Origin of the sequence: Paenibacillus sp. FSL K6-2524 (assembly GCF_038005525.1) — a bacterium.
Taxonomy (GTDB): domain Bacteria; phylum Bacillota; class Bacilli; order Paenibacillales; family Paenibacillaceae; genus Fontibacillus; species Fontibacillus anaericanus.
The window spans coordinates 754,213-869,555 of sequence record NZ_JBBOSP010000001.1 but is presented as its reverse complement, the minus strand read 5'-3'; the positions used below and the strand labels follow the sequence as shown (position 1 = coordinate 869,555).

Here is a 115,343-nt window from a genome sequence, read left to right as displayed (position 1 = left end):
CTCCCATATGCTTGACCCCGTGGATTATGGCATTTTCTATTAATGGCTGTAATGTGATCTTAGGAATAATGATTGAGAGTAATTCATCAGGTATATTCCTGGAAACCTGAAATAAGTAATCGTACCTATGTTGCTGCAATTTGATATAAGCACTGGCATGTTCTAACTCTTCCTCTAAAGTGATTAACTCTCTTCCCCGGCTAAGACTGATTTTCATCAATTTAGACAATTCCTTGATCATCTCGGCAGAAGCGGTATTCCCCTCCATCGTGCTCTTCCAATAAATACTTTCCAGCGTGTTGTATAGTAAATGTGGATTAATTTGCTGATACAAAATTTGCAATTGAGACTCTTTCTGTTTCAGATCCATATGGTACTTATAATGGATCAATCCATTCAGTCTCCTGGCCATATCATATATCGTAAAGATTAGGACACTGACCTCGTCTTTTCTCCCTCGATGCGGGGTCTCAGGCACTACATTACCGGGTTCATACCTTCTGACGAAATACACCAGCTTTTGCAGTGGAGTCATTAACGACCTCCAAAAATACAGCATAATCAGAAGTCCTACCACAAGATAAACAACCGTCATTAGCTGTATGACTCGTTTAATTTCATTCTGCTGCGCTAGAAGGGCTTGAACCGGTACTCTATATATAAGTTTATGCTGAAGAACATGGTTATAATTAATGACATAAATAAAGTCATTCGTGATGACATCTTTAACTCCGATCATTGATTCTCCGAGATCCGCTTCTGGTGGTAGATCAAGGAAAGGACCATGTTCTGGTGCTCTAGCCGTAAGAATCCGGTTATTCCAATCTGTAAAATACAATTCACCTTCTGGAAGTGATACTGTTTGCATTGATTCGCCTATTCGAGCGTCCATGTTAGAAACGACAAGAACTCCTATTGTCCCATTCTTATAGATGTTGTTGATCGCCCTAACGTAGGCTAGTGTACTCTGATTTCCTTGGCCTTTGGACTCAGGGGCTAGATGTTCAATTAACTTTAAGTACCCGTTTCCTTTTTTAGATACCACTTCGTCAAACCATTCCGGCTTCTCATCACTAGAAAAAAAATAGACTCCTGCTTTCTTCGGGTTGGGATAGAATGGAGCGAAAAAATAAGTGTTCTCCGGATCATATACATATAGAGAATAATAAAGTGGCTCTCGCTGATCCGTTTCCTGAGAGTATGTACCTAGCAGAATCTCCAGCTTTTCATAGCTTTTGACCCGCGTAAAGACGGTCTCTTCCGAAGAAACAGGATTGAGTCCCTGTACTAACGAATTCTGAAACACCGTTGATGTCACCTTGTTGATCGATTCTATATCGCGATTAATCAGTCTGAAATTTTGTTTGTTCAATTCAATATAAGCATTGGTCACATGTCGCTTTAGAATTTGCCCAGCTTTGTAATTGCCATAAGAGTTTAATATGAACATAGGAATAACTAGTACGAGAAATAACAGGACCATCTGTTGCTTCACATTTAATTTATTCAGTGGATTCTTCAAACCTAACTTCAATTGTCATGCACCCCCGGCACTTTAAATATATCAGTAAAAAAAAACTATCAGTATGTGCATTTCTACTAACATCATGAGCATTTCTACAATTGCTACTCTGCGCATACTGCCCCTACCGTAAGACAACTATTACTTTATCGTCATTATATAGGGAGATGTAGATACCAGTACAGAAACTAAAAAAAGGCCTCAATCCTGCAAATTAGCCAGGATCGAGACCCATCTTCAATTTCTATTGTGCTAACAGTTCATATAAACCTGCGATAACAATATCCGCTTCTTTCAAGATATCAGGACTGCCAATCCCGACGACTTTGGAACCCGCCGCTTTACCTGCCTGAACACCTGCTTCCGCATCTTCAAACACAACGCAATCTAAAGGATTTAACTGCAATGCCGCACTCGCAGCAAGGAACACTTCTGGATCTGGCTTAGCCTTAGATACTTTAGTGCCGTCAATTACGGCATCGAATAAATCGGTAATGCTCAATCTCGACAGAATAAATTCTGCATTTTTACTTGCGGATCCCAAGGCGATCTTTACTCCCTGGCTTCTAAGTAGTTCTAAGTACTCTTTAGCTCCGGGAAGAATCTCTGAGGGGTCTAACTGTGATATATAGTTTATATATTCCTTATTCTTGGTATCTGCCATTTCCAGACGCTCTTCTTCCGTAGCTTCTACCCCGCCAACCTCTAGCAGAATCCGTAGTGATTCAACCCGGCTAACTCCTTTTAAACGTTCATTATGTGCTTCTGTAAATTCGAAACCAAGTCTTTCAGCCAATGACCTCCAGGCTAAGTAATGATATTTCGCTGTATCAACGATTACTCCATCTAAATCAAATATCGCACCTTTCATTCCACTTAGCATGTCTTCTCTCCTTCTTCAGAATCATTTCGCTCTCTCCGCTATGTCGCTTTGTTTACCTAGGTTTGAATTATACAATTGTAAGGGGCGGTAATTTCTTGTCCGCCTGGGACGGTGATTGATTGTCCACAGATTGTGAACAGCATCGTATTTGTGTTATTTATATGCGATGTAATGTGGACTTCTTCCTTACTTACACATACTTTATAACTCTGACCTCGGACGCACAGCGGAAACTCAATCGCTGTCCATTTCTCTGGTAGTGCTGGTGAGATGATAACATCATCTCCTTGATAACGTAGACCCGCGAAGCCAAGCACTGCAGCCATCCATGCCCCGCCATTTGCTGCTGGATGTGTTCCACCGATATACAAATCTCCGACGTACTGCTTGGATTCACCCGTCAGGTCAATCGTTGCCGTACGCATGAAGTATGGATAAGCCCAATCCGGTGATCCAATATCTGAAGCCACCAATGCATAAATACATGAGCTCAAACTGGATCCATGTTCTGTACGTGGCTCGTAAAATTTCCAATTGGCCTGCTTCGTCTCTTGATCAAAACGATCTTTGAATAGATGCAGCATGAGAATAACATCGGCTTGCTTCAATATTTGGGTAGTCGTTGCGAGACCATTTCCCCCGCCAAGATATTCATTCTTGTTCATTATTCTTGATTTCAACTCGGTTAACGAGACATCCTCCAATTTAAAATATCCGTCAAATTGTGAAATCAGTTTATTAACTTGATCTGGTTGCGGCACGTATAGATGGTCGTACATATGGGAGATTTGTTCTAAGGTTATTCCATCCTGTTCCTTGCTTAGTATGATTTCATAACGTTCAGGATTTTTATTCTGTAAATACTTCATCACTTCTATCGTAACAAATAGCGTCTGTTTCACTAGCATATTTGTGAATGCATTGTTGTTCACCCGTTCGTGATACTCATCGGGCCCAGTCACATCTAGTACCTCATATCGTTCTTTACGCGAGTTGTAGTATGCATAAGAATAGAAGAACTTTGCACATTCCCAGATTACTTCTGCACCTCCGTCTAACAAGATGCTCTCATCACCTGTGAAGGTATAGTACTGCCAAATTCCGTGTACTACATCCGCGCTAATATGAACTTGCTTGTCACGGAAATAGGTACGCATCGGACGACCTGTAAACACATCATTGACGTTAAATAGCGTACAGGCATCGTCTCCTGTCTCTTGGCTCTCCCATGCATAAAATGCACCCTCAAAACCATATTCAGCAGCCTTTCTACGAGCCCCGTCTAGCGTATGAACCCTATACATCATCAGGTTACGAGCTACTTCAGGCTGAGTATACAGAAAGAAAGGAAGCATGAACATTTCGGTATCCCAGAATACCGCACCCTTGTAAACCTGTCCCGATAATCCCCTAGCAGGGATCGATACCTTCTCCGACTGGTCTGGAGCGATAATATGCAATTGATACATACTGTAACGCAGTGCATGTTGTGCTTCTTTGTCACCTTCAATGGTGACATCCGACATTTCCCATTTACGATTCCAAATCACAGCTTGCTCTAAAAAAAGTTGGGCATATCCGACTCTTAAAGCTTCCAAGCTAGATTGCACAGCTGCTAAGCTTGTATTCTCTACTTCATCCATTCCTGTGTATACCGAAACATATTTAGTGAAGGTATACTTTTCCCCCGCTCGGTACTGAACTACAATTTGTCTGTAGATGGATTGTTCCTCAGTAAGGATCGTCTTCTCACCAAAATTACATTCAATTGCTTCTACTACTGATACGGGTTGGTTCAATTCATGCGTCCAGCCGTTCATTACCAAGCAGTTGTCTTCCACTTGACCAACCATACGCTCCAAATGAGGACCATTAATATCCCAGACATCCCCATCGATCCCTGTAGTAATCAGCAACTCACAATCCTTACTACAATGAATCGTGATTCTATTTACGATCAAATGTAGTCGTTCTGCACTACAGAATCGTTCTGATAATACCGTTACTCGGTTATCTCCCTTTGCACTAAAAGTTGTCTTACGACGATGGAGCCCATGCTGCATATCTAATTCCTGCTCATGCTCCAGCGGCTCGGCCTCTAATACACTTAGCACGCTTCCATCACATTGTATCCTCGTAAACAAGCCATTCGGGGCATTTACCGGCTCACGCCACTTATCCCCTACTTTGTCATACAAACCAGCCAGTGTCGTTGCCGTTAATTCCGACTTCGTAAATTCCTCCATCGTTCCTCGATAACCCATGTATCCGTTACCGATCATGAATTTGTTGCTATTCGTCGTTATCCGTTCCTTACGGAACCCATCCTCTCGTACGATCCAGCTCACTTATCGTCCCACCTCTTCCAGAGCAACCTCAATGCCGGAATGATCCACGTTATAAGTGTGATTGTATATCACAAGTTCTACAGCTTCCCCAGACAATGCCCGAATGAAAGCACGGCTTTTGTTTACCTCGACTACTAATTTCGTCCCCTTAAAAGTGATAGGGAAGCTGTATCCTTCCCAACGTTCAGGAATACTTGGACTGAATACTAGTCGATCCCCGTCTGAACGCATCCCGCCGAATCCATAAACGATATTCATCCAAGCAGCCGAAATAGATGTCGTATGGAGTCCCTCACGAGTATTGCGGTTATAGTTGTCGAGATCCAGCCTTGTAGCAAATTCAAAAAATTTGTAAGCCTCTTCCGGTTTGCCGATTTCCGCTGCAATGATCGAGTGAATCGACGGAGAGAGTGAAGATTCGTGAATACATCTCGGTTCGTAGTAATCATAGTTGGCGCGTTTCTCTTCCACGGAAAATTGCCCGCTATATAAGAACATGAACATCAGCACATCAGGTTGTTTAATCATGTCATACCGATATAACCGATCGTAAGACCAATGGGAATAGAGCGGAAATTCTGTAACAGGAATAGAATGAATATCGAGATGCGGCATATCGAAGAACCCATCATGTTCTTCATAAATACTCGCCTCATCATCTTTTGGAATCCGCATATGCTCGGAACAATTTCTCCAATTAGCCTGTTCTTGCTCAGTAAGATTGAGGCGCTGAGCCAACTCACTGAACGATGTACCCTCCGCTTCACGCATAATGTCGATTACATCCAACGTATATTCGAACATTTTTTTCGCCATGAGATTAATATAGCAATTATTGTTAACCATGAGTTGGAACTCATCCGGACCCATGACTCCATAGTATCCAAATTGCCCTGTCTTCTGCCCCCATTGACCCCGAGTAGCGTAGAAACGACTAATTTGAATGAGCATCTCCAGACCTTTTTCATATAGAAAAGATTTGTCTCCGGTTATATTGACATAATGGCGAATGCCATAAGCAACCGCCGTACCCACATGCAATTGCAAGTTAGAGTGCTGCCATAGATCACAACTCTCCGTCCCGTCAATGGTCGCAATCGGATAGAACGCTCCCTCACAATCTAACTCTCGCGCACGTTGTAACGCGTAAGGTAGTGATTTATATCTGAATTCAAGCAAGCTCTTTGCTGCCTTCGGATTGTTAAAAATATAAAACGGCAAGCAATACGATTCCGTATCCCAGAATGCTAGTCCTCGATAGGCTTCACCAGTCAAACCTTTAGCCCCGATGTTAAACCCAGGATTATCACCGTGATAGGTCTGATACATTTGAAAAATACAAAAACGGATTCCCTGTTGATTCTCAGGATCCCCTTCAATCTTGATATCAGAGTCCGCCCACACACCACTCCAGTAGTTAACTTGCTCTCTAGCTAATGAATCAAAGCTTACACTCGGGTGAATGTGTTGTGCCGCTAACTCAAGCCCTTTATTCCACAGAGTATCCTGATCTGTAGCTACATCTTTCTCTGCATAGTTGATCACGAATTTATCGAAAGTTGACTTCACGCCTTGTTCCAAGGGTAACCTTACGTCCAACCCTATGAAGCGATCACCTTCTATGACCGTTGTCTCCAGCGCCGCCTGTGCATCAATCCGGAATCCAGAGAATAAGCGATTCTTCGTATGGGAAGTTTCTCCGAGGATTCCTATTATCCCATTCTCTTGCCCTCGCTGAAGGATCTCCCAATAACAACGACCCTGATCTTCGTGAATCACTGAGAAATCCAGTCCAGTCCGTACCTCAACTGTGCCGGAGAAATTCAGTGGTTCAAACACGATACGCTGACAACCAAGATTAGATACATCCATACTAACGAAACGCTCAAATGATAACTTTAACGATTTTCCATTCTTTAATTTCCATATGAGTTCTCGGCTGTAACTGCCACTCTTGAAATCTAGTTCTCTTCGATAATCGCTGAATTGGCATTGCGCCATATCTAACGTTTCACCATCAACTGTAATCCGTGTATACAACCAATCCACTGCATTCACCATGAATCGCAGCGACTTAATAATACCTTTGTAGTGTGCGTTGACTTTGCTCTCTTCGAACAAACCGTTGAAATAACTACCCAGCAGCGTATCCCCACCATACCCTTCCTCAGGATATCCTCTGACTCCCATATATTCATTACCTAGTGAGAAAATAGATTCGGACACTCGATTACGTTCTGGATCGAACCCCTCTTCAACAATCTTCCATGGATCCACTTTTAGGTATTTGTCAGCAATTTTCGCCATGGTCCGCCCTCTCCTTATGTATATTTAATAGGTTCTCATAACACGCTTCAAACTGTTCCTATCCAGATTATCCAAAACATGACCTCCCTGAAATGTCCAACTCTAATTACCTTATGTGCGTTTGTACGAATTTCTATTTACGGACCTGGTGTGGATAGGAATAACCTATAATCTCTATTCAATCTATATATTTAAACAATCGATATTCTTATGCCACAATAGACTCAATCTAAATGTAGAAGGAGTGATTGGAAGATGGGATCAAGTCATGTTTGGAAACCAACATTGTATGATGAGAAATTGGGGTTTGTTTCTAAGTACGGTAAAGGTGTAGTGGAACTGCTGAATGCACAGCAGGGAGAACAAATTCTCGATTTGGGATGTGGAACGGGGGATCTAAGTCATGAAATTGCCCAATCAGGAGCCTATGTTCTGGGGATGGATTATTCAGCACAAATGATTGAACAGGCGAGTAACAAATATCCTGAGAATGATTTCAGAGTTGGCAACGCTGAACAGTTTACGCTTGATCAACCCGTGGATGCCGTCTTCTCAAATGCTGCCTTACATTGGGTGAAGAATGCCTCGAGTGTGGTAGCTTCTATATGGAATGCACTAAAGCCTGGTGGACGTTTTGTAGCTGAATTCGGAGGTCAGGGAAACTGTGATACCATCGTTAAGTCTATCTATGGGGTACTAGGAGAGTACGGGGTCGATGCGGAAGGGTTGAATCCGTGGTATTTCCCAAGTATTGGTGAGTACAGTAGCTTATTAGAACAACAAGGATTTCGTGTAACCTACGCGGTTCATTTTGATCGCCCAACATTACTACAAGACGGAGAAAATGGTCTCTTCCACTGGCTCTCAGGATTAGCAGCTGATGAGTTCTTTCAGGGATTCAATGCAACGGAGAAAGCGTTCATTTTTGATAAAATAAGCCATGCATGCCGAACCTCGTTATTCCGAGACGGAGCTTGGTATGCAGATTACAAACGGTTAAGGATCGTAGCGATAAAATAAAAAACGCCCCGAAAATTCGGGACGCCTTCATGCTAGTGGGACTATGGGCCTCGACTATTCGGAGCCCTTGTCCTCATGTTTGGTTTTCTTTAAATAGTTATCATAGCGATCGTCTATTTCTTTCGCCATGCTTCGATATTTGAGTGTTTCTTCTACAATAGGATCCAACTGCGTCTGGATCCGTATCTCATATTTAGGAGATAAGAGCCTCCGCTCTTCCTCCCGGCGTTCTTCCACACTACGGTTATCCCCATCCGCCAGCATCTCGCTGAGCTCTCTTTCCAATTCTTTCTCTTCGCTCATCTTATCTGCCACTCCTTCTGGTTCTAATCTTTTCATGTGTCACTTGCCTAAATACTTATAATCCCGTTGCGTCTGCTGCGCTTAGAGTTTCCAGCAATTCCGCATGAATTTTACCATTGGTAGCTACCAAGTTACGTACCCCAAGATGATACGGATTACCAGCAGTATCACTTACGACGCCTCCTGATTCTGTAACAAGCAGTACACCTGCCGCTACATCCCAAGAGTTCAGTCCTACTTCATAATATCCACTAACGCGCCCTGTCGCTACATAAGCGAGATGTAGAGCCGCGGAACCAACTGCGCGAAGGCTACGAACTTCCCCTGACAACGCCGTGATTCCTTTCATATTTACCGGAAGTGCAAAATCCCGGTCAGGATTAAACCCAATCGCAAGGATACTATCGCTTAGGCTGCCATCGTTAGATACTTCGGACTTTTTACCATGAATATAGGCGCCTTTGCCCTTCTCTGCTACGAATAGTTCGTCCCGAATCGGGTCGTAAATTACTCCAACTATGACTTCCCCTTTATATGCCAACGCGATCGATACACAGAAATATGGGAATCCGTGAACGAAATTGGTTGTCCCGTCAATCGGATCTACAATCCATAAATATTCAGAATCTCTCACCTCAGACAATGCCTTCACCGCAGCCGCAGCTCCTGGTGCTACATCTTCCTCTCCCAGAATATCGTGATCTGGAAAATGCGTTAGGATAAGCTTACGAATCATCAGTTCGGCTCCCTTGTCAACATCGGTGACCAAATCCTGCGCGGAGAGCTTCGTATCTAATTCTTTAACCAATCCAAGCCTACTCTTAATCCACTCTCCCGCCTTTGACGCACAATTAATCGCCACGGCTGTTGGACTTTTACTGCCTACCACATAAGGAACTTTCATTTTAGATTCCAATGGTTTCACTCCACCTTCTATACTATACTTTTCCCTCAGATATTATCCTTTTTAAAACTATACGCCCCATGACAAGCAAAGTTGCGTCGTTTTCTCCCTGTTCAGTCATAAACAGGCCGCCCTTATTCCTACCTTATCTAAACAAAAAGTCCGTAACCAGGGACTATTCTCCCCCATGTAAACGAACTTCATCTCTATGCTTAGCTTATTATACACCTACAATATTAAATCCACCGTCAACGAAGATAACTTCACCGGTAATACCGCGCGAGAGATGACTCATTAAGAACATCGCCGTATCGCCTACTTCTGCCGTATCTGTTGTCTTTCGCAAAGGTGCCTTCTCTTCAACCATCTTCAGAATGGAGTTAAATTCGCTGATCCCTTTTGCTGCCAACGTGCGGATCGGTCCTGCAGAAATCGCATTAACTCGGATGTTATTAGGTCCAAGATCGTTCGCAAGATAACGAACCGAGGCTTCAAGCGCTGCTTTGGCTACACCCATGACATTATAGTTACGCATAACGCGTTCAGCGCCCATGTAAGTCATTGTCACAATACTGCCGCCTTCGGTCATGAGTGGAGCAAGTCGCTGCGATACCGCCACAAGTGAGAATACACTAATGTCATGCGCTAAAGCGAATCCATCCCGGGACGTCTCTACAAATCCTCCAGCCAAATCATCGACTTTAGCATAGGCTATGCTATGCACTAGTCCGTGCAACACACCGAATTCGCTTCGAAGAGTTTCCGCAAGCTTATCGATTTCCTCATCCATCGCTACATTACATGGCAGAATGAGTGCATTCGGGATATTCTCTGCTAGTTTACGAACCCGACTCTCCACTCGTTCACTCTCATATGTAAATGCCAGGCGTGCGCCTTGCGCTGCCAAACTTTGTGCAATCGCCCATGCAATGCTGCGCTCATTGGCTACGCCCATAACGATAATATTCTTTCCAGCTAATAAATCACCCATGAATGAACCTCCTCAAATTAACACCTTCATTTTGTACAACTTACCGTATTTCCCTTTATTTTTCAAGATAAAGGCTGTGCTAAGGTGTAATTCGAACACTGGCTTCATCCACAATCTCCACGCCATCTCCTTGATATTTGGCCAGATCTCCCATCAAGGCGAACAACGCACCATCTTTCAGCTTCGCTTCCAGCATCACATCCACACGCTCTGTCATTGGGGCGATCTGTCGAAGAAACTGCAGTAGAGGTCCAACGATAACATGATCTGCATGTCCACGCGGGTCACTTGCACTCTTGGGACTAGAAGCATGAATCTTCGGTGGCAGAGGATCATTCATGGGTGAATCCGCCTGTGCATATGGAGTGCTCCATGTTTTTAAGATCCTCGGCCACAAATCACCGGGATCTTCCCCTTCGTTGTTAACCCATTGATGATGTATATCGAGTACCATCGGAATACCTAAATCCTCACATACCTTAAGCGTTTCCGGGGCATTAAAGGTTTTGTCATCGTTCTCAAATGTGAGCTGTTGTTTCATCTTCTCCGGAAGATTCCTCACAACTTCCCTAAACCGCTCTGCTGCTAAGGGCTTGTCCCCGTAAGCACCACCGATATGGATATTGTTTTTCGCTCGTCCATCCAAGCCCATAGCAGCAAACATCGCCATATGATGTTCTAAATCGCGTATTGAACTCTTCAGAACCTCCGGGCGCGGGGTGCTGAGTACAGTGAAATGATCTGGATGAAAGGATACTCTCATCCCATGTTTCTTAACAAAATCCCCGACCTTAGCAAAAGGCTCCCGTAATGCCTCAAATGGGTTCCAATCCACAAGTGACAAATGAGTTGCTAATGGAACCAATTTGGACGAGAAACGATAAACTTGAATATCATGAGCAAGACTATGCCTAAGCAGCCGCAGCGTATTGTGTAAATTCTCCGTGGATATAGTCTCTAGTCGGCGCAATCCGGCTTCCCGGTCGGCCAGTCCACTGAACGTCTTAAACGTCATCGTCTTAGATGGTGAAGCATTCCCCACTACTGTAGACATCGCGACATACCCAAAACGGACAATCACTCAGCGTCCACGTCCCCAAAGAACATCTCATACGCAAGTGCCGTCTGCATCGCAGATTCTTCTTCCGTCAATTGACGAACAAGTTGTAGTTCCACCGAAGTTACTTCTTTACCATTAAAATTAATCTCCGCAACACTAGCTGTTATTTTTACGATAGCAACAGCCTTATTTTCTGGAGTATACGCAATTACTTTTTGTCCCGTAGGGAAAACACGCAGTCCATCCTTCAGCATTTTGCCGCGTCCATATTCTAGTAGTTCATAAAGTTCTTGCTCGTTTTTAAATTTACATACCGAGTTGAATTCCGTCTGAAAGCCCATGATCATCGCTTCCTTTCTCTCTTGGGATAGAACTACCTATTTTACACCATTCTCGAAATCAAGATTCTGACGAGACTCATAACGTTCAAGCGCTAACCCAATAAGCCGGTCAAGCAAAGCTTCGTAAGAAAGCCCTGTTTCACGCCAAAGCAGCGGATACATGCTAAATGGGGTGAATCCCGGCATCGTGTTCACTTCATTAATCCAAATCTTCTGATCCGTCTTGGTCACAAAGAAATCAGCGCGGCACAAACCACTCCCTGCGACCGCTTTAAAAGCTGTGATTGCCAGATCACGTACACGATCCGCCAGTTCTGTATCCAGTGGTGCCGGAATCAACATCTGTGATTTGCCATCGAGATATTTAGCCTGATAATCATAGTATTCCCCAGAAGTTACGATTTCCCCAGGAACAGACGCCTGCGGCTCATCGTTACCAAGCACGCCTACCTCAACCTCACGAGCGTCAACGAATTCTTCGACTAGAACTTTCACATCATAACGGAAGGCAAGCGCGATCGAGTTCAACAATTCCTCTCTAGTTCTTGCTTTGGAGATACCAACACTTGAACCTAGATTGGCCGGCTTCACGAAGCAAGGATACCCTAGTTTCTGTTCGATGTCTTGTATCAAAGCATGACTACCATTTTTCCATTCTGAAGCGGTGAAATAGCAATACTTACATTGTTCAAGTCCTGCGTCGGCGAACAATTTCTTCATGACAACTTTGTCCATACCCGCTGCGGAGGATAATACACCTGCCCCTACATACGGCAAGTCTGCCATTTCGAATAATCCTTGAATCGTGCCATCTTCTCCATAAGTTCCATGCAGCAGCGGAAAAGCTACATCAATCGCAGCTTTACCAGACGCTAGCTTTCCAAATAATGATTGAATAGCAGCCGTAGTATCACCAGCGCCCTCTTCTAGCTTTAGTTCTTCTAATGCAGCGAATGGCCCGGATAATTTGGTCCCTACTCTCCATTCTCCCCGCTTTGTGATGTAAAATGGAATGAGTTCATATTTATCATAATTAAACGCTTTGGAAACCGCAAAAGCCGTCTGTAGTGACACTTCATGCTCTCCCGATTTGCCGCCGTAAATCAACCCTACGTTCAATTTGTCCTGTACCATGGGTAACATCTCTCTTCTATATAATAGTCAGAACCAGTCCGCGATATGGAAAAAACGGTATACGGTGTTCTCGGTCCACGCATAAGAATCCTTGTAATCCCAGTAACGATGTCTACTTGGTGTAGTATGAGCGTTTACTAGAGGCATTCCTCCTGCGTCAAATGCAGTGACGATTGTACTGTGCTGGTATGCGCCGTCTCCATCCCAATCATAAATAATAACGTCTCCTAGCTGAAGCTGTTCCGGTCGATCCACCACTTCTGCCCGCAACCCAGATCTGCTGTGTGTCAAATGACGTTCTAACCCACCGGCAACGGCCCAACTGAAGCTCCAAGCTTCTTTACCGTTAACATATCCCTTGTACCACCAGCCCGATTCTCTTTTTCCAGTATAGTTTATTGGGGCACCGCCTGCAAAGAGGCATTGCGAGATAAAATGGGTACAATCCACTTCAAATGTGGAGAATTCTGGATTGAAATCATTCCACCATTTATCCGCGTACTGAACCGCATCTTTCCGTCGATATGCTGTACTTCGAGCCACCCCACCTAATAGCTCTTTATTTAAAAAGGGACTACTTGGGCCATTTTTCGAATCTACGTTCTCAGTTTGATAGCGCGGCAATATAAATGAAGCATGTCTCTCCGGTACACGATGTTCGATCCGAGTTATGAACCAATCTTCTTCATCTCGCACCAGCGTCAATCGTTGTTCTTCGACCCGCTCCTCCTGATGCCTAGCACCACCTTTGTTGTAGTATGTTGTCCGAAAAAACTGTAATTCAACTTCAATCTCACCTTCACGGTTTTGTATTTCACGAATGAGTTTGGCCCGTGTCTCATTCCGTAACGGTACGGCTCTTCTCTCTTTGTACCATTGATCCAACCTATGTTTCCGTCCACCACGACTCATCAAATATTCTAGATCGGTAACTACTGTACTTTGGCTCCGAGTTCCATAGTCGACCTCATCTTGATTGTACTGGTTCACATATATAGACAGTGTATTTCTCCAACCATCCATCAACGACCGCCTCCTTTACTATCTTCCAAATTATATGAGCACGGAGGGCTCGGTATGTTCCTTAGCACTGCGAAAACGGATGGGAGTGAATTGTCTTGAAAGCCTATTCATTAGCGACAATTGGATCATTTTAGAGGTTACTATGAGTCAAAAAGTTCTTTACTCACCGACAGGAGGACGGTATACTGAATATAGTGAGTTTTTTGAAATTGTGTTTCACGTAGTGAAACAAGGAGGTTCGTTTATGTCAACCAAAGATTTCTTCTCCAATTGCCGCACGCTAGAAGTAGGCGGGAAAAACTACCGCTATTACGACCTGCAAGCTCTGGAAGAACAAGGGCTCGGTAAAATTTCTAAATTGCCTTTCTCTATTAAAGTACTGCTTGAAGCTGCTGTTCGCCAATTTGATGGTAGAGCCATCACCCACGAGCATGTGAAGCAAATTGCCGGATGGGGTGAAGGTCAAGATCAAGACGATAGCAAAGAGATTCCATTTATCCCCGCTCGAATCGTGCTTCAAGACTTCACAGGAGTTCCGGTCGTTGTAGATTTAGCTGCAATGCGCGATACCGTGAAGAAAGCTGGCGGAGATCCAAAACAGATTAATCCTTTGGTTCCTGTTGATCTCGTAATCGATCACTCTGTCATGGTCGATGCTTTCGGTACTTCGGAAGCATTGGATTATAATATGAATATTGAATTTGAACGGAATGAAGAGCGTTATCGTTTTCTTCGTTGGGCACAGACTGCATTTAATAATTTCCGTGCCGTACCTCCGGCTACAGGTATCGTTCACCAAGTTAACCTAGAGTATCTAGCATCCGTAGCTGCAACTAAGACGGTAGACGGAGAAACTGTAGTATTCCCTGATTCTCTCGTTGGAACGGATTCTCACACAACGATGATCAACGGTTTGGGCGTTGTAGGCTGGGGTGTAGGAGGAATTGAAGCCGAGGCTGGTATGTTAGGACAACCATTGTACTTTGTAGCACCTGAGGTCATTGGTTTTAAATTGGTAGGTAGTCTTACTGAGGGCGCAACAGCAACTGACCTTGCTCTTACCGTAACGGAAATGTTACGTAAGAAAGGTGTTGTCGGTAAATTCGTAGAGTTCTACGGACCAGGCCTTGCTAATATCGGTCTAGCTGACCGTGCTACGGTTGCTAATATGGCACCAGAATACGGCGCTACAATGGGTTATTTCCCAGTAGATGATGAGACACTGGCTTATCTTCGTAGCACAGGTCGTACAGACGAGCAAATTGCACTCGTGGAAGCCTATTACCGTGCACAAGGTATGTTCCGTACAAATGATACAGAAGATCCACAATTCACCGACTTGATCGAACTAGATCTTGCTTCGGTTGTACCAAGTCTTGCAGGACCTAAGCGTCCACAAGACCGCATTGAACTTACTCAAATGAAAGAAAACTTTAACTCAATTATCCGCACACCAGTTGAAAAAGGTGGATATGGTCTCACTGATGAGAAAATAGCCCAAAAAGTAACTGTGAAACACCCGAATGGTAATACGAGTGAATTCGGTGCGGGTGCAGTTGTCATCGCCGCTATTACAAGTTGTACGAATACATCTAACCCTAGTGTTATGGTGGGTGCTGGACTACTGGCGAAGAAAGCTGTAGAACGTGGACTGAAAAAACCAGACTATGTGAAGAGCAGTTTGACACCTGGTTCCCTTGTCGTAACGGAATACCTGAACAAAGCAGGACTCATTAAGCCGCTCGAAGAGCTTGGCTTCCATGTGGCTGGCTACGGTTGCGCTACCTGTATCGGTAACTCAGGTCCACTTCCAGACGAAGTTAATGCAGCTATCGCAGACAACGATCTTACTGTCGCCGCTGTCCTCTCCGGTAACCGGAATTTTGAGGGACGCGTTCACGCACAGGTGAAAGCCAACTATTTGGCCTCTCCTCCACTCGTTGTTGCTTATGCGTTAGCAGGTACAGTCAACATTGATTTGCAAAATGATCCTATCGGCTATGATAACAATGAACAGCCGGTATATTTGAAGGATATCTGGCCTTCTTCTGCTGAGATTAAAGAAGCTATTAACCAGTCGCTCAGCCCGGAAATGTTCCGCAGCAAATATGAGAATGTATTCACTCAAAATGAGCGTTGGAATTCCATTCCCGTTCCCGAAGGTGAACTCTACGAGTGGGATGAGAACTCTACCTACATTCAAAATCCGCCGTTCTTCGAGAAAATCGGTGAAGGATTACAAGATATTGCCGACATTCGCGGAGCACGCGTTCTTGCCCTACTTAGCGATTCCGTAACCACTGACCATATCTCTCCAGCCGGTAGCATTACGCCAACTAGCCCTGCTGGTACTTATCTGAATGATCACGGGGTTGCTCGTAAAGACTTCAATTCCTATGGCTCACGTCGTGGTAACCATGAAGTGATGATGCGCGGTACCTTCGCGAACATTCGTATTCGGAACCAAGTCGCTCCAGGTACAGAAGGTGGCATCACGAAATACTTACCTACGGATGCGCTAATGTCGATCTACGACGCTTCGATGAAATATCAGGAAGATGGACAGAACCTAGTAGTTATCGCTGGTAAAGAATACGGCACAGGCAGTTCCCGTGACTGGGCAGCCAAAGGAACTTATCTGCTTGGCGTAAAAGCCGTCATTGCAGAAAGCTTCGAACGTATTCACCGGAGTAACCTCGTTGGTATGGGCGTTCTTCCGCTCCAATTCCAAGAGGGCCATGGTTGGAAAACCCTTGGCATCGATGGCACAGAGACTTTCGATATTGTCGGTCTCAGCAACGATGTGAAGCCAGGTCAAGTTCTGACTGTTATCGCTACCCGTGAGGATGGCACACAGTTTGAATTCCCAGCAATCGCTCGTCTCGACAGCATGGTCGATGTGGATTACTACTACAACGGTGGTATTCTACAAACCGTACTCCGTCAAATGATTCAGGGTGTAGTGAACTAATTACAGTTCAGAGGCTAATTAAACAATAAAAATGTCCCATAGGCCATGATAAGGCTTATGGGACATTTTGTTATTCCAATTCTATTCTACTACTCCAGTAACTACGGTTACGATACTTTCCTGCAAAGCCTTAGCATTTTGCGACTTATATGGATCAGCATCAAAGATAATCGCATCTGCTGTGAAATTCTCTTCTATACGTCCCAGACTGTTCCCATATCCCAAAACTTCGGCGGCAAACTCCGTAGCAGCTTGCCATGCCTCTTTACGAGTTAATCCACAATCGATTAGTGTCTCTAACTCTTCAAGGTTGCATCCATGAAGCGCAGGTGTAGCATAATCCGTACCGAATACAATTCGTGCTCCTGCTCTCTTGGCATAATTAATGGCTTTAGGGTGAGCTTCGGCGGCACGAGCGGCACGATCACAAATTTCTTGGTTCAAGGAAAGAACTCCAGATGGATCTGCTGCTATACGATAAATGGAAGCCGTAGGCACAAATGCTGTCTTGGATTGAGCAAGTCGATTGGCTTGAGCCTCGGTTAAATACATTCCATGCTCAATAGATTCCACACCAGCATTAATAGCCCAGTCAATAGTAATCCCGCCCCAAGTATGAACCAATACTTTTATGTTCCGTGCGTGGGCGCTACGCACTATGAAAGTGAATTCTTCCTCTGAAAAAATCGGGTTCAATACGGTATCTGATGGTGAACCCAATCCCCCCGTTGCAAGGATCTTAATCCAGCTTGCCCCCGAATTAATAATTTCTGTGACCCGTGATTCCAAATACTTAATCCCTCGTGCATCATGAGCTCCAAGCATATCACCGCAGGTGTGAACTCTTAACGGCTGGTTGTAATGCTGACCTATATGCTGTACAGTACTTGGCTGAAGTCCACCCGCATCACGCACTGTAGTGACTCCGGCCCGTAGCGTTGCCTCAAAAGCTTGTGCTTGCAAGACTTCTACTTCCAGATCAGCACGCTTTAACTGATCAGCATGATCAAAATCCGTCCATGCCAAATGCGTATGAAGATCAATTATACCCGGAGAAATCCATACATCCTTGGCTGGATTATTGGGTTGATCGGTCGAGGTTATAGACTCACGAATGGACGAAAACCGCCCATTACTTATCGTTATATCGAATCGCTTATCAGCTATCCCCGCAATATATATTTTTTCAAATGTTTGATCTTGTTGAAATTCAGCGCCCATCTTCATTCCCCCAGATTGACCTTTGGACAGCAATTGCATTTGCAGGGTCTTGATGCACTAGTTCTGCTAGCGTTGTGATAGCTTGTTCAATGCTTTGCTGGTTGGCATTCGCACCAAAATGGTTAATGCGTAAGAGCTTACCATACAGTTCTCCATCTCCTGGAGCCACAATGCCTATAGGTTCATTGATACGGAGATTGCTATCACTTTGAGGAATCCGCACAGTTGTAGTCAGCGGTGAGTAGCCACTTTCTTTCCGTTGCCATGGTTCAAGGCCTAAGGCTGTAATCCCCGCAATTGCAGCAGTCGATGCTAACTGATGACGATGGTTAACTACTTCTAAGCCTTCCTGCTCCACAAGTGTTAATGCTTCTATAAGTGCCCGGGCTTCTAACACAGGGATATTGGCGGGAACTCTCAGTGGAGCCGAACTAGTATGGGGACATCTTAAGTCAAGCAAGGATAGAATGGAATTACGTGGTGCATGTTCGTTGGAAGCTAGAAATTCCCAGCCACGCGAGGAAATCCCCACAGCGCTAATCCCGTTGGGACCGGCTAGCGCTTTTTGTGCACCAATAGCTACAAAATCAATGCCCCACTCGTCCATAAGCACCGGCTCTCCCCCGATTGCCGAAACGGAATCTGCCACGGTTATGAGGTTTGATCGGCGTGCGATATCCAGTATTTCCTTTGTCGGATTAGTGCCCCCTGTGACCGCTTCTCCCTGCACGAAAGAAAGCGCACATGGATTATAACGTTCTATCGCTGCAGTAACTACTTCTACCGTTATTACTTCATCAAAGGGCACTTTAACCTCAATGACCTCTGCTCCACCACGTTCAAGCCATTTTCCGAAAATATCTCCATAGGGACCTGTCACTATATTGAGAATCTTGCGACCGGGAGCGGATATGCCTGCTGCTATGGCCTCAATTCCCAGGATTGCCTCGCCCGGAATAATTACCGGGGATTGTTGAGTTGATAAAAGTTTAGAGAGCAAGTGAGTGAGTGTATCAAACTCCGATAGAGTAAGAGGTCGAAATCCTTTATTATCTTGACTCATTATGAAATACCTCCTTCGATGTTGGATGTTGGCATTCTTGGAACAGCCGCCAATAGCTCGCGGCTATAAGACGTCTCCGGGTGAGTAAAGAATTGTTCCTTAGGGTTAATCTCAAGAACCTTTCCATGACGCATTACCGCAACAGTATCACTTATCGCATTTATAACTCCTAGGTCATGAGAGATAAACAGCAGCGTTAGATTAAGCTCCGATTTGAGATGGTTAAAGAGTTCAAGCACACTCAGCTGTACCGAAACATCCAATGCGCTCGTTGGTTCATCCGCAATAAGTATACTTGGCTCAACGCTTAAGGCGCGAGCAATTGCAATCCGCTGGCGCTGACCGCCGGAAAATTCATGAGGGTATCTGTCAAGGGATCTTTCGTCGATATGAACACGCGCCAGAAGCTCCTTACATCTTTTATCCACCCCAGAACGTTCAACAATTTTATGAAACAGCAGCGCTTCGGCAAGAATTTGCCTAATTGTATGTTTTGGATTAAGCGATGAATCCGGATTTTGAAATATCATTTGGATCATTTTATGCTGTTCCCGGCTTCGCTTCTTCCCTAGTGTTTGAGAACCCAGCACGACTTGTCCCTCATCAGGGGTAATCAGTCCGGCTATTACTCGAGCAAGAGTTGATTTACCTGAACCAGATTCGCCCACGAGACCAAGTGTAGTATGCTGCTGTAGCTCCAAGCTTACGTTGTCCAAGGCAGTAAATTTACCATAATGAACTGACAAATTTTCTATCCGCAATGCTGTCTTCATACACCTGCACCCCTTTCAAACTCTGGTAAAGGAAGTACCGCATTAATAAGCATCTGCGTATAGGGGTCCTGTGGGTTTTGCAGAAGGCTTAAGGAGTCACCACGTTCAACGATCTTACCCTCTTTCATAACACAAAGCTTGGAGCACATCGCAGCAGCAATGGCAAGATTGTGAGTTACAAACACGATGGCAAATCCAAGTTCGCTTTGAAGTCGTGTAATTGTCTCGATTATCTGCTGCTGAACCGTAACGTCAAGCGCTGTGGTCGGTTCATCACAAAGAAGTATACCCGGCTTGCACGCTAAAGCTATGGCGATTACAATACGTTGACATTGTCCGCCTGAAAGTTGGCTAGGGTATCGATCCGTATGCTTTAAAGAATCAGGAAGACCAAGCATTTCAAGCAGTTCCAAAGCTATGGTTCGTGAAGCCCTCCGGCTTACATTCTGTCTGTAGTACACTACCTCAGCAAGCTGCCGGACAACCGGACATAGAGGATCAAGCGCTCCTCTCGGGTCTTGAAAGATCATAGCAGCTCTACCATCACATTTGATGACCCCACTGACTTGTTCTACACCACGTGGGAGTAAACCAAGGATGGAACGCAAAGTAAGCGATTTCCCTGATCCGGATTCGCCTACAATCCCCAAGCTTTCGCCCGCTCCAACCGAAAGACTTACATTGGTGACTAGTTGTTTTTTAGATTTTGCAGCAAGCGACAGTCCTTCTATTTCCAAAATCGGATTCATAGAAATCATTTTCTCCTCCATAAGTCTGCCAGACCATCACCCACAAGGGATAACGCTATTCCCGTGTATACGACGGCGAGTCCCGGAACTGCTGAAAGCCACCAAGCTGTGGTTATAAAGGATTGACCATCAGAAATCATAGTTCCCCAATCCGGAGTAGGCGGCGCGATGCCGATACCGAGATAACCCAGCGTAACAATAGCCACAAGCAAACCAACCATATCCGTCATAAGTACTACCACTGCTTGGGGAAGTACATTAGGCAGTAGATGCCGCAGTATGATTTTTACCCCTGGTATCCCAAGGGTTTGAGCCGAAGCTACCCATTCCTGCTTGCGAAACGATGCACTAAGGCCTTTAATTACACGTGCATATACAATCCAGCCCACCAAGATAAAGGTGATATATATCCCCCGTTGACCTGCGCCACTGGCAAAGGCCACTATAATTACAATCAGATAGAAGGGAAAGGCAATAAAAGTATCGGTCACTAATGTAATAAGCGTATCTATCCATTTACCGTAATATCCAGCAAGCATCCCCAGAAACACACCCGTGCAAAAAGGTATAATCTCTGCCAACACCATGATTTTCAAATCCGTCCGCGCGGCATAAATGAGCCTCGTAAATAAATCACGTCCCAGTTGATCAGTCCCCAGCCAATGCTCAGATGATGGGGGCTGCAAGATAGCATACAGATTCTGGTCGGAAGGATGGTAAGGGCTTATAAACGGCGCCAGCACAGCCAAGCCTACCAAGATTATTAGCATGATACTTCCCACTAATAGAGATGGAGTATTAAGTATTCTATTGATGATACGTTTATTCTTATCGTCCGCTTGCAATGGAAGGTCTAATAGTGTGGGTTTCATTATTTTCCTTTCGTTCTGGGATCAAGCCGCCAGGAAGCGATTTCGATCAGGAGGCTGATGATTACTACAGATATCGCACAGTAAAGAGCTATACCTTGTATAACCGGGAAATCCCGTTTTGAAATGGATGAAAAAAGTAAACTTCCTATACCTTTGATGCCAAATACCTGTTCAACAACCAACGTACCACCAATCAGGTAGGAGATGTTTACGCCAAGGAGCATAAGGGTAGGAAGCGCGGAATTACGCAGAACATGCTTCATTAGAATAACCCTATTCGGTATTCCCGCCGCCTTCAAGGTGACGACAAAATCCGATTCTAGCACTTCCAACATTTGTGCCCTTAGAGAACGAATTAGTGTAGGAATTTGTGAAAATGCGACAGTTATCGCAGGTAGAATAAGACTGTGTAGTGTTCCAGTCACACCTTCACCGACTCCCCCCACGGGAAACCACCCTAGCCGAACGCTAAAAATCAAAATAAGTAACAAGCCCACCCAAAAAACTGGCATACCAAGTGTTATAGTAGGAAAAATCCGTATCATATGATCAAGCAGTCTATCTTTATGAGTTGCTGCAAGCGTGGCAAGCACAAGTGAAATAAGTATTGCCAAAAGGCTAGCCATCGCAATAAGCAGCAACGTAACGGGAGCTCGCTCTGCAATAAGTTCTCTTGAGGAGGTACCCGAAATAATCGAAGATCCGGTATCTCCGTTTATGAAGAGATTTTGCACAAAGCGCACGAACTGTTCCCAAAGAGGAAGATCCAGCCCGAGAGTATGGTGCATACTCTCGATAGCCTCAGGCGTGCTGTACTCCCCCAAGATCATTTTGGCGGGGTCTCCCGGCACAATCCTTATAATGAAAAAGACTGCCGTCACTACACAGATGATCACTACTGCTGCTCTTATAAGAGCAAGCAGTAGCCATCTGCGCGGTGAATCTATATCTACGAATTTTCTTAGCAGGTTGCTAGACTTAATCATTTTTAATATGAACATCCTCAAAACGAATGCTGCCGTTAGGAAGTACAACTATCCCATCAATATTAGAACGGACACCTTTCAAAATATCTGGGTAATAAAGCGGAATATAGGGAACTTCATCAGCAAGTGTCTGTTGAAGCTTGGCGTAAATATCCCCACGCTCTGTCCCATCCAGCGTTTTCTGTCCCTCGTACAAGAGCTTAGTAACTTCATCGTTCGTGTAATGAGTCCAGTACGACTTACTGAAGCCTTCTGGATCTGTCTGAAAAGCAAGGATCGAATTCGCTTCTGGAGAATCTGCCTGCCCACTGTTAATCATCGCTGAGAAATCATAAGCAAAGAAACGCTCACGGAATGAGGCCAACTCTATGGATTCAATCTCAATATTTATACCAATACTTTTGGCAGCTGCTTGAATGATCTGTGCCTCTTGAGCTCTTGCACTGTTTCCGGATGCGATAAGCAATTTCGTCGAGAACCCACTAGGAAATGATGATTTTGCAAGTTCTTCCTTGGCTGCAGTTGTATCGAATCCCAGTGCTTTGATCGAATCGTTTGTGTTGTAGGGAATTGCCGGTGGCAACAAAGAGTTTGCAACCTGGGCATAACCAAAGGTAAGCGCATTGGTCAATCCTTCACGGTCAATTGCTAGTGCCAGCGCGCGACGAACATGTACATCAGAGAAATGCTCATCCAGCGTATTGAAGAATAACTGTTCTGTTACCCAACTACCATTGGTAACCACAGTAGTGTCTGCCCCTTGCTTAATTTCATTTGCATTCCCAAGAGCTACTGACTCGATAGCGTCTACCTCACCAGCCTTGAGCTGATTGATAGCTTGGCTGTCATCTTCAATGAGTTTGTAGACAAGTTTGTCGATATAAGGCTTACCTTCCTGCCAATAGTTAGGGTTCTTGGTGAAAGTAAGATCACCCGCCTTATCCCATGTCTCAACGACAAAAGGTCCAGTACCTACGGGATTCTTAAAGAATTCCTCTTCGGAGACGCCGCCAAAATTGTTCGGAATTATACCATTAGAGAAATTACTTAGCTCTGAAATGAATGGTGTGTAAGGTTCTTTAAGCGTAATCACCAAGGTTGCAGCGTCTTGAGCCTTAAGTGACGCGACCTGCGCTGCTATAGCCAAAGGACCTCCAACATCCAAATGCCTTTGAAGCGAGAACACTGCGTCCTCAGCAGTAACTTCAGTTCCGTTAGAGAACTTCAGACCATCACGTAATACAAAAGTATAAGTTAAACCATCTGTACTAACAGTATGGGACTTTGCAAGCCAATCTACAATTTCACCCTTACTATTAAATGAAATTAGCGGTTCAAATACTTTATCAATTGCAAAAGCATTATTTGACGTAATTTGATTATGTAAATCCAATGAGTTTACAGAAGCCGGACGACCATACGTAAAAGTGCCACCTTCTGCAGGTTGATCGGCAACTTTGCTTTGGTTAGTTCCTTGATTTACGGTTTGATTTGCATCTTTATTTTGGCCCTGATCATTCTTTGATCCGGAGCATCCTGCCACAAAAACCAATAAAAGAATCAATAAAGGTCCAACCAAGAACGACTTCCTACGAAATGCGCTAAATTTTGACATGCCAGATCCCCCTCTTATCTAATTAATCTTATATGTTTAGTATGGATATCATTATGAATCAATGTACCTCTCCCGTCAATCGAAATTAATTAACGAGTTGATTAATCTACCTTACGAGGGGAGTCGTTTTTTTGCAATAGTCCATTAGAAAAGAACTCTATTGCATTCGAATCAACTAGCTGTTATAGTATGACTATAACAGCTAGAATAAAGGAGGTGCCCACTTGATTATTGAACTTGATATGCAATCAGAGGTTCCAATCTATACACAATTAGTGAATCAAATCATCGAAGGGATCGCGAGCGGGCGCTTACAGCTTGGAGAACCACTTCCATCCGTTCGCAGTCTCGCAGCAGACATCGGTGTCAACCTTCATACGGTTAACAAGGCATATACCTTACTAAAGCAAGATGGATTTATTCAAGTTCACCGCCAGAAAGGTGTTGTTATCCATCCGGATGGTATGCCTCCGGTAACGGCCGAATACAGTGATAAGCAGCGCCAAGAACTCAAGCCCATCGTTGCTGAAGCCATCTGCCGAGGCATGAGCAAGGAAGAATTACTTCAGATTGTCGAACTTATTCACGAAGAAATAACACATAGTGGAAAGGAGACTTCATAATGCAACTACTCTCTGCTTTTATCTTGATAATGCTGTTTCTTCCCATAGCTGCCGTCCTGGCTTTTACTCCCTATTTCACCAGGGAAACGATCAGCTTCGGAGTTTCGGTTAGTGAAGAGCATTACCGTAGTGATCTTTTACGCAAGATGCGTAAGAAGTTTGCTTCTATCAGTGTCGTGATCTATAGTATTTTGCTCCTAACTAGTCTCATCGTACTGGTGCAAACAGGAGATCTGGGTCAATCGATAACTGTAGGTGTTTGTGTGATCGTTATGATCATCGTATCTGTTGTTATGAACCTCACCTTTTATTTTAAAATGAAAAAACTCAAACCTTCCCTTCCACCTGGTCCCACCAGTGGCAAGACAATCCTAGCTATTGATACTAGTTTTCGCCAGCATAAGCTCATACTTTCTAACAAATGGTTTCTGGTTCATTTCGCTATCACCGTAATTTGTACGATCTTTGTCTTTGCCAATTACGACCGAATTCCAGAAATAATTGCAATGAAATTTGATTTCCAGGGTAACGTCATAAGTAGTGCTGCCAAGTCCTATTGGTCCGTCTTGTTCCCGAATATCATGCAAGTGATCATGCTCTTAGTATTCCTGATGGTCAACCATAGTATTTCGAGCAGTAAACAACAGATCCATGCTGGGGATCCTGAACGCTCCATCAGACGAAACATCGTATTTCGCCGTAAATGGTCTCTGTTCACGCTATTATCCGCATTTGCAATAACATTCCTATTCGCCTTTATTCAGTTGAATATGATTTATCCCATGAAAGTAGAGATCTTAGCATTCGTGAGTATTCTGGTTCCGGTCTTCATTGTCCTATTTGCCATAATCCTCGCCTTTACTACCGGACAGGGTGGTAGCCGAATCGAACGTTCAGAGGTTGGTTCTCCCATACAACCCGTGAATGATGATGCTTATTGGAAACTTGGAGTCATATATTTCAACCCCAAGGACCCCGCAATATGGGTGGAAAAAAGGTCAGGTATCGGATGGACAATTAATACAGCAAATCCCATGTCCTGGATTATCTTTATTGGCCTTATCGGCATCATTACTCTGGTCACCGAATTTGCAAAATAACTGCAAATTCAGTAGATAGATAACTATTAATTCAGATTCTTAGGAGGAACCCTCATGTCCAAGAAAAACAAGAAGTTCCATGTAGTTGCAACAACTGCTCTGGCACTCACACTTACCTTACCAGCACTCTCAACCTCTGCTGCATCTGTACAGAATGGGTCAAAGCTAACTCCCATACGGGATGTAGCAGCTAAGATCGGTGCAGAGATCAAATGGAATCAGAGTACGCAAAGTGTTACCCTTACTAACAACAATCATGTAATTACCTTTAAAATCGGCGAAAAAAAGGCATTAATTGACGGGAAGTCTGTCGCTTTAAACCAACCATTCCGTCTCGTATCCGGTCACACCTTAGTTGATGCAAACTTTATTACCAAAGCGATGACATCTCAGGAAGCCGCTGAAGATGCTGATACCGCTGACCTATTCCTTGAGTTGCTAAAATCCGGGGACGGAACCAGCGCAGCCAAGTATGTAAGTCCAACATCGTCCACTGCTCGCCCCGAGGCTTTCCTTAATACAGCATGGAGTAGTTTCGCAGCTCAGTTCGGTGGTGTTAAAGGAGATCCCATCAAGAACGAGAGCAGTAATGCTATTCACCGGAATGTAACCTATACGTTCCAGGGTGCCATTCCCTTTGACCTAACGCTAAGATTAAATCTTGCGGGTCAAATTGACGACATGTTCATTGCCGTTTCTTCCGCTTCAAATTATCAAAAGCCATCCTATGATATTGCCTCTTCCTACATTGAACAGGAAGTTGTCGTGGGTGAAGGTGCGCTCGCCCTACCCGGAACGCTCACTACTCCAGTTGGCAAAGGGCCATTTCCAGTCGTTGTGTTAGTTCACGGTTCAGGTATGCATAACCGTGACTCCGCTATCGGCGGGTCAAAGCCGTTCCGTGACCTTGCTGTAGGTCTTGCTTCCAAAGGTATTGCAGTACTTAGATACGACAAAGTAACCTACGAGCATACATTCAAAGTGGCTTCACAGCCTAAATTTACATTAAAAAAAGAAACTGTTGATGACGCTATTTCAGCCGTGGAGTTACTTAAAGCAAATCCCAATATCGATGCTTCCCGCATCTTTGTCGCAGGACATAGTCAAGGCGGTCTCGCTATGCCACTTATTCTGGACGCCGATAAGAACGGCGATATAGCTGGTAGCATTCTGCTGGCTGGACCTAGTGACACATTCATTAATGTTATGGCAGAGCAGCAAGTGGAGCTAGTATCCCGTCTTAAAGGGTTGGGTCAAGATACGACACCTTATGAGCAAAGTGCCGCATTAATTAAGAGCATGTCCGATATGTTAAACGATCCGCAGTATTCAGTGGATAACCTCCCAGCTCAATTCCCATTCCAACCTTCTTATTGGTGGTTTGAGCAAAAAGGGTATAAACCATCTGATCTTGCCAAGAAACAATCCGGACAAATGTTAATCTTACAGGGGGAGAACGATGTCCAAGTATCGATGAATCAATTCGACGGATGGAAAACAGCGCTGAAGGATCGCAAAGATGTCCAATATAAATCGTATCCTAAAGTGAATCACTTACTAGCTGAATACGATGGGGTATCAGTGGCTGCAGAATATGCCCTACCATCCAATGTATCCAAAGCCATTATTGACGATATCGCCGCATGGGTTCAAAACATAAAATAAAGATCATTCTTCCCTATCAAATATCGCAAATTAAAAACGGGGCTATTCCATTAGTAGATTTATCTACTAAGGATAGTCCCTTATCTATTTATTCTACTTTCTATGCTCTCATCCAATCACCCTTCTACTATTCATCATATAGTGTTTTCAGAAGGGAGATGATAACATTGCCATTATCAAAAGAAGTAAATATATCTCAGGTTTTTCCACGGCTCACTATATTCTCCGAAGAAAATTTCCGTGGCTCAAGCAGAATTCTCAGAGGGAATCTAGGAATTCGGAATACAGATAGTATCCTTGATGGAATTGAAAGTCTTCGTTTCTTCTCCACAAGTTCTAATGCAACATTAGTTCTATTTACTAGAACAAGATTTCGTGGAAACTTCCGTGTCCTTCGTGGAAACCACAATATTGCAGACCTAGATGATTTTATCTCAGGTCAAGATGTCGAATCCTTAATCTCAACTAATCAAAGATTAACACTAACTCAAATTCGAAATATTCGTGACCGTGGAACCCTACCGTCTGGATACAGTACATTCTAAAAAGTTTGTCTTCATGCGTAAATAAAATGACCGACCAAGGCTAACCTCCTTGATCGGTCATTTTGTATTAGTTAAGGAATTTTCCCACTTAAGAAGAATGTATCATCATACCCATTTCTCGTGCCGCTTCAATCAACACAGGACTAAATTCGATTAGCGTTTGTGGTGACAGTCGACTCACGGGTCCTGATAGCGATAAAGCCGCTGCTATTTTTCCCGTTCGATCAAAGATGGGTGCAGAAACCGCAGCCGCTCCAGGCTCACGCTCCTCATAGCTTGTAGCATACCCAAGCTTACGTATCTCCTCTAATTGAGACACATAAGCCTGCCGATCGATTGTAGGAGGCCACTCACGATCCTCCAGCACAGCATTTAATACTGCCTCGTCGGCATAGGCAACCAACACCTTACTAGATGCGCCCACATATAACGGCAACCTTGCACCCACGACGGCAACCCGTCTAATCGCCTGATTGCTCTGGACAGCTCCAATTCTCAACCGATCAATTCCATCACGTAGGTATAAGCTAACTGTCTCGCCTAAGCGGTCACGGAGCTGTTCCATTTGTGGTAATAATAGAATCGCTGGATCATCATTCTGGGATAAGTGAGCCGATAGCTCCCAAACTTTCATCCCAAGACGGTATTTCTCTGTTGATGTATCACGTATAACAAAACCCTTATCCTCTAGTGTAGCTAAGAGCCTATGCACAGTACTTTTGTGTATCCCAATCCTTGCGGAGATTTCAGTAAGTCCAAGATCGCTCCCCTTGGTGAAGCACATCAATATATCAAGCGCTCGTTCAACAGCACGAACCGTTAATTTGCGGTCTTCCATTCAGTCTACCCCCTCCGGTTTCACTACATGAAACGTGGTTACATAAATTATATGGAAAACACTCCATTCCGTCAATTATTGACTTTATAGAGTGCTAGTCTTACGATAGTTTCATAGTGTACCGCCTTTATTCGACAAAACTTGATTGAATTTTCATTCGATCTACTCATATAATTTAAATATAATATTAAAAATTGTTTAGGAGGAGAGACCATGAGCCAAACGAGCCAAAGCCACCTCTCCCTAAAATCCGAGATGAATGAAGCTACGCCTTCTGTGATATCAGCTCGGCATATCAGTATCAAGCATATCGTTGTTGCTTTTCTACTATCCATCCTATTCTTTCTAATATTCTGTTTTGTTTCCTTACACGGATACATTGCCTGGGTTCTATCCAATCCGACAGTAGCCCCTCTATACTCGAATCCAAAGCTTTCTAAAGATTTAGAGTATCAGGATGTCATTTTTCCCGCAGCTGACGGAAGTCGGATCATGCAAGGTTGGTATATTCCCGCAGATCAATCTAAGAAAACGATCATATTTAGTCACGGATATGGAGCAAATCGCGAAGAAACCTGGGTTCCAATGTACGATCTGGCCCACTTCGCTCATAGCTTGAACTACAATGTGCTGATGTTTGATTATGGATTTGCTGCTCAGAACAGCAAGGAAGTAGCTACCGGTGGCAAGAAAGAAAAGGAACAACTCCTTGGAGCAATTCAATTATCCAAACAACTTGGTGCGCAAGAGCTCGTCATTTGGGGCTTCTCCATGGGGGCTGGGACTGCACTGCAGGCTGCCTTGACCAGCCAAGATATCGACGGAATGATACTCGATAGCACCTTTCTGTTGGAACCAGATACGATGTATCACAACATCCGGCAGAATATCAATCTACCAAGGCATCCCTCTTTGGAAATTATCGGTCTTTTACTTCCGGCACTCAATGGCACAAGTTTTCGACAAATCCCATATTCTGAGGTGAAATCGAAAGACTATCCTTTCCCAACCCTATTCATTCATGGAACTGAGGACGAGAAGGCTCCTTATCCGATCGCTGAGCAATTGGCTGAGAATCAGACTAATCCTGCATCTGGGGTATGGATTTCCGAAGGTGCACATCATGAAATGATTTTCCGCGAGCATCCGAAAGAGTATTTACGCAAAGTATCCAACTTCCTTAGCAATATTGAATTATCATCTACCGATTAATTAATTCACCTGTTGCACTCAAGGGGGCCATTTAACGATAGCATAGTCCAAACCTTCTCTCGAATAGGTATTTAATAGCGATGAGAACTTTAGGAGGTTAGCTATGCTATTCGTTTATGGCCCTTATTTGCCTGTCCGAATTTTAGAAGAAATTCGCTTTTGGAAGGAGCAGGAGAAAGAACACACTGATGTCATTAAAGCAATCATCCCTAGTTTAGAAGTTTGTTACGTAAACCTACTTAGTGAGTGGCAAAAGGTCTTTGCTGAGGTAGAGCAGTCCGCCCATATTTTGCTACAATATGCCCTATCTTCAGAACAAGCCGCTTGTGACCCTCTGTTAATACAGCAAACCGAACAACTCCTCGAAGTAGCTTGCCGGCAATCGCATGAATTCATAAGACAGTTGTATTGTATTTTGGAGCAAAGTATCGCTGTAAGAGAAGTTCCGCTTGCAAAAACAGTGCTGCTGCATATCATTCGCGAATCGGAATATTTCCTCTGCGTGCTTGAAACCCTCAACCGCCCTGGAGAACTCGCCAGCAATGTTAACAATGCCCCAGCTATTCTAGACCCTCACTACCAAACTATTGTCGGTTCTCATACCATGATAAGCAGAGACATCCCCCTCTCAATTGATATCCTAGAAAAGGAGATCAACGAACTGAACACTGATCTGCCTACACCTGAGGTGCGTAAGGGCAGCAATATAAGAGAACCTAATCGTTCCGTACCGATTGGAGGACATACCCTGCCCCCACTACCTTACGCTTACAATGCACTTGAACCTTACATTGATGAGAAGACCATGCGCATCCACCATGACAAACACCATAAAACCTATGTAGATGATTTAAATGTTGCTGAGAAGAAACTCCAGGAGGCCCGGAAATCAGGTAATTTTGATCTGGTGAAACACTGGGAACGAGAACTAGCATTTAACGGGGCCGGGCACTACCTACATACGATATTCTGGGATACGATGAGCCCTGAAGGTGGTGGCAAACCTGAAGGTGAATTACTGGAACAAATCAAATCGGATTTTGGCAGTTATGATGCTTTCCATAATCAATTCTCCAAAGCCGCTGAAAAGGTTGAAGGCGGTGGCTGGGCCGTTCTTGTCTGGAGTCCACGTAGTCATCGTCTGGAAATACTGACAGCTGAGAAGCATCAGAACCTATCGCAGTGGGACATCGTACCACTTCTCCCACTGGACGTATGGGAACACGCCTACTATTTGAAACACCAGAACCAACGTAAGGACTATATTGCCGATTGGTGGAATGTCGTTTATTGGCCCGAGGTGGCAAAGCGTTACAATGAAGCGAAGAAGCTCAAATGGCAACCTTTCTGATTCTGGCACTCTATCTATATCTATAAAAAATAGGCTGACGTTGGTTAATTACCATCGCCAGCCTATTTATTTAACATGATTAATCCTTGATTAATGACAAGAACTCCGCTCTTGAAGCGGCATCGGTACGAAAACTCCCCCGTACTGCAGAAGTGATCGTCTTACTCCCTGGCTTCTTAACACCACGAGCGCACATGCACAAATGTTCACCTTCCACGACAACCATGACACCAGCGGGATCCAGTACTTCTTCCATAATGTCAGCAAGTTGTGAAGTGATTCGTTCTTGCACCTGCAAACGCCGGGTAACAACTTCGACTAGTCGGGCCAGCTTACTGAGCCCCGCGATTCTTCCACTTGGGATATATCCGATATGCGCTTTGCCGAAGAAAGGCGCCATATGGTGCTCGCATTGACTGTAATACACAATGTCTTTTACAATAACGAGCTCTTGATGATTCTCTTCGAACGTAACACCGAGTACCTCACGGGGATCAATCTCATATCCTCCGAATATTTCTTCATACATCCGGGTGACCCGGGCTGGGGTTTCATGTAAACCCTCCCGTTCGATATCTTCGCCAATCAGCTTTAAAATTTCACGAACGTGATGCTCAATCTGATCTCGGTTCTCACCGACTTTGTTGTTTACGTAATCTTTAAGTCCTGCCATCAAGCGCCTCCTCCTTTCCAAAAACTCCGTCTTCTAGGAGCGATTAAGTTTACTTTTTCTTACGTTTTGCTGCTGGCGCTCCTGGTGCATTTGGTGCTCCGCCTTGATTCTTCATCATTTGCTGTGCACGTTGCATCTGTTTGCCATTCAAGTTGTAACCCATTTGTTTAGCCATCTTCTGAAGCATTTGCGGGTCATTCTGCATCTTTGTCATCTGACTACGTAGATAGTAGACACCGATGAAGAAACCGCCAACTAAACCGACAATAAGAGTAATAATAGGTATTACGTAATTCATCACTCAGCCACCCCTGTATTAATATAACCAACACTATACATTATAGCTTGTACAACTAAAAAATATAATAGCATTACCATTACAACCTAGCAAATCCAATCTGAATAACGCTTATACCACTAACTAAAGAATAATTGAAGAAATTAAGCTAAAACAGCCTCAATAAATACCGTTGTCTCAACTGCCAAATCTATTTCCTTAACATCTAAATCATCACCTGAACCACGGATAATACGAATTACGGGGCGTCCGGGAAGTCCACGGTGTTGCTGGACAACTACTCCATTCTCCTTCGTAGACAACCGTACACCTGTACCATTCGGATATACTGAGACGATTCTTGTAAACTCCACCAGCACTTCGTGGTCAAGTTCATGTTCAGAAGAGGCCATCAAACTTTCGCATGCCTCATGTGGAAGCAACGCACGTCCCGTTCCTTCTGAGCCACCACCAATCAAATTATCGTAACGATTTGCAACCGCTACTATCTTGGGGTATAGATGAATTTCTTCTCCCATAAGTCCACGCGGCACACCACTTCCATCCATCCGCTCGTGATGTTGAAGTGCTGTGTGTGCGATTAATAGATTAAATTCACGTTTATGCTTTAATACCTCAAACCCCCGCCAAGTGTGATGATTCCTCATATCATCTTCATCGGCACCCTCGGGTAACGGAATGGACTTACCCATGTCATGCAGTAAGGCTCCTACTGCTAAATCCTTCAATTGAGAGAAGCCAAGCCCCATATTTAATCCAATCATTGATGAAATTAAACAAACATTAACGGCATGAAGATATTGAGCATTATCCGCTGTCCTGATATCCGTCAGTTGTAGAAGTACATCCTTATGATTCAGCACATCATTTAACAAAGCATCTACGCCGCCGAAGACTTTCTTAGTGCTCCATTCTTTACCCGATCGAACTGCCTCATGCAATTCGTTCATTTCTCGAAATACCTGTCCTTTGGTTGATTCGCTCAAAACTTCATCCATTTGAATATCCTCAAAATCCGTATCTTTGATATACAGCATGGTAACACCAATCCGTTTCAACGTGTTGATCATATAGACTGTAAGCTGAACGCCGGAAGATAACAAAACCGTACCATTAGAGGAATATACCGTTCTACCAAGATATTGCCCTTGTTCGATATCCTCAACACTTATGAACCTCATAATCTCAATCCCCTCTGATGACTAATACCATCTGATGTCTCTGCCATACCAAATCTAAAAACCAAAATTCGCTCCCTGCAGCGACATGGAATTAATCAAACCTCCGGTGTTTCAGCCTCCATGAGCTTGCTTTCAGCATTTCGCAGACGCTTCAGTACCTCTTCGTCCGTCTCTGTAGCAATTGCTTTGACAATAGCACTTAGTGCTTCTGTCCCCCCGATTCGACTTAATGCCCAAGCGGCTGTTCCCCGCATCACAGGTCTTGAATCTTTTATCAGTATATCTATTAATTTCGGCACAGACCCGGGATCTTTGAAGTTCCCTAGTGCAATAATCGCATTTCGTTGAATAGGGTTCTTTCCTCTCCAAGCCGCAGCACTTGTTCCGAAACGTTCTTTAAACTGTCGATTGCTTAAATCCAGAATAGGTAAGAGCAGCGGTTTCACCGTTTCAGGATCAGGTTGAAGCTCTGGACGATGGTTCCAATGTTTCCCTTTATTCTTAGGGCATACCACCTGACATGTATCGCAACCGTACAACCGATTACCTATCTTCAGCATAAATTCCTCTTCCACGAACCCCTTGGTTTGAGTTTGGAATGAGATACAACGCTGTGCGTTTAATACCCCAGGACCGACTAGCGCACCCGTTGGACAGGCATCTAGACATTTCGTACACTCACCACAGTCTTCAGTAACCGGAGTATCCGGTGGAAAAGGAATATTAGTGATAAGTTCGCCAAGGTAGACCCAAGTTCCCCACTTCGGGGATATAATCAAGCAATTTTTCCCTTTGAATCCGATTCCAGCGCGATCAGCTACCGCACGGTCGACCAAAGCACCTGTATCCACCATATTCTCAATTCTAGCCTCAGGAATACGTTCCCTGATGAAATCCTCTAATTTCCTCATGGCCTCACGGAGTACTAAATGGTAGTCTCGTCCCCAAGCCGATCTAGCTAGAATCCCCCTTCGCTCACCAGGGGCCGATTTCGGTGGATTCTCCATTTTGGAGGGATAGGCCACAGCAATAGAGATGAGCGAAGCTGGTTGTCCATCAAAAGAAAGTTCAGGATAAATCCGCTTGTCGATATCCGGTTCTTCAAAACCAGATTCGTAGCCCTTCTCGCGCCGGTCTAGTAACACAGCCTTTAATGAAAGAAATGGATCAGCCGAGGCAAATCCTATATCGTCGATCCCAAGCGATGGGGCGGCCTCTTTAATCTCTCGCTTTAATTCAGCCCACATAGATTCCCTGCTTGGCTTACGAGCTTTCAAGTTATTATCCACCTCATCACCTCCTTTGATGTCTTCTTGATGTCATACGAATCATAGCAAATACTACAAACCTCTTATTTTGGAGATAGGCCAAAAAACAAACTCAGCCCTACCCACAATCTGTTCACTCTTCACACTTCCAAAAGAGCGACTGTCTTTACTCCGTCCAGCATGGCGATTATCCCCCATAACGAAGTATTCGTTCTCTCCGAGCGTAAGCGGCTTAATGTCACTATCCTGTATTTGGACATCCGTATAAGGCTCATCTTGAGATTGCCCGTTAACTATTAATTTATGCTCACGGATCTCCACTGTATCCCCAGGTTCCGCTACGACTCGCTTGACCAGAAACATCTTTCGATCAGATCCAGTACTAGGGTCCTTTAATACCACAACATCCCCACTCTTCGGAGATCCGATATGATACACCAGCTTATTTACAAATAGACGTTCCTGGTTTTCTAAAGTCGGCTCCATGGATTGCCCTTTGACTAACGACAAATTGAACACAAATATATTTAACAGCAGCATGACCACAAAAGCGATCAGTATCGTTTTACTGAAATCCCAGAGTTCTACAAGCCATGTCTTCTTAGACTGCAGAATTTCCTCAGCAGCGATGGCCTTATCTTGTTCGTTCGTATGATTTACATCTCCCGAAGGAATAACAGGTTCCATTCCACACCTCGGTTATAAGTTATTTAAAAATTGCGCTAATAATAGAAAAGCATATCCCTCGCCCAAATGCAACGGACGAAAGATATGCTTAGTTCATTCCAATATAATACACGCGATATTGGCCCGATTAAGATCCCGACAACGAGTGAACCGCTGCAATATTAAGTTTCTGGAAAGCCTCAAGAAACTTATTAGCTCCGTATCCCATCGCTTCATAAAGCGGCATTGCCACTCCCTTGTTATGCTCGTCCCCCGCTATCATAATACGGTGAACCTTCCGCTGTTGGAAACGTTGTTCCATAGCAGTTACAAGACTTTTGCCAGCTCCACGGCGTCTGTAATCTGGGTGAATGGCGATCCGGTAAATACAACCCAAATCCTTCTGATCGATCGTTCCAATAAGTACACCAACGATCTCTTCGTCCACTTCCGCGATCATGATTAACTCAGAATCCCAAGACAGTTGTCTGGCAAACGCCCGCTTAGTGTCTTCGTAACATTCTTCCGATAAGGCAACCTGCAAAAGCTCCATCACTTGATTGACATCACTCAACTGAAAGGAACGGATACGCATGCTCTGATCTCCCTTTTCTTATGCAAGATAGATTCATGTAAAATTTAAGGTTCAATTTTACATCAACCAAATAGTTTGAAACTAGACAAAAAACGAGAAAAAACCTCTTCTTTGTCCATTAAACCATAATAATCTCCAGAATACATCACTTTTCTTCTGGAAGCGCTTTATATTAAGCGTTTACATTTAATATTCTCGAAAAATATTCATACTTTGGAAATGTAAATGCATAAATCTTTGATAATTCCCAAAATATAGGATAGTTAACACTGAGTTAACACAACTCTAAATCAGGAGATGATCACACCAATGTTAATTCATAAATCTCTATTTATTTACTCAAGTTGTATATATTTAGTATTAGGTTGGGACACCCTACCGGAGAGGATACAGCATATCACTTATACTAATCAGGAGGCATCTACTACCGTGACGCATCAATTACCCGCTCTACCTTACCCTGCAAATGCACTTGAGCCATTTATCGACGAACAAACGATGAACATTCATCACGATCGGCACCATAATACTTACGTCACCAATCTTAATACTGCACTAGAAAGTGCTCCAGAGCTTCAGAACAAAAGCGTGGAAGAGTTACTCTCCCATTTGGATGAAGTACCTGAGAGTATCCGTACAGCAGTACGAAACAATGGCGGCGGACACGCCAATCATTCTCTGTTCTGGACAATCATCGGACCCGGTGCTGGAGGTGCTCCTAGCGGCCCAATTGCATCCGCAATCGACCGTGAGCTAGGGGGCTTCGATAAATTTAAAGAAGATTTCGCGAAAGCTGCGACAACCCGCTTTGGAAGTGGCTGGGCTTGGCTCGTAGTGGGTAAGGACGGTAAGCTTGCCATAACAAGCACACCAAACCAAGATAGCCCACTCTCTGAGGGTCTGACTCCCATCCTCGGTCTCGACGTATGGGAACATGCTTACTATTTGAAATATCAGAATAAACGTCCTGATTACATCGCTGCCTTCTGGAACGTAGTGAACTGGGACGAAGTTAATAAACGCTACGAAGCTGCTAAGAAGTAATTAATTAGTAGGAAAAAGAATTATCATATGGAAAAACAAAGCCCCAAGGTCTTCCTGTCTTGAACAGGACAGCTCTATGGGGCTTTGTAATATGGTGTTACAAACATTATATTGGTAACTGGACAGTCAAAAATTTTGCATACCTAAGAGGCTAGAAGATCCTTTTCAAATCAGGAGTTTCCTGCTTCTTTTTAATTTTTAGTGTTATGGATAGATGAGGGGGGTGAGCAAACAAGTGAAAAATAGATTTGCGTAAATAAGCCATGACAGTGGCTTCGAAAACGATGACTTTGGATGGCGTTCAAAATAGCGGATAAACAAAGTGGGAACGCGGTGCGAATGCGTACCGCGACTTGCTCCAGAATTGCTAACTAAAGCCGCCGATCACCAGCTTCATACCATGAAAGGTACACATAAATGTTAGTCGATATCTTGTCTGAGCGGACACTGAGTCCGTTATTTACTGAAATATCCCTGTTTTGTGATCTGTGCGGACACTGGTTCCGCTATTCGCTCAAGTATCTTTGATTATGATATATTTGAGACGAATAACGGATCTCAGGTCCGCAAAACTCAAAAAAAAGCCTAAAAAAGACAGAATAGCGGATCCTATGTCCTCTCACCTTGAATCTTAGCTTACGTATTCGACTTAACGAAGTGGAGGTATTCTTCATGGTACTGAATTATAAAGTCATAAGAATCCTATCTGCACTACTTGTGATCATATTAACGATATTCATCATACATTTTACTATCGATTTCGTTCATCCCAGAACTACCTTTGAAATTCAAATCGGCCATGAAGAAGATGATGAATTGCCGGGAATGAGAGATAACGGCACCCTATTTACTAACGACAGTCAACTGATCGCACTAGCTATTTATCCCGATCAACGGGACCCTGCGGCGATCGCTCAGTTATGTGTAACGAAAAAAGGTTCTCAACAGATTTTACAAGAAGAAAAGATTAGAGAGTATGCAGGTTTGGCTGCTTACCCAATCTACTTACATAATTTAACATGGTCATCAGGCGATTATACAATTACGCTAAAAAGAAGTAGTACAACGGTACAATCTTTGGATTTTACTTTAAAGTAATAAAAATACACATGAACGATCAACTTCCAGCCCTCTTGGTTTAGAAAAGTATCTGGCAGGGTAAAATACCCCTATCACTTTTCCAAGGAGGGATATTCATGGGAACAGATCATTCAGACAAACTTACCAATGATCCGCAAAAACTGTTAAAACTGAAACATGAAGACGATGCCCAGAAGGCACAGTTTACGAATTTTGCGCGCAGTGTTAGTGGAGAGACTCCTGTAGAGCAAGGTCAGGAGTTTACACAACAACAGCGTGAGACTGATCAACAGAATAATCTGAAAGATGTCGAAAACCGGACATTGGAGTAGTTCTTCTACATGCTAGCAGAGATATTAAAGAAGAAGGACGGCATATGCCGTCCTTCTCTTCTATGCAATGATCCGCTAAGTATAGCTTTATCTTCAAATTCAATTTATTTTTCATTAATTTTTTTTAAGTTTTCTTGCCATTTTTGTGTTTGAAACTTCAAAAGCTTCTCATAACCAGCATTTTGAGCATCCTGTTCTGCCTTATCTAGCAGGGCTATTACTTCTTGCTCATCTTTGGCAAACAGTGCCTTAGCCCGAACCTGATCTGCAATATCAGCTATTTGTTGCATTATTATTCCTTCTGCTGAATCTGGTAGTGGATTAATGTTCCCAAATTCCGTCGCATCAAAAGAAGTTTTCCACCCAACATTGGTTTGCGACACCGTAGCCCAATCCCGCTTATCTTCAGGTAGATTCATTTCATTGACTGATTTGGATTCATCGATAAACGTCGTATTACCTGCCCACTGGAATGTATCCCAAATCGCCATCAATTTAGTTCGTTCTTCAACATCGTTAGCATATTTTTCTGTGTATAATGGTGCACCCGTATCACTCGTTCCCTGCCAATAGGTTCCTTCTGGTCCCCAAAAAATAATCCGTTCTCCTTCTTCCCCTGTCAGCCAATCTAAATAAGCGAATATACCTTCGGGATTTTTGGCCGCAGTTGTAATCACACTCACATTCCAGCCAAGGGAATCAAACTCATTGACCCAAACCTTATTAGGATCAACACCTTCTTTATGAAGTGGCCAGATCATGGTATAACCAGCTTCCGGGTCCTTAGCTTTTAACATACTATTCGCTTCTGTCCCCATAACGGTAGTAGTAAAGTCACCGTAAATAGCAACCATACCCTTATTAATTTTCTCCTTCACCTGGTCCCGCGTCTGCGTAATCGCATCCTGAGTAATTAACTTTTCTTCAAACAATTTGTTGGCAAATACCATTGCCTCCCTATATACCGGGTCACTGAACAAAGATTTCAACACGTTTCCATCAGGAACCGCACGATTCATCAAATGACCAACCGTTCGATCTTCTGACATTCCCGCATATAAGAAATCAATTCCTTGTCCGGAAATGCCCACTTCAAATGGAACCACTTCTGGATGCTTCTCTTTGACTAATTTTAAATAACTATATAAATCATCGAAAGTTTCCAACTTTGGCGACCCTAGATCCTTATAAATCTTATTATTTATAGCATATCCACCATTACCCATTGGCCGTTTTGTATACCAGTTAGGAAACTGATACAGCTTTCCATCCTCAGAACGCAGCATATTAAGCGTCTTATCTCCAGCCCACTTTTTCAAATTAGGATATTTATCTAAATAGGCGTCCAGCGGTACAAGCTTACCTGCCTTTCTAAGCTTCTCTACATCTGTCCCACGATCTCCCCATATCACATCTGGTAATTTCCCCGACGCAATCATGGTGTTAAATTTCTGCAGTGCTGTCCCACCTGATTGAATCGGTTCGACCGTTACTTTCTTATTTTCTTGAATCCACTTTGTTGCTGGATCTTGACCCCACGGATTCATCGTGTACCAATCATAATTACCATAGAAGGAGAACTTTAACGGTGTTTCCCCTAGAACAAAATTTCCTGCAGTTCCTTGGTCCACTGTTTTATTCTGATTGGATACCTCTCCCCCCTTACCACAAGCTGCGAACAGAACACTCATACTTAACATAAGAGCAAGGAAAAGAAACATTGATTTTTTTCTAATTTTCACATTCATTCCCCCATTATAAATATAGTATATAAAAGCCTAGCTTAGCTTTGATACCCCTCACTAAATTTGCAAACTCATTCCTTGATCGAACCGATCATTACACCTTTTGTAAAATACTTTTGCAAGAAAGGATAGACCAACAAGATTGGGACCGTCGCAACAAGCATCGTCGACATCGTCAGTGATTTTGTTGTAACACTTTGCATGCTGGCCATATGACCTTGAGCCGCGGCGTTCGTCTGCATCATCTGCTCTGACATAATGTTGGAGCTCAATATTTGCTGTAGCAAAGTTTGAATGGGCATCAAATGCTCCGATGTAATATATATACTTGCTGTAAACCAGTCGTTCCAATGCCATACCGCCGCAAATAACGAGAGCGTGGCAATGACCGGACCAGAAATAGGAACCACAATACTGAAGAAGGTTCTCCAATTGCCACAACCATCAATTTTTGCTGATTCTTCAAGGCCTTCCGGTAATTCTATAAAAAAGGTACGAAATATGATCATATTCCAGACACTGATAATGTTCGGAATAACCATGACCCAAAAGCTATCCATCAGTCCCAACTCACGATTGATCAGATAAGCTGGTATTAGTCCTCCGCTGAAGTACATGGTAATAATACACATAATCATAAAATATTTACGGCCAATCAACTGTTTTTTGGACATGCCATAGGCGAAGATCGCGGTACAAGTAATCGATATCGCAGTACCTATTACCGTTCGTAAGATAGAAATAACAAACCCACTCATCATTCGTTTATCTTGAAAGACAACTTTATAGTTCTCTAATGTAAACTCTCTGGGCCAAAACGTAATTCCCCCAAGCGACGTATCTGAACCTGCGTTAAAGGAAATAACGACCGAATTCCAAAATGGATACAACATCACAAAAGACATAACAATTAAAAACACATAAATTGAGATCATAAAAATTCGATCAGAATTAATTGTCCTCATAGAACTTCACCTGCATTTCAAATAATTTATGTAACATAAAGTGATCGATTTACCAGAGACTTCGGCCTAACTTACGAGCAATCGCATTCGCAATCGTCAGCAGAGCAACACTTATAATAGACTTATACAATCCAACTGCTGCAGCATAGGAGAATCGCGAATTTTTAATACCTACGCGATAAACATACGTGTCAATTACGTCCGACACATCTTGAAGTACGGGATTTTTCGCTAATAATAGAATGTCTTCAAAACCAGCACTCAAAATATCACCGACAGCTAATATCATGAAAATAATAATGACACCCGCGATTCCTGGAATAGTAATGTACATAATTTTCTTCAACCGGGTGGCACCATCGATTGATGCTGCTTCATACACTTCAGGATTGATACCTGCTATTGCTGCGATATAGACAATCGCTGAGAAGCCTATTTCCTTCCATACTCCTGTTGAGATTAAAATTCCCCAGAAATAATTCGGAATCGAAAGAAAGTTGATCGGTTCATTAATTAGATTAAAATTCTCTAGCAACATATTTAAACTTCCATTTTCCGTAGCTAGAATCGACATAGCTAAACCCGACACAATAACCCATGAGAGAAAGTGTGGTAAGTAACTGATTGTCTGAACTATTCTTTTGAAACGTATATGTGCCACTTCATTCAAAATAAGAGCCAAAATAATCGGTGCAGGAAAACCAATTAGCAATCGTAAAAAGCTGATCACTATTGTGTTACGCATGACGTTCCAAAAATCAGGAGAATCAAAGAACATTTTAAAATGCTTAAAACCTACCCACGGGCTATGAAAAAAGCCTCCAAATATGTCGTAGTCTTGGAATGACATTAACACTCCATACATAGGTAAGTAAGCGAAGATAAAAATGAGCACCAATGCGGGTATCACCATAAGCTGCAAGTCAATTTGCTCCATGTATCTGACTCGGAACTTTTTCCTGCCATCTTTAAGGGGCATTGCAGCAGTTATGCTGTCTTTCTTCATTTCAACACTTCCTCCGTTGACTGATATTAATTCGATATAGCCTATAGTAAATTAGCTGCAAATTTAAAAAAACTAATGCATGCAACGATTTATAGACTTCTGCAATGATCTTAATTTGTGTTCATTGCCAGTACGAAGAGTAATGTGATGTAATATGAATGTTGGCGCTATCAAAAAAATTAATATCAGGAGGATTAGCATGTACAATGTCATGCTGGCGGATGATGAGATCTTGGATTTACGAGGACTGGAGAGGTTTATCCCTTGGGAAGAACTTCAGATGAATGTTGCAGCGGTCGTAAACAATGGTTTAGCAGCACTTGAATATATGAAGACAAATATTATACATATCCTAATTACTGATATTCGTATGCCCATCATGTCAGGTCTCGAAATGTCACGCGAGGCACTATTGTTGAATCCACAACTAAAGATTATTTTTATAAGCGGATACGAAGATTTTCAATATGCCCAACAAGCTATGCAGCTTAACGCACAGAGCTATGTACTAAAACCGATAGATGATGAGGAAATTATACAAGCACTTTATAAGGTAAAGGCCCAACTCGACCAAGAGACTCAGCGTTCAATGCTAGAGAACGCCTACCACAAAACGCTTCCCGCCATTAAGAATGATCTACTACTTCAACTCTATGAAGGTCAACTAGATTGGAACACAAATGCAATTATGCTGACAGAACAATATGGAATTAAGCTATCCAAGTGTGAGCTAGCTGTTGCCTATATTGCTATAGATGATCTGGCTTGGAAGCTTAATACCTATAAAGAACATGAAGCTAAGGATATCGTAAATAGAGTTTATCAAGTGATCGACCAACACTGTAGACAGCACGACATTTATACCTTATGCAAACTGTCTGCACATCAATTCGCCATGATAGTTGAGAGTAATCACCAACATACCCAACTGCTTAATGATTTAATACGAGATATCGCAACAACACTTCCTATTACGATTACCATTGGTCTAGGAAATGCATTCTCCTCGTTTGAGCAGGTGCAAGCCTCTTATCAGCAAGCCTTGCAGGCACTTGATCTCAAAATGCTTATAGGTAAAAGCATAGTTATCCGCTATGGAGATATGGAGATCAAACATGTAAAAGAAGTCCAGCATTGGGAAATGGCGCTGGACGCTCTCTTTGTTGAGATGTCTAATTATCACCTGGTCCAAATTCACGATGAATTAGAGCATCTATTCACCCTGATTCGTAGTATGAAATCTAAGGTGACCGTATACAATTTTTCCATTCAAATTATTTCTAAGCTTGATGCGTATCTGGCAAATGTAAATGAAGATTTATTTCAAATGCCCGGCATGCAGCTTGAAGATCTCCATATTATTTTTAAATTTGAAACGATAGATGATATTAAAACCTGGCTATGCAAAAAAGTATTTGAGATTTCTGAACTTTTACATCTTAAGAAGCAAAAAAAGAATAACCGACTCATCGAATCCATCGTTATCTATGTCGAGGAGCACCTACACGAGAATATCGTCTTACGCGATGTCAGCAATTACTTTTCCTTCTCCCCTAATCATTTTGGAGTTCTATTCAAACAGGGAACTGGCATTAACTTCAGTGATTATGTAGTGGAACGCCGGATGGAAAAGGCGCGTTGTCTGCTTCAGGATCATCAATATAAAATTTATGAAATTGGCGCACGGGTCGGATACAAAAATCAAACCAATTTCAGCAGGCAGTTTAAAGACCACTTCGGGGTGACCCCCGGAGATTACCGGAAACAAAGCTAAAGAGGTTGAAGGAGACGCGATGTATGAAGCGTGAGAAACGATATTTTTCATTTGGTTACAAGCTCATGATTTCTTATATCTTTCTGCTCGTTTTACCGGTAGTTTTCGTTGGAATATTTGCCTATAACACATCAGTGCATTCGATCACAGAACAAACCAGCGCTAATATTCACGGTACCCTACAGCAGATTCAAGACAACATTAACTATAAAACGGAAGATATTATGCGTCTGACAGACCGGTTGTATTATGATCGAACGCTAGCTGACTATTTACGGCGATATGATGATGGCTATTACAGCTACGAGACGACGAAGAGCTACTTACTTCCCAGTCTGCAGAGTACAATCCATTCAACTAAGCATAATATCGCACTTTCCGTTTACATCAAGAACGATACAATTCCTGAAGTATTCTTTCTTTATGATGGTATGGATCCCTTAAGAAAAGGACCCTTCTATGAAATGTATCACCTACAAAGGATTGTCGACAAAGAATGGTACACAAGTCTCCCCAAGGAGGAATATGGTCTCACTACGCAATGGAGCCAAATAGAGAGCGATAAGCAATTTCAGAACATCTCCTTGCTTCGCAGACTGATGGATGCCTTTGAGCCTACCGATCCCAAAATGATCGGTTTCATAAAGATTACCGTTAAAATATCTGATATTCTACAAAGCGTAGATTACCAGAAAATTCGCAAAGGGAGCACATTATATATTGAGAATGAGCTTCATGAGGTTATTTACATCTCTTCTGATGATCCGAACATAACTGCCGAGCACATTCACTCCTTAGATAATCAAGATTTTTTACAAATTAAACAGCCGATTCCCAGCCTCAATTGGACTCTCGTCGCCAATATACCAAATCACGAATTAAAAAAAGAACTGTTCAATGTAAAAATAGTAACCCTGTTACTTTGCATAATTAGCATCGTTGTCTTCTCAATCGCGGGTGTTTTTTTGTCAGCTTATTTTTCCAAACGAGTTACTAAAATTGTATCTGTGTTGAGCTCATTCCAAGAGGGGGATTTTCATAAGCGGCTTCGTTATAAGGGGCATGATGAATTTAATCAAATCGCTTCCGCACTAAATGATATGGGAGAGAATATGAACCAACTCATTCAAGATGTCTACCTATCCAATCTTCAGAAAAAAGAAGCTGAACTGGAATCACTACAAGCTCAAATCAATCCACATTTTTTATATAACACGCTCTCTTCTATTAACCGACTGGCGCAATTTGGGGAGACAGAAAAGCATCGCGAAATGGTCAGTGGACTAGCTAAATTTTACCGACTCAGTCTTAATGATGGATTAACAATCATCTCTATTGAAAAAGAGCTTCAGCAGGTGCAGGCTTATATAGATATTAAAAAAATTCAATACGAATCACGTATGAATTTTAGTTATGATATCGATGAAGAAGTGCTCAAATATGATACAGTAAAGCTAATTTTACAGCCTTTTGTGGAAAATATACTGGAGCATGCTTGGTATGCTGATCGAATTCATATTCGCATTGTTGCTACTGCAGAGCCGAGTGGAATCACCTTTAAAATAATTGACGATGGAATGGGAATGAACATAGAAACGATCGATCAGATATTTAACAAAAAAGGAATTAAAATAGGATATGGTATACGCAATGTCGATCAACGTATTAAACTGCAATTTGGTGAGGCCTTTGGCGTTTCACTGCATAGTCGACTTGGCATTGGAACTACCGCTAAGCTCACCATTCCTTACTATATTCATTCCTAGAGAACATAAATCGTTGTATAGGTACATTGTTTGGATCAGGATATAAACTTACAATGGCATCAGAATACAATCATTTATGAAAGGTGGATCATTTAATGAAACGGAAATTTATCTTCCTGATCGCTTCCATGCTAATCATCTCCATGGTATTCTTGCCCGTCAACAACAGTTACGCACAGACCGGTCCCTTTGTCACGGAAGTCATTGTTCGCACGGTCGACAACTTTAAGAATCATAACGATGTTGTTAAGTTTATGAACAATGCCAAGAAGCGTAACGTCTCAGTCATTAATTTAAATGTTAAAGAAGATGAGGATGATGCCGTTCCTTCAGGGTACGTTTTTTATCCAAGTACAATTGCTCCAATCGCCGCAGGTTATGCCAACTTTGATGCCGTTAAGGATGTAATAAAAGAAGCCCATGACCGTGGAATTCAGGTGCGAGCTTGGATTCCGCAGTTCCATGACAAAGCTGCATTTGATATGAACAGCGATTGGCAAATGAAAGCACTGGTTAACGGTCAGGTTGTTCCTTTTACAGGCTCAAACGGAAACGAGTATTTTGTAAATCCGCTCCATCCTGATGTTCAAGCCTATGAACGGTCCATTATTAAAGAAATCGCTACAAAATATGATATCGATGGTATCGTACTCGATTGGATTCGTTTCGACGATTACAATATGGATATGGGTAACTACACAAGACAACAATATCAATCACAATACGGCTATGATCCGATTACTATTAACTTTGGGATGGATAATGCTAAGCGTACAGAGTGGAACGAATGGAGAACAACAAAGCTTGGTGAATACGTGCAGGATGTGCGCAATGATCTGAATAGCATCACACCGGGTCTATTCTTCGGTGCTTATATTTTACCGCCGGAATTTATTGAATGTGGTCAAGACATCGCTAAATTTATACCACACATGGACTTCATCTCACCAATGGCTTACTTCGATGATTGGGAGTTTCCACCAAGCTGGGTCTATGATGAAACCGGTATTCTAAGTCAAACCAAACAAAAGATCGGTAGCACAGAAATTATCGCGACACTAGATACGGATTGGACAAATGCACAATACCATAATGTTCATCAGGGCATTCGAGCTAACTTCCCGGAAATTACAAATCTATCATTTTTCGTCTATGGTAAGTGGACGGATAATGACTTAAAGAAAATTGATAATCGCACAGGTTGGTAATCCTTAATTTAACTCAAAATAACGGTTCAATATTGTAAGAAACACCTTCGGAAAGGCGAGACTGGCCATATCTTGCTGATTGATCCAACGATATTCGCCAGAATCGCCTTCCCTTCCACCAAGAGTCGCTTCATCCCCACCGAATTCATATCCCGTACCGGATTCAGCTACATTATTTATTCGCTCTGCTACATCACCAAAACGAAATACGCGCAGATTCCAGTGGATATGACTAAACGTATGCTCGGCGTCCATATAAGCACCCTCAGGCTTTACGTCTATGCCAACTTCAGCAAGTTCCCCCACCAGTTGATCCATTGCAGGCGCATCCAGTAGCCCGGCACCTTCTAAAGGAGATACATTAGCCAACATGTGAGGCAATTCCCACATTCGTGCGAGTAGCCCCTTGTCTGCACGGCGACGGATCAGAACGCGTCCTTCGTTACGTCCACTCCCCTCTACAAGGGCAACGAATCGATATTCCGGACGTGGCGGCTTCGCCTTACTCTTCACCGGCAACTCATCCACAACACCTTCTAATCGTGCTGCGCAATGCTCCATCACAGGACAAGTCAGGCAGCTTGGGGATTTCGGTGTACATACTAGTGCACCCAGTTCCATTAAGGCCTGATTGAAATCAGAAGCTCGGCCTTGTGGAATCAATCCTGCTGCCAGTTCTTCAATCATGATACGAGTACGGGCTTTCATTATATCTTCCTCAATCAGAAAATATCGCGACAACACACGCATCACATTACCATCGACCGCAGGTTCCGGCTGGTTATAGGCAATACTTAGAATAGCTCCAGTTGTATAGGGACCAACACCCTTTAGTGCAGACACCGCTTCTTTGTCATTCGGAACAACTCCGCCATGTCTTTCCATGACTTGCTGTGCCGCTGTCTGTAGATTACGGGCACGAGAGTAATAACCAAGTCCTTCCCAGCATTTAAGCACATCCTCTTCCGGCGCTTCCGCTAGATCAGCAATACTTGGAAACCGCTCAATAAAGCGATGGAAATACGGAATCACCGTATCGACTCTGGTCTGTTGCAGCATAATCTCTGATACCCAAATATAATAAGGATCACGGTGTCTGCGCCAAGGCAAGTCACGCTTCGATCGGTCATACCAAACTAACAATTCCCTACTAAAATAAGCCTTACTATCTATAATTTCTTGCATTGTAATCTCCTTTATTTCAATTGCTCTACAACGACAAACGCAGATGCCATATGCCGTTCATGTGTAATACTAAGATGTATATTATATTCCTCAGGTCCTCGTAACTGCAATCTTGTCCAAGCCTCAGATGACAAAGAAACGAATGGCTTCCCCTTAACGTCGGGTAGAACTTCCATGTCCTTAAATCCTAATACTTCACCAATTCCACAACCAAATGCCTTACTCAGTGCTTCCTTAGCAGCAAAGCGACCTGATAGAAACTCCGCCGGACGCGCCAACCTTCCGGGCAACTCTAACTCTGCGGGGGTCAGCACTCGGTGCATCAGCTTTTCACCGATTCTTCCCTTTAACATTGCTTGAACCCGTTCTATATCAACCACATCGTGTCCAATTCCATAAATCAAGACGATTCCTCTCTTCCTGATCTTGCATTTTACAAAGATAAAGCCACAACAATATCATTTTAACAGGGAAGCTGTCTTGAAGCGAGTCTACCGTGTCTTCTATGGTATAATTATTGGATAATAAACCCATCAAGGAAGGGAGAATGATGATGGCGAGTGATTTCAATATCCCGTTAGAAGAAGGTGTCATTTTACACTGTACCCGATTTCCGGCACAAAGCGCACCAGTAGGTCTGATCATTATTGCCCACGGGTATAAAGGATTTAAGGACTGGGGGATGTTCCCCTATGTTGCAGATCAATTAAGCCAAACTAATGAAGTGATTACGTTCAACTTTTCTCATAACGGAATTGGAGAGGATCCACTTGAATTCACGGAACTAGAGAAATTCGCCCTGAATACATACCAGCGAGAGCTTTCTGATCTGAATGCCTTAATTGATTATTTGCTCAAAGAAGAAGTTCTGCGGAATTTACCACTATATCTGCTCGGACATAGTCGGGGAGCTGCCGTCTGCCTTGTTCATACCCTTGATCACCCCGACACCGTATCCGGCGTCATTTCCTGGAATGGTATCACTGACCTCGACCTATTCACTGCCCAGCAAAAAGATGAAATGCGCAAGAACGGACGCAGTTTCGCCCAGAATGGACGCACAGGTCAACAAATGCCACTTGATGTCGCGATTCTCGATGATTTGGAACATCACAAAGAACGGTATGACATTCTAGAGAGACTAACTAAGGTTAGCTTCCCTATTGTACTGATTCAAGGCACCAAAGACGAGGTGCGTTTCCGAGAAGGATCTAGCAAACTAGTTGAACTGAGACCTGATATCGCCTGGGCTCAAATCGATGGGGGTAATCATACTTTTAATACCGTACATCCATTTCAAGGAACCACCCCACAGCTTGAAGAAGCTATCCAAGCTAGCATTTCCTTCATCCGTGACAGCTTAGTAGCACCAAACGAGACAGGTCACCCCCAGCCTTAACCCATCCTTAACCTAATATAAAACAAACAACCCGAAGCTCACAGCAGACGCTGTGGTTTCGGGTTGTTTGGATAAATTATTCATAACGTAGCGATTCGATCGGATGGAGCTTGGAAGCCTTGTTCGCCGGATACAATCCGAAGAAGATACCAACGGCTGCTGAGAAACCAAACGCCAGTAAAATGGCCCACATGGAAACGACAAATGGCCAACCCGATATGAGAGCGAAAATATAGGCTAGAAGCAATCCCAATAAAGCACCTATTGTCCCACCGATAAAGGATAGGGTCACGGCCTCAATCATAAACTGTAGCATGATCGTTCCCGGCGTTGCACCAATTGCTTTACGGATCCCGATCTCTCGCGTCCGTTCAGTGACGGACACAAGCATAATATTCATAACACCGATCCCACCGACTAGCAGAGAAATACCAGCAATGGAACCAATAACGGTTTGCAGAATAGAGAACGTACTCGATACCATTTGTTCTGCTTCTTTTCCCGTTTGCGTCAAATATGCCTTGGGTTCAACATTGTTCTTATCTGCAAGCCAAGCCTTAACCGTCTTGATCGTCTCTTGGATATTGTCTTGAGAGGTGGATAACACTTCTATTACTCCTAGTTGCTCACTCTCACCATTATTCCCTGTGGGCATCGCGGTGATCGGGGCAAAAGCCGAATACTGCTCTCCCTCCATCCCACTAAGGATATTTCCCTGGACTTTATACACGCCGATAATCCGAAAGGTGCCTCCAGAAAAAACGATCTTCCGACCGCTCGCCCCTTTAGTAGAGCCAAAGGCCTTTTCTGCATATTTCGAATCAACTACAATGACCTTCTGCCGCGCCCGCTCCTCCTGAGAATTAAAGAACCGGCCTTCAACCATATCAATTTTCTGCATCTTATGCATATCGGATGTCGTAGCCGTAATGTTTACCCGAAGTGAGTCTTTCTTAAGCTTCGTTGTCATTGAATAATTGAGTGATGCAGAAACATAACGTACGCCTTTGAGCTTCCGCGCTTCCGTTAAATCTCGGAACCGGAAGCTTGTATCCACCGTCTCGCTCTCTGAGTAATTGGGATATACAACGAAATAACCATCATTATAATTTGACACCATCGAAATGATGGAAGATTGGCCTGCCTGCCCGATAGAGACAACGGTCACAACCGCTGCCACACCAAATACGATACCAATCATCGTTAAGAAGGATCGGAGTTTGTTCATCCGCAGATTGTCCAAAGCTACCCATATGCTCTCCCAAATACTCATGATCGCACACTTTCTTTGCGTGTATCCTTAAGCAATGCTCCATCGCCGAATAATAAGATACGTTCCGCATGTTCAGCAATATCAGGCTCATGAGTCACCAGGACAATCGTCGTTCCCTCTTGATGAATCTCTTTGAAGAGCCTCATGATATCATTCGATGATTTCGTATCTAAATTCCCCGTTGGTTCATCAGCAAGCAGAATAGGTGCATTCATTGTAAGTGCACGGGCAATTGCTACCCGTTGCTTCTGACCACCTGATAGCTCAGTAGGACGATGCTTCACCCGGTCTTCAAGCCCAACCCGCTCTAGTAGTTCAATTGCACGTTCATTTCGCTTCTCTCGTGAAATCCCTGCATACATCATCGGAAGCGTCACATTTTGCAGCACAGTTTGACGCCCTAGTAGATTAAAACTTTGGAAAACGAAGCCTATCTTACGATTCCGAACTCTGGACAATTGGTCCTCATCTAAAGTATGAACCTCTTCTCCATCCAGTACATACCGACCCGCGGTCGGCACATCCAGACAGCCAATAATATTCATAAGCGTTGACTTGCCTGAACCCGAAGAACCCATGATCGCCACGAATTCTCCCTTTTCAATCTTGACGTTAATCGGCATAAGGGCCTGAACTTCAAGTGGACCATTCTTGTACACTTTCGTGATGTCAGATAAGGTAATCATCGAAGTTTCACCTTGTCTCCGTCACGGAGCAATTCCGCGCCTTCCACGGCAATTTCCTCGCCAATGCCCACACCAGTGAGTATCTCAATTTGATCCTCACTCTCCTTACCCGTCGTTACTACCGTTTTAACAGCCCTTCCTTCATGCACCTTAAATACGAAGGGCTGATCTCCGGTATACTGAATTGCCTCCATTGGAACGAGTAAACGCAATTTATCAGGAATAACCATTTCAATCGTTACATTATAACCTGGCCGTAGTTCAGGTGAGCTCTCTCCTAGCTCCACAGTCATTTCTACTGTTGCATCTTTAGATGCAGGATCGATTAACTCAGCCATCTTAGCCAAATAACTTACTTGTCCATTATAGGTTCCAGTAATGGACTCACCCGTAACAACTGCACTCATACCCATTGAAACTTTTCCTGCATCCAACTCATTCAAATAGGCCTTAACGTTGTAGGAAGACAGATCGGATACAGTAACGATCCCACTTCCTTCCGTAATCAGTTGACCTTTATTTACGGAGATATGGGTTACAACCCCGTCTTCTGCTGCGTTAACCGAACTGTTATTCAGCCTTTTCTCTAGTGAAGCAATGGTTAACTTACTACTCTTAATCCGTAAATCAAACTGCGTTAAGTCAAGATCCTCCATTTCCATGCTTGGATCATCAATTATGGAATTTTTAAACTTATCAAAGTGTTGCTTCTTGGCGCTGAGACGCTCTGCTTCTGCCAACTCCAAATTAATCTTTTCCTTTGCGAGCTGGTCCGTAATCTCATCCATGCTAAGTGTCAGTAGACTCTGACCTTTTTTCACCACATCTCCAAGCTTGACGCTCACAGATTCCACTACACCACTTACCGGCGAATAAATCTCCGTCGTCTTCTTTGCCTCCAACTTACCGTTCGTATAAATTTGCTCAATAATGGTGCCCTCCGTCACTTTCACAGAAGTAACTTCGGTTGCTTTGTTCAAACTCGTAATGTTAACTACTGCTAGTATGATAATAATAAGTGCTACAATTACACCCCATACCCACTTTTTCTTTAGCATTCCATCACCTATCCTATGTAACTTAATTTATAAAATTAGCAAAGAACCCACCGAAATAATCAGCCATGCACCAATAATCCACTTTCCAACCACCTTACGTGGACGTCCCATCATAATTGCGGCTCCAACCACGTACATAATGATTCCCCAAATACCAAAGGGATTAATAAAAGACAAGACACGATACATCAAGCTCGCCTTATCCGATACGAAAGCACCTAAACTAAGCGAAACATCGTTTAGAGATTGCGCATCTGTGAATTTTAACATCAGTGAAGTTAACAAACCGTTTATAGATGTTGGCAATGCGGCGAAAGCTGCAACCGTGACTAACTGCATATATTTCGCTGATCCGCGCACCACTAGGTTCAGAAGCAGGAGCAGGAGCCCCATGAGGAAAATACCTGCTGCCGACATGAGAAACGCCATGATTATGCCAGAAATTTGTGATATTCTTATGACTGCATCCATTGTTGCTGGATCTGTCTGCTGTTCTAGCAACTTATCGACTATATCTTTCTCCATTAACGACAGTTGTAGGAAAACTGTAACTATTGAGAGCAACATAGTCACTGCCAAAGGTATAATCCAAGCTGCCTTGCTTTCTTTAACTCTTTGAAACGTCTCTACCGGTGATACAAAGATCGTGAATACATTTTTCAACCATTTCATCCCCCTTTAACTTGTATATCGATTTACAAAAATAAACAGTCCTTACTGTCTATACGAGATCATAGCAAAAAAGATTCACAAGTGTATATATTTACTTATTAGATTGACGTGTGAAGATAGAATACATATGCTTATCTCGAAACATTTCATTATGTTTGTATTGTTAAGGAGGCATCTATGTTGAGAGTCATTATAGCTGACGATGAACGCTTAATAAGGTTAACACTTCGAAGTATGATTGAAGATATGTCACTTAATATACAGATTGTAGCTGAGGCCAAAGATGGAACTGAGCTATTACAATATGTGGAAGGACATCATCCAGACCTAGTTTTTGTTGATATTCGAATGCCGGGACTAAACGGATTAGAAGCAATGGAGCAAGGTAAGGGATTATCTCCTCATACACAGTGGATCGTGTTAACTGGTTTTTCAGATTTTAACTATGCAAGGAATGCACTTCGTCTTCAGGCGTTTGATTATTTGCTGAAGCCTGTCAGTCCAGAGGAACTCGAAGCGAGTCTGTCCAAGGTGCTGCTTGCACTTGAAGCGAATGTAAATCAAATGGCGAATCATTTTGAAACCGCTGTAAATTCACTATTTCATCGCACCCGATCTGTTGAAGAAATTGAAACAACGTATCATTTGCAAGACTATCGTTTCTCAATTACGTTGTTCAATATCGATAGCTATTTAACAGAGCAGGAACAGACGAAACTCCGTTTCCAATGGATTGTTAATTTAAAAGAGGCTTATAGTGAGCAAATACAATTCGCAATGTTAGAGAATGCAATCTCTTTCGTTACACTTCCGAATGGTGATCTAGCACAAGTTATAGGGTGGCGCAAATCTGCTGAACAGCGGATGAAGCTCCAACTCCCACTTATCCAACAAATACTCACTCAACAAATTCAGCAATTTCAAACCAGTTCATGCATTGTGACTGGGTTTCAGTGTGATCGCGAAATGGATTTGTTTGATTTAGAGGAAGGCATAAATAAACTTGCAGGTCTCTTTTCATTACGCCGTCTATTACCTCCTGGTAGACTTTGGCTGGAGCACGAAGTTGTTTCATTAGCCGAAAAGCCAAATTATATGATCATCAGTGAACAAGTCGATAAGTTATGCAAACTAGCGCATATGCAAGACTATTTTCAATATGAAAATGAATTGACACAGCTTGTACAAAAGATACAATCACTGAACCAGTACGACCAACATGCTGTGCAGAACCTACGTGTATTCCTATGTACATCTCTAGGGTGCGAGCTTGAGACCGGTGGGCAAATTCATCTGTGGGTCAAGTCGTTACAGAGTGTACAAGAAAGTCGCTTGGCTGAGAAAGCCCAAACTGAACTATCACAGAATGATTTAATTCAACGAGTATTAAATTATGTAAATTCAAATTATATGAATGACATTGGAATAGGACAGATCGCGCATGACATGGATGTAACTCCAAATTATTTAAGTTCATTGTTTCATAAGAAAACAGGTAAGAAATTTATGAAGTATTTAACCCATATTCGGATGGTTAAAGCGAAAGAGTTGTTTTTGACGAAACCTGGACTTAAGGTGCAGGAAGTAGCCGAACAAGTCGGCTACTATAGTACCCGTCATTTTACGAGGTTATTTCTGGAGCAATTTGATTGTTATCCTTCTGAACTTCATCAAAAGATGAATCCCAAACAATTGTAATTCTGGATTCCGTTCCTACATTAACAATACTCTGAATTTCAAAACGTGCGTTGTCTTTACCATAAGCGATTATCAACCGTTCACGGACATTTTGGAGCCCAACGCTATTGGAACTGTGAGGCAATTTCCGTTCTGGAATAAATCCCACTCCATTATCTGTAATTTTGATTTGTACAGCAGGAGTACCGTTGTCATCGATCATTTCAGTGCGAATATTCACCATACAAGGATGATTCGCCGGTTCGCAACCGTGAATTATTGCATTCTCTAATAAAGGCTGCAGCAGCAGTTTCGGAATACGAAATGATTTAAGCTCAGACTGATAAGACTGTGTGATCGTTAATCGATCATCAAAGCGTAGCTGCTGCAATTCACCGTAACGTTGCATAAACAGAAATTCCTCTTCAATGCTAGACCAATCATTATACTCTAATGAGTATCGCAACATGCCGCTAAGGGCAAGAATCGCTTTCTCCAAGGTAGCCTTTTCACCCGCACGATTCAATCCGATCCAACCATTAAGAATGTTATATAGGAAATGAGGATGGATTTGCGACTGTAGTGCGCGATACTCTGCATCTCGCTTGGCAAGATCGGTACGATACTCACGAATGATTATTTCATTAAGTTGAGATATCATTTGATTCAATGCTACACCGAGTTGAGCTATCTCATCTCGGCCCTTTGCGTTGAACCGAGCATCTAGATTACCACGCTGCACTTTGCGCATGACTTGAATCATTTGCTTGAATGGATTTATGATATTTCGTGATAAATATAGGAACAACACAAAAGTGACGATGAGGCCGATACTCAGGAATAGAAAGGCGACTGTATACAGCCAACGAACCTTAGAAGCAGACTCTTCAGCAGATAGTAATACGGTTATTTTCCATTCAGCTTGGGGTATGCTCTCTGTTACTTTAGCATAGTCCTTCCCGCTTACATTGGTAACCCCGCTTGACCCTCCGATGTCACTCAAGGCCTCTGTCGGAATGGGCTTGCTAGAGTACAATAACTGATTATTATCATCTTGAATAACGACGATGGAACTGACATCAAAAGAAATATCCCTTACCATTTTGTTCAATATATTGTTATCCGCCTCGGCCATAATGACCGCAAGGGGTTGCCTTGAATCCGGATCCTTAATGAGTCTAGCAACTGAGAATACCTGCTGCTGTTCGGAGAACATTAAATAGTCTCGCTTATGCGCACTAATAAAGGCAACATTCCCGTCTGCTTCGACCGCTTGCTTGTACCAGAATTGATTTTGATATGGAAATCCAGGAATGGGTCCTGTCATCTCCTCTTTCGAGTCCGTAACATATACAGTACCATCATTCGAAATGAGAAGCGTACCAAGAATATCTTTTCTCGTATTTTGTAACATGATGGGTAGGGTCTCATTTAATGCACGATCAGCGATCAACTTGGTATAATCGTCTGAGTTTTCGTATTGTTTATTCGCTTTTAACTTCAACGCATACATAATGTTTTCATTCCAAAAAGGCATCATCGTAATACGTTCTAGGTCATCTAGATAAGTCTCAATGTTTCGCGCCATCGCCTTCAACGTACCTTCCGTTAAAACTTGTTTCTCTTTCGTAATCATTGTCTGATAGTAATAAGGAATGACGAAACCAATTAATAACACAGGAATAACAATGGTCATGACAAAGAGACTGGTAAGTTTAAAACGAAATGTATATAGATGATGACGCACCTTGAAACCTCCGCCTTTGCTATATATTCGTGTTAATGTAGCGATATGAATTATCATAGCCTAGTTTATCCATATCGAATAGATGTGTAGAAATCGTCTTATAGATCGTAGTTTCGGGGCATATGTAAGCGCATTCCGAATTGCTATATTGTTTATAGAAACATTCATCTTATCCATAGGGGGAATAGACATGAGAAAAAGTTGGTTGTCGATGATATGCCTAGTGCTACTTCTTGTAACAGCGCTTACAGCATGTGGATCGAACAAAAATGCAGGTGGGAATACGGCGGGGAATGATACAGCAAACAAAGCTGAAACGAAGTCACAAGAGAATGTCACATTAACGGTATCAACGAACGTCGTAGGTGAGCAAGCGAAGGTGCTTCAAGATATTTCGAACAAATTTATGGTAGATAACCCTAACATTAAAGTAGAGTTCAGTGCACCAGGTAAAGATTACGAGAACATGATGAAAGTTAAAATGGCTTCGCAGGACATGCCAGACGTTTTCGCAACACACGGTTGGTCGAAGAACCGTTATGGTGAATATCTTTTGGACCTATCTGGTGAAGCATGGGCTAACGACTTAGATCCAGCAATCAAGCCAAGTGTGTCGGATGAAACAGGCAAACTATATGTACTTCCGATGGACCAAGACAAATCAGGACCGGTGTACAATATTGACCTCCTGAAAGAATACGGATTGGAAGTTCCAACTACTTACGATGAGTTTCTTGCAGTTGCTGAAGCAGTCAAGACTAAAAGCAATGGTAACGTCGTAGCGGTTCATATCGGTGGGGCAGATTCATGGCCAATCGGACAATTCTTCGACTTCTTTGCTACACCGCTCTTAATTAGTGCAGAGCAGAATTACAGCCAAGCGTTTCTAGATGGTACGTTTGATTGGAATGAGTTCGATAAATTACCTCAAATGCTCAAGGATCTACAAACTAATGGATATTTGAACAAAGACGTACTTACAGCAAAATATAGCGATTCCGCCAAAGCATTCGCAGAAGGTAAAGCAGTATTCGGAGTGTATGGACCTTACTTTATTGAAGAAGCGAAAAAAATAAATCCAAACCTAAATGCAGGTCTGATGCCAATTCCTTCAATTCAAGCAGGAGATATCCCAACATTCGCTGGCGGAGAGAAAACAACTTGGGGAATATCGAAAGATTCCAAAAATATCGATGCCGCAAAGAAATTCGTAGCTTACTTTGCACAATCTGATAACGTTTCTGCCGTAGCGAAATCAAACCAATTGCCTCCTGGACTTTCTAACGTTGCGATTGATGCGGGTGAATTGACAGCCTTCTACGAGCAATATAAAGAAACACCTGTACTTCCTTTCTTCGACCGTGTCTATTTGCCAAATGGAATGTGGGATGTGTTGTGTAAGAATGGTCAAGACATTCTCGCAGGCGGCATTGATGCAAGAGCATACTCCGAGAATATGAAGAAAGAATTCGACCGTCTTCGTGCAACCAAATAAATGTGATTGAACAACTTAACAGATGCCCAGGTGAGCTTTTCAAGGGATCCTGGGCTTTTCTCTTAAGTTCGAGGAGAAAGGGCTGGTGTAAGTGAAGCGGAAAATGTTGAGTTCCTCGACAATTTTAAATGTTATGTACATCCCTGCATTAATTTTTTTCGCAGTGTTTATTTTTTATCCATTCATTGAAGGTATCCGCATTTCATTCACGAATTGGGATGGTTACTCTCAACAATATAGCTATGTAGGCTTTGAGAAATACTGGGCTATGTTAAGTGATAAGAATATTGGAACTACGATCATCAATACTATTATTTTCGGATTCGGTAGCACAATACTCCAGAATGTCTTAGGACTTGCTTATGCATTATTTCTTGATCAGCAATTACGAGCTAAAGGATTCGTAAGAACCATCGTATACTTACCAGTCATTATCAGTTCGTTAATTATGGGTTATATTTGGTACTTCTTCTTCCAATTTGACGGCGGAGCTGTTAATGATATCTTGGCACTATTCGGCGCACAACCGGTCGACTGGTTGGCGAGCGGTCCTAGAGCAGTATGGATTATTACATTTGTAAACACGTTCCAATTTATGGGTGTAGCCATGACAATCTTCGTTGCAGGGCTTCAGTCCATTCCGAAGGACTACTATGAGGCGGCTTCTATTGATGGAGCTAACTGGTGGTCAAAATTCAAAAATATAACACTTCCATTACTGATGCCTGCTATTACGGTAAATGTGGTCTTGAACATTATCGGTGGTCTGAAGCTGTTCGATGTAATCGTAGCGATGACTAACGGGGGCCCAGGATATGCTTCTTCGTCCTTGTCCACGATGATGTATAACTTATACTTTGCACGTCAAGATGCTGGATATGCCGCAGCGTTAGGAAATGTAATGTTCTTATTTATTGCGATTGTAAGTATTACTTCACTCATTCTTCTCAAGCGAAAAGAGGTGAAGTTGTAATATGAAAACTATAAAATACAGCATATTAACCTTGATGGGTATCGTTCACTTAATTCCTTTCTATATTTTGCTAAGTATGGCCTTGAAACCGTCGGATGACACGAGTTCAAAGTGGGTTTTCCCAACAAATATGACCATGGATAACTTCACGAATGCTTGGAATCAGGCCCATTTAAGCCAGGCACTCGTGAACAACTTTATCATTACGTTTTGTTCCGTCATATTGATTGTATTTATTGGTGCGTTCGCATCGTATCCACTATCACGTTTTCCAACCAAGTGGAATCAGTTCATTTATTTACTCTGTATATCCTGCTTAATTGTTCCGGCGCTAACGATTCTAGTTCCGTTGTATTCGATGATTGTTGACTTAGGCGGGATAAATACGTATTGGGCCGCCATTCTAACGCAGGTTACGTTCCAGTTACCATTAACGATTTTCCTATTCACAGGGTTTATCAGTTCAGTACCGAAGGAATTAGACGAAGCTGGACTTATCGATGGTTGCAACAAGTTTGCGATTTTCTTCCGTATTATTCTGCCATTGCTGAAGCCCATTACAGCAACCGTTATTATTCTGACCGGCTTGAATGTATGGAATGACTATCAGTTCTCTATCTTCTTCTTGCAAAGAGTTTCGGTGCAGACGATCCCTGTCGCACTTTCTCAGTTCATTTCGCAATTTCAGAACCAAATCAGTTGGGTGGCCGCAGGTTGTGTAATTGGAATGCTACCTGTTACTATTCTCTATTTATTCTTACAAAAATATTTCATTCGTGGTCTTGCGGATGGCGCTGTAAAGGGGTAGTTGAATTATCATGGGAATTATATATAACGCAGACAATGGGATTTTTCATCTACAATCGAAGAAGACCAGTTATATTTTCCAAGTAGATCATCGTGGTTATTTAGTACATTTACATTGGGGACGGAAAATAACCGATTCTGACTTAACACAGTTCCTTCCGATAGTGGAGCGTCCCTTCTCACCTATGACTGACCCAGATGAACCCTATTTCTCACTTGATGTTGTAGCACAGGAGTATCCGGGTTATGGCACATCAGATTTTCGCCAGCCCGCCTATCAAATACAGTTCGATAACGGAACAACGGCAGCAGAATTACTCTATCAATCCCATCGGATTGTGCCTGGAAAACCACGGTTAGAAGGTCTTCCAGCTACTTATGTCGAGTCGGATACAGAAGCGAATACGCTGGAGATCACTCTCTTAGATCCAGTGAGTAATATGGAAATATGTTTAAGCTATACCGTATATGAGAGCTTTGATGCGATTGTGAGATCTACACGTTTTACCAATCAAGGGAAGCAGCCAGTTCGATTACTTCGGGCATTAAGCGCTAGTATTGATTTCCATCATAAGTCTATGGAGTGGATTCAATTATCTGGTGCATGGGCCAAAGAGCGATGGATGCATCGGAAGTTGCTCGCGCCAGGTATTCAATCCGTGGAGAGCCGTCGGGGTGCAAGTAGCCATCAACATAATCCGTTCATTGCATTAGTGGAGCCGACCACGACAGAGGATCATGGTGATGCGTATGGATTTAGCCTGGTCTATAGCGGTAATTTTCTAGCTTCCATCGAGGTAAATCAATTCCAGACTACTCGCATCAGTATGGGAATTAATCCATTTGATTTCAACTGGTTACTTGAACCATGTGAAACCTTCCAAGCTCCAGAAGTGGTGATGGTTTATTCCAGTGAAGGGCTCGGTGGCATGTCTCGGCAATATCACAAGATCTATCGCACACGATTAAGTCGTGGGAAGTATCGCGATCAAGTACGACCCATTCTCGTTAACAATTGGGAAGCAACCTATTTTGATTTCAACCAGGAGAAGATCGTTAGTCTAGCTGATGAAGCGAAGAATCTGGGAATTGAGTTATTCGTATTAGACGACGGATGGTTCGGGAAGCGCAACAATGATCGGACTTCTTTGGGCGATTGGTTCGTGAATCTTGAGAAACTACCAAATGGCCTATCAGGACTTGCGAAAGAGTTGAACGAACGGGATTTGCAGTTCGGGGTATGGTTAGAACCTGAAATGATCTCCGTAGATAGTGAATTATATCGGGCTCATCCTGATTGGTGTCTGCATCTTCCCGACCGTCGTCGAACCGAAGGACGGTTCCAGTTAATCCTTGATCTATCTCGACAGGATGTATGTGACGTTTTAATCGAAAACTTAAGTGGTGTTCTATCCTCTGCACCTATAAATTATGTTAAATGGGATATGAATCGCAATATGACGGAGATCGGTTCTGCTTGTCTCCCCCCAGAACGTCAACGGGAGACAGCTCATCGTTATATGCTTGGGCTATATCGAGTGTTAGATACCATCACAGAGCGTTTCCCACATATTCTTTTTGAGAGCTGTTCTGGCGGTGGAGGTCGGTTCGATCCGGGAATGCTCTATTACATGCCCCAGACGTGGACAAGTGATAATTCAGACGCTATTGAACGATTAAAGATTCAATACGGAACGAGCTTAGTATATCCTATTAGCGCAATGGGGTCACATGTTACAGCTGTTCCGAATCATCAGGTTCATCGAATTACGCCCCTTAGCACAAGAGGTAATGTCGCTCTGTCGGGCAATTTTGGATACGAGTTAGACTTAACTAAGATGACATTAGACGAAAAAGAGCTTGTAAAAAAGCAAATTTCCCAATGCAAAGAAGTACGCGACCTGACATTCAATGGAGATTTCTACCGTTTAAGTAGTCCATTTGAAGGCAATGAAACCGCCTGGATGTTCGTATCGGAAGAACAAGACGAGGCTCTCGTCTTCTGGATCAAAGTGTTAGCCGAGCCGGCAGAGCCATTACGTCGCTTACAGCTACGTGGGTTAGACCCATCAGCCGTTTATGTAGAGCAATCGTTAGGGCTAACTATGCACGGAGACACGTTGATGTACGCAGGAGTTCAAGTTCCAGTTACTGCGGGTGATTTCCAAAGTGTGAGCTGGAGATTCAGGCGCTTATAATTTCAAGTAACTAAACCTGCAAAAAAGAGATAAAATCCATACTACTGTACTCGTAGTCATGAATCTTATCTCTTTTATTTGATACCATTTAAATATGAGCTACATTAAATCCCTGGAATTGGGCTACGTTTATGCTCAGTTTTACTATAGAAAGCTTCGAGACGCTCTCTAACAGCAGGGTCAATTTCTTTACCCTCTAAATAATCACTGTTATCTTCGTAGCTAATCCCTAGCTCCTTCTCATCGGTCTGGCCTTCCCATAAACCAGCAGTTGGTGCTTTATCAAGAATATCCTGCGGAACACCCAGACGAGCAGCAAGCGCGCGAACTTGGCGTTTGTTCAGCGAACTAAGCGGTGTAATATCTACCGCACCGTCACCCCACTTCGTATAGAACCCAGTAATCGCCTCGGAAGCGTGATCGGTACCTACTACGAGTAAATTCAATTCGAAAGATAATGCATATTGAACAACCATTCGAGTCCGCGCCTTAACATTCCCCTTACCCTGATGACTGATGTGACGTGACTGTCCAATAGACTTAAGTCCATGCTCTACTTCTAATGAGATCTCATTTACGGCTTCTTCGATATTGGTCTCCAAAGTATGCTTTAATTCAAAGGCCTTAGCTACGTCATAACTATGTTGAATGTCTTCCTGTTGGCCATAAGGTTGGAATACACCAAGTGTGATATATTCGTTACCCGTTTCCTGTGTCAATTCATCACTCGCTTGCTTACAAAGACCTGCCGCAACCGCACTATCTATCCCGCCGCTGATAGCAATCAGCAACCCAGAACTGCGGGAATTCTTCACATATTCTTTCAAAAAATCCACGCGGTTACGAATTTCCTGATCTACATCAATACTTGGCTTCACACCCAAACGCTTAATGATTTCCTGTTGCAAACTCATTGTCTGATCCCTCCACTAATGTATGTAATTATATAAAACGCCCCGCAAATACCGGTAAATGCCGATTTGCGGGGCGTCCCTTGACAGCTTTCCTTATCGACAGAAGCGATCAAAAGCACCGATTAATTCTGCAGCAATATCATCAGCAGAACGATCTTCAATCTGATGGCGTTCAATAAAATGAACAAGTTCTCCGTCCTTCAGCAAAGCAATGGAAGGTGATGAAGGTGGATATGGAGCAAAATATTCACGTGCTTTGGCCGTAGCTTCCTTATCTTGCCCAGCAAATACCGTAAATAAATGATCTGGAGTCAGGTCGTTCTGCAACGACTTGGCAACACCGGGGCGACATTGCCCAGCAGCACAACCACATACCGAATTCACAACGACCAAAGCCGTTCCTTTTGATGTAGGCAAATTCCCCTCTACTTCTTCAGGGGTACGTAATTCTTGAACTCCAAGAGTGGTTAGTTCATCCCTCATCGGTTGAACCATATCTCTCATGTATTGGTCAAATGACATCGACATTTCGCGCTCACTCCTTATGTTTACTAGCGATACATGGCTGACACTCTGCCACTTCACCGAGCTTTATTTTATTATACATTCAAAAGAAAGGAAAGCAACTTTCAAAAAGATCAACTCTTGTCCTAAGCTAATAGATTACTGTTTCAAAGAAAACTTTCGGTGATCGGAAAAAAAACAATAACTGCTGTTCCACTTCCCTCTTCCGATTCCACAGTAATATTCCCGCCATGACGCTCCACAATACTAAGACATAGCGCAAGCCCGAGTCCTGTCCCCTGGACCTTTGTCGTGTAGAAGGGCTCGAACAGCTTCTCCTTAAGTGCAGAAGGAATCCCCATGCCTGTATCCTTAACTATCATTTCTACACCAGATGGGGTAAGTTTGGTCTGTAGCGTTAGCTGTCCTTTCCCATCCATCGCCTCCATCCCATTGCGGGCTAGGTTTAGGATCACTTGCTTGATCTCCTTGGCATTAAGAAAAAGGGAAGGCACCTGCTCATCCAGTCCAACCTCTATGCTCTGACCACGTAAATTAGCATCCGCCCATAATAGCGGAGTTAATTCCTTAATTATGTCATGTAAGCTACATCGTTCCATATTAACTACCTGATTCTGAGCAATGGATAGAAAGTCATTAATTATACAGTTGGCACGATCTAATTCTTCCATCACAATCCGATAATAGTGGTCTAATGAAGAAGGACTCTGCTCCTTCATCAGTTGTAGGAATCCCCGTACTACACTCATTGGGTTACGAATTTCATGCGTAATTCCTGCGGCCATTTGACCAACGAGACTCAGGCGCTCAACATGGTTCAATTCCTTACGTAGTGCCTCAAGCTCTGTTATATCTTGTAAAATTATGACGACACCGATAGTTTCATCTGTATATCCCTTTTTTATAGGGGAAGTACTTGTAATGTACGTTTTATCACCATTATGTAGTAAGATGTTACTCTTAGACTCACCCTCCAGTGTTTTTTCAACCTGGGTAATGATACTTTCCAACTGAAACCCTTCTAGAACACTGTCCAGTTTTTGCTTGAGCAGATCGTCTCGTATCGCACTCGGATGTTCAATCCGGTATAATTGAAGAAAGGTGTCATTAATCGACACAATACCGTGCTGTTGATCTAGTAAAATAACGCTTAGTGGAGCGGCATCCATCATCTGTTGTAATTTCTCAGCTTCACGGAAATATTTACGTGACAATTGCATGACCTGAAGACGGAGTTTCTCTTTCTCCATGGTGCCCTCAATCATATAAATAAATAAGCTGGCAATCAACAGTGTAGTCACGATATTGGCTATAGCCGCAAATATAATGGTTACATCCAAATCAAAGTTCAAACCTCTATTTAATAGAGGGAAAATTGCGGAAGGTAGTTCGCCAATCACAGAATAAAGTGAGATTAACACGATCTTGCCATAACGGTCGCTATTCTTAAACCGATTGGATGCCAAAAGTATAATAGGGTACAGGAGTACGCCTGTCTCTAAGATCAGTCCTGTGATTGTGTAGTTTACTGCAAATATAGGATAAATGATAAGCTGGAGCAGAGCCAGGGCAATCCCATCTCGCAATCTACCATATAACATAAGAGCAAATAATGGAACAATGCCGAAATTGAGTGGAATAACTCCCCATAGCTGAACAGAGAAAAGTGAACACAGCAACATACTGATCATACAGGTAAGCATAAATCCCGTAGAATATGACTCTTTAGTACCTCTTCGTTCTTCTTGCCGCTCGGATTCCCAATTTCGAGACCAGTAATTGAAGGATTTCTCATAACATAACGGAAACAGACATGCGGGCAAACTAGCAATCAAGACCTGTAGTAGGATTTCCTTTACAGCATCCACTTTTTCCCTCCTCAGGTGGAAGAATAACATTCATGTCTCGATTAAAACATAGCCGACAGTTTTTTACAATAATTCTTATTTAAGACTAAAGAGTGACATGTATTCCACAAAAAAAATCAAATAAATACAAATAGATCTAGATCAAAAAGGAGATAAATATGTACGATGTAATTGTAGTTGGCGGGGGTTCAGCAGGCCTTATGGCAAGCGTCGCAGCTAGTGAAAATGGCGAGAAGGTCCTCCTTGTAGATAAAGGGGATAAACTAGGACGAAAACTTGGAATATCTGGTGGTGGACGATGTAACGTTACCAATAATAAAGAAATCGAAGACCTCATCAAGAATATACCGGGCAATGGACGCTTTCTATATAGTACTTTCTCTAAATTCAATAATAAAGATATCATAGCCTTCTTCGAAAATTTAGGAATTAAGCTCAAGGAGGAAGATAATGGGCGAATGTTCCCTGTGACAGACAAGGCTAAGTCTGTTGTTGATGCCCTAGTCAATCAGGTGCGGAAACAAGGAGTATCTATTCGAGTCAATTCTCCCGTTGAAGATGTACTCTACGCTAATGGCACGGTTGTAGGAATACGTCTCAAAACTAATGAGATCATTTATGGAAGAAAAGTTATTATAGCTTCGGGAGGAAAGTCTGTCCCTCATACGGGCTCTACAGGAGATGGGTATATTTGGGCAGAGAATGCAGGACATACAATTACAGAACTATTTCCGACTGAGGTCCCTATTACTTCAAACGAACCTTTCATTCAATCTAAAGAACTACAGGGTTTGTCTCTTAGAAACATTGGACTCTCAGTATGGAGCCCAAAAGGTAAAAAGATCATTGAGCATCATGGTGATCTACTATTTACTCATTTCGGAATATCAGGACCAACAGCCCTAAGATGTAGTCAGTTTGTTGTCAAAGCCCTGAAGAAATATGATGTCGGAAATATCCTGCTTACCATAGATCTCTCACCAGACAAAAGTGTCGAAGAAATCTTTTCTGAAACCTTAAAATTAACAAAAGCAGAACCCAAGAAGAGCATCAAAAACGTATTAAAAGGGTACCTGCCTGAAAGGTTAATCCCCCTTCTATTACAAAATGCTCAATTAAGCGAGGATTTGACTCATGACAATATTCCTAAACAGTCTTGGATGGCCCTTGCGAAACTTATAAAAACATTTCCTATAAGAGCCTATGGAACACTTTCATTAAGAGAAGCCTTCGTTACAGGTGGTGGGATAAATTTAAAAGAAGTAGATCCTACAACTATGGAGTCCAAAAAGATTAATGGATTATACTTTTGTGGTGAAATTCTTGATATTCACGGTTACACAGGCGGATTCAATATTACGGCTGCCTTTTCAACTGGGTATACCGCCGGCAAACATGCCGCGGGAAAAGACTGAACGAACTTACTCTCAAATCTTCCTTCTCGAAGAAACCTTCCATGGAGCAGCTCCTAGCCACCAAGTTACGAGCACCGCACAAGGAATGGATAACAGGAGACCCCATCCACTGAGTAAAGAGAGTCCAAGTCCCGCGCTCAGGCACAGAATGGCCGGAAATAACATAATTCGTAGCGTTGGAATGGCGGAACGAAACTCCATATCGGAGCTAAGAGGGAGAATTCTCATCAGTTCCCGCGAAAAAAAGTAGCGTCGATAACTGTTCATCCAGTGAAGCAATAGAAATAACAGGAGAATGTATACGACGATGTTGATTGGGGCTGGTGGTAATTGAACCCCAATAAAGCCTAGCAACGTGAACAGAAGATAGCCTAGCGCATTTTTACTGCGTAAAATCGATTTAACAACTAACTCAGCCACTCTGGTCTCAGGACTACGCGAGGGTAACAGTGCATTCGAATGTTGAAACAATATTGGACGTGAGCGTACAGCGGAAGGACGATCAACAGCACCTAAGAGCAGTAAGCTGGTCAATTTCGTCTTCTGCCGCTCATCCTCACGAACCTCTGCCTCGAAACACCACTTCTTGTTAAATCTATACCATCCGAGTGGAACGGTAATAACAACGCAGAATAACAGAACTACTCCGAGATATCCTGTCCCATTGACGGTCCAGGCTATATATCCTGTAGCTAAAATACTAGTTACCAAAGATAGTAGTGCCCAGCGTTTCCACCCTTTCAACATGATGTTGATCAAGTTTTCTAGAAACATATGTATACATTTAGCACCTAGTGTAACGAGATATAGAGATAAAACTGCCGTACTATTCATTCCATAAATACGTTGCAACAGTGGCAGCAAGACGGCCACACCCGCTCCAAGTAATAGCACTTGACTCATAATCGAAACCAGAAGACCGCGTAACATCAGACCTTTAATCCATCTCTGTTTCTGTCTCAAGAATAATACATCGGCTGCCTCGAGAAACAGAGTCAATCCGCCTCCAAGTAAGATGAGTCCCATCATCACTGATGGAACTGTAGAATAAGGCATTTGGACTAGCCAAGTGGGAAGGTCCTCATGCCACAAGCTATAGTAAATCCGTGCGAACAATAATATGCCGGGTACACCGATATATAGCATCACGATCCAATCTACTACAGTATTAAGCGCACGGTATTGTTTGCGGACAAAGTCGCACCCTCTTCTCATAAATAACTTATGAATGGTTGTCAATTGGGGCTTGGTCACAGACTTTCTCTCCTTCGATACAATTAGGATCAGGTTAGCACGTCAAAGCAATCGAAAAGTGACCCTTCAGGTAGAGAAGCAACCTCACGGATGTCATCTATTGTCCCGCTCGCAACCACTTTACCAGCTGAAATCAGGATAAAATCATCGCAAATTTTCTCTGCCGTATCGAGCACATGCGTTGACATAAGGACGCCCGCACCACGCCCTCGCTCCTCTTCCAGCAGTTCAAGGAAGTCCTTTGTCGCCCGAGGATCCAGCCCAATAAAGGGTTCATCGACGATATAAACATCCGGTTTGACGAGAAAACCGAGCATCAGCATCATTTTTTGTCGCATTCCTTTTGAGAAACTCTCAGGCAAGTGATCTCTCACCTCAGTCATCCGAAACTTCTCTAGTAACGCTCTTCCTAACTCTTCGAATTCATTCTCATCCATATCATAGACAGCAGCAGCCAAGCTGAGATGCTCCCACAAAGTTAATGTTTCATAAAATACTGGATGCTCCGGTACATAAGCATATTTATCAGATGCGCCACCATAATCCACTGTCATTTTTGCAAAAGGAAGAAGTCCAAGTATACCCTTCAATGCCGTGCTTTTCCCTGCCCCATTGGGACCTAGTAGTCCCGTCAACTTCCCACGCTTCACAGAAATATTGATATTGTGTAACTTGGCTATACCTGGTTCATAACCCGCCTCTTGGATCGCTACTTCCAGTAGTACGTTACTGTCCATACCATTGCACCTACTTCACTTATCTATTAAAAGTATTGTTTTATTTTACCACATTACACTAGGAAGCCGCTTCAAGTAAACTTTCCGTAACCTCGCGATCACGTTTTAGAATTGCTGACTTGAACAATAGTAACACTAGCCCAATGACAATCATTAGACATCCTGACAACATAAATGCTGGCGCAGGCCCAAAAGTAGTAACCAAGAAACCTCCACAGATAGGTCCTAGTACGGCCGCGGTTGAAGTTAGGCTTGTAACAGTGCCAAAGACACGACCCGTCAAAGACTCAGGGGTGCGCTTCTGTAACATGACTTGAAATGGAATAAACACTAAACCTGCTCCCAGCCCTGCCACAAAAAAGATAACCGCCATTGACGCATATCCTATAGAGTTAAATAGACCAAATATGACAAGGAAGCCTGATAATGCAAAGGCAGCGCCCAGAAGTGCACCCCCAGTACCAATCTTGCTTAGTGGTGACCAGTTTCGCAGTAACTTAGAAACTCCGACAGCAGCTAAAGTCCCCACTCCACTAAGTGTAATACACCAGCCGAAGAGGCTTTGAGGTATCCCAGGGATTTCCCTGAATAACACAATCGCTTGTGAATCTGCTATCTGCAGGACTAGCAGTACCATGGTTAATGTCAAAGTTCCAAATGCAATTAACGGAATTCCAGAAATGATTTTGATTCCAGCAGCAAGCTCATTCCAAAATTTAAATTTCTTTTTCTTTTCTAAGAGACCATCCACTGCGTTCGCTCGAATGATGTTCCGCTTACTAGGGACACCTATTAAGATGATGGCAGATAATAGAAAAGAAACCGAATCGATAATAAAGCAGATAGAAACTCCGAAGGCTACCGTTAACAGCCCTCCAAGTGCTGGGCCGATAATTTTGCTACCTTGCTCGATAATCGCACTGTAGGATACAGCCGTCTCCATATGCTCCGGAGCTACGATTTCTTTAAGCTTTCCATTTTTTGCCGGTGAGAACATCACATCGAAGATGCCCTTAGCAATCAGAAGTAGATAGACCTGCCATAATTGAGTAACAAATACCAATCCTAGTACTATTGCAGCACGTGCTACGTCCGAAATAATCATAAGTTTCTTGCGCTCCATCCTATCCGCTAGCATGCCCGCCAGTGATCCACCTAATAGCATTGGTATAAGAATACAGAGCATTGCTATCGTGATTTGCCAAGATGTAGCCTGCCACTTCAGTCCGATCATCGTAATCAAGGCCAGCATTTGTAGCCAATCACCGAGATTGGAAATAAGCTGTGAGCTGATCAAAGCTAGATAAGCACGGTTTTGCAATAATCCTCCACCGGATGGTGTTCTTTCCTTCATAATAACAACTCCCATAATTAAATTCTCTTCATGAAATCCTCTGTAATTAATCTTAATTAAGTTGGAACATTATTCCATCGTGCTCAAGGGTGAATCCTAGACCTGCTCTCGGCTGATTTTCAACTAAGACTCGGGGAGGAAGGGAAAAGAATAATTAGATTTATCAGAGGGAATTGAATTTCATGGGAATTTTTGGACATTGTGTGAACTTTATTGTTTTATCTTAAGTTTTAAATATTAAAAAGCCCAAATTGTGATAAATAATATTTTCTTAATTTTTATTCTGCTCTAAGATATCAATGAATCAAACTATTTAAAAATATAAGTAATATAAGTTTCAACTCTTACTTTGCTTATATTTCTCACAGAAACGGGGACCGCCCATATCAAGGACGGAGAAGCCATTTCTACTTCATTCATTTAGAAAATATAAAATAAGGCGGGATGAGAATGTTGAAAACCGAGGAGCGCGGAACTGATTTATCGTTGCATTTATACCGTGTATTTGCTAAATCTTTTAAAAGTGTCAACGAACATGCTGTGACAGGAAGCAAAATCCAAGGATTCAATCCTACGGCCTTTGCAGTAATGGAGGTTCTCTATTACAAAGGGGCTCAACCGATACAACAAATCGGCGCCAAGCTGCTACTGCAGAGTGGTAATGTTACCTATGTGATTGATAAACTGGAGACAGCAGGCTTACTACACCGTCAACCATGTTCACGCGATCGCCGAGTCATTTATGCAGAATTGACGGCAAAAGGTCAGGAATTAATGGATCAATTGTACCCTGAGTTTTCAGAGCGTATCGATCATGCCCTTAGTGGCTTGAACGAATCTGAAAAGCAACTTATGATCGATCTACTTAAGAAGATGGGACGAGAAGCTGAGAAACTTGCACCACTCTCCCGTAAATAAATAGACAACAAAAATGACGTATAAAACTGATAATCAGTTTATACGTCATTTTTGTATATTGTTCTGTTAGAGCAACTACGAATCAAATCGAAGGACTAATAGTCCTCGCTCTCTAAGATGGTTTTGTGATCTTGTGAAGAGCCTGTGCGCATTCATGGATATGACGGACGTAATCCTTCGTCAGCTCTTGAATCACTTCTGTATTTTCATCCACAGTTTGGCCTGCAAGCTCCACATCGACCAGATCTACCCGAACTTCACGTGGGTCCACATAGGAGCATTGAAAGTCAAAAGAATATAATTGATGTCCTGCCGCTTCAATATGCAGCCGAACGCCATGAGGATCCGCTTGGTCCGCCAGCACTTGTGCTGAATCACCTGGGTTTAGATATTCTGGAAGCTGTTGTTGCCACGCATTCACCAGCATGGTTTGATCCAGATTCATTTCCTCGTTCATGGTAACACCTCCCCTTCCCCGTTAAGGTGCGAAGAATGGCGCTTTTTTATACAACACCTTCATAAGAGGTTATTAACTCTTTGCGGGCTCGATTGTTTCCTCGTTACCTTCAGCTCTTGGTGCCCGATTCCGTAAACCAAATACACTAATAACACCTAACAAGGCCAACACAGCCATAACAATAAACAACGTGTGAAGACTTCCTTGTAGTACATGTTTCAAGTCACTCCACAGATCCGGCGGCAGTAAATGAACCTTCTCTGGTGAGAGTAATTTGTTGATATCGTCTTGTGACACTGTGGCACTGGAAGCCGTGCCATTGGCTGTCTTAGCAGCGATCTGTAAATTAATCAGTACACCAAACGCGGTAACGCCAATCGTTTGACCTATCGACTTAGTGAATGTATTAAGAGCAGTTGATGCACCACGTAAGCTATAGCCTACGGATGATTGCGCAATTACCGTAAATACCGTGAAAGAGAAACCAAACCCTAATCCATACAAAGCATTAAATATTAACATAATGAACAAAGGAGTACCTTCCGTAATAAATGCCATACCAACGGCTCCAAGGGAAATAATAACCATCCCAATCAGCGAAGTATATCGTGATCCTCGAGTAATAATCCAACGACTACCTAAGATAGAACCAAGCATCCAGCTAACAGACATCGGTGCTAAGACGAGCCCAGACATTGTAGCATTTTTGCCAAGTACACCTTGAACCCACAGCGGTAAATAAGTTGTAAGTCCAATTAACAAGGCACTCGCAAGCAAACTTGCCAAGTTAGAGAAAGCAATATCACGCACCTTGAACAATTGTAATGGAACAAGTGGTTCTTCAGCCCGTTTCTCTACGATGAAGAACAAGATGAGCGAAACGACTGCTAACGTCATAATTCCGAGCATCGCAGGCGATGTCCAGGCAAACTGGCTACCTCCTGTCGCTAGACCAAACAATAATGCCGTCACCCCGACTGTGAAAGTAACCGCACCACTCACATCAATTTTAACTTTCCGCTTCTCTATATTTTCATGAAGATATTTTATAATCATAAATAAGGATAAGAGACCAAACGGAACATTAAAGCCAAAGATCCACCGCCAGTTCAACGAATCGACCACATATCCACCAAGCAACGGTCCAACTAATGAGGAAATCCCCCATACAGAGCTAATCCATCCCTGTACCTTGGCACGCTCTTCCATACTGTAAATATCACCAATAATCGTGAATGTAACGGGTATAAGTCCACCTGCACCAATCCCCTGAATTGCACGAAAAATGATAAGTTGTTCCATGCTCTGGGAGAGTCCAGATAATAAGGAACCAATTAGAAACAATATTGAACCGATGATAAAAACCGGTTTTCGTCCGTACAAATCACTAATTTTCCCAAAAATCGGTGTCGCAACGGCCATTGCCAATAGATAGGCGGTAAACACCCAACTCAACAGCTCATATCCACCTAAATCGCCAACAATTCTTGGCCCGGCAGGGCCGATAACTGTACCTTCGATCGCAGCCAAAAATGTCGATAACAATAATCCAATCAGTATAAAATTTCTATTAACCGGGATATTCTTCATGATGCCTTCCCTTCTCTTCCTCTTACTTATATTTCCTAACCACAAGCTACAATTATAGTTGATACCCCTATAAAAATAAAGACAGGCAGCCATATAACGGAGTCATCGCTCCGTTATATGCTGCCCATATCTCATCCCTCTAAAATCATACTAAATGCCCGCCCTATAGAACTCTCGTTTCAAAAGAGAATTCATTAACAAGTCGATAAATCCAGCATCCGTTTTCTGATATTCTCTAAGTAAACCTTCCTCATGGAAGTGAAATGCTCCAAGCAATTGCCTTGATCTCACATTGTCAGGGTCCACCAGCGCTTCAATCCGGTTGAGTCCCATCGTCTCAAATCCGTATGCCAACAACATATGTAACGCCTCCGACATATAGCCGTGGCCCCAATATTCTCTACCTAAGTCATATCCGATCTCACCGCGATAGGATCCTGACAATTCCCATACATTAAAACCACAACTACCGATCAAAATTTCTTCATCCTTCAGTTCGATTCCCCAGCGTAAAGTGTCATCGCTCTCGGATAAACCATTAAGCAGGTTAATCATTTCGAGCGTATCCTCTACAGAGGCAAATGGAGAAATATTCATATATTTAACTACCTCAGGATCGCTCCAATAACGGAACAAAATTTCAGCATCTGCTCTTTCCATCGCTCGTAACCGCAGTCTCTCGCTCTCCAGCACAGGGATATTTCCCTCACATTTATACAATTACCTCACTCCTTCCGCACGTCATACCCTAATTACCTCTACACATAGCTAATCACAAATGGACTAGGAGAGTCAAAGAGAAGACGTTTTTCTTGGTCCAATTTGGGATACTATACTACTAACACAGTCTGGATAGGTCATAAGGAGGATTCTCTCATGGTTTTCAGTGTTATAATACTTGTACTACTGTTGGTGTTGTTGATCGCAAGCGGTTTAATGCACTTCACCTTTCGCCAGGTCACGCAAATGAAACTCCAAACCAATGAAAGCATGTTTGAATATTTGGAGAGAACAGGTGTCTTTTCGCAGGAACGGTTCGATACACTGGACAAACATGAAGTACAGACGACTTCCAAAGATGGATTAAAGCTGCACGGATATGTCCTAGAGCCCCATCCAGATTTACAACGATGGGCGATCATTGTCCATGGATATACTGTTTCACTTGCCGTGTCCACACAATATATCGATATGTTTCAGCAGAAAGGCTTTAATATCCTACTCATTGACCAACGTAGGCACGGAAAAAGCGAAGGTAAATACACTACCTATGGATATGAGGAGAAGTATGACATAGAGGTGTGGGTGACTTGGATTCTGGAGAACTACGGGAATGATTGTGTGATCGGTCTGCATGGTCAATCCTTCGGTGGGGGAACCGTACTCGAATATCTCAGTATCGCTCATCCCAACGTTAAATTTGTGATCGCCGATTGCCCTTATTCCGATTTGACCGAGCTCATACGCCACCAATTAACAGTATTAAATAAAATACCCGCCTTTCCCCTTCTGCCTATGGTGGACAGATATACGAAGAGGAAAGCGGGCTTCCGGCTTGGGCAGGTCAGTCCTCTTAAGACGGTAGAGAACAGTACGCTTCCCGTGTTATTTATTCATGGTACGGAGGATAACTATGTACCCACGCACATGAGTCAGGACTTGTACAATCATAAGCCTGAGCCAAAACGACTCCTGTTAGTGGAGGAAGCTGTTCATGGGAACGCCTTCGGAGTCGATCCAAATCGATATATCCATGAAGTTCATTCGTTTATTGAAGAAGCATTAGACACTGTTACATAAAAATTCAATGCTATTAATGAAGGAGACTATTATGTTTCATACCAAAGACTACTCAGGACCTCGAGCTGAACAACAAACTGCTGTTCTATCCCAATTACGGGCACTCATTCACGATGAGCCCAACACTATTGCAAATCTAGCCAACGCTTCCGCGCTTTTAAATTTCTATTTAGAAGACATTAACTGGGTAGGATTTTACCTTTACGACGGAAATGAGCTCGTTTTAGGACCATTCCAAGGGCTTCCCGCATGTATTCGGATTCCTATGGGAAGAGGTGTCTGTGGAACTTCCGCAGAACGCAGAGAGACGCTACGAATTCAGGACGTCCATGCCTTCCCAGGCCATATCGCCTGCGATGCAGCCTCCAATAGTGAGATCGTTATCCCCATCGTCAAGGATGACAAGCTACTAGGAGTTCTTGATATCGACAGCCCACTTCAGGGGCGCTTTGACGAGGAAGATCAGCAGTTCCTTGAACATTTTGTTGATATTCTGACCCAGCAACTATAGGATAATAAAATCAGGGAGACCTCCCCTAACGGGGGGGTCTCCCTATCATTAATCCTCATTTTTTCTTATTACAATCTCAAGCCCATCGACATGCCTTTTCCCCATCAACTTCCGATTCTTCCGATTTTCTTTACTGTCAAATACGATATCCATGTCGTAATCATCTGGATATAATTCCTGCTTTTTGATATGTGGTTTAAGCCGCTTCTTGTTAACCTTTACCTTCCGCTTTTGAATCATGACCTCTACCAAACCTCTAGAATCTTCACTTTCACTTACAATACCAATCTTCCCAAATGAAGTTACAAATACAGCATCGCCAACTTCGAATACATGCGCTGGTTCTTTTACCTTCTTTGCCCCCATATTAGTACTAGGACTTGAGAAAGGATTAGTTAGCACATTAGTCGCCGAAGGATTCAGTTCTAGATCATCCCATATATCCAGCTTTTCCTTCCCCCCGGACTGACGCGATACAATATCCCGGGAACGTTCTATGATGCCACCAGCAATACCGAGTTTCTTCGCAATCTCGATCGCATAACTTTGACCCGCCTCACCTATCGTCAGACGATATAAGGGACGTAAGGTCTCTGCATGAAATTCCATCCGCGCATTTTGAAATCCTATCGCCTCAGATGCGAATGTCTTCAGTTCATTATAGTGCGTCGTCACCATCACCGTGGCACCCTTACGGCTAAATTCCTCCAGAATTGCAATCGACAGGGCAATCCCTTCGCCAGGATCTGTGCCGGCAGCCAATTCATCAATCAGCAACAGTGTTGAAGGCCCCGCCTCTTTCAGCATTTGGACAAGATTCTGGATTTGAGCAGAGAAAGTACTCAGTGATTGTTCTAGATTTTGTCCGTCACCTATTACAGCCATAATCCCAGAATAGACAGCGAATTGACTTCCCGGATTTACCGGTACGAGTAGCCCTGACTGAACCATCAGCGAAAGAATCCCCAGCGTCTTCAATACTACGGTTTTCCCACCTGTATTGGGTCCGGTAATAACAAGGCTTTTATACGACTCCCCGATCTCCAGGTCGAGCGCAACCATGCTATGAAGTAACATTGGATGCTTAGCCCCACTAATCTTTGTTACCCCGTTCTCATTTAATGTCACTGCAACTCCGCCGATCGAGGCACCATACTTCGCTTTCGCAAAAATAAAATCGTAGGTACCCGTAATGTTGATGTTTTGCTGAAGCTCTGCGACTTCCCTTTCCACCAAGTCCGTCAAGTACCCTAGCACCTTACTTTCTTCACGCGCTTCGTCTCCTTGCAGCGCCTCTAGCTCACTCTGAAGCCCTGATATCTCCCGTGGCTCAATGAACACCGTTTGTCCGCTTGCGGACTGATCTAACATTCGACCGTCCACCTGTTTATAGAACTCCTTCTTCACGGGAATAACATAACGTCCACCACGAACACTAACGATATTCTCTTGTAGGATATTCGAATGACGAGACATCACGGATTGAACCTTCTTCTTGATTTTCTCCTTAACTACATCGATCTTCCGTCGTATTTTCTCTAATTCACGACTAGCTTGATTGGTGATGACGCCTTGATGGATACAACGTAATATTTCCTGCTGGACTGCCGGTAAGTCACGCAGAGATGCAGCATAAGAGCCAATTCGATCCACCAGTTCTCCCTTGGACGCCATATATTTTTTAAGCTGACCACAACTTTGGAGAAATCGCTGAACTGCTGTCAAATCCTGCTCGGTGAACAAGTATCCCGTTCCCATTAGTGACATTACTAATTCAATCCCTTCAAGTGAAGGAAGTGGAATACTGGAACCTTTTCCTATTAACACATTCGCTTCTGCTGTCTCTTCAATCGCCTGTCTAATTCTCCGCTTATCTTCCAACGGACTTAGTTTGCTAATCCGCTGCCGTCCTTCATAAGAAACAGCGTACCTCATGAGCTCTTCCCTGATGCTCTCGTATTCCAACATGTGTAGATTAAACATTCCCAATGTTATACCCCCTAAATTTTCTGAATGGATGACAACACAAAAAGGGCAAAAGAAAGCACGAATGCCATCCTTTGCCCTAAACTTATCCCGCATATGTCTATCCCTTTGGATCAATCAAAAAAACCGTGCTGAAAAACAGCACGGTCTAGAGGTCCATAGAAACAAACAGCGATAAGGCGCCGTATGATGTCCCGCGTGTGTTCTTAACTAAATTCAGAGACCGTAAAAAGGCACAGAGAATCGAAGACTTGTTTTAATAATAAAAAAACAGTCTTTCTTTCTACAACCAATCGTACAGTCCATATGAAATTTGTTAGTTAAGAACTTTCACCGACATCAAAAACTCTCCTTGTTATGAGGATGCTACTAATTTACCAAATAACGTCTTAAGAAGTCAATAATCAGCTTTACGTCTTATTTCATCAACACAACACTGGGATATCTTTCTAATTGAGTCAATTGATTAATTTTCATCTTTACGTTATTTCATGTATTATATTAGAGGTTGCTAAAATTGTAATGCCAATGTAAAATCACCAGTTCAAAACGATTAGAAATACACAGTATCTGAAAGGAAGGATATAAAGTGCCTTTATTTGACCACATCCGGCGTATTAGCACAAAGCCATTCGTCTTTTTTTCAATTATTTTGATCTTAAAGATTTATCTCGCCTGGTTGTCCATTTTTGATGGCATACAACCTTGGGGGCCTCTGCTAAAGGAAATTCCATTTATATGGGTGTTGTTCTGTCTGATCGAGTGGTTCTCCTCCAAACGTAAGGTGGGCATGTATCTAACAGTTAATTTAATTGTTACAGCCATTTTCTTCGCCGCCATTATGTATCATAAATATTATGGTGTCATAGTCACCTATCACGCACTCGAACAAGTAAATCAGGTTACAGCCGTTAGTAATAGCGTGTTTTCACTACTTGCGCCTTACTATCTGCTAATATTCCTAGACATTATTGTCATCGGCTTCTGGGCTATTCGTAAAAAGAGATTGCCTAGAACAAAAAGTTATTTCAGTTTGAAAAAATTGAGCACTGGCGTTATCGCTACGATATTTGCAGCTTCGTTAACTATTTGTATCTTCAATATTTGGCCAAATCGCGCCAGTATGAATGAAATTAAGCAAGCGGAGCAAATGGGGATTCTAAACTACGAGACGTATTCGATTTTTGCCAATGAGGATATCGAACTTGTCGATAAGAACGCCATTACCCAAAGCAAAATCGATCAATTAAAAGGTGTGAAATCGGTCCAAGATCCAGCATACCTTGGTACTGCTCAAGGCAAGAATCTTATCATCATCCAAATGGAATCATTCCAGAACTTCCTGGTTAACTTAACGATCGATGGTCAAGAGATTACTCCTAACATAAATGCATTGGTCAAAGATAATCTATACTTCAAAAATTTCTATCAAATGGTAGGGCAAGGTAACACTTCCGATGCTGAATTTGTCGTCAATACCTCGTTCTATATTCCCTATAACGAGGCTGCAACACAGAACTACGCTTATAAAGAGCTGCCAAGCCTTCCAAAGCTGCTAACAGCTCAGGGCTATGATACCGCTACGTTCCATACCAATGTTGTTGATTTCTGGAATCGCCGCGAACTGTATGAAGCTGTTGGCTTCAACCGGTATTATGATCAGGATAACTTCTTTGGTAAAGAAGATGCCTTGTTCTTTGGCCCATCTGATGAAGTGCTATATAAGAAAACTGCTGCCGAGCTAGAAAAGATGCAGCAAGCTGGCAAGCCATTTTACAGCCAAGTGATCTCGATGACGGCACATCATCCTTTCACTATGCCGCATGAAAAGGATCATATAACTCTACCAGAACGCTTTCAGAACAATATGGTCGGAGACTATATCCGCTCTCAAAACTATGCGGACTACGCGCTGGGTTTATTCATCGATGATTTGAAGCAGAAAGGCATATGGGATAACAGTGTAGTTGTTATTTATGGTGACCATCTCGGACTGCCTCTATACTCTCTCGATAAAAAAGGCTTAGAACTTATGAATGAGATTTACGGCAGAGAGTATGGTTATATTGATATGATTAACATTCCGTTGATTATTTCAGCTCCAGGAGTTACTCCTGCTGTCTTAGACAACGTCGGAGGACAGGTTGATATACTACCGACAATCTCGAACCTTATGGGAATATCGCTGACAGATCAGATTCACTTTGGTCAGGATATCTTGAACCAAACTAGCAACCTATTACCGCAACGTTACTATCTACCTTCAGGTTCGTTCCTGAACGATAAAGCCTTGTTCATACCAGGCGCTTGGTACGATGATGGAACTCAGTACCCTTTTGCTCCTGACAGTGTGCAGCAGGCAGTTACAACAGAAAGTGAATATAATCGGGCACTAGAGTTACTTAAATTATCCGATAGTTATGTGCAGCAGCTTCCTGATCGGAACCCTGAGCAAGAATAATATCTGAAGCAGTCTCACCCTATTAAAGAGCCCCGGTCTATCCATAGGGACTGACCCCTTAACGTGAGACAAATTAAAACACCTTCAAGAGAATTCAACCATGTCGTAAGATATGGAGACAAACTTGGAGGTGTTTTTGCGTTGGCAACAAGAGTTAGCTACCCTGTAGAAGTAAAAATGAAAGCAATTGAAATGAGATTGGCTTGCATTCCGGTAAAAGAAGTTATGGAACAACTCAACATACGAAATAAGACACAAGTGAAAACTTGGATGCGGTGGTATCGCAGTGGTGAATGGAATCGGCTAGAGCAACCCGTGGGCAAACAATACAGCTACGGCAAAGGACCCGAGTATGCATCAGAACTGGAGAAACTAAAAGCTGAGAATCGGTTTTTGAAACAACAATTAGATGTACTAAAAAAGTACAAGGAGATGCAAAGGAGGTGTCACCAAAGATTGTAGTGGAATGGATCGAGTCTATCCGAGGAGAAGTGAGCGTTACCCAAGCTTGTGAATGGTTAGGGCTCCCTCGTACAACGTACTACCGTTGGAAATCAGCGTATGACACCGAGTGCAAAGATCACGTGGTAGAGAAGGTCCGGGAACTCTGTATGCAACATAAATTTCGCTATGGATACCGAAAAGTAACCGCGTTGCTTCGACTGGAACAAACAATCAATCATAAACGTGTACAACGGATTATGCAGCATGAAGGGTTGCAGTGTCGAGTTAGGATAAAGAAACGTAAACCAACGGGACAGCCCGCGTATCTAGCAGAACATCTGTTAAAGCGTGAATTTCAAGCCCATTTACCGATGAAAAAACTTGTCACGGACATTACATATTTACCCTTCGGCGGAAAAACATTGTACCTGTCGAGTATCTTAGACTTGTTTAACGGTGAGATTGTGGCTTACAGTATAGCCGACAAGCAAAACATCGCGTTTGTATTGGATACGTTAAACCAACTGCCTCCTCTACCAGGTACGATGCTCCATAGCGATCAAGGTAGCGTTTATACATCGGAGGCTTATCAGGCGGCCGTAAAAGGAAAAGGCATTACCATGAGCATGTCCCGTAAAGGAACGCCCGCTGATAATGCCACCATCGAATCGTTTCATTCCACGCTAAAGTCTGAAACGTTTTACCTCGAAGGGCTCACTTGTACAACGACGGCAATCGTTGAACAAACCGTTCGAGACTACATTATTTACTATAACTCAGTTCGTATTCAAACAAAACTAAAAAACCAGTCACCGATTGATTTTCGGCGACTGGCAGTTTAAACTTGCAAGGTGTTTTGATCCCTGTCTCACAAACGGGGGTCAGTCCCATAAAGGATGGCCGGGGCTTCTTTTTTCCAAGACATTATACCATTTACCTCTTCATTAACAGGAGTGAGCTACTTCTGTAGTCAACTGGCTTGAATTATTCCTACTCATATCCTCGTCCCTCAATCGTAAATATTTGCGATCTTTCCAGCGGAAGTAAGATAGCACCGCACGGATATATTCATCTGAAATCATACAGACATATATCGCCACGATTCCCCAGCCGAGCGAGACACCAAGTAAATAAGAACAACCCGTGGCAACTACCCACATAAAGATTAAAGATATGTTCATCGTAAAACGGGTATCGCCTACCGCATTTAGCGCATTCCCAATCGCCATATTCACCATCTTACCGGGTTGTAACAGTAAGTTTAACCATAACAACGAGGCACATAGTGACAAGATCTCATGATCCTGAGTGAACAAACCCAACACATGGCGACCAAATAGCACAAGAATAAAAGCGTTGACGATCACTAGAGGAAGACCTACCCTAAGCATTCGATATACTGAACTGTAAGCCTCCTTAGTCCTTCCTGCACCATATAAATGGGCAATTTGAATTTGCGAAGCAAGCGCCAACGAGAAGCCCAGTAGGAAACAGAAGGATTCCAACGTATTCATATAAGTCCTAGCCGCTAACTCTGTTGATCCCAATATTGCAAGGAAGGAGAAGATCGCTAATTGAGAGAATACCCAGCTTGCAGAGTTGATACCGAGAGGCCAACCTATGACGAGCACTTCTTTGAACAACTTTCTATCAAACAATGAGAAGTCCTTCAAACCGATCCGCCGCTCAAACGTACCTAAGAAGATGATCATTAACACTATACATGCAATCAATCTACTTATCACCGTCGAAATAGCTACTCCGGTCAATCCCCATTGCGGGAATCCAAACGCACCAAATATGAAACAATAGTTCATCACAATGTGGATGATATTCATTCCAACCGCTGTGTACATAGGTCCTTTCGTATTACCTGTATTCCGGATCGCCGTACCTAGCGTAGACATTATTGCTGTTAAAATCATACCTCCCCCAACAATAGAGATGTACACCTCTGCCAGCGGAAGAAGTTCCTCTGGAAGCTGTAGGATCTCAGCGATAGGTCGCGGTAGCATTATAAGTATCACACTAAGTACAAGTCCAATAACGGCAGTAACTTTAAATGCGATAATAGCAACCGTTCTTGCTTCTTCCTCACGACGTGAACCGATCTTCTGAGCGATAACGATTCCTGCCCCACTTGCCACAGTGGCAAACAGTGTGGTGAGCGCATTAAACATTTGATTGGAGAAACCCACAACGGCTACGGCATGGTCGGATATCCGACTAACCATGAGCGTATCGACTGTACCCAGTAAAAACTGTAGAAACAATTCAATAAACACCGGCCAGGCGAGCACCCAAAGGGTAAATTTACGATCCTCGTTAAGCTTATTATTCATCACTATTACAACTCCCTGTAGAACGGGGACGATTCTACATTCCCGCTTAAACTATGTAGCATGAAACACATTATAGCTGTTATACTTATTCAGTTGTATCAATTAACAAACTCAATCTTTCAATATTCCAACTATAATTATGTATAGAGAAGGTTACTAAAAATGCTCATTATAGATTTTATGGCCCCGCCACTCCCTCACTATATTGTCAGCGGATTGTCATACGCAGAAATTGGTGGGAGGCATCCCAGTAGGCAGAACATTGGAGCCTTTGATCTACTTGTAGTTATCGAGGGCTGTCTTTTCGTTGGAGAAGGGGGCGTAGACTACAAAGTAAAGGAAGGTCATGCCCTTATACTTCGCCCAGATAGTCAACACTACGCGTATGCAGGTTGTGTAGAGGAGACGAAATACTATTGGCTGCATTTTCAAATTCTCGGCGATTGGAGAGTCATAGACGAAGAGTCTTACCATCAGAACCAATGGAAGACTTCAGGAGAAAGTACTCCTCGCAATCTTCCTCTCCCGCCTTTTACAACAACTTCCTATAACGTTGCACTTCCACAATTCATTAAGCTCGCTCAACCGTTGAAGATTATTGAGATTATTAGTGAATTGACGCAAATGAATCAGAATATTCACCTCTCCAGTGTCCGTCTCAAGCAACAGGCACTATTTCAAGAGGTTATCGTACTGCTCTCGTCATCCATTGGGGCAGATGGTCCTTCCTCTCAAACCATTTGTGCGGAACGTGCCGCCACCTATTTGCGTGAGCATTACCGTGAGGAATTCTCAGCGAAAAAACTTGGTGAGAGTATTAACTTTCACCCCGTATATATAGCTCGTTGTATGCGAAAAGTATACTGTTGTTCACCTTCGGTCTATTTGCTTAATCTACGAATTGAACATTCTAAGCTGCTACTGTTGCAGACTGATCTCAGTATGGAACGGATTGCTGAGGCTGTTGGTTTCAACCACGCCGCGTATTTCACCGCCTCTTTTACCAAAATCGAAGGTTTGGCTCCCCGAAAATACCGCCAACGCTTCGCTTGGCGTAAAGAGTAACAATAGTTGCAGTTGAGAAGGTTCAGTTGAGAGGACATAGAAACCTTTGTGATGAATGGTACGTAATGTTATATAGAAACATTATCGGAGGTGGAGAGACAATGAATCGTTGGTCTAATGCAATTCTTAAGTTCACATTTGCAGTGCTGCTCTGTGGCGGACTTCTGCTAGGAGCTCCCCGCGCCGAGGCTGGTTATTTTAGTGATTTATTTAGTGGTGTGAAGCAATTATCTGAATTACCTGCGGAAGTTAATGAGCTAAAAGAAAACTACCAAGTTACCTTGGACAAGCTCGGCGAAGCACAAGCAACGCTGGAGACTTTTCAACAACAGAACTTGGAATTAATAGAGCGTAATAAGGAATTAACGGCAACTGTAACGGCTTTGACAGAAGCACAACAATCCCGCGAAGCATCGGGACGCAAAACTCGAATAATGATCATAGTTGCTGTAGCGCTCATTGCTGGCTATTTCATTTTGCTTCGAGGATTACGTTTCATTCTTCGAAAGTAAAGGAGGGTCTACCCTATGGATGTACAATATGAGTCAGAACCCACGCATATAAGTGGACAAGCTGTAACCTTCCGGTTAAATGTGGGCGAAAAGGCGCATATCCTACATCCAGGACAGATTATCGCGTATCGTGGAGCCTCTGCGAATCGTAGTGACAAGCTAATGAGCTTTAAGGGAATGTATCGGAAACTGAAGTTGATCCAAGCGGACATGATCGGACCTTGTCAATTCGTGGCCGCACTTCCCCCTTCCGTATCTATGAAGTCCATACAGCTTACCAAAGATAGTGATCTGCTGTATGACTTCAAACATCTCTTCTTCTATACAGAGGGAGTTAAAATGGAAACCCGGATCTTAAAAATGAAGAATATGATGATTACTCGAGATGCGATCAAAATGAAATTTTCTGGAGAAGGTATGATTGGCATTCTGACTCAGGGTCAGATTATCGAACTTACCCTCCATCCCGAGGAAGCAATCTACATTGATGCAAGAAGTGTCATCGCCTATCCTGAGAATGCCAAGCTTGAATTGTCCGTTTACGGTAATCATCTCGCCAGCCAACATATGAATTATCAGTGGAAAATGACCGGACGTGGCACCGTGTTAATTCAGTCCGGAGCTAGAAATCGCGAGCTTGAACAAGATCTCCACAATGATGCCGGTATTGTCAAACGCGTTCTACGCGAGGTCATTCCTTTTGGCGGCATATTTATTAAATAGCGTGTAGGTGTTCTTGGGAGGACGCTTCGCGAACGGACCGTTCCTACAATCGCTGTGGTCGCTACGCTAACAAGCCATAATGGGCCGAAAACGTCAAAAGGAAAACCTCCAATTAACGGGAGGCTTTCCTTTTTTTAATAAACATCAGAATAAAGTCGAGGCTGTGCCTCCTTATCTCATTCTATTTCTTGCCCGCATCAATGTCTTGCGGACGAAGCCCCTTCCAAACGTTAGGAATATCCACCTCTTCTGGATGCTCAAATACCAAGAAAGCCGTTGGCAAGTAACGCTCGCCGTATTCAGATGATGGTTTGTTCAGGATTTCGCCACCCTTGCCTACAAGTACAGTAGATGAACCACCATCAAGATTAGCGGCAATCACTGCCCCATGATCCAGCATGACTTGTTGGACATCATAGAGGCTTGCACCGATGCTATAGGCCGGCTGGCGACCATCAATTACAACAAACAGTATTGCGCCATCCTCTCTCTGCCCCATAGCGGTACGCGGGGCAATTCCCCATCCGTCTTTCTGGCTCTTGATCTGTCCTTTCCCATTCACAATAATCCGTGGTTGGAATGTAACCGCCTCTTGAATATCAAGATCCTGTAGTTCCTGAATTGAATAGTTTCCGGCAATCATTTTCCCCTGCTTATCGAGACCAACGATTTGAGTAGAATTCTTCTCCCCTATGCCATCGTAGTACAACTTTCCCTGTGAAATAACAAGACCGATAGGTTTAAATCCATTGCCCTTCCAGTTCGGATCAGCGAATCCACCACCGTTAACGCCAGCAATGGCCCCAGTGCGTTCCACCATACTTGAAACCTTCTCACCCTTACCCACCTTAGCAGGAACACCAAGGCGTATCTTAGTCGGATCATTTACAGTTAACACATAACCATGGTAACCAGTACCTGATACCTCTTCGACCTCGATCAAAGGTTTCTCCTTGCTCTCTTCTCCCTCTTTAATCGGAATAGAGATCGTATGTGTATCCTTTTCCGTACCCATTTCATTGAATTGTGCTTGATATGCGGCAACCCGCTTATCCAATTCTTCTTGTCCGATAATATATTTGGCCCAGTGCCGATGTTGTGTTGTGATCAAAGTATCTGCCATTAGAAACCGCATATTGTTACCAGAAGGTGTGAAGAAGAACCAGATTCCAGCAAGTGATAGTAAAAACATCGTCACCATACATAATCGAATCATAAAGGACAAGAATTTGTTCTTCTTGCGCCGTTTCTTAGTTATCTTTCGCTGGTTAGCCGATGTCCGGCTAGGTAATGATGCCTCTGCCATTGCTTAGTCCCCTAACTCTATCGTCTCCACTACTACTCATGTAAACGCAAAGCCAGGGGAGAAAGTTTCACAGGCTCATGGTTGTATGGCATATGGTCTTAATTTATGAGCGGACCATTCACACTGATTCTGTAACTTCAGTTACTACGTTAATGGTCTGCTTACGCTGTTTGGCTGACTTGCGGAAGTAGAACAGTTCATAAATGACTGGTATTACGATGAGAGTTAGAATCGTTGCGGCGGTCAGCCCTCCGATTACGACGATCGCTAAACTTTGCGATACGATACTACCTTGCTCAGAATGCCCGAATACAAGCGGTAGCATCGCGCAGATCGTGGCAATCGCAGTCATTAATATTGGACGCATCCGTGTCATCGCTGCCTCGATAATCGCTTCGCGAATAGACATGTGTTCCTCATTATGTTTGATTCGATCAATCAGGACAATCGCATTCGTTACGACTATACCTATTAGCATCAAAGCACCGAACAAGGCCGTGAAGTCAGGCGTCACACCTGATACCAACAATCCAATAATGGCACCAATCGCTGCTAATGGTAGGGAGAACATAATCGCAAGTGGAGCACGAAGCGTCTTGAACGTAAGTACCATGATCAGATAGACTAATCCAATGGAAATCAGTGCAGTCATACCTAAGTCACCAAAATCACCTGCTTGATCCACAGAAGCTCCCCCTGCAAACAAAGTCACACCTTCTGGGGTCTTAATTGTATCTATTTCCTCTTTAATACTAGCACCAATCTTGGACACGAGCTTAGGATCTACCTCCGCAGTAATGCGCAAGTAATTTTTACCTTCCTTGTGATAGACCATAGCTGGTTCATTACGAACTTCAAATTTTGCAAGCTGGGAGACGGGTACCGGACCTCCAGCAGTTATCAGCATCATGCCACTCAGATCCTGCTCTGTTTTCGGCACTAGTGCCGGTTCTAACACGACAGCCGTTGAGACACCATCCAGTTCAATTTGTCCAATCGGTACAGGGTTAAGCATTGCACTAATTTGCATCGCAATTTCTTGACCCTTAGCCTGGAGTGGATCTACGGTGAAGGAAAATACAGGTTTCGTATCGTCCCCACTGCTAGTGACTTTCTCCACTCCGTCCACTGTGGTTAGCTTGGATTTAACTTCCTTCGCTACCTCTGAGATCGCTGTTAGATCATCACCAACAATATCGATATATTCTGTTGTAGAACCTGAGCTCATCATGCTAGTTTCATTTGCTGTCAAAGTAGCTCCGTCATAGTTTTCCTTTTGTGCACGAACTTGTTCTATGAACTTTTCCGCATCTGCGTCTTTCTTCATGATTACCGTATAACTAACTTCAGCAAGTGACGAGACATTCCCCCATTGCGCCATATCACTACTGTTACCATAATCCAGCAATACGGTCTCTGCCTGATCTTGCTTCATCATATATTGTTCAAGTTTCTTTCCGTTATCGAGTATCTCTCCCACCGGAACATCATTTGGATACTGTAGCTTCACAACAACATAATCTGCATTGGAAGCATCCAAAGCGCCTTTAGGCATAAAAACATAGGCTGCGATTGAAGAAGCAAAGACGATGAATGCAAGTGATAGGGTTACCCATTTATGACTGAGATTCCACTGTAGGAATCGTCCAAATTTGGGAGAAGGTTTACCTTCACTCATGTGCGTATTCCGTAAAAGCCATGAACTAAGTAAAGGTACTACTGTCAGGGCTACTACCAATGAGGTAAGTAAGGAATACGTAATTGTTAGGGCAAATGGGAGCAGAAAAGCCTGTAATCCTCCTCTTAGGAGACCCATTGGTAAAAATACAGCCACCGTCGCGATCGTGGAAGAAGTGATTGCCTGAGCAACTTCCTTCGTTGCACCGATCACCATCTCAAGCGAGAAGGATTCCTTTTGCAATCTACGGTAGATATTTTCTATAACTACAATACTATCGTCCACCAGACGCCCAACGGCTACTGCAACGCCTCCAAGCGTAATAATATTCAAGGAGACACCGGATACTTTCAGTAAATATAACGTTATCGCTAGTGAAAGTGGGATCGAAATCACCGTAACTAAAGTCGCACGTATATTACGCAGGAACAATAAAATAACGATGGTCGCGAACAAAGCTCCTATTAATACTTCACGCATCATACTGTTTACAGAGTCAACAACCATATCCGAAGTACTCATAACAACTGATACATCAGCATTTTTTATGGTTTTATTCAAGTTCTCTACAGTTTCTTGGACTTTATTACCTACATCCACCGCATTGGCATTGGCTTCTTTGAATATGACTGCAAATAGAACATCTTTACCGTTTGCTCGGCTGATACTCTCTTTATCCTGTTTCAATTCAACCGTGGCTATATCTTGTAGTGTAACTCCTTCCGCTACTTGCAGCTTCTTCAAAGTATCTACACTTTCAATTTGGGATACAACATTCACGTTACCACTTTGCCCACCAATGGTCTGTGCCCCCACCGATGCTGATACGTTACGCCCTTGAAGTACACCCATCAGTTCTGAGAAGGGTACTCCCATTTGCGCCATCTTGATCTGATCTGCTTCAACATTAATTTGTGAAACCGGTTTTCCATAAAATCCGACATTCGAAACGCCTTTAATATCTTGCAACTGACGAAGTATCGTTTTTTCAGCAATTTCAATATTACCCGAAGTTAGTCCCTCTTCAAAAGAGATCGTCATCTCAGAGACTGGAATCATTGAAGTGTTCAATTGAAGCACGAATGGCTTCATCACACCTTCCGGGTATTGCAGTGGATCTATTGCTTTTTGAACCTCTTGTGCAGCTTCCTTCATATTCGTCTTGGAATCAAAATAAATATCAATCTTCGCATACCCATCTCCCGAGGTAGATAGGATTTCCTTCTTCCCTTTCAATGACCCAAAGGAACTTTCAATCGGTGTTGTTACGTTACTTTCCATGGATCCAGCATTCTGACCAGGCCCGATAACCATGACACTAACCTGCGGATTATCTGCCTCCGGCATAAATTCCATAGGTAGCGTCGTATAACTCACAATCCCTACTACAAGTGCCATAACGGTCAGTAATCCTACCGCCGCTTTGTTGGCAAATGCCCACTTTGTTAACCATCCCATTCCCCTTCGTTCCCCTTCCAATTTTCCAATTAAAAGCTTATCTGTAAGTTCTCTTATGTACTTCTATTAGTTTATTGGGTTTGGGCAGGGATCAAAACGGGCGTGCGACGGGCTACATACTCGACCTGAGACTGAACTTTTTTTCCGTCTAGAGATCGAGTCATAGCTTAAAGTGTGATTCCACTATTGTTCCTAAATTGTTTAGGAGTAGTACCCGTGTATTTCTTGAATACTTTCGTAAAATAACTCTGATCGTTGAATTGAAGCCATGTAGCAATGTCGGATAAAGAGATACCCGATATCTCTGCATCTTTTACGGCATCAATGTCTTTCAATTCTTCTATATACTGGATATGAAAACCACTAAGTGTATACGCTATTCCCCTGAACAGTCCCCCATCAATAGCTGCATGTGTAGCCAGTGTTACGGAGGAGACGGCTAGATTCTTTTTACTGCATAGATGACTCTTCTTAGAGAGTAATCCATATTTCTCCTCGGGAAATGAGACGTAAGTTCTCATCAGTTCGGTTTTATTCCCGTTTTTAATATGCCTGAATAACTCCCGCTCCAACATAGGCTCATGATGCAGCCACGTATTCTCGCGTCGGTAGGAGACATTCAAATCCAAGCTATTACCCTTATGCTGCTTAAACTCCAATGTACGATTGTCTAGCAGCAGTTCCGTAACGGACAAGGCTTTGCCGGTGATCAGCGAGTACAACAGCATCGCGGCATGATTCAATCTCATTCGATTTAATACGGTCAGGTTATGCTAATAATGAAGCCAACCCTCCTGATGATTGAGCGAAATATCGTTGTCATGCAATAACCCTGCGAAAGTCAGATGAATATGAAAGGGCGTCCCCTACCATAATGGCTTGGGAACGCCCTTTCACTTTGGTTAATCCTGTTTGGAAATCGATACTACCAACTCGCCGCCAGACTCTTGAACCTCAATCACGGAACCCTCCTCAGCTTCACCACCAATGAGCGCACGTGCAACTCGAGTCTCCAAGCTACGCTGGATGAACCGTTTGAGCGGTCTTGCACCATACACGGGATCAAAGCCTTCCTTGGCAATAAAACGCACTGCCTCTTCATTTAAGACGAGGCCAATCCCACGTTCAACTAAGCGTACACGTAATTCATCCACCAACTTATCTACAATCTGCTCAATTTCGTTAAGGGTCAATGGTTTGAACATCACGATGTCATCTATTCGGTTCAGGAATTCAGGACGGAAATGACCTCTCAAATCATTCATAACCTTTGCCTTTGCCTCTTCCGTAAGTTCACCCTGATCATCGGTGCCTTGAATAAGATGTGGTGAACCGATATTAGAGGTCATAATGATAATCGTATTCTTGAAGTCGACGTTACGTCCTTGCGAATCGGTCAATCGCCCGTCATCCAATAGCTGTAATAGTATATTAAATACGTCAGGATGTGCCTTCTCAACTTCATCCAGCAGGACAACTGTGTAGGGTTGACGTCGCACCGCCTCCGTGAGTTGACCGCCTTCCTCATAACCGACATACCCTGGAGGTGCTCCAACAAGACGGGAGACACTATGCTTCTCCATATACTCCGACATATCAATGCGGATCATACCATCTTCGCGGTCAAACAAGGATACTGCGAGTGCCTTCGCTAGCTCCGTCTTCCCGACTCCAGTCGGACCAAGGAACAGGAATGAGCCAATGGGACGATTTGGATCCTTGATTCCAGCCCGCGCACGGAGCACAGCGTCGGCCACCAGATTGACCGCTTCATCCTGCCCAACAACCCGTTCATGTAATGTTTCTTCCAGACGCAACAGCTTTTCCCGTTCTCCCTCAACCAGGCGAGTAACGGGTACCCCGGTCCAGCGAGAGACAATATCCGCAATTTCTTCCTCAGTCACCGCTTCACGTAGTAGTCTAGTATCTTGATCCTGTAGTGCAGTTTCTTCAGCTTCCTTCAATTGTCGTTCCAAATCCGGGATAATGCCATAACTCAGTTCTGCCGATTTATTGAGATCGTATTCCTCCTGAGCATCCACCAGATCCTTACGTGCTTGCTCTAACCGTTTCTTGATCTCGCGAATACCTTGAATAGCTGATTTTTCCTTCTCCCAACGTGCGGACATCCCAAGCTGCTTCTCCTTGAGATCGGCTAGTTCGCGTTGAAGTATTTCTAGACGACGCTTGCTGGCATCATCGGTTTCTTTCTTCAGAGCAGCTTCTTCAATCTCCATTTGCATAAGACGGCGTGTAACTTCATCCATCTCACTTGGCATGGAGTCAATTTCCGTGCGGATCATCGCGCAAGCTTCGTCCACAAGGTCAATCGCTTTATCGGGTAGATAACGATCAGTAATATAGCGATTGGATAGAACCCCCGCAGCAACTAAGGCGCTATCATGGATTTTGACCCCGTGATGAACCTCAAATCGTTCTTTTAATCCACGCAGAATCGAGATTGTATCCTCTACATCGGGCTCACTAACTAACACCTGTTGGAACCGGCGCTCCAGTGCTGGGTCCTTCTCAATGTACTTCCGATATTCATCAAGTGTTGTCGCACCAATACAGTGCAGCTCACCTCGGGCCAACATCGGCTTCAGCATATTTCCCGCATCCATAGCACCTTCAGTTTTACCTGCTCCAACAATGGTGTGCAACTCATCAATAAATAGAATAATTCTCCCGTTGCTCTCGCGAACTTCTTTCAATACAGCCTGCAGACGCTCTTCGAATTCCCCACGGAATTTGGCACCCGCCACAAGCGCACTCATATCGAGGGAAAAAATAGTCTTATCCTTCAGCCCTTCAGGCACGTCTTTCCGTACAATTCGATGCGCTAGTCCTTCTACAATAGCCGTCTTCCCTACACCTGGTTCCCCGATCAACACTGGATTGTTTTTCGTTTTACGGGACAGAATACGAATGATCCGGCGAATCTCGCCATCACGCCCGATGACCGGATCAATCTTCCCCGCCCGAACGTCCGCCACGAGATCACGTCCATATTTCTCTAGAACCTCGTAGGTTGCTTCTGGTTCTCGACTCGTCACCCGTTGATGTCCGCGAATTTCGGCGAGCACCGACAATAACTTATCTCGCGTTACCCCCCGGTTCGTAAATATCTCACGTAGTTCGCGACTTTCCTTGCTTGAATCGGACACCATTGCTAGTACCGCATGTTCCACAGCGACGAACTCGTCTTGCATCTGTGCAGCTTCCTTCTCCGCTCTTTCCAGCACACCAATCAGGGATGGTGAGGCATACAGCCTTACAGTTGCTGCTCCGGATCCACTAACACTTGGCTTACGTTGAAGTAACATATCAGTACTGTATAACATCTCAGCTACAGGAATATTCATTTTTTGCAATAATCTTGGTAGCAGGCCCTCTTGTTGCTGGAGCAATGCCTTCAAAAGATGGAGATTATCGATCTCCTGATGCCCGCTTTCTGAAGCCAGTGTCTGTGCTGCAGCAACAGCTTCCTGCAACTTCTGCGTTAATTTATTGAAATCCATAAATCTCACACCTTTCAGTTTATTTATCTATGATTAACCCATTGTGGTCTTACGCCGCCGTGTGCTGATACTTGTTCGTTTAGGTCCAGCAGTAAACCGGCTAGACTCGGCTAATTTGCGATATAGATTTTTCTCAGCTTCACTTGTATGTTCGGGAACGATGATTTCAATGCCAAACAAAATATCTCCGTTCGTCCCATTCTCGCGCTTTAAGCCCTTGCCTGGAATACGTAGTGTCTTGCCACTTTGAATGCCTGCTGGAATTTTCAGTTTCACAATACTACCGTCTGGTAATGGTACCTTGGTCTCTCCTCCCAAAACTGCTTGCCACGGAGCAATTTGTACAATACCATGTAAATCACCTTCTTGAGGATCATAGATTTCATGAGGCAAAATATGCAGCGTAAGTAACAAGTCCCCGCCCGTTATCATGCCATTCTGAGCGTTTCCTTGTATTCTAATCACTTTACCTTCGTGTGATCGTGCTGGAATGTGAACATTCACATTCGCACCACCCACTTGTACTCTTACGTCCCCACCCTTGTATGCCTGCTCCAGCGAAATCTCTAACTGTGCTTGTATGCTGCTGGCTTGACGTGCATTCCCACTACCAGAGAAGAAATCAAACCCAGCTCGATCCGCTCCCCGGTTCCCAAAGAACATTCCAAACAAGTCCTCTTCAGGTATGCCTGAACTGCTTCCGTAAGCATAACTTCCTCCTTGCCAGCCTGCGCCAAAAGGATTGTCGCCATATGAAGAAGTTCCACTAGTCTTAGTTCCATTAGCTCTTCCTCGTCCGAATCCATATCTCAGTAGCTCATCATATTCCTTACGTTTCTCCTCACTGCCAAGTACCTCGTAAGCTTCAGCTACTTCCTTGAACTTCGCCTCTGCCTCAGGTGCTTTGTTTACATCGGGATGCCACTTCTTGGCGAGCTTCTGATAGGCCTTCTTGATCTCCTTCTGTGATGCCCCTTTACTTACTCCCAAAACTTCATAGTAATTTTTTGTAGCCATGTCCGTCCCCTCCTTTCATCTATATGATTTCACATCCTTCATAAATTGATTCTGAGAAAAGACGCACCATAGCCGGAATCATCCACTACAATGCGCCTTATATATCAACACTCTTTATTAAAAATTGATAATCTTAATCTAATTTGTCCTTATTCAGCCTGCGTTCCTGTGGAATCTCCATCTTGAATTTCGATACGTTTACTTTGTACTTTTTGCTGCTTCGGAACCATAAGCGTGAGCATGCCGTCTTTTAACGAAGCTCTGATACTTTCTTCTTCTATATCTTGCAAGTAGAATCTCCGAACATATTCGCCAAATCGACGTTCTCTACGAATAACCTGATGATTCTCATTCTCTTCAAGATTATCTTCTTTGCGTACAGCTTTGATCGTCAAATACGGATTGGCGAAGTCAATGTCGATTTCTTCTTTCTTAAAACCAGGAAGCTCAGCTTCGATCAGATATGTTTGCTCACTTTCACGGATATCCGTTCTGAAGGACATTGTAGAACTTTTGATCGGTGCAAAGAAATCATCATTGAACACTTCATTCAACGATTTAGTCAGTACACCAAAAGCATCATCTCTACGTCTGTTAAAAGGAACTAAATCAAACATTTCACATTCTCCTCTCAAAAATCTGACTTTGACTTTCTTTGACCTTATGACTTAATTATAGTCTCCTTTCTGAGTTAAAACAAAGTCGATTTAGGCCGGTATGAATCCGAAATCTGCCGTTTTGGACTATTTTTTCACATTAAATGATATTTTTTTAATTATTTGACCTTATTTGACCTTTAATCAAAGTGCCTCTTCTGAAATAACAAAAAAAAGCCCGACATGGTTCATCGGGCTTCATCTAATTATGAATTTCTTATCACATCGTTCTATTACTACTATGCATTTTTCTTAGCCCTAATAATTTTCCCCATCTTATTTATATATACTAGCATCAGAACAATCGCACAACCAAGTATGGCGCCCTGTAGAAATTCAGGAAATCCCCAGTCGAAGCGTTTATTACCAAAGTAGACTGCCATGAACGCAATCGCAATTAGGTACAAACCAGAGTGTGGCATTTTATATTTATTTTTCATTTAACTAACCTCCTAAAGTTTATTTTTTTGTTTCATTTATCAATTCAACAATAACCTTAAATTTTATAAGCCTTCATTGCTTTACGTAGTTCTTTGAATGATGGACGCTTCCCATAGAGCAGTACGCCCGTACGGTAAATCTTAGCGGATAACCATCCGAAGAGCACAATCGATATAACGAGGATTGCGAGCGACAGCGCGATTTCCCATGTTGCAATTTCTCCAAGTCCGATTCGTACGAGCATAGACACGGGAGATATAAACGGAATATAGGTACACACCTTTAGCAGCATCGAGTTAGGAGCTGACAAGCTGAAAATCCCGATATAGAATGTCGCCAAAGATAGCATCGTGATTGGCATAATCGCCTGCCCCAAATCTTCTGTCCGACTCACGAGTGAACCGATAGCAGCAAACAAGGTAGCATAGAGGAAGTAACCTAGGATATAGAAGATGAAGCCTAAAATAACCACCTGCAAGTTAATTTGTGATAAATCAAGATCGAAATCCGCTAACAGAGGTGCATTGTGTGGCAACGAAACATTCACAACCACAACTGCAGCGAAGATTGCTATCTGCAATATTCCTATCAAGAACATACCCACGATTTTCCCAAACATTTGAGTGAGTGGTGATACACTAGTTATCAGAATCTCCATAACACGTGAGCTCTTCTCTGCCGTTACCTCTGCAGCAATCATATTTCCCGTCATCATATTAGAGAAAAAGAAGAGGAATATGAGGACATATACGATAACATAGTTAATGATCGCTATGCTCTTCGAGCCTGATGCTGACTCACCATTTTCACCCGATGCCGCATCTGGAAGTGCCTTAAATGTCGCAATTTGTACTGGCATATTAATCTCAGCTACCTGCTCTGCAGTAAGTGAACCTTTAGTAATATATTGAGTCTTTACACTTTGTAATGCAGCTTGCAAAGACGTCTGAAGACTAACATCCATACTCTCTTTGTTAGAGGTAAAGCTTACTTCAGGAAATGCCCCATTTGTATCTTGACTGAAGTCCAGATAACCATCAATCTTCTTGTCTTTAATATCCTGCTTCAACACTGCCTCATCCGCCACTTGATATTCTACGAAAGAGTACTTGTTATTAGATTGCTTATCCGTATAGACCTTCAAAGATTCAGCGATTTCTGGTTGATTTCCGTATACGAGACCAATCTTTGCTACCGATTCACTATCTTCACCTGTAAACTTTTCTATAAAATAAGGTACGTTAAGACCGATTGAAACAAGTAAAGCTAGAATCACCGTTGTAATGACAAAAGATTTTGCTCTAACCTTATTCAAAAATGTAAAGCCGATGACCGTTCCTAATCTATTCATTCGACTCACCTACCTCTTTAATGAAAATTTGATTAAGCGTTGGTTCCTTTATTTCGAAGTGTTCAACATCGCTCTCTTCCATTGCTTTACGCAATATAGCTTTTGCCGCAGCAACATCAGAAATTGAAATTCTGTATCCCCGTTCTTGTCGCTCGACCTTCTTAACACCCTCCAACTGCTCTAGTCCGGTTACTTCTCCCGTCGTGTGAAGAATGACTTCTTCTCTAGGATAACGTTTCTTGATCTCACGTAGGTTACCTTGCAATACCGTCTTCGATCGATCCAGTATCGTAATGTTACGACACAACTCTTCTACATGTTCCATCCGGTGCGTAGAGAACAAAATACTGGTCCCTGCATCACGCAACTCCAAAACCGTAGCCTTTAGCAATTCTACATTCACAGGATCAAGTCCACTAAAAGCTTCATCCAAAATAAGAATATCCGGTTTATGTACAACCGCGGCGACAAAGCCCATTTTCTGTTGATTCCCTTTGGACAATTCCTCAATTTTCTTATCATAATACTCTGGCACCTCAAAACGATCGAGCCAATAACGAAGACTCTTATCTGCATCAGAAGTTGACATGCCGCGTAATCTGGCCAAGTATTTGATCTGATCACTCACTTTTACCTTGGGATACAGTCCCCGTTCTTCCGGCAAATACCCGATCAAATGTTGAAGCTCCTTACCATAGGGCTTACCATGATACATAATACGACCACTATCTGGGTAAATTAGTCCAAGGACCATACGCATTGTTGTCGTTTTCCCAGCACCATTAGCTCCTAACAGGCCATATATTTCGCCTTTCTCAACTTGTAGTGATATTTCATTTACCGCTGTCTTGTCGCCAAATTGCTTAACAACCTTCTCTAAAAGTAATGCATTTGCCATTCTGTTACACCCTCTTCTCTTAGTTTAATTTATTATTGAGGTCTATGTCCTTTTATCCAAAGGTCTAAAATCTCTTCCAATTCAAGACTTCGACTCTTAATGATCTGCAGTTCTTTGAGATGTGAAGCACTCCAATCATCCTGCCTATCCCTAACGATTAACTTCTTTGTGGATGGACCATCGTCTTGACACGAAATGACCTCTGCGAACTTTTCAATTCCTGCAAGCTCCCCTCGAACCCAAATCTCTTTAAAGCTACCATAGAGCATATCTTTCTCGAACATACCTAACGTTTGACCCTGATGAACTAGAACAATATAATCAGCAAGTCGTTTCACTTCGTCAACGATATGTGTAGATAAGACGATCGTCAAATCCTCCCCATCCATACAACTCCGAAGTTCATCGATCATGTCCTTCCAAGCAAAGGGATCAAGTCCAGAAGAAGGTTCATCAAGCAGTAGTAGTTTGGGACGTATCGCAAGCGCAGCGGCGATCTCAAATTTACGACGTTCTCCTTTAGACATCCGGTTTAGACGCTCTTTCCGAGGGACATTAAATCGAGCCACCAACTCTTCAAACCGATTATGATCCCATGACGGATACCAATGTGCTCGGAAACCCGCTGCTTCTTCAACTGTCATGAAGTTTTCTTCAGTGACCGGTCCCTCAGGTACATACGCAATTCCCTGTTTCAGTTCTGTTGGCAGAATGCCTGTACTCGTTTCACCAAACCATTTAATTTCCCCTGCATCCAATGTGGTTATTTGCATTAACATTTGAAGGATTGTGCTCTTACCAGACCCATTGGGACCAACTAACGCTACGATATATCCTACTGGGATCTGCATATCTATCGGTCCGATTACTTTCCTTAGTCCGCGTTTCACAGCCCCTCGAAACTCTAAAGCCAACTGCTCCGTCACTTAGGATCACTTCCTTCGTTCTCAAGATATTTCTTATTTAAAATTTTCAGAAATAATTCTTTAAGTTCTTCTTTGCCATATTGAACTGATTTACCGACTTCAACCGCCGATTCTAGAGCTTCCTGTACAGCTACTCTTCGGTATTCATCTCTTTCGCCTGCTCCAACTTTAGCAACAAATGTCCCGGTCCCCTGTTTTGTCCGAAGTAGTCCTTCGCTCTCCAAATCCTGATATACTCTGCGGACTGTAATAACACTGCAACTCAAGCTTCCAGCAAATTCTCTTATAGAGGGAAGTAGGGTTCCTTCATCTATCTGTCCGCTGACAATCAACGATCTTAATTGCGTTTCTATCTGATGATACAACGGCTCTGGGCTACTCTCATTAATCTGAATAGGAATCCACACCTTTCTACCTCACCTCCACCTTAGCAATCATATGGGACCCCCAACCTTACTTTAAATCTCGTATAGCTAATTTGCGCTCGGTTGCCTTTAACAATACGGTAAATCCAGCACACCCTATGATTAACGATCCCCACATAAGTGGAGATAGAAACGAAAAGCGACTTGTATAATCTACAGTAAGCATAACCAGGTTCGTATTGACCACTCTCAAAACAACAGTTATCACAGCTACGGACAACACCACACTGGTTGTCATCCAGAAGTAGGTGCGCCCTTTCTTGAGGAGCTCAAAATAGATATAAGCACCATTCATAAGTAACGCGAACCCATTCCAAGTTAATATAAAAACGATATACTGACCTATATTCAGGTTATCCCGTAGTTCGTTTGACATGATGTACAAGAGCGGATAAAAGATAATCCCATTAAATATTAATGCCGTTACTAACTGAATGATCCTTGCCTTCATAATCGTTCCAATTGCAATGGGAAGTGCCCGATAGTAGTGAAGCATTCCGGTATAACAATCCTCTTTTATATAACTAAAAGAACGTCTCGAGAAGAAAAAACCGGTTAATGGAATGACAAGTAACATCATAAAGTCGGAAAATGGTTGTAATACTCTCTCTGTTTCATTCCGAAATTCTATCATCGTACTTATCGAAATTCCTATATAAATCATAAAAATAATATTACCTATCAGATGTAATCGATCCATGCGTAAATCCTTTTTGAAAATAAACCAAGCGTTTTTCCATGTATCCAAGTGAATCAACCTTTCTCTTCTTTAGTTCACTTATATCTTTCAGTGTGCTGGTGTTTATATCTTTATACACAGTATATACTGTGCTTTTTTCGTCGTCAATACTTTTTACAAAAATAAACAAATAAAACTCCATCTGTCGAGGGAGATGTTTATAATCAATTGCTATCTGTTCCAATTAATCATTGCCACAAAGACGGTCTAGTGGCAGTAAAACGTTCTCACAGCGTGCTTTCATGCTATAAAACGCAGAAAAGACTGTTGAGATCATCTCAACAGCCTTTATTTATGTTCACTCTATAGATTGAATCAGTATCCCCAGATTACTTTCCATACTGCTTGGGTATGTCCACCCGGATATAAGATATATAGCAGCACGTATACTGCTACACCGGTAATCGCCGTAAAGAACCAAATGACTGCCGTTATTCTTCCCAATTTACGATGTTTTGCATACTTTTCCTTAAAGCCGAGCACAAGCGTAGTCAGACCAAATACAGCAGCAACGGTCGCCAGTATGATATGGAAAATAAGAAATGTCTGATAATAGCCCTTCAAATTATCCGGGCCACCCCATGACGTATTTCCGATAAATACCGTCCGTGACGAGTAAATTATGAAGAAGAGTATTGCAGCAATCGCTGCAGCAATCATCGTTTTCTTATGCGCTTCCCTTTTACCATTGATAATGAGTCCCCAACCAATCCCAACCAACACAGCGCTGATTACGATAAATGCAGTACTGATTGTCGGGAACAATGTGTATAAATCCATTTCAATCCTCCTAATGATTTAATTAAGCTTCCCAGAAGGTAACTCCGATATAGGTGCGGACACAATATCCTCATCGTCACCCTCCCGGTTCTCCTGCCTGTACCATTGATAGAACACATAAGCCAGCATTGAGGCAAATATGATCTCCTGAAGAAATTTCATGAGAATTCCGCCGACCTGTTGATCGATTGCAGGCTCCAAATATCCAAAAAACTGTGGACCACCAAACTGGCTAAGTAGATACGTAGTATCACCCGGTATACAATATCCCATGGCCTTCACCCACACTACTGGATCATTATAAGTTGCGTATAGCGGCTCACCTGCAAAAATAATCAAGCCGCAAGCCGGCGTTAACAGTACCATGTTGAGGAAGATGTATCCCATTTTCTTCAGACCTTGCGCCTCTGCCGCCTCTGGCAGTGGGTTAACAAGCGTCCACCACATGAACCCCGAAGTAATGAACAAAATGAGGTAATATACTCGGTGAATTCCAAAGTTCAGCATGACATAATCATGAATCACCGGAATGTGATAGAACGAGAACAACCCATTGAAAAGTACAGCAGCCACGATGGGCTTAACTAAAAACTTTAAACGCCGCAGTGGACTTTTAGCGAGAAACTGTATTATAGCACGCCAAGCCCAGAGAGGAATACCCAGCATCAAGAGCGGTGGAGCGATCAAATAGGATAAGGCCATACTGAGCATATGAAAACTAAACATCATGTGGCCCAGCAGATCGATAGGTCCTCCCTGTGCCAAGTAGAGCAACATCATCCCTGTCACGAACAATACTTTCCTACCTACAGATACAGATTGTCCTTCTCCAATTTTCTCACTTAACGGGCCCACAAGCAAGAAGTACCCGGCAAGGATCAGCAACATTACCGCTAAATATACCAGATTCCACACTTGTTCAAAGTTGAAATATTCTAAACCCAGCATGACAAAACCTCCTTCCATCGCACTTAAATCTGTCCAAATTGTGAACTACCTGCTGAATATACAAAAGAGGGGGCTTATAAGCAAGCCCACCTCTTCATATACTTCATGATCCAAAGATGACTTTTGGACCAACCTCTCTAAGACCACCACATCCAGTAAAGCGCCGTAATAATTGCTGTACCGGCTACAAAAAATCCCCCAGCCATAAAGATAATCGGGATCATATGCCCCTTATCCTTCAAATGCATCCAGTACCCCAGCTGCACGAGCACCTGCAACACTGCCATGACCAGAAGTATAACCACTGTAAATGCGATATTGACGCCCCCAGCCGCAACGGCCGCAAACGCTATGAGAGTCAATACAATAGAGAATATAAAAGCAATTACATGTTTCTGCGGTCCTTCTTGGCGGTGACGCCGCTTTATCACCGAATCAACATGTTTATCCTGGTCTTCCATCCTCTATACCCCCGCCTTCCCGAGTAGATAGACAACTGTGAAGATGAATACCCATACCACATCGATGAAATGCCAATACATCGCGGATACATATATTTTAGGAGCCGTTACGACCGTAAGCCCCTTCTTTAACAACTGTCCAATCAGAATACCGATCCATAGAATCCCGAATAACACGTGTGCCCCGTGGAATCCAACAAGCGTATAGAACGCAGAACTGAAAGCACTAGTCGTCATACTGTAATCATCATGAATCATATATACCGAAAATTCATAAATCTCCAATATGAGGAACGCAAGCCCCAGCAATACCGTTACGCTTAGCCAGCCCATTAGCGACTCCTTATTGCCCCGGTGCATCGCTTGAATAGCGAATACACTCGTTAAGCTACTGACTAACAAGATAAACGTAGCCGCAGCAGTCATCGGTAAACTGAACAGTTCACTAGCTGAAGGACCATCCGCCACTTGATTTCTCAGTGTTAGAAAAGTAGCGAATAGGGTACCGAACAACACAGCCTCACCGCCGAGAAATAACCAAAAGGCTAGAATCTTGTTGCGCCCTTCGAGCGTCGCTTTATCCGGCTCATGAGGAAGCGCTCCTGTAGCCTTTGGCGCATGTGGTGTCGTCATGCCTTGACCCCCTTCTCGTTCAGTTCATCCTGTTCAATATGCCACCCATGATCATCAAAGAGCGAACGCCACAGCATGGATCCGAAGGTAATAGCAAGACCGATCCCGGTCACAATATAGTTGTTAAAGATGAAGTTCAAGAAGTTATTCCCAAAGTCATCACTTGTAAACATGAATCCAAGTCCGGCAATAAAAATACCTAGTGACATCAAAAACGGAAGAATCGTCGCAGAAGGCATATGAATTGGCCCTACTGGTTCCGCTGGAGTCATCTCTTTATGACCCGCCGTCTTTTCCTTCCAGAAAGCATCAAGACCACGAACGAGTGGGATTTGCTTGAAATTGTATTCTGGCGGTGGAGATGGGATACTCCATTCCAATGTCCGTCCGTCTTCCCACGGATCATTCGCTACCCCTATAGGCTGACGAGCCGTGATAACTGCGTTAACTAAGAAAATAATCACACCTACGCCCATTAAGAACGCACCTATCGTACTGACTAAATTCATAAGGTCAAAGCCTTGATTCGGCAAATAAGTGAAGACCCGACGTTGCATCCCAATCAACCCAAGGAAATGCTGAACGAAGAAAGTTAGATGAAACCCAATAATAAACGTCCAGAACTCCCACTTACCTAATTTCTCACTTAGCATCCGTCCAAACATCTTAGGCCACCAGTAATGAAGTCCAGCGAATAAGCCCAGAACAAGGCCCCCGACAATTACGTAGTGAAAATGCGCCACAACGAAATATGTATCGTGGTACTGATAATCAGCTGGTGCAGAAGCCAACATAACACCGGTTACCCCACCCATTACGAACGTCGGGATAAACCCAGCGGCAAATAGATTAGGTACTGTAAAACGGATTTGCCCACCCCACATGGTGAACAACCAGTTAAAGATCTTGATTCCTGTAGGGACCGCAATCAACATCGTTGAAATAGAGAACAATGCATTGGCTACAGGGCCTAGACCTGTCGTAAACATATGATGCGCCCACACCATGAAGCCTAAAAAGGCGATCAAAATTGTAGCAAATACCATGGAACTGTAACCAAACAACCGCTTGCGCGAGAAGGTACTGATGACTTCAGAAATAACTCCAAAAGCCGGAAGAATCAGAATATAAACTTCTGGATGCCCAAAGATCCAGAATATATGCTGCCAGAGTACCGGGTTTCCACCCTTCGACACGTCGAAGAAATTTGCACCAAGAATCCGGTCAAACGTAAGTAACACCAATCCTACCGTAATAGCAGGAAAGGCGAATAGGATCATCGCTGACGTAATGAACGATGTCCATGTGAACATTGGCATCCGCATAAAGGACATGCCCGGTGCACGCATAGTAATGATCGTCGCCAGGAAGTTAATCCCTCCGATTAGTGTACCTAAACCCGCTATCTGCAGGCCAATCGTGTAGAAATCGATACCGTGCGTCAAACTGTAGGTTGCGGAAGACAACGGAGTGTACGACGTCCAACCTGCATCAGGTGCCCCACCCATAATCCAACTCAAATTAAGCAACAAACCACCGAACAAAAACGTCCAGAATCCCAAAGAATTCAAGAATGGAAACGCTACATCGCGTGCCCCAATCTGAAGCGGGATAACGGCGTTCATTAGTGCAAAGATAACCGGCATAACTCCAAGAAAGATCATGGTCGTACCGTGCATTGTTATCAATTCATTAAATTGCTGAGCCGATACAAAATCATTCATCGGCTTCGCAAGCTGAACACGGATTAATAGCGCTTCAATCCCACCAATGCCGAAGAAGAAGCCTCCAGCCCATAAGTACAGGATAGCGATTTTCTTATGATCGACGGTTGTTAACCAGTCCATCAAACCCTTGTGCCGCTTGACACTATGAGCATGAGCCAAGGTTTGTTCCCCCTTTAATTTCCGAGTGGATCTATGTCGCATGAAGCACCAAAGATCAATATGAAACTTTGCTATCCGCTAAATACTCAGCTATCGCTTTAATTTCAGCATCCGTAAGCCCAAGATCTTCTTTCGGTGAGGGCATCTTATTACCCGGTTTTACAAGTTGAGGATCCGTTAGCCATTCTACTAAATTATCCTTAACCGGCTTGCCATCTACCGTATTGCCACTGCCTTCTGCATTCAGCAAAATGCTAGCGATCGATTCCCGACTTCCGATGCCCGTTAGGTTAGGCCCAGCTGAACCACCTTGCTCACCCACAGCATGACATGACAAGCATTGGCTCTTAAATACTTCTGCCACCGCCGGATCTTCAATGGTTTGGACCGGTTCCTTCATTGAGACTACCCATTTGTCAAAGGAATCCTGACTTACCGATTTAACTTTGAACTCCATAAAAGCATGTGAAGGCCCACAAAGTTCTGCGCACTTACCGAGGTATACTCCCTCTTTTGATGTTTCAATCCACGTTTTATTAATCGTACCATCTGTATTTGTATCCGTTTTACCTGCGAGAGATGGAACCCAGAAAGAGTGAAGAACATCCGCTGTCTTAAGCTCAAGCGCAATCTTCTTATTCGTAGGGATGATTAAATCCTGCGCAGTTGTAATCCCGTAATCCGGATAAGTGAATTCCCACCAGAACAAGTGCGAAGTAACCTTTACCTTTATTGCGTTCTTATCGGCAGAATAATCTTCTCCAAACGCGAACACCTTCTGAATCGTAGGCACGGCCAGAATCAAGACGAGTATAATTGGAATTGCCGTCCAAATAACCTCCAACTTGAAATTCCCTTCAACTTGCTCCGGAATTTCATTCTGCCCTGGCTTGCGCCGGAACTTAACCCATACATACGCTGCGATACCAAATACAACCACCATCACGAAAATCATGATCCCAATGGACAACTTCATTAAGCCATATTGTCCCTCTGCCACCGACCCCTGCGGTCTGAGCGTCGACAAATCCTCACGGCCACAAGCAGACAACAATAAAGTAAGCCCAATCAGCAAAGGCCCAAGCCGTCTTATAGCCTTCCAACGTTTCATCATTGATCAACCCCACTTTTGCGTTTTCTTCCGATCATTTACATTATTTACATACCTAGACTCGCTCTCAATCTGCTCTATCACTAATAATAGTATCTTGTCAATTATAACAATCACCCATTAAATATATGATTGAACCCATCTTTTGTCAATGTTTGGTGGGTAGTTTTCACTGTGCTATAGTTGTCGAATAAACGCATTACTTCAATGTTTGTTAGCGTTTTCTAGCTTTTTAACAACTGTAAACTTTTAGTTAATTACCTCAATCCAAGCGCCTCACATCCCTGTTCCTCGCCTTGTCCCAATTTTGACAATTTGGTTAACTTTATTTCCGTGTAGGCAAAAAAAAAGAGCTGGGCTCTTTTTTCGCGTTGTTAATATGTGACAATTAATGTCCTGAGCAGCTAACCTACCATCTTATTTCAGCCTTTTGTAAACCTCGGTATATACTGTTTCTCTAAAATGGAAAAATTCTGCTTCCGTGAGTGGATCTGGATAACTCATAATGTTGAGCGGCAAATCAGCCTGACCTTCTCTTAGAGGGGGCTGAACATAATCGTATGAGTTAAGATGAAATCCGCACCGTTCATAGAATCCAATCCTCCGCTTTGCGAAATCACTCTCAGGCAATTCTACTTCCAATCGGATTGGAATCTGGGACTGCTCAATATATTGACTCAGCAATTTAGCCCCTAGGCCACTTCCACGTAATAAGGGACTCACAGCAAAGTGTTCTACAAAACCGAAAGTTGAAAACTCCCAGCTAGCTAGGAAAGCAATGATTTTCCCATCTGCATCCGTTTCCGTAATCAGTCGATAGTTCGGATTCGATAACAGCGCACGTTGCCTGGCATAAGTTCTGATTTCAGATTCAGGAAATGAACCTTCCATTATTTCATAAATCTCATCGAATTGTTTATCGTCAATCATCTTCATTGTAGGTTCTCTCTTTCTTGAGCTAGTGCTTCATATAATGTTTGTATCATTAGAGTTAAGTGTACTTTTTATGTCGTTAATATAATAGGCCCGTCTTCGGTTATTGCCAATGTATGTTCATAGTGAGCACCCAAGCTACCATCAGCGGACCGAATCCCCCAACCATCATCATCCCATAGTATTGCACCCGTATCTCCAATTGTAAAAATAGGCTCGATCGTAATCACCATTCCAGCTTGTAGTACCATACCTGTGCGAGCACGTCCAAAATTCGGTACATCCGGTGGCTCATGCATATTTCGACCAATCCCATGTCCGATCAACGGCTTTACTACTCCGACTTTTGCTTCTTTTGCAACTTTACCTATAGCAAAACCTATATCACCAATCTTCTTCCCAGGCATCGCCTCGGCAATCCCGGCATATAAAGCTCGCTCAGTAACTTTTAGTATGCGATCGGCTTCTGAGCTGACCTCACCAATTCGGTATGACCAACCTGAATCTGCCAACCAACCATTCTTATTTACTACAATATCAATCGTGACAATATCTCCATGATTCAGCTTTTGATCTGTCGGGAACCCATGACAAACCACTTCATTCACAGATGCACAGGTTGCATACGGATACCCTCTGTATCCCTTCTGTTCAGGTGTGGCATCTCTTTGGGCTAGAAATTTTTCCACCCAATTATCGATCTCTAGCGTCGAAATCCCTGGACCGATTCGCTTCGCTATTTCCTTATGGCAATCTCCCAGGATACTTCCGGCCGCCCGAATCCCGGCAATATCCTCTTTTGATTTCAAGCTCACCTTCATATTTATATCTCCCTTCACAGGCTTTACACTGCGTTAAATAAGCATTGATATACTATATGTTAGCAGGGTAAAAAAAAACCGTACCTAGCGTTAGACGCCAGAACGGTAGTAAGGACATATCTCATTAAATAGGTACCATTATTCCGATCCCAGGGTATGTATTAGGAAACGGATGAGTCCATTTTACCCAATTCATGCTCCACGAGGTGTGTCAATTCCTCTTCATAACCGCCCATAATACGGTATTTCCGAACATAATCCCTAACAAACTTTTTCGGATCTTTCGGCTTAAATATTCGGGTCATTTCCCGCAGACTCTCCTTGACTTCATTATGACCTTTCGTTGCCATACTAATTCCCTCCCAGAACGCTTGTGGTTAATGCTCCGATTTTGAGAACGCCGAAAAGTTTGACTGTAAGTTCATTCATGAAGTTGTGGGAATTGCAATTCCGCCTTTTCGACAGGCATTTGAGACTGGACATACCCGAAGAAATTCCCGCTAAATCAAGTTAGGCACATGTACTTGCGCCTAAAGCTGGCTCTTACGGTCATCGCAATATGTTGGAAACAACCTCCTATCCTTTACATTGTATCATATTCAGATTAACGTTTCAGCTTTCTTCCAAACACACATTTTTTTAGGGCATATTTTTTTGTTTATACTCTGAGACACTTACACATCATATATGAGAATTGAAACTGGAGGGATACCGCTCATGAATTTAAAAACGCCCAAAATTATGATATTGTACGCTAGTTATGGTGATGGACATTATCAAGCCACCAAAGCCATTGAAGCATGCTTTCATACTAGGGGAATACAGAATGTTATTAGTTTAGATTTAATGGCGGAAGCCCACCCATTTCTCAATGAGTTAACCAAGTTTGTGTATATTCAAAGTTTCAAAACCCTACCTTCCGTATATGGATGGGTCTACAACATCACCAAAGATATGCGACCGGATACTTCGATCCTACGGATGATTAATTCAATGGGCATGCGGATGCTGAAGGAAATCATCGCTAAGGAAGAGCCCGATCTCATTATTCATACTTTCCCACAGTTAGCTATGCCCAAGTTAACGAAGAAAACCGGTTTAACACTGCCATTAGTAAATGTGGTAACAGACTTCGATCTTCATGGGAGATGGGTACATCCCAATGTTGATCGTTATTATGTCGCAACCGAGGATTTAAAAATTGAAATTATCGAACGTGGTATTTCGAGTGATCGTATCGTCGCAAGCGGGATACCGCTAGGTTATGATTTCGGCAAACCAACCACACCCCATTCTGATTTACTAAATAAGCTAGACCCTACCAAGAAAACCGTTCTACTAATGGCCGGGGCCTATGGCGTCGTGCAAGGCCTTCGTGATATCTGCAAATCATTAATCTCAAGTCAAAGACACCAAGTTCTAGTTGTTTGTGGACGGAATCAAGAATTATTTCGCGGGCTCCACAATATGTTTGAAGGTTGCCCTGACATACATTTATATGGCTATGTAAACGAAGTAGCCCAAATGATGGGAGTTAGTGATTGTATCATTACTAAACCTGGAGGCATCACATTATCTGAAGCACTCGTCAGCCGCCTTCCACTCTTCCTTTATCGGCCTGTTCCAGGGCAAGAGCTCAATAACGCACTTTATCTGAAGCGTAAAGGCATTGCCAACATTGCATATAACGCTAAGCAATTAACAGAACAAATTGAAGCTCTCTGGGATAATGAAGACATGATTACCAACTTGCAAATAGAAATAGAAAACCTCCGCAAGCCGGAGGCTACGGAGGTCATTGTGAACGATATTTTGGAACAGTGGTTTACTCCCGCAGGAGCTTCCGCCTTTTCGGCTACCAAGTGAGTGAATGGTTCTGTCATGATACAGCTCGTCATACACTGGATAATGAGACAGGAAGAGGTGGATAACCACCTCCCTCCTTCATCTGCCCCTAGAAAGAAGGTAATTGCCATGTCCCCTTTCAAATCATCTACCGGTATTTATGAGAATCTAGCTGGATTTCTGTGTTACTTATTTGCCTTTGTTGGAGGCGTTATTTTTCTAGTTGTAGAGAGAAGGAGTCGTTTTGTCCTATTTCATGCCTTACAATCGATCATGTTGTTCGGTACTCTCATGATTGGACATGCGCTCATAGGATTTCTCCCTCTTATTGGCACCATAGTAGGTCTGTTGTTAACCCTAATAGGATTGGTCCTTTGGTTAGTGTTAATGGTCGCCTGTTTACAAGGTAAATGGCTCAAACTCCCCTTATTCGGCGAACTTGCTGAGAGACAGTTACACCGGATGTAATTGGAGGTTAAGCTACCTCCCCCTCTTCGCCGGGTTCAACCGCAACCGTATTGCGTTGATTACCACGAAGCCCATTAAATAACAGATTGAGAATAATAGCAGTGAAACTACCTGCAACAATACCATTATCAACGAGAATCCGTAGTTTGTCCGGCAGTTGCGCAAACACTTCCGGAACTACTGTTACACCTAGCCCCATTCCAACGGAGCATGCGATGATAAGTAGGTTCTCATGTCGGTTAAGATCCACCTGATCTCCCAGCATTCGAATTCCTGAAGAGAGAACGAGACCAAACAAAGCGATCATCGCCCCTCCCAGAACAGAGGTGGGTACTAATTGTGTCAATGCTGCGATCTTAGGTACAAAACCGATAAGAACGAGCAAGCTACCTGCTACGAAAATAACATCTCGTGTTTTAACACGACTCATCTGGACAAGTCCAACGTTTTGAGAATACGTAGTGTAGGGAAATGAATTGAATATTCCGCCTAACATAATAGCCAAACCTTCCGCACGATAGCCCCGCGCTAAATCTTTGGAAGTAATGTCTTTACCTACGATTTTGCCAAGTGCCATGAATACACCAGTCGATTCCGCTACACTAACAATAGCCACAAGGATCATCGTCAGAATGGCTGAAGCGTGAAACGTTGGCTTCCCAAAATAGAACGGTTGCACCATATGAAACCAACCCGCTTCCTTCAGCGGTGTGAAATCTACTGTGTGAGCTAATCCAGCCACGATAGTACCAGCGATCAAACCAAGCAGAACGGAGATGGAACGGAGAAACCCTTTTGTAAAACGGTTCATCAAGATAATAAAGATCAGAACTCCAAAGCCGAGGATCAAGTTCATCGGACTCCCAAAATCAGGTTTCGTGATATCTCCACCCCCAAGATCCTTTAAAGCAACCGGAATCAGAGTGACCCCAATAATGGTCACAACGGAACCTGTCACCACCGGAGGGAAGAACGCGATCAACTTTCCAAACACACCTGAGAACAAGAAGACGAATAGCCCTGATGCGATAATAGCTCCATAGATAGCGGATACTCCCATCCCATCCTCCAAGCCGATCGCAATCATGGGCGATACGGCTTGAAAAGCACATCCGAGCATAACAGGCAACCCAATTCCAAAGAAGCGATTACCAAACACCTGTAACAACGTCGCGATCCCACAAGCGAGAAGATCAATTGCGATTAAATAAGTTAATTGCTCAAGCGTGAAATCAAGCGCATTCCCCACAATTAGCGGAACAATAACCGCTCCTGCATACATGGCTAGCACATGTTGTAGTCCTAACGAAAATGTCTTAAATGGATGTCTGTTTCTTTGAAATATTTTCTCGCGTTCCATAATAAAATAGTTCCTCCCCAAATCAACTCTACTAATGTTGGCACATATCTATCTATAGCCCCCGCTTATTCACCCTCTACAAATGTAACTGTCCCATTCTCCAGTGAGGCGATACGCACGAGTGAATCTACACGGTATCCAGCTTCTTTCAGTAGCTTAGAACCAGGTTGGAATGACTTCTCAATAACAATTCCGATACCTACCACGCTTGCTCCAACCTGTTCAACGATTCGTGCAAGTCCGAAAGCCGCTTCTCCGTTAGCCAGGAAATCATCTATGATTAACACACGGTCATCTGCGTTCAAGAACTTCTTCGAGACTGTTATTTCATTCGTCTCTCTCTTCGTAAAGGAGTATACTGACTCAACGTAGATATCTTCCTTCAAAGTAAGGGATTTGTTCTTGCGTGCAAAAATCATCGGTACACCAAGTTCCAATGCAGTCATAATGGCCGGGGCGATTCCCGAAGACTCAATCGTCAGTATCTTCGTAATTCCCTCTCCTGCAAAACGTCGAACAAATTCACTCCCAACTTCTTTCATAAGCATAGGATCCATTTGATGATTCAGAAAGGAATCCACTTTCAAAACTTGCTCGCCCAATACAATACCTTCTGCCATCACTTTTTCTTTAAGTAGTTTCATTTCTTTGCTCCTCCTTATGTTATCTAGCTTTGTAAGTATAAAAAAAGTCCATCTCCCCCAACAATAAGGAAACGGACTACAATGGAAGAATTCACCATAACTGACAAGAAAACGTCAGGAAATAACGCGACATTTGTCGTGTTAGGGTTCTTCCTCGTAGTCTGATCATTTCCGGCGATCAGGTAGAAACATGCGGCCAATTCCTGCATATATACGAGAAAAGCTATGAAAATATTGTCGAATCTTTCATGCAATGTTAGAAGTATACCCAAAGTATGAACGGAAATAAAGAGGTATTTCGTGGATTTCATGAAAACTTTGCAAAGGATATACATTTACTTTTGACAAAAAAGTATCCTTTTACAGTATAATACAATCGAAGATTAGAAGAAGTTGAAAGGAGCCTATCTGATGGGAATTGCCAAAGAGTTTAAAGAATTTGCTATGCGGGGGAATGTCATTGACCTTGCAGTCGGGGTTATTATTGGAGGTGCATTCGGAAAAATCGTGACCTCTGTCGTCAATGATATCCTGATGCCTCCCATCGGGAAGATACTCGGTGGCGTTAATTTTACCGATCTATTTATCAATTTGGATGGCGACAAGAAACTACCTAGTGGGGCAGATGTCGTATCATTAGCTCAAGCCAAAGAAGTCGGAGCTGCAGTCATCGCTTATGGTCAATTTATCAATACTATGATCGATTTCTTCATTGTCGCTTTATGTATTTTCTTTCTTGTTAAAGGTATTAATTTCTTAAGAAGAGACAAGCAGGAACAAGAAAAACCGGAACCTCAAAGTACGCTGAAGGAATGCCCTTACTGCTACTCTGAAATTCCGGTTAAGGCTACTAGATGTTCTCATTGTACTTCGATGCTTAATGAGCCTGAACAAATTAGGGGACAGTAATCTTATCCTATGTTCAAGAACTCAGAACTTTAGATAGGTCTCGATTCATTGGGTAACAACCCTGAAACAACCGATCTCAATTCCTTGTCTTCCTTATAGTTCTTCTCACCTGTATCCACTCTACGGATCCGAATTTGACGAAGGTCTGCACTCGGCTCAGTCGGCTTGAACACCAGATCATTAGGGTCTTCAAGCCGAAGCTTGTAGCCCATATCTTCAAACATCAACAGATAGTCTTTCTCCGTCGGTGCTTTACCTTCATCAAGAAAAATAAGACCTCTTAATTCCTTCACCACATCACCATGCATCACGTCAAAATAAACGATACATTCCACTATAGTCACACTCCTAGTTCACAGTTAGTAATAATATTCCCCACTTAGACAGAAAGCACAACATCCTACCTAATACTACGGAACATCTTCCCGTTTGGAGAGGCTACTTATTACAACTCGGTGAACAATTCCTCGGTTACTGCTTATTCGCACCTTAAATCTGTTCTGCCCCACAATGTGGACACCATTTAGTTCCTTTTACGAGTGAAGTTGTACAAATCTGACAACTGACCGTGTTAATGCTCACGGTTGATTCAACGGGTGCGGAAGCAGAGTCTCCCTTTTCCACATTTTCATTCCATGTACGTATGCGCAAATCCAATTCCTCTTGACGCTGGCGCTCTCGTTCCAAATCACGAAGGTAGCGTGCGTCTGCTACAGGATCTACCGGCTGTTTCTCCTCTTCCGAAATTCTCAATTCTTCCAAGAGTGGAGTGAGGAAATCATCATCCTCAGGAACAGTATCTCTTGTTACCTCGTTATGTTCAACCGTAGATTCCGTAGCCATTCCTGCATCCTGCACCTTTGATTTCTGCAGCTTATGTCCACAAAAATGGCAGAACAAAGCATCCTCCGCAACGGTTTTACCGCATGCACTGCACAAATGTTCATTTTTTAACTCGGCGATTTTAGCACGAATATCATCCCGTTCCTCTATCAGCAGATCACAAGTTTTAGCGAGTTCAACCATTTCTTTCTCCGCTAGAGACATGTTCTTAATCCTGTAACCCTCATAGAACACTTCGCCCATCTTCTGAAAGTACAGTCCCATTTCACGTTCAATATTTGAAATTTGCGTGTTTAACCTCCCGATTTCCACCACATTCTGCGCACGATCGGTCACTTTTCCCGCACCATCTTTAATTCGTTGTAAAAATTTCATAAATCTACTCCTCTCCTATCCGAGCAATTCTTTGAAGTTGTTAATTATCATACCAGATTTGACGCATTGGTGAAAATTACAGCCAAACCTAAATACCGCACCATTTAACTCGTACTCATTGATTTCTCCTTTTAATTTCGGTAAATTGCCTTCAAATGATAAGTTTTCACTAGATTACCTGTTGATCTTGCATATTCATGTTTCCTTTTGATTTAAGCGAGCTATTCAAGGTACAATAAAGAAGGAAATTTATTATTAGGAGTAGATCAATCTGAGTACATCTAATATATATGGCAAAGATACACTGCTCGGTCAGTTAAACCTGAAAGAATTATACCACTTAGAATTTGGTGACAATGAGTTACGTAGGTTGGAGGAATGGAGAAAGCTTCCGACTCTATATCAGCTCGCCTTAGATGAATTGAAGAACAAAATCAAACTCATTCAAACCGAATGGAAAATTCATAACGGTTATAGTCCTATTGAACACATCAAAACACGCATTAAGGAACCTAAGAGTATTCTGGATAAACTAGAACGTAAGGGGCTTGAAATGACGGTCGACAATATGGTTAATAAAATCCATGATATCGCCGGAATGAGAATCGTCTTCTCCTTTGTTAAAGATATATATAGTCTTCTGGACCATCTCCGTAAAAGAGAGGATCTTACCATCCTCGAAATCAAGGATTATATCGAAAATCCCAAACCTAATGGATACCAAAGTCTGCATCTCATCGTCGCCGTTCCACTCACGTTGTTCGAAGGGCAGCGATGGATGAAAATTGAAATTCAAATGCGTACATTAGCCATGGATTTCTGGGCCAGCATGGAACATATTCTGTTCTACAAGTTCGAGAAGCAGGTCCCCCCACATATCGTGAAGGAATTAACAGAAGCTGCCCTCGCAGCAGATGCACTTGATAAGAAGATGCATGGCTTGCGCAAAGAAATTATGGGCTCACTTGAGGGAAATAATCCCGGCAACTCCATCGTTTCACCTTAGTTTCTCGTGCTTATTCGTATCAACATCATAAATATGGCTACGACAAATTGGCAGGCCCAGGGATATCCTGAACCTGCCATTTGTTATGTGTATTTAATTCCCGTTATTCTTGAGGCAGCTTGCGCAGCGAAGCGGCGAGTTTCTCCGCACGCTGCATGACCCCAGATGAAATAAGGGAGTATCCTTTCGAAGCAGAGAAAACATGGGGAAGCAACTGCTTCCAAGGCACCGGTGATGCTACTGGACCCTGGGACTCATCCACAGGATCAAGATGGATCTGCACGTCATGAAACTGTGGGCCCGGCTGATGCAATCTCCCCATTTCAGCCACTTCCGCGAGCCATTCAGCGATGTTTGGTCCACTCCCTTGTGCGCGACTTTGCTCCTCAGGATGAGTACCAACATATCGAAGCAGTGCTTCTTCAGCATTTTCTAATGGTTCTATAGCTGCCCAATTATCGAGCACAGCAGCTAATAAGCCTTCCCGGGTTAATCCAAGCATTCTCAGTCGTAGATCAGGCTGTTTCTCCCACATGTTATCGGCATACTTCAATGCTTCAATTTTATGGTTACAGCTTAACTCACCGCAGGAGCATTTCCCGCCGCTAGGCATCTCCCCTCCTGTTGTAATCAAACCCCAAGGTAATCTACGAGGCAGGAGATCCACAATACCACTGGCCCCAACTTCGAGCAATGCTGCCAATTTTAGTGGTTGATCTTGCAAGCGTTGCACCAACGATGCTTCGAATTCTTTATCCAGTGGAGGTATAGGGAGCATAATTGAATATTTCAACTCTTTATTGTTATCACTAGCCGATATATCAATTTGTATCCCTT

General features: G+C 43.1%; 104 protein-coding genes, 1 pseudogene and 1 riboswitch (2 of these 106 only partly in view). Of the genes and pseudogenes, 33 read left to right on the top strand and 72 right to left on the bottom strand.

All coding sequences use genetic code 11. The features are described from left to right. The 4 genes from NST85_RS03780 to NST85_RS03765 form a co-directional block, all read right to left on the bottom strand. A protein-coding gene (locus NST85_RS03780; protein WP_341188568.1) for a sensor histidine kinase crosses the window boundary here: on the bottom strand, positions 1 to 1,534 show its 5' portion. Its footprint begins 275 nt before the window's first position; only the first 1,534 of its 1,809 coding nucleotides appear in the window; its start codon is at positions 1,532 to 1,534; its stop codon lies beyond the left edge, outside the window. 232 nt (positions 1,535 to 1,766) lie between these two features. Then, a complete protein-coding gene (gene pgmB / locus NST85_RS03775; protein WP_127193967.1) occupies positions 1,767 to 2,405 on the bottom strand; it encodes a beta-phosphoglucomutase in 639 nt (212 codons plus the stop codon). Between the two features lie 56 nt (positions 2,406 to 2,461). After that, entirely contained in the window at positions 2,462 to 4,753 is a 2,292-nt protein-coding gene (locus tag NST85_RS03770) for a glycoside hydrolase family 65 protein (protein ID WP_341188567.1), read from the bottom strand. Next, complete coding sequence (locus tag NST85_RS03765; RefSeq protein WP_341188566.1) at positions 4,754 to 7,060, bottom strand: glycoside hydrolase family 65 protein; 2,307 nt, start codon at positions 7,058 to 7,060, stop codon at positions 4,754 to 4,756. 255 nt (positions 7,061 to 7,315) lie between these two features. Between NST85_RS03765 and NST85_RS03760 the strand changes: the two genes are divergently transcribed. Beyond that, a complete protein-coding gene (locus tag NST85_RS03760; RefSeq protein WP_341188565.1) occupies positions 7,316 to 8,080 on the top strand; it encodes a class I SAM-dependent methyltransferase in 765 nt (254 codons plus the stop codon). 54 nt (positions 8,081 to 8,134) lie between these two features. Here NST85_RS03760 and NST85_RS03755 read toward each other — a convergent pair whose 3' ends face one another. The 7 genes from NST85_RS03755 to NST85_RS03725 all read right to left on the bottom strand — a co-directional run bounded on the left by NST85_RS03755 (position 8,135) and on the right by NST85_RS03725 (position 13,836). Further along, entirely contained in the window at positions 8,135 to 8,383 is a 249-nt protein-coding gene (locus tag NST85_RS03755; protein ID WP_127193963.1) for a hypothetical protein, read from the bottom strand. A gap of 55 nt (positions 8,384 to 8,438) precedes the next feature. Then, positions 8,439 to 9,287, bottom strand: coding sequence for an inositol monophosphatase family protein (locus NST85_RS03750; RefSeq protein WP_445671171.1), 849 nt, complete (start codon positions 9,285 to 9,287; stop codon positions 8,439 to 8,441). A gap of 220 nt (positions 9,288 to 9,507) precedes the next feature. After that, positions 9,508 to 10,278 (bottom strand): enoyl-ACP reductase FabI, encoded by a 771-nt coding sequence (gene fabI / locus NST85_RS03745; RefSeq protein WP_341188563.1) that lies wholly within the window; start codon positions 10,276 to 10,278, stop codon positions 9,508 to 9,510. Between the two features lie 79 nt (positions 10,279 to 10,357). After that, positions 10,358 to 11,359 (bottom strand): UV DNA damage repair endonuclease UvsE, encoded by a 1,002-nt coding sequence (gene uvsE / locus NST85_RS03740; RefSeq protein WP_127193960.1) that lies wholly within the window; start codon positions 11,357 to 11,359, stop codon positions 10,358 to 10,360. Beyond that, on the bottom strand, positions 11,356 to 11,679 hold the full coding sequence (locus tag NST85_RS03735) for a hypothetical protein (RefSeq protein ID WP_127193959.1): 324 nt from the start codon (positions 11,677 to 11,679) through the stop codon (positions 11,356 to 11,358). The genes uvsE and NST85_RS03735 overlap by 4 nt, the downstream gene beginning before the upstream one ends. Before the next feature lie 36 nt (positions 11,680 to 11,715). Beyond that, the gene (locus NST85_RS03730; protein ID WP_127193958.1) at positions 11,716 to 12,813 is read right to left on the bottom strand and encodes a D-alanine--D-alanine ligase; all 1,098 of its coding nucleotides are present in this window, start codon (positions 12,811 to 12,813) and stop codon (positions 11,716 to 11,718) included. A gap of 27 nt (positions 12,814 to 12,840) precedes the next feature. Beyond that, positions 12,841 to 13,836, bottom strand: coding sequence for an amidase domain-containing protein (locus tag NST85_RS03725; protein ID WP_445671142.1), 996 nt, complete (start codon positions 13,834 to 13,836; stop codon positions 12,841 to 12,843). Between the two features lie 244 nt (positions 13,837 to 14,080). Between NST85_RS03725 and acnA the strand changes: the two genes are divergently transcribed. After that, positions 14,081 to 16,807, top strand: a complete 2,727-nt coding sequence (gene acnA, locus NST85_RS03720) for an aconitate hydratase AcnA (RefSeq protein ID WP_127193956.1) — start codon at positions 14,081 to 14,083, stop codon at positions 16,805 to 16,807. A gap of 81 nt (positions 16,808 to 16,888) precedes the next feature. Here acnA and NST85_RS03715 read toward each other — a convergent pair whose 3' ends face one another. From NST85_RS03715 to NST85_RS03685, 7 genes are read right to left on the bottom strand one after another with little or no spacing between them, the layout of a single operon-like run. Next, positions 16,889 to 18,028 carry an amidohydrolase family protein gene (locus tag NST85_RS03715; protein ID WP_341188561.1) on the bottom strand — a complete coding sequence of 380 codons (1,140 nt, stop codon included), beginning with the start codon at positions 18,026 to 18,028 and terminating at the stop codon, positions 16,889 to 16,891. Beyond that, the gene (locus NST85_RS03710; protein WP_341188560.1) at positions 18,018 to 19,091 is read right to left on the bottom strand and encodes a pyridoxal-phosphate-dependent aminotransferase family protein; all 1,074 of its coding nucleotides are present in this window, start codon (positions 19,089 to 19,091) and stop codon (positions 18,018 to 18,020) included. The genes NST85_RS03715 and NST85_RS03710 overlap by 11 nt, the downstream gene beginning before the upstream one ends. Next, positions 19,091 to 19,864 carry an ABC transporter ATP-binding protein gene (locus NST85_RS03705; RefSeq protein WP_341188559.1) on the bottom strand — a complete coding sequence of 258 codons (774 nt, stop codon included), beginning with the start codon at positions 19,862 to 19,864 and terminating at the stop codon, positions 19,091 to 19,093. The genes NST85_RS03710 and NST85_RS03705 overlap by 1 nt, the downstream gene beginning before the upstream one ends. After that, entirely contained in the window at positions 19,861 to 20,613 is a 753-nt protein-coding gene (locus NST85_RS03700) for an ABC transporter ATP-binding protein (protein WP_307397774.1), read from the bottom strand. Before NST85_RS03700 ends, NST85_RS03705 begins: the two co-directional genes overlap by 4 nt. 5 nt (positions 20,614 to 20,618) lie before the next feature. Further along, the gene (locus NST85_RS03695) at positions 20,619 to 21,485 is read right to left on the bottom strand and encodes an ABC transporter permease (protein ID WP_341188558.1); all 867 of its coding nucleotides are present in this window, start codon (positions 21,483 to 21,485) and stop codon (positions 20,619 to 20,621) included. After that, complete coding sequence (locus NST85_RS03690) at positions 21,485 to 22,471, bottom strand: ABC transporter permease (RefSeq protein ID WP_307397776.1); 987 nt, start codon at positions 22,469 to 22,471, stop codon at positions 21,485 to 21,487. The genes NST85_RS03695 and NST85_RS03690 overlap by 1 nt, the downstream gene beginning before the upstream one ends. After that, positions 22,464 to 24,086: an ABC transporter substrate-binding protein gene (locus tag NST85_RS03685; protein WP_127193950.1), complete on the bottom strand. Its 1,623-nt coding sequence runs from the start codon at positions 24,084 to 24,086 to the stop codon at positions 22,464 to 22,466. The genes NST85_RS03690 and NST85_RS03685 overlap by 8 nt, the downstream gene beginning before the upstream one ends. Positions 24,087 to 24,310: 224 nt before the next feature. Here NST85_RS03685 and NST85_RS03680 point away from each other — a divergent pair, with 224 nt between their 5' ends. The 4 genes from NST85_RS03680 (at position 24,311) to NST85_RS03665 (ending at position 28,019) form a co-directional block, all read left to right on the top strand. Further along, on the top strand, positions 24,311 to 24,709 hold the full coding sequence (locus NST85_RS03680; protein ID WP_127193949.1) for a GntR family transcriptional regulator: 399 nt from the start codon (positions 24,311 to 24,313) through the stop codon (positions 24,707 to 24,709). Continuing rightward, entirely contained in the window at positions 24,709 to 25,809 is a 1,101-nt protein-coding gene (locus NST85_RS03675; RefSeq protein ID WP_341188557.1) for a DUF1648 domain-containing protein, read from the top strand. The genes NST85_RS03680 and NST85_RS03675 overlap by 1 nt, the downstream gene beginning before the upstream one ends. A 54-nt stretch (positions 25,810 to 25,863) precedes the next feature. Continuing rightward, entirely contained in the window at positions 25,864 to 27,474 is a 1,611-nt protein-coding gene (locus tag NST85_RS03670) for an alpha/beta hydrolase family protein (protein ID WP_341188556.1), read from the top strand. Between the two features lie 167 nt (positions 27,475 to 27,641). Next, positions 27,642 to 28,019 (top strand): hypothetical protein, encoded by a 378-nt coding sequence (locus tag NST85_RS03665; protein ID WP_341188555.1) that lies wholly within the window; start codon positions 27,642 to 27,644, stop codon positions 28,017 to 28,019. Between the two features lie 88 nt (positions 28,020 to 28,107). Here NST85_RS03665 and NST85_RS03660 read toward each other — a convergent pair whose 3' ends face one another. After that, a complete protein-coding gene (locus tag NST85_RS03660; protein ID WP_341188554.1) occupies positions 28,108 to 28,857 on the bottom strand; it encodes an IclR family transcriptional regulator in 750 nt (249 codons plus the stop codon). Between the two features lie 255 nt (positions 28,858 to 29,112). Between NST85_RS03660 and NST85_RS03655 the strand changes: the two genes are divergently transcribed. Both NST85_RS03655 and NST85_RS03650 read left to right on the top strand, forming a co-directional pair. Continuing rightward, positions 29,113 to 30,069, top strand: coding sequence for an alpha/beta hydrolase (locus tag NST85_RS03655; RefSeq protein WP_425464360.1), 957 nt, complete (start codon positions 29,113 to 29,115; stop codon positions 30,067 to 30,069). Positions 30,070 to 30,172: 103 nt separating this feature from the next. Continuing rightward, positions 30,173 to 31,420, top strand: coding sequence for a Fe-Mn family superoxide dismutase (locus tag NST85_RS03650; RefSeq protein WP_341188553.1), 1,248 nt, complete (start codon positions 30,173 to 30,175; stop codon positions 31,418 to 31,420). 79 nt (positions 31,421 to 31,499) lie between these two features. Here NST85_RS03650 and folE read toward each other — a convergent pair whose 3' ends face one another. The 6 genes and pseudogenes from folE to NST85_RS03620 all read right to left on the bottom strand — a co-directional run bounded on the left by folE (position 31,500) and on the right by NST85_RS03620 (position 36,101). Continuing rightward, entirely contained in the window at positions 31,500 to 32,093 is a 594-nt protein-coding gene (gene folE, locus NST85_RS03645; RefSeq protein WP_127195279.1) for a GTP cyclohydrolase I FolE, read from the bottom strand. Positions 32,094 to 32,142: 49 nt separating this feature from the next. After that, a complete protein-coding gene (locus NST85_RS03640) occupies positions 32,143 to 32,391 on the bottom strand; it encodes a YneF family protein (protein WP_127195278.1) in 249 nt (82 codons plus the stop codon). Positions 32,392 to 32,534: 143 nt separating this feature from the next. Then, complete coding sequence (locus NST85_RS03635) at positions 32,535 to 33,572, bottom strand: HD-GYP domain-containing protein (protein WP_341188552.1); 1,038 nt, start codon at positions 33,570 to 33,572, stop codon at positions 32,535 to 32,537. Positions 33,573 to 33,673: 101 nt separating this feature from the next. Further along, positions 33,674 to 34,819, bottom strand: a pseudogene (gene queG / locus NST85_RS03630) (tRNA epoxyqueuosine(34) reductase QueG); the annotation flags it as partial. 93 nt (positions 34,820 to 34,912) lie between these two features. Then, the gene (lepB, locus tag NST85_RS03625; protein WP_307397799.1) at positions 34,913 to 35,527 is read right to left on the bottom strand and encodes a signal peptidase I; all 615 of its coding nucleotides are present in this window, start codon (positions 35,525 to 35,527) and stop codon (positions 34,913 to 34,915) included. 127 nt (positions 35,528 to 35,654) lie between these two features. Next, a complete protein-coding gene (locus NST85_RS03620; protein WP_341188551.1) occupies positions 35,655 to 36,101 on the bottom strand; it encodes a GNAT family N-acetyltransferase in 447 nt (148 codons plus the stop codon). Positions 36,102 to 36,530: 429 nt separating this feature from the next. On the opposite strand from NST85_RS03620, the gene NST85_RS03615 reads away from it, so the two are divergent. From NST85_RS03615 to NST85_RS03605, 3 genes are all read left to right on the top strand, one after another. Then, positions 36,531 to 37,145: a superoxide dismutase gene (locus NST85_RS03615; RefSeq protein WP_341188550.1), complete on the top strand. Its 615-nt coding sequence runs from the start codon at positions 36,531 to 36,533 to the stop codon at positions 37,143 to 37,145. Positions 37,146 to 37,817: 672 nt separating this feature from the next. Further along, complete coding sequence (locus NST85_RS03610; protein WP_341188549.1) at positions 37,818 to 38,243, top strand: hypothetical protein; 426 nt, start codon at positions 37,818 to 37,820, stop codon at positions 38,241 to 38,243. A gap of 98 nt (positions 38,244 to 38,341) precedes the next feature. Then, positions 38,342 to 38,557: a hypothetical protein gene (locus NST85_RS03605; protein WP_127195272.1), complete on the top strand. Its 216-nt coding sequence runs from the start codon at positions 38,342 to 38,344 to the stop codon at positions 38,555 to 38,557. Between the two features lie 104 nt (positions 38,558 to 38,661). Here NST85_RS03605 and NST85_RS03600 read toward each other — a convergent pair whose 3' ends face one another. The 3 genes from NST85_RS03600 to NST85_RS03590 form a co-directional block, all read right to left on the bottom strand. Next, positions 38,662 to 40,278 carry an extracellular solute-binding protein gene (locus NST85_RS03600; protein WP_445671170.1) on the bottom strand — a complete coding sequence of 539 codons (1,617 nt, stop codon included), beginning with the start codon at positions 40,276 to 40,278 and terminating at the stop codon, positions 38,662 to 38,664. A gap of 95 nt (positions 40,279 to 40,373) precedes the next feature. Continuing rightward, positions 40,374 to 41,267, bottom strand: coding sequence for a carbohydrate ABC transporter permease (locus tag NST85_RS03595; RefSeq protein WP_127190113.1), 894 nt, complete (start codon positions 41,265 to 41,267; stop codon positions 40,374 to 40,376). 49 nt (positions 41,268 to 41,316) lie between these two features. Further along, positions 41,317 to 42,273 (bottom strand): ABC transporter permease, encoded by a 957-nt coding sequence (locus tag NST85_RS03590; RefSeq protein WP_370877686.1) that lies wholly within the window; start codon positions 42,271 to 42,273, stop codon positions 41,317 to 41,319. A 199-nt stretch (positions 42,274 to 42,472) separates the two neighbouring features. Here NST85_RS03590 and NST85_RS03585 point away from each other — a divergent pair, with 199 nt between their 5' ends. The 3 genes from NST85_RS03585 to NST85_RS03575 all read left to right on the top strand — a co-directional run bounded on the left by NST85_RS03585 (position 42,473) and on the right by NST85_RS03575 (position 47,021). Further along, positions 42,473 to 44,047: a response regulator gene (locus NST85_RS03585; protein WP_170220091.1), complete on the top strand. Its 1,575-nt coding sequence runs from the start codon at positions 42,473 to 42,475 to the stop codon at positions 44,045 to 44,047. 23 nt (positions 44,048 to 44,070) lie between these two features. Further along, the gene (locus NST85_RS03580) at positions 44,071 to 45,813 is read left to right on the top strand and encodes a sensor histidine kinase (protein ID WP_127190111.1); all 1,743 of its coding nucleotides are present in this window, start codon (positions 44,071 to 44,073) and stop codon (positions 45,811 to 45,813) included. Positions 45,814 to 45,908: 95 nt separating this feature from the next. Further along, complete coding sequence (locus NST85_RS03575) at positions 45,909 to 47,021, top strand: family 10 glycosylhydrolase (RefSeq protein WP_127190110.1); 1,113 nt, start codon at positions 45,909 to 45,911, stop codon at positions 47,019 to 47,021. 3 nt (positions 47,022 to 47,024) lie between these two features. Here the strand turns inward: NST85_RS03575 and mutY are convergent, their stop codons facing one another. Both mutY and acpS read right to left on the bottom strand, forming a co-directional pair. Further along, entirely contained in the window at positions 47,025 to 48,206 is a 1,182-nt protein-coding gene (gene mutY / locus NST85_RS03570) for an A/G-specific adenine glycosylase (RefSeq protein WP_127190109.1), read from the bottom strand. 11 nt (positions 48,207 to 48,217) lie between these two features. Then, positions 48,218 to 48,610: a holo-ACP synthase gene (acpS, locus tag NST85_RS03565; protein WP_127190108.1), complete on the bottom strand. Its 393-nt coding sequence runs from the start codon at positions 48,608 to 48,610 to the stop codon at positions 48,218 to 48,220. A gap of 149 nt (positions 48,611 to 48,759) precedes the next feature. Between acpS and NST85_RS03560 the strand changes: the two genes are divergently transcribed. Continuing rightward, positions 48,760 to 49,605 (top strand): alpha/beta hydrolase family protein, encoded by an 846-nt coding sequence (locus tag NST85_RS03560; protein ID WP_127190376.1) that lies wholly within the window; start codon positions 48,760 to 48,762, stop codon positions 49,603 to 49,605. Positions 49,606 to 49,681: 76 nt separating this feature from the next. Here NST85_RS03560 and NST85_RS03555 read toward each other — a convergent pair whose 3' ends face one another. From NST85_RS03555 to NST85_RS03540, 4 genes are read right to left on the bottom strand one after another with little or no spacing between them, the layout of a single operon-like run. After that, positions 49,682 to 50,878 carry an ABC transporter permease gene (locus NST85_RS03555; RefSeq protein ID WP_127190107.1) on the bottom strand — a complete coding sequence of 399 codons (1,197 nt, stop codon included), beginning with the start codon at positions 50,876 to 50,878 and terminating at the stop codon, positions 49,682 to 49,684. Then, a complete protein-coding gene (locus NST85_RS03550) occupies positions 50,875 to 51,564 on the bottom strand; it encodes an ABC transporter ATP-binding protein (protein ID WP_341188547.1) in 690 nt (229 codons plus the stop codon). Before NST85_RS03550 ends, NST85_RS03555 begins: the two co-directional genes overlap by 4 nt. Then, positions 51,561 to 52,622, bottom strand: coding sequence for an efflux RND transporter periplasmic adaptor subunit (locus NST85_RS03545; RefSeq protein WP_127190105.1), 1,062 nt, complete (start codon positions 52,620 to 52,622; stop codon positions 51,561 to 51,563). Before NST85_RS03545 ends, NST85_RS03550 begins: the two co-directional genes overlap by 4 nt. Positions 52,623 to 52,649: 27 nt before the next feature. Further along, on the bottom strand, positions 52,650 to 53,294 hold the full coding sequence (locus tag NST85_RS03540; RefSeq protein WP_127190104.1) for a YIP1 family protein: 645 nt from the start codon (positions 53,292 to 53,294) through the stop codon (positions 52,650 to 52,652). A 177-nt stretch (positions 53,295 to 53,471) separates the two neighbouring features. Here NST85_RS03540 and NST85_RS03535 point away from each other — a divergent pair, with 177 nt between their 5' ends. Next, positions 53,472 to 54,992 (top strand): response regulator, encoded by a 1,521-nt coding sequence (locus NST85_RS03535; protein ID WP_127190103.1) that lies wholly within the window; start codon positions 53,472 to 53,474, stop codon positions 54,990 to 54,992. Here the strand turns inward: NST85_RS03535 and NST85_RS03530 are convergent. Beyond that, positions 54,916 to 56,718 (bottom strand): cache domain-containing sensor histidine kinase, encoded by a 1,803-nt coding sequence (locus tag NST85_RS03530; protein ID WP_170220090.1) that lies wholly within the window; start codon positions 56,716 to 56,718, stop codon positions 54,916 to 54,918. The genes NST85_RS03535 and NST85_RS03530 overlap by 77 nt on opposite strands. 190 nt (positions 56,719 to 56,908) lie before the next feature. Between NST85_RS03530 and NST85_RS03525 the strand changes: the two genes are divergently transcribed. The 4 genes from NST85_RS03525 to NST85_RS03510 all read left to right on the top strand — a co-directional run bounded on the left by NST85_RS03525 (position 56,909) and on the right by NST85_RS03510 (position 62,191). Then, on the top strand, positions 56,909 to 58,213 hold the full coding sequence (locus NST85_RS03525) for an ABC transporter substrate-binding protein (RefSeq protein WP_170220089.1): 1,305 nt from the start codon (positions 56,909 to 56,911) through the stop codon (positions 58,211 to 58,213). A gap of 103 nt (positions 58,214 to 58,316) precedes the next feature. Further along, the gene (locus NST85_RS03520; RefSeq protein ID WP_127190375.1) at positions 58,317 to 59,186 is read left to right on the top strand and encodes a carbohydrate ABC transporter permease; all 870 of its coding nucleotides are present in this window, start codon (positions 58,317 to 58,319) and stop codon (positions 59,184 to 59,186) included. Between the two features lies 1 nt (position 59,187). Next, complete coding sequence (locus NST85_RS03515) at positions 59,188 to 59,994, top strand: carbohydrate ABC transporter permease (RefSeq protein WP_127190100.1); 807 nt, start codon at positions 59,188 to 59,190, stop codon at positions 59,992 to 59,994. Between the two features lie 10 nt (positions 59,995 to 60,004). Beyond that, on the top strand, positions 60,005 to 62,191 hold the full coding sequence (locus NST85_RS03510; protein WP_127190099.1) for an alpha-galactosidase: 2,187 nt from the start codon (positions 60,005 to 60,007) through the stop codon (positions 62,189 to 62,191). A gap of 104 nt (positions 62,192 to 62,295) precedes the next feature. Here NST85_RS03510 and nadE read toward each other — a convergent pair whose 3' ends face one another. The 3 genes from nadE to NST85_RS03495 all read right to left on the bottom strand — a co-directional run bounded on the left by nadE (position 62,296) and on the right by NST85_RS03495 (position 65,498). After that, positions 62,296 to 63,105 (bottom strand): ammonia-dependent NAD(+) synthetase, encoded by an 810-nt coding sequence (gene nadE / locus NST85_RS03505; RefSeq protein WP_127190098.1) that lies wholly within the window; start codon positions 63,103 to 63,105, stop codon positions 62,296 to 62,298. Positions 63,106 to 63,198: 93 nt separating this feature from the next. Continuing rightward, a complete protein-coding gene (locus NST85_RS03500; protein ID WP_127190097.1) occupies positions 63,199 to 63,633 on the bottom strand; it encodes a BrxA/BrxB family bacilliredoxin in 435 nt (144 codons plus the stop codon). 143 nt (positions 63,634 to 63,776) lie between these two features. Then, complete coding sequence (locus NST85_RS03495) at positions 63,777 to 65,498, bottom strand: two-component system sensor histidine kinase NtrB (protein ID WP_127190096.1); 1,722 nt, start codon at positions 65,496 to 65,498, stop codon at positions 63,777 to 63,779. Positions 65,499 to 65,656: 158 nt separating this feature from the next. On the opposite strand from NST85_RS03495, the gene NST85_RS03490 reads away from it, so the two are divergent. Next, positions 65,657 to 66,913, top strand: a complete 1,257-nt coding sequence (locus tag NST85_RS03490) for a BaiN/RdsA family NAD(P)/FAD-dependent oxidoreductase (protein ID WP_341188546.1) — start codon at positions 65,657 to 65,659, stop codon at positions 66,911 to 66,913. 12 nt (positions 66,914 to 66,925) lie between these two features. On the opposite strand, the gene NST85_RS03485 is transcribed toward NST85_RS03490, so the two are convergent. Genes NST85_RS03485 through NST85_RS03475 form a run of 3 tightly spaced genes read right to left on the bottom strand, consistent with a single transcriptional unit; the run spans position 66,926 to position 70,258 of the window. Further along, the gene (locus NST85_RS03485; RefSeq protein ID WP_341188545.1) at positions 66,926 to 68,167 is read right to left on the bottom strand and encodes an ABC transporter permease; all 1,242 of its coding nucleotides are present in this window, start codon (positions 68,165 to 68,167) and stop codon (positions 66,926 to 66,928) included. A gap of 29 nt (positions 68,168 to 68,196) precedes the next feature. Continuing rightward, a complete protein-coding gene (locus NST85_RS03480; RefSeq protein ID WP_127190093.1) occupies positions 68,197 to 68,904 on the bottom strand; it encodes an ABC transporter ATP-binding protein in 708 nt (235 codons plus the stop codon). Between the two features lie 58 nt (positions 68,905 to 68,962). After that, complete coding sequence (locus tag NST85_RS03475; RefSeq protein WP_341188544.1) at positions 68,963 to 70,258, bottom strand: MFS transporter; 1,296 nt, start codon at positions 70,256 to 70,258, stop codon at positions 68,963 to 68,965. Positions 70,259 to 70,708: 450 nt separating this feature from the next. Here NST85_RS03475 and NST85_RS03470 point away from each other — a divergent pair, with 450 nt between their 5' ends. Next, positions 70,709 to 71,176, top strand: coding sequence for a MarR family winged helix-turn-helix transcriptional regulator (locus NST85_RS03470; protein WP_127190091.1), 468 nt, complete (start codon positions 70,709 to 70,711; stop codon positions 71,174 to 71,176). A gap of 112 nt (positions 71,177 to 71,288) precedes the next feature. On the opposite strand, the gene NST85_RS03465 is transcribed toward NST85_RS03470, so the two are convergent. The 3 genes from NST85_RS03465 to NST85_RS03455 form a co-directional block, all read right to left on the bottom strand. Continuing rightward, positions 71,289 to 71,633, bottom strand: a complete 345-nt coding sequence (locus tag NST85_RS03465; RefSeq protein WP_127190090.1) for a hypothetical protein — start codon at positions 71,631 to 71,633, stop codon at positions 71,289 to 71,291. Positions 71,634 to 71,705: 72 nt separating this feature from the next. Continuing rightward, entirely contained in the window at positions 71,706 to 73,223 is a 1,518-nt protein-coding gene (locus NST85_RS03460) for an MDR family MFS transporter (RefSeq protein ID WP_127190089.1), read from the bottom strand. A gap of 150 nt (positions 73,224 to 73,373) precedes the next feature. Next, positions 73,374 to 73,943: a GNAT family N-acetyltransferase gene (locus NST85_RS03455; protein WP_341188543.1), complete on the bottom strand. Its 570-nt coding sequence runs from the start codon at positions 73,941 to 73,943 to the stop codon at positions 73,374 to 73,376. 156 nt (positions 73,944 to 74,099) lie between these two features. Between NST85_RS03455 and NST85_RS03450 the strand changes: the two genes are divergently transcribed. Further along, on the top strand, positions 74,100 to 75,023 hold the full coding sequence (locus NST85_RS03450; protein WP_341188542.1) for an alpha/beta hydrolase: 924 nt from the start codon (positions 74,100 to 74,102) through the stop codon (positions 75,021 to 75,023). 31 nt (positions 75,024 to 75,054) lie between these two features. Next, entirely contained in the window at positions 75,055 to 75,534 is a 480-nt protein-coding gene (locus NST85_RS03445) for a GAF domain-containing protein (protein WP_127190374.1), read from the top strand. Positions 75,535 to 75,582: 48 nt separating this feature from the next. Here the strand turns inward: NST85_RS03445 and NST85_RS03440 are convergent, their stop codons facing one another. Further along, the gene (locus NST85_RS03440) at positions 75,583 to 77,517 is read right to left on the bottom strand and encodes an endonuclease MutS2 (protein WP_341191064.1); all 1,935 of its coding nucleotides are present in this window, start codon (positions 77,515 to 77,517) and stop codon (positions 75,583 to 75,585) included. 592 nt (positions 77,518 to 78,109) lie between these two features. On the opposite strand from NST85_RS03440, the gene NST85_RS03435 reads away from it, so the two are divergent. Next, entirely contained in the window at positions 78,110 to 79,981 is a 1,872-nt protein-coding gene (locus tag NST85_RS03435; protein ID WP_341188541.1) for an LTA synthase family protein, read from the top strand. Between the two features lie 141 nt (positions 79,982 to 80,122). Next, a protein-coding gene (locus tag NST85_RS03430; protein ID WP_127195319.1) for an IS3 family transposase occupies positions 80,123 to 81,267 on the top strand; the annotation gives its coding sequence in 2 pieces (ribosomal slippage) (positions 80,123 to 80,417 and positions 80,417 to 81,267; 1,146 coding nt in all). 102 nt (positions 81,268 to 81,369) lie between these two features. On the opposite strand, the gene NST85_RS03425 is transcribed toward NST85_RS03430, so the two are convergent. After that, positions 81,370 to 82,767, bottom strand: a complete 1,398-nt coding sequence (locus NST85_RS03425; protein WP_341188540.1) for an MATE family efflux transporter — start codon at positions 82,765 to 82,767, stop codon at positions 81,370 to 81,372. A gap of 162 nt (positions 82,768 to 82,929) precedes the next feature. Here NST85_RS03425 and NST85_RS03420 point away from each other — a divergent pair, with 162 nt between their 5' ends. From NST85_RS03420 to NST85_RS03410, 3 genes are all read left to right on the top strand, one after another. Beyond that, positions 82,930 to 83,832, top strand: coding sequence for an AraC family transcriptional regulator (locus tag NST85_RS03420; protein ID WP_341188539.1), 903 nt, complete (start codon positions 82,930 to 82,932; stop codon positions 83,830 to 83,832). Positions 83,833 to 83,933: 101 nt separating this feature from the next. Next, entirely contained in the window at positions 83,934 to 84,344 is a 411-nt protein-coding gene (locus tag NST85_RS03415) for a hypothetical protein (protein WP_341188538.1), read from the top strand. A gap of 15 nt (positions 84,345 to 84,359) precedes the next feature. Beyond that, positions 84,360 to 85,067 carry an AIM24 family protein gene (locus tag NST85_RS03410; protein WP_341188537.1) on the top strand — a complete coding sequence of 236 codons (708 nt, stop codon included), beginning with the start codon at positions 84,360 to 84,362 and terminating at the stop codon, positions 85,065 to 85,067. A 181-nt stretch (positions 85,068 to 85,248) separates the two neighbouring features. Here the strand turns inward: NST85_RS03410 and NST85_RS03405 are convergent, their stop codons facing one another. The 21 genes from NST85_RS03405 to NST85_RS03305 all read right to left on the bottom strand — a co-directional run bounded on the left by NST85_RS03405 (position 85,249) and on the right by NST85_RS03305 (position 107,406). After that, on the bottom strand, positions 85,249 to 86,373 hold the full coding sequence (locus tag NST85_RS03405) for a phosphodiester glycosidase family protein (protein WP_341188536.1): 1,125 nt from the start codon (positions 86,371 to 86,373) through the stop codon (positions 85,249 to 85,251). 118 nt (positions 86,374 to 86,491) lie between these two features. Then, positions 86,492 to 89,509 (bottom strand): efflux RND transporter permease subunit, encoded by a 3,018-nt coding sequence (locus NST85_RS03400; RefSeq protein WP_341188535.1) that lies wholly within the window; start codon positions 89,507 to 89,509, stop codon positions 86,492 to 86,494. A gap of 167 nt (positions 89,510 to 89,676) precedes the next feature. Continuing rightward, on the bottom strand, positions 89,677 to 90,258 hold the full coding sequence (locus NST85_RS03395) for an AraC family transcriptional regulator (protein ID WP_341188534.1): 582 nt from the start codon (positions 90,256 to 90,258) through the stop codon (positions 89,677 to 89,679). Between the two features lie 153 nt (positions 90,259 to 90,411). Next, positions 90,412 to 93,030, bottom strand: coding sequence for an ATP-dependent chaperone ClpB (gene clpB, locus NST85_RS03390; RefSeq protein ID WP_341188533.1), 2,619 nt, complete (start codon positions 93,028 to 93,030; stop codon positions 90,412 to 90,414). 33 nt (positions 93,031 to 93,063) lie between these two features. Next, complete coding sequence (locus NST85_RS03385; protein WP_445671141.1) at positions 93,064 to 94,047, bottom strand: DnaJ C-terminal domain-containing protein; 984 nt, start codon at positions 94,045 to 94,047, stop codon at positions 93,064 to 93,066. A 149-nt stretch (positions 94,048 to 94,196) separates the two neighbouring features. Further along, positions 94,197 to 94,664: an Hsp20/alpha crystallin family protein gene (locus NST85_RS03380; RefSeq protein ID WP_341188532.1), complete on the bottom strand. Its 468-nt coding sequence runs from the start codon at positions 94,662 to 94,664 to the stop codon at positions 94,197 to 94,199. Between the two features lie 278 nt (positions 94,665 to 94,942). Beyond that, entirely contained in the window at positions 94,943 to 95,143 is a 201-nt protein-coding gene (locus NST85_RS03375; protein ID WP_341188531.1) for a hypothetical protein, read from the bottom strand. Between the two features lie 56 nt (positions 95,144 to 95,199). Beyond that, complete coding sequence (locus NST85_RS03370) at positions 95,200 to 96,495, bottom strand: ABC transporter permease (protein ID WP_127190073.1); 1,296 nt, start codon at positions 96,493 to 96,495, stop codon at positions 95,200 to 95,202. Continuing rightward, complete coding sequence (locus NST85_RS03365; protein ID WP_127190072.1) at positions 96,488 to 97,393, bottom strand: ABC transporter ATP-binding protein; 906 nt, start codon at positions 97,391 to 97,393, stop codon at positions 96,488 to 96,490. Before NST85_RS03365 ends, NST85_RS03370 begins: the two co-directional genes overlap by 8 nt. Positions 97,394 to 97,425: 32 nt before the next feature. Further along, positions 97,426 to 98,319: an ATP-binding cassette domain-containing protein gene (locus NST85_RS03360; RefSeq protein WP_246053930.1), complete on the bottom strand. Its 894-nt coding sequence runs from the start codon at positions 98,317 to 98,319 to the stop codon at positions 97,426 to 97,428. Further along, positions 98,316 to 98,726 carry a GntR family transcriptional regulator gene (locus tag NST85_RS03355; protein WP_127190071.1) on the bottom strand — a complete coding sequence of 137 codons (411 nt, stop codon included), beginning with the start codon at positions 98,724 to 98,726 and terminating at the stop codon, positions 98,316 to 98,318. The genes NST85_RS03360 and NST85_RS03355 overlap by 4 nt, the downstream gene beginning before the upstream one ends. A gap of 46 nt (positions 98,727 to 98,772) precedes the next feature. Continuing rightward, complete coding sequence (locus NST85_RS03350; RefSeq protein WP_127190070.1) at positions 98,773 to 99,492, bottom strand: hypothetical protein; 720 nt, start codon at positions 99,490 to 99,492, stop codon at positions 98,773 to 98,775. 306 nt (positions 99,493 to 99,798) lie between these two features. Then, a complete protein-coding gene (locus NST85_RS03345) occupies positions 99,799 to 100,263 on the bottom strand; it encodes a DUF420 domain-containing protein (RefSeq protein ID WP_341188530.1) in 465 nt (154 codons plus the stop codon). Positions 100,264 to 100,281: 18 nt separating this feature from the next. Further along, complete coding sequence (ctaG, locus tag NST85_RS03340; protein ID WP_341188529.1) at positions 100,282 to 101,211, bottom strand: cytochrome c oxidase assembly factor CtaG; 930 nt, start codon at positions 101,209 to 101,211, stop codon at positions 100,282 to 100,284. Between the two features lie 137 nt (positions 101,212 to 101,348). Then, positions 101,349 to 101,672 (bottom strand): cytochrome C oxidase subunit IV family protein, encoded by a 324-nt coding sequence (locus NST85_RS03335; RefSeq protein WP_127190067.1) that lies wholly within the window; start codon positions 101,670 to 101,672, stop codon positions 101,349 to 101,351. Between the two features lie 3 nt (positions 101,673 to 101,675). Continuing rightward, positions 101,676 to 102,305 carry a cytochrome (ubi)quinol oxidase subunit III gene (locus NST85_RS03330; protein WP_341188528.1) on the bottom strand — a complete coding sequence of 210 codons (630 nt, stop codon included), beginning with the start codon at positions 102,303 to 102,305 and terminating at the stop codon, positions 101,676 to 101,678. Further along, on the bottom strand, positions 102,302 to 104,152 hold the full coding sequence (gene ctaD / locus NST85_RS03325) for a cytochrome c oxidase subunit I (RefSeq protein ID WP_341191063.1): 1,851 nt from the start codon (positions 104,150 to 104,152) through the stop codon (positions 102,302 to 102,304). Before ctaD ends, NST85_RS03330 begins: the two co-directional genes overlap by 4 nt. A 94-nt stretch (positions 104,153 to 104,246) precedes the next feature. Beyond that, positions 104,247 to 105,305 (bottom strand): cytochrome c oxidase subunit II, encoded by a 1,059-nt coding sequence (coxB, locus tag NST85_RS03320; RefSeq protein ID WP_127190064.1) that lies wholly within the window; start codon positions 105,303 to 105,305, stop codon positions 104,247 to 104,249. Between the two features lie 414 nt (positions 105,306 to 105,719). Beyond that, positions 105,720 to 106,232 carry a GNAT family N-acetyltransferase gene (locus NST85_RS03315; RefSeq protein ID WP_341191062.1) on the bottom strand — a complete coding sequence of 171 codons (513 nt, stop codon included), beginning with the start codon at positions 106,230 to 106,232 and terminating at the stop codon, positions 105,720 to 105,722. Positions 106,233 to 106,306: 74 nt separating this feature from the next. Further along, positions 106,307 to 107,056: a type I methionyl aminopeptidase gene (gene map / locus NST85_RS03310; protein ID WP_307397892.1), complete on the bottom strand. Its 750-nt coding sequence runs from the start codon at positions 107,054 to 107,056 to the stop codon at positions 106,307 to 106,309. Between the two features lie 161 nt (positions 107,057 to 107,217). Further along, the gene (locus NST85_RS03305; protein WP_127190062.1) at positions 107,218 to 107,406 is read right to left on the bottom strand and encodes a hypothetical protein; all 189 of its coding nucleotides are present in this window, start codon (positions 107,404 to 107,406) and stop codon (positions 107,218 to 107,220) included. Positions 107,407 to 107,773: 367 nt separating this feature from the next. On the opposite strand from NST85_RS03305, the gene NST85_RS03300 reads away from it, so the two are divergent. Together NST85_RS03300 and NST85_RS03295 are read left to right on the top strand one after the other, a co-directional pair. Further along, the gene (locus NST85_RS03300; RefSeq protein WP_341188527.1) at positions 107,774 to 108,922 is read left to right on the top strand and encodes an MGDG synthase family glycosyltransferase; all 1,149 of its coding nucleotides are present in this window, start codon (positions 107,774 to 107,776) and stop codon (positions 108,920 to 108,922) included. A 108-nt stretch (positions 108,923 to 109,030) separates the two neighbouring features. Continuing rightward, positions 109,031 to 109,369 carry a DUF4870 domain-containing protein gene (locus NST85_RS03295; protein ID WP_127190060.1) on the top strand — a complete coding sequence of 113 codons (339 nt, stop codon included), beginning with the start codon at positions 109,031 to 109,033 and terminating at the stop codon, positions 109,367 to 109,369. Positions 109,370 to 109,376: 7 nt separating this feature from the next. Here the strand turns inward: NST85_RS03295 and NST85_RS03290 are convergent, their stop codons facing one another. Together NST85_RS03290 and NST85_RS03285 are read right to left on the bottom strand one after the other, a co-directional pair. Further along, on the bottom strand, positions 109,377 to 110,729 hold the full coding sequence (locus tag NST85_RS03290) for a nucleobase:cation symporter-2 family protein (RefSeq protein WP_341188526.1): 1,353 nt from the start codon (positions 110,727 to 110,729) through the stop codon (positions 109,377 to 109,379). 65 nt (positions 110,730 to 110,794) lie between these two features. Further along, positions 110,795 to 111,373 (bottom strand): xanthine phosphoribosyltransferase, encoded by a 579-nt coding sequence (locus tag NST85_RS03285; RefSeq protein WP_341188525.1) that lies wholly within the window; start codon positions 111,371 to 111,373, stop codon positions 110,795 to 110,797. A gap of 137 nt (positions 111,374 to 111,510) precedes the next feature. Continuing rightward, a riboswitch (purine riboswitch) is annotated at positions 111,511 to 111,610 on the bottom strand. A 174-nt stretch (positions 111,611 to 111,784) separates the two neighbouring features. Here NST85_RS03285 and mscL point away from each other — a divergent pair. After that, positions 111,785 to 112,282 (top strand): large conductance mechanosensitive channel protein MscL, encoded by a 498-nt coding sequence (mscL, locus tag NST85_RS03280; RefSeq protein ID WP_341188524.1) that lies wholly within the window; start codon positions 111,785 to 111,787, stop codon positions 112,280 to 112,282. A gap of 29 nt (positions 112,283 to 112,311) precedes the next feature. On the opposite strand, the gene NST85_RS03275 is transcribed toward mscL, so the two are convergent. Beyond that, the gene (locus tag NST85_RS03275) at positions 112,312 to 112,617 is read right to left on the bottom strand and encodes a hypothetical protein (RefSeq protein ID WP_127190056.1); all 306 of its coding nucleotides are present in this window, start codon (positions 112,615 to 112,617) and stop codon (positions 112,312 to 112,314) included. A 154-nt stretch (positions 112,618 to 112,771) separates the two neighbouring features. After that, the gene (locus NST85_RS03270; protein ID WP_341188523.1) at positions 112,772 to 113,500 is read right to left on the bottom strand and encodes a zinc ribbon domain-containing protein; all 729 of its coding nucleotides are present in this window, start codon (positions 113,498 to 113,500) and stop codon (positions 112,772 to 112,774) included. Between the two features lie 322 nt (positions 113,501 to 113,822). Here NST85_RS03270 and NST85_RS03265 point away from each other — a divergent pair, with 322 nt between their 5' ends. Continuing rightward, positions 113,823 to 114,506 carry a GTP pyrophosphokinase gene (locus NST85_RS03265; RefSeq protein WP_246053949.1) on the top strand — a complete coding sequence of 228 codons (684 nt, stop codon included), beginning with the start codon at positions 113,823 to 113,825 and terminating at the stop codon, positions 114,504 to 114,506. 103 nt (positions 114,507 to 114,609) lie between these two features. Here NST85_RS03265 and NST85_RS03260 read toward each other — a convergent pair whose 3' ends face one another. Beyond that, positions 114,610 to 115,343, bottom strand: partial view of a hypothetical protein gene (locus NST85_RS03260; protein ID WP_341188522.1) — the 3' portion only. 52 nt of this gene lie beyond the right edge of the window; 734 of the gene's 786 nt are visible here — the last part of the coding sequence; the start codon falls outside the window, past its right edge — the gene reads right to left on this strand; its stop codon occupies positions 114,610 to 114,612.

Bases quoted from the DNA above. Each gene is read 5' to 3' on its own strand.
- pgmB (WP_127193967.1), bottom strand. From the start codon at position 2,405: ATGCTAAGTGGAATGAAAGGTGCGATATTTGATTTAGATGGAGTAATC.
- NST85_RS03765 (WP_341188566.1), bottom strand. From the start codon at position 7,060: ATGGCGAAAATTGCTGACAAATACCTAAAAGTGGATCCATGGAAGATT.
- NST85_RS03760 (WP_341188565.1), top strand. From the start codon at position 7,316: ATGGGATCAAGTCATGTTTGGAAACCAACATTGTATGATGAGAAATTG.
- NST85_RS03755 (WP_127193963.1), bottom strand. From the start codon at position 8,383: ATGAGCGAAGAGAAAGAATTGGAAAGAGAGCTCAGCGAGATGCTGGCG.
- NST85_RS03750 (WP_445671171.1), bottom strand. From the start codon at position 9,287: ATGAAAGTTCCTTATGTGGTAGGCAGTAAAAGTCCAACAGCCGTGGCG.
- fabI (WP_341188563.1), bottom strand. From the start codon at position 10,278: ATGGGTGATTTATTAGCTGGAAAGAATATTATCGTTATGGGCGTAGCC.
- NST85_RS03735 (WP_127193959.1), bottom strand. From the start codon at position 11,679: ATGGGCTTTCAGACGGAATTCAACTCGGTATGTAAATTTAAAAACGAG.
- NST85_RS03730 (WP_127193958.1), bottom strand. From the start codon at position 12,813: ATGGTACAGGACAAATTGAACGTAGGGTTGATTTACGGCGGCAAATCG.
- NST85_RS03725 (WP_445671142.1), bottom strand. From the start codon at position 13,836: ATGGATGGTTGGAGAAATACACTGTCTATATATGTGAACCAGTACAAT.
- acnA (WP_127193956.1), top strand. From the start codon at position 14,081: ATGTCAACCAAAGATTTCTTCTCCAATTGCCGCACGCTAGAAGTAGGC.
- NST85_RS03715 (WP_341188561.1), bottom strand. From the start codon at position 18,028: ATGGGCGCTGAATTTCAACAAGATCAAACATTTGAAAAAATATATATT.
- NST85_RS03710 (WP_341188560.1), bottom strand. From the start codon at position 19,091: ATGAGTCAAGATAATAAAGGATTTCGACCTCTTACTCTATCGGAGTTT.
- NST85_RS03705 (WP_341188559.1), bottom strand. From the start codon at position 19,864: ATGAAGACAGCATTGCGGATAGAAAATTTGTCAGTTCATTATGGTAAA.
- NST85_RS03700 (WP_307397774.1), bottom strand. From the start codon at position 20,613: ATGAATCCGATTTTGGAAATAGAAGGACTGTCGCTTGCTGCAAAATCT.
- NST85_RS03695 (WP_341188558.1), bottom strand. From the start codon at position 21,485: ATGAAACCCACACTATTAGACCTTCCATTGCAAGCGGACGATAAGAAT.
- NST85_RS03690 (WP_307397776.1), bottom strand. From the start codon at position 22,471: ATGATTAAGTCTAGCAACCTGCTAAGAAAATTCGTAGATATAGATTCA.
- NST85_RS03685 (WP_127193950.1), bottom strand. From the start codon at position 24,086: ATGTCAAAATTTAGCGCATTTCGTAGGAAGTCGTTCTTGGTTGGACCT.
- NST85_RS03675 (WP_341188557.1), top strand. From the start codon at position 24,709: ATGCAACTACTCTCTGCTTTTATCTTGATAATGCTGTTTCTTCCCATA.
- NST85_RS03670 (WP_341188556.1), top strand. From the start codon at position 25,864: ATGTCCAAGAAAAACAAGAAGTTCCATGTAGTTGCAACAACTGCTCTG.
- NST85_RS03660 (WP_341188554.1), bottom strand. From the start codon at position 28,857: ATGGAAGACCGCAAATTAACGGTTCGTGCTGTTGAACGAGCGCTTGAT.
- NST85_RS03655 (WP_425464360.1), top strand. From the start codon at position 29,113: ATGAATGAAGCTACGCCTTCTGTGATATCAGCTCGGCATATCAGTATC.
- NST85_RS03650 (WP_341188553.1), top strand. From the start codon at position 30,173: ATGCTATTCGTTTATGGCCCTTATTTGCCTGTCCGAATTTTAGAAGAA.
- folE (WP_127195279.1), bottom strand. From the start codon at position 32,093: ATGGCAGGACTTAAAGATTACGTAAACAACAAAGTCGGTGAGAACCGA.
- NST85_RS03640 (WP_127195278.1), bottom strand. From the start codon at position 32,391: ATGAATTACGTAATACCTATTATTACTCTTATTGTCGGTTTAGTTGGC.
- NST85_RS03635 (WP_341188552.1), bottom strand. From the start codon at position 33,572: ATGAGGTTCATAAGTGTTGAGGATATCGAACAAGGGCAATATCTTGGT.
- lepB (WP_307397799.1), bottom strand. From the start codon at position 35,527: ATGGAACCTGTTATTCCTTCGGGAGATGTAAATCATACGAACGAACAA.
- NST85_RS03620 (WP_341188551.1), bottom strand. From the start codon at position 36,101: ATGCGTATCCGTTCCTTTCAGTTGAGTGATGTCAATCAAGTGATGGAG.
- NST85_RS03610 (WP_341188549.1), top strand. From the start codon at position 37,818: ATGGTACTGAATTATAAAGTCATAAGAATCCTATCTGCACTACTTGTG.
- NST85_RS03605 (WP_127195272.1), top strand. From the start codon at position 38,342: ATGGGAACAGATCATTCAGACAAACTTACCAATGATCCGCAAAAACTG.
- NST85_RS03600 (WP_445671170.1), bottom strand. From the start codon at position 40,278: ATGTTTCTTTTCCTTGCTCTTATGTTAAGTATGAGTGTTCTGTTCGCA.
- NST85_RS03595 (WP_127190113.1), bottom strand. From the start codon at position 41,267: ATGAGGACAATTAATTCTGATCGAATTTTTATGATCTCAATTTATGTG.
- NST85_RS03590 (WP_370877686.1), bottom strand. From the start codon at position 42,273: ATGAAGAAAGACAGCATAACTGCTGCAATGCCCCTTAAAGATGGCAGG.
- NST85_RS03585 (WP_170220091.1), top strand. From the start codon at position 42,473: ATGTACAATGTCATGCTGGCGGATGATGAGATCTTGGATTTACGAGGA.
- NST85_RS03580 (WP_127190111.1), top strand. From the start codon at position 44,071: ATGAAGCGTGAGAAACGATATTTTTCATTTGGTTACAAGCTCATGATT.
- NST85_RS03575 (WP_127190110.1), top strand. From the start codon at position 45,909: ATGAAACGGAAATTTATCTTCCTGATCGCTTCCATGCTAATCATCTCC.
- mutY (WP_127190109.1), bottom strand. From the start codon at position 48,206: ATGCAAGAAATTATAGATAGTAAGGCTTATTTTAGTAGGGAATTGTTA.
- NST85_RS03560 (WP_127190376.1), top strand. From the start codon at position 48,760: ATGGCGAGTGATTTCAATATCCCGTTAGAAGAAGGTGTCATTTTACAC.
- NST85_RS03555 (WP_127190107.1), bottom strand. From the start codon at position 50,878: ATGAGTATTTGGGAGAGCATATGGGTAGCTTTGGACAATCTGCGGATG.
- NST85_RS03550 (WP_341188547.1), bottom strand. From the start codon at position 51,564: ATGATTACCTTATCTGACATCACGAAAGTGTACAAGAATGGTCCACTT.
- NST85_RS03545 (WP_127190105.1), bottom strand. From the start codon at position 52,622: ATGCTAAAGAAAAAGTGGGTATGGGGTGTAATTGTAGCACTTATTATT.
- NST85_RS03540 (WP_127190104.1), bottom strand. From the start codon at position 53,294: ATGAAATGGTTGAAAAATGTATTCACGATCTTTGTATCACCGGTAGAG.
- NST85_RS03535 (WP_127190103.1), top strand. From the start codon at position 53,472: ATGTTGAGAGTCATTATAGCTGACGATGAACGCTTAATAAGGTTAACA.
- NST85_RS03525 (WP_170220089.1), top strand. From the start codon at position 56,909: ATGAGAAAAAGTTGGTTGTCGATGATATGCCTAGTGCTACTTCTTGTA.
- NST85_RS03520 (WP_127190375.1), top strand. From the start codon at position 58,317: ATGTTGAGTTCCTCGACAATTTTAAATGTTATGTACATCCCTGCATTA.
- NST85_RS03515 (WP_127190100.1), top strand. From the start codon at position 59,188: ATGAAAACTATAAAATACAGCATATTAACCTTGATGGGTATCGTTCAC.
- NST85_RS03510 (WP_127190099.1), top strand. From the start codon at position 60,005: ATGGGAATTATATATAACGCAGACAATGGGATTTTTCATCTACAATCG.
- nadE (WP_127190098.1), bottom strand. From the start codon at position 63,105: ATGAGTTTGCAACAGGAAATCATTAAGCGTTTGGGTGTGAAGCCAAGT.
- NST85_RS03500 (WP_127190097.1), bottom strand. From the start codon at position 63,633: ATGTCGATGTCATTTGACCAATACATGAGAGATATGGTTCAACCGATG.
- NST85_RS03490 (WP_341188546.1), top strand. From the start codon at position 65,657: ATGTACGATGTAATTGTAGTTGGCGGGGGTTCAGCAGGCCTTATGGCA.
- NST85_RS03480 (WP_127190093.1), bottom strand. From the start codon at position 68,904: ATGGACAGTAACGTACTACTGGAAGTAGCGATCCAAGAGGCGGGTTAT.
- NST85_RS03475 (WP_341188544.1), bottom strand. From the start codon at position 70,258: ATGAAGGAAAGAACACCATCCGGTGGAGGATTATTGCAAAACCGTGCT.
- NST85_RS03470 (WP_127190091.1), top strand. From the start codon at position 70,709: ATGTTGAAAACCGAGGAGCGCGGAACTGATTTATCGTTGCATTTATAC.
- NST85_RS03465 (WP_127190090.1), bottom strand. From the start codon at position 71,633: ATGAACGAGGAAATGAATCTGGATCAAACCATGCTGGTGAATGCGTGG.
- NST85_RS03460 (WP_127190089.1), bottom strand. From the start codon at position 73,223: ATGAAGAATATCCCGGTTAATAGAAATTTTATACTGATTGGATTATTG.
- NST85_RS03450 (WP_341188542.1), top strand. From the start codon at position 74,100: ATGGTTTTCAGTGTTATAATACTTGTACTACTGTTGGTGTTGTTGATC.
- NST85_RS03445 (WP_127190374.1), top strand. From the start codon at position 75,055: ATGTTTCATACCAAAGACTACTCAGGACCTCGAGCTGAACAACAAACT.
- NST85_RS03440 (WP_341191064.1), bottom strand. From the start codon at position 77,517: ATGTTTAATCTACACATGTTGGAATACGAGAGCATCAGGGAAGAGCTC.
- NST85_RS03425 (WP_341188540.1), bottom strand. From the start codon at position 82,767: ATGAATAATAAGCTTAACGAGGATCGTAAATTTACCCTTTGGGTGCTC.
- NST85_RS03420 (WP_341188539.1), top strand. From the start codon at position 82,930: ATGCTCATTATAGATTTTATGGCCCCGCCACTCCCTCACTATATTGTC.
- NST85_RS03415 (WP_341188538.1), top strand. From the start codon at position 83,934: ATGAATCGTTGGTCTAATGCAATTCTTAAGTTCACATTTGCAGTGCTG.
- NST85_RS03410 (WP_341188537.1), top strand. From the start codon at position 84,360: ATGGATGTACAATATGAGTCAGAACCCACGCATATAAGTGGACAAGCT.
- NST85_RS03405 (WP_341188536.1), bottom strand. From the start codon at position 86,373: ATGGCAGAGGCATCATTACCTAGCCGGACATCGGCTAACCAGCGAAAG.
- NST85_RS03400 (WP_341188535.1), bottom strand. From the start codon at position 89,509: ATGGGATGGTTAACAAAGTGGGCATTTGCCAACAAAGCGGCGGTAGGA.
- NST85_RS03395 (WP_341188534.1), bottom strand. From the start codon at position 90,258: ATGAGATTGAATCATGCCGCGATGCTGTTGTACTCGCTGATCACCGGC.
- clpB (WP_341188533.1), bottom strand. From the start codon at position 93,030: ATGGATTTCAATAAATTAACGCAGAAGTTGCAGGAAGCTGTTGCTGCA.
- NST85_RS03385 (WP_445671141.1), bottom strand. From the start codon at position 94,047: ATGGCTACAAAAAATTACTATGAAGTTTTGGGAGTAAGTAAAGGGGCA.
- NST85_RS03380 (WP_341188532.1), bottom strand. From the start codon at position 94,664: ATGTTTGATTTAGTTCCTTTTAACAGACGTAGAGATGATGCTTTTGGT.
- NST85_RS03375 (WP_341188531.1), bottom strand. From the start codon at position 95,143: ATGAAAAATAAATATAAAATGCCACACTCTGGTTTGTACCTAATTGCG.
- NST85_RS03370 (WP_127190073.1), bottom strand. From the start codon at position 96,495: ATGAATAGATTAGGAACGGTCATCGGCTTTACATTTTTGAATAAGGTT.
- NST85_RS03365 (WP_127190072.1), bottom strand. From the start codon at position 97,393: ATGGCAAATGCATTACTTTTAGAGAAGGTTGTTAAGCAATTTGGCGAC.
- NST85_RS03345 (WP_341188530.1), bottom strand. From the start codon at position 100,263: ATGGATTTATACACATTGTTCCCGACAATCAGTACTGCATTTATCGTA.
- ctaG (WP_341188529.1), bottom strand. From the start codon at position 101,211: ATGCTGGGTTTAGAATATTTCAACTTTGAACAAGTGTGGAATCTGGTA.
- NST85_RS03335 (WP_127190067.1), bottom strand. From the start codon at position 101,672: ATGGAAGACCAGGATAAACATGTTGATTCGGTGATAAAGCGGCGTCAC.
- NST85_RS03330 (WP_341188528.1), bottom strand. From the start codon at position 102,305: ATGACGACACCACATGCGCCAAAGGCTACAGGAGCGCTTCCTCATGAG.
- ctaD (WP_341191063.1), bottom strand. From the start codon at position 104,152: ATGGACTGGTTAACAACCGTCGATCATAAGAAAATCGCTATCCTGTAC.
- coxB (WP_127190064.1), bottom strand. From the start codon at position 105,305: ATGATGAAACGTTGGAAGGCTATAAGACGGCTTGGGCCTTTGCTGATT.
- NST85_RS03315 (WP_341191062.1), bottom strand. From the start codon at position 106,232: ATGATTGACGATAAACAATTCGATGAGATTTATGAAATAATGGAAGGT.
- map (WP_307397892.1), bottom strand. From the start codon at position 107,056: ATGAAGGTGAGCTTGAAATCAAAAGAGGATATTGCCGGGATTCGGGCG.
- NST85_RS03305 (WP_127190062.1), bottom strand. From the start codon at position 107,406: ATGGCAACGAAAGGTCATAATGAAGTCAAGGAGAGTCTGCGGGAAATG.
- NST85_RS03300 (WP_341188527.1), top strand. From the start codon at position 107,774: ATGAATTTAAAAACGCCCAAAATTATGATATTGTACGCTAGTTATGGT.
- NST85_RS03295 (WP_127190060.1), top strand. From the start codon at position 109,031: ATGTCCCCTTTCAAATCATCTACCGGTATTTATGAGAATCTAGCTGGA.
- NST85_RS03290 (WP_341188526.1), bottom strand. From the start codon at position 110,729: ATGGAACGCGAGAAAATATTTCAAAGAAACAGACATCCATTTAAGACA.
- NST85_RS03285 (WP_341188525.1), bottom strand. From the start codon at position 111,373: ATGAAACTACTTAAAGAAAAAGTGATGGCAGAAGGTATTGTATTGGGC.
- mscL (WP_341188524.1), top strand. From the start codon at position 111,785: ATGGGAATTGCCAAAGAGTTTAAAGAATTTGCTATGCGGGGGAATGTC.
- NST85_RS03270 (WP_341188523.1), bottom strand. From the start codon at position 113,500: ATGAAATTTTTACAACGAATTAAAGATGGTGCGGGAAAAGTGACCGAT.